This window comes from Streptococcus sp. HMSC076H09 (assembly GCF_001811765.1).
In the GTDB taxonomy this organism is placed as follows: domain Bacteria; phylum Bacillota; class Bacilli; order Lactobacillales; family Streptococcaceae; genus Streptococcus; species Streptococcus agalactiae.
In genome coordinates this window covers 1-84,587 of sequence record NZ_KV806586.1, presented here as the reverse complement: position 1 = coordinate 84,587, position 84,587 = coordinate 1, and the positions used below count along the sequence as shown (strand labels likewise).

Below are 84,587 nucleotides of genomic sequence, written 5' to 3'. Positions count from 1 at the left end.
GGCCGCCGGTATACTTTAAAAGATAAGGTTTCTATACCTTGTCTTTTTTGTTTTGTTAGATAATTTATTGTGAAAAGTTACCTAAAATTACTTATATTTGTTTTTTATTATTGTATTTTTTATAATGTAGTTAATAACTTTTCAAGGAGGTAATATTATGGAAATTTTAATTAAAACACACTTATTTATTTACTCTGGAAGAAAGGAAATAAAAATTGAATAAATTTTTTTTAGAATCAGAGAGACTTATTATAAGGCCACTAGAAGAAAGTGATTATGATAGTTGGTATACTAGTTTTATGAATCGTGGACCATCTTTAACTCCATTTGATGATGGGATACTTGATATGTCTATGTGTGACATTAATTGGTTTAAAAATTTAGTAAATTTACAAAGGAAAGAATGGGAAAGTGACATAGTATATATATTTGGTGTTTTTCTAAAAAGCGGTGAGCACGTAGGAATGTTAAATATTGTTACCCTTGCAAGAGCAGATATGCAATGGGGAGAATTGGGATATGTTTTTCATAATCAATTTTGGAGTAATGGCTATGCATTTGAGTCAATCTTGGCATTACTTAATAGTACTTATGAAAAATTAGGTTTTCATCATATTGAAGCACAGATTACTCCTGGGAATGAACGATCGGAAAATTTGGTTAGAAGATTGGGATTAACCTATGAGACAACTCGAAAAGATTTTTCATTTGAGAATGGAAAATGGACAGATAAACTGATTTATAGTATAAATTTACATAATAATAATTTAGAATAATTTTATAGACTTACAAAGAAATTTAAAGCTTATAATATTGTGTTTTTGGAGATTATTGAAGTGGTTTATAGATAATTAAGGAAGGAATATTGGTTAGAAATGAGTAATTTGGATATACTATATTGTAAGTTAGCAATGTGCACTACATTACTAACGGAAAGACTACGACTTCAGCCTGTTGATTTATCTAATATAAATGACTTTTTAGAATTTTCATCTGATTCTGAAACCGTATTTTATATGCAACGATATAAAGCCAATACCACAGAAGAAGCACAAATGGTTTTGGCGAATGTCTGTATGAAATCACCATTAGGAATCTATGCGATGATTGAGACAGAATCAAATAAAATGATTGGTATTATAGAATTAGAAATTAGAGATGAGTTTTCAGCAGAATTCGGTTATATATTAAATAAAAATTATAGTGGTAAAGGTTATATGACAGAAGCTTGTTCAAAATTAATGTCAGTTGGTTTTGAATATCTAGACTTGGAAAGAATTTATGCTCGTTTCGACATTAATAATAAAAAGTCTGGAAATGTTATGGAACGTTTAGGTATGAAAAAAGAGGGCGAACTTCGTCATCTTGCAAAAAATCCAAAAGGTGAGTGGAAAACAAGAGCGTATTATTCTATTTTAAAAGAAGAATATTTTAATAAAGTTAATACTAAATAGTCTGAGATGTAGAGAATTAGATATAATCTTTTTAATCAGCCAGTGGGTGATGTCGTTGAAAATTTTACGGAAGGTAAAAATCCGAAGATTGATACACTTAATGGGAAAACAGTTAGAATAGAAAAAATAAATCCAGATCATTTTGAAGACTTATTTCAAGTTTATGGAGAATTGTCTACTGAAGATAGTTTAACTTATATATCTTTTAGCAAATTTAATAGTAAGAATGAATTTGATGTCTTTTTCCAAACTCTATTAAAATCAGAAGATCCTTATTATTTAGCTATTGTTGATAATAATACTGGTAAAGCATTAGGGACTTTTTCATTAATGCGTATTGATACAAAAAATAGAGTTGTTGAAATGGGATGGGTGGTTTATTCATCAAAACTAAAACAAACAAGGATAGCAACAGAAGCTCAATATTTGGTTATGAAATATGTTTTTGAAGAACTCTGTTACCGCCGTTATGAGTGGAAATGTGATAGTTTGAATGCACCATCTAATAATTCTGCAAAACGACTTGGTTTTACTTTTGAAGGAACTTTTAGACAAGCTGTCGTATATAAGGGTCGTAACAGAGATACAAATTGGTATTCTATTTTAGATAAAGAGTGGCCAGAGAAAAAAACACGGTTTGAAAAATGGCTAGATGATTCAAACTTTGATGTAAATGGGTATCAAATCAGATCACTATCAAGCATTGAGCAGAAGACAAAATAGAGTCATTCATTAATCACTAAAATTTCAAAATTACATGTTTTTTTAGCTAACATCTTAAACTTTGTTAAATAAATGTTTATTAACTTTTAAAGGTGCATGGTAGGACTCAAAATCGGGTGTCCTCACGGACGTGCCAGCTCGACTTTGGTCGCGGGCATCAAAGAAAAAAGTCAAGATTATTATCTTGTCTTTTTTTCTATGAGTTATTAACTGTAAAAGTTACATAAAATTACCAAATAAATTTTTTAACAATTAATTATCATTCTTTATCTAATTTATAATAGGGCTTATATTCTATGTTTGCCCCTATACTTGAAGCATGTACCCATTCTTTTTCTTTAAGTTGTTTAAAGTTTTCGGCTTTGCCTGTTAATATTATTCCCGAAAATTTTAATTTGTCGCTATTATTTACCTTGTCGTATTTTTTGGCATACTTTTCTAAATCTGAGTAGATATTTATATTATTAAAGTATACTTTTGAGTTACCTTTTAAGTTTTCTTTTATTTTATCTATGAATATTTGTGGTGTATTCAAAGTTTCAGGATCTGTACCGAATTGATACTTTGTTGGCCAATATGATGTATCTAATTCTGTGCTTGTACCTATCCATAACCAATTTTGTTTTATATTATTTGGTATCATTGTTTTTATTTCTTTGTAACTATAGGACTTATCAAAAGTTATTGCAATTTCAATAAGATCATTATTCAATTTATTTACATATTTTAAATCATTTGTTGGAGTTGTTTTGGCTTCTCCTTTTTTATACTTAACATTTTTATTGAAAAATTGTGGAACTTTTTGTCTAGTACCTCGATCATACAAGCCATTCTTTTCTGATTTTTCATCAGCATTTGTGCCAAAAGTACCTGAGATACTATAATTTTCTTCAAAACTAGAATATGGAATTTGAACCCCATCGATATCTTTAAATCTATCAGCATGTACTTTACCAGTAAACTGACCGCTTGGCTGGTAATAGAGACTATCATAGGAAATATTTGGATATGCTATTTCAGAAAGTAGTTCAAAGTTATGATATGTTTTTTGACCATTTTTTGAAGTTAAATATGTAAATCCTTTAAAAGCTATTCCAACTACTAATAGTACAGTTATTAATGCCAATACTACTGTCTTGAATAATGTTTTCCTTTTCCTTTTTTTGGCTAATTGTTCCAGTGGATCACTAAACTTTGTTTTTATCATATTTTAAAATTATCCTTTTCTAAATATTTTTTAACTTCTCTTCTAGCTCGCATAAGTCTTATTTTAATTGTACTTTGTGATTGTCCAGTAATTTCAGATATTTCTTTAATTGAAAAATCATTAAAATAATATAAATCTATTAAAGTTTGATAATCTTTTTTCAAGTGTAATATTGCTTCATGTAATTCAAAAAACTTCTCTGATTCGGTGTAATACAAATTATTTTCTATAAAGAATTCTTTTTGCAGGATTTCGTTATAGCGTTTATTTCTTCGATAAAGATCAATATACCTCCTAATTGTAGTACGATACATCCAAGCTTTTATTTTGTCAAGTGGAAGGGAGAAATCAGATTCTAGTATTTGTAAAAAGACGTCTTGAGTAACATCCTGTGCTTGACTAGGATTAACACCTGACTTAATAAGGTAAGCTATTATTTGATGTGAAATAACTAGTAATTCTTTTTTATAGTCATCTAAAATTGATATTTTACCTCCTTTCGCTATTATATTAAGCCCTCTTCATTAATATAACGAATTAAAGAGAGCATTGGTTACATAAAAAAATAATTTATATATATATTAAAAATCAGGTGATGGTAAAAATTAAAGATAAAATAATAAACTTGTTTTTAGTTCATATGTTAGCTCTAAATAATAATATAAAATCGTAAAAATTTTGTGAGACTAACATTGGTTTTAAAATCTTGTAAAAAATAATTATTTTTATTAGGTACTTGACATAAGAAGTAGTTTTTAAGAAAAGAGAGCATGATGAAAAAATATATAAAATGGTTAATTCCCATATCTATTATTGGGATGTTACTAGTAGGCTGTCAAATGAATAGGGGACCTAAAAGTCAGTCAAACGAAGTAAAAAATAGCAAGCAATCAGAAGTGAAGAAAGGTAAAAATATGATAAAAAAGAACAGTTAGCCTACCTAAAGAACATGAACAAGAAATAATGGTGAATTATTTAAATGTATCTTTTGATAGAGTAGAGTATACGATGGTATTTTTAATGAGATGTAGAGTAGATTGAATGCTTTCTTTAAATTTAGAAGTATTATCTAGCTCAGTAATTTTAATATTTGTTTTTCTATTTGTTTTAGTTCTTCCTCTAGATTTTCAGGCTTTATATTAAGGATATATAATTGAATAAAGAAAGTAATGAACTGTCCGATGACTGCTCGAAGTATTTCCATTTTATTCAACGAATTTCCTTCACTTAAACAGTTGAAAATTTTAGTAATGTTTGGATCAGTTGAATTTATCAGCTTAGTAAAAATAGTTGATGTTTCACTATTGATTAATAATTCTTGCATCAATATTTTAATGAGATCATTATTTTTTTCAATAAATTTAAAACGGTCCTGTACAAAGAAATGAATTAGTTCCTCTTTAGTAGAAAATGTAGATAATTCTGTAAAGAAGGGGCGTCCAATAGTTTGTACGATTAACTCGAGAATAAAGACCAAAAGCTTGTCTTTAGTTTCAAAATATTTATATATAGTTGCTTGGCTAACTTCTGCATTTTTAGCTAGTTGAGCAGTGGAAGTTCCATGGAAGCCTTGTGAGGCAAAGAGCTCTATAGCGGATAAAATAACTTTTTGTTTTCCTTTTGGCATCTCTTGGTCATTAATATATTGTTCAATAGAAAAAATAATATTATTTTTCATACTTAGTTCCTTTTCAAATGGTATTATACTTTACGGTATCGTTTTAGTCCAAAGATATTTGCGATGGTTAAAATAATTAAAAATAGAAGAAGTACCAGAAGATTTGAAGAAACGTTAGGTAATCCTTGACCGTACATAATTATTTTTGTAAGTGCATCACCAGAGTAGGATAGCGGTAGAATTTTACCGACTGTCTGAGCCCAACTTGCCATATTTTCTAGAGGGATTATTCCTGAAAAGAATAATTGAGGCATTATAATTAAGGGAATAAATTGCATCATTTGAAATTCTGATTTTGCTAGAGTAGACATTAAGATTCCTAATGATAAGGCAACCAGAGCCAAAATAAAATTGACAATGATGACACTAAAAATACTACCTACAACTTGAATATCTAGTAGCCAAATAGTTGATAAAACGATAACTACCGTTTGAATAATTGCTAGAATGCCGTATGATAACATATATCCAAATACAATATCACTACGTTTAACAGGAGTTGCAAGGAGTCGATCAAGTGTACCAGAAGTACGCTCTTTTAATAAAGCCATTCCAGAAATTAAAAAAACAAAGAAGAAGACCATAAATCCCATTAGTATTGGTATCATTTTTGCAAAAAAGCCTGTATTTTTATTTCCGTAATTATATTTTTCTTTGATATATTTGGAGCGAGTTTGTAAGGATTGTGCTAGTTTCGGATTCTTATTAGCTAAAATTTTAACTTGCGAAATCAGTTCCTTACTGTTCATTGTATTAACAGCGGTTTTAAAAGCTTGTCTTGTTAAAGTCGTCTTTGAAGAATCTGTATTCGCATAGAAGACAGTATAGGATTTATTGTCCTCCGAAATAAGAGCATCAATTTTATTTGATTTGAGTGCTTTTTTAGCAGATGAGTTAAATTTAAATGATCTCACTTGAATATGCTTAATATTATCTAAATTTGAAACGACCTTCGTGTTAACGTTAATAGTTCCAATCTTAACTTTTGTATTACTATTCGCAGAAAACATAACATTCATCAAAAACATAATTAAAATAGGTGCTAAAAACATCATAGCAAGTGTTCTTTTATCACGAAACAGTTCTTTTATAACCTTTTCAGTTATTGCAATAATTCTCATGATTATTCTCCTTCAGCTTTTAAGAAAACTTCCTCAATAGTACTCACATTAAATTGTTTTTTTAAATGTAATGGAGTATCAAAGGCAATAATGTTTCCACGTAATAGTAGTGCAACCTTACTTGTTAATTCTGCTTCATCCATAACGTGGGTTGTAATAAAGATAGAACGTCCTTCATCCTTAATATTAATTAGCTCTTGCCAGATTTTTCTCCTCAAGGATGGATCAATTCCAACGGTAGGTTCATCTAGGATTAAAACTGTGGGGTTTCCAAGTAGGGCGATGGCTAGAGAAAGCCGTCTTTTCATACCTCCTGAGTAACCTGAGACAAATTTATCAAGTTGGTTTTCTAGATCTACTACTTTAGAAATATGAGTTATCTGCTGTTTTAATTCAGTTTTTTGAATACCTTTCATTTTTCCAAAGAATAATAAATTTTCTAAGGCAGTTAAAGATTCGTATAAGGCATCAGATTGAGCCATATAGCCAATTTGATTTAAAATATTACGATCTGGCATTTGAGTATCAAGAACAAGAGCTGTTCCCTTATCTGCTTTTTCCATGCCAAGCATAGTTTTAATCAAGGTAGATTTCCCTGCTCCAGAGGGTCCTATTAATCCAATTATTTCGCCTTTAAACACCTCCAAATTAATATTATTTAAAACAGTTTCTGAGGCATATGCTTTTTGTAGTTTTTTTAAATCGATGACTTTTTTCATGATAACTTTTTGCTCCTCTATCAGTGAGTGAGTGTTTACTCACCTATTTGATATCATATATTATAGTGTGTAAAGACAGGCTTGTCAATAAAAGAGTTGATAGGAAGTTAATATACTATAATAGTCAATAAAATGGCTTATTTGAGATAACTAATTTTTTATCTTAAAAATCAGTTGCATGGAGAGCATTCGTGAAAATGGGCACAGAATAAAACGACTAAGAATATCCTTGTCGTTTTATTTTTTATATAGTTATACCTCTTTTAAAATTCAATATAATAATGTTTATTCAGGTATTTTTTAACAATGATATGAAGAGAGAAGCTAAGTCCCAGTATAATTAAATAAATCCAAAGGGGGATATTAATGAAAGGAAGATGACAATATTTTCCTATAAGGATATAAGCTATGATAAGCGAAAGAATTAGAAACATATATCGAAAGAAATATTTCTTTTCTTTCGATTTATCGAAGTTATATGTAGCATATATTATGGTATCAGCTATCTTGACAGCAATAATACTGATAAAGATTGCAAAAAGAACATCTAATAGAGTAATAGGGATTAGATCTGGTACTGACTGTTGAAGTGCTTCAGTAATGAGATATCCTCCTAAAAAGATAATCATTTGGATAGTTAGTAGTAAAATGGCTAAATCCCAACGTTGTAATGTTTCTTCTTTCTTAGAGATTTTAGGTGTAGATTTAATAACTTGGTTTATAAAGTCGTGCCTATCTTCTCCAAATACACTAACTAAACTTGCTTGTCGCTCTTGTGCTTCTAATAACATATTGACAATATCATTTCGAATGAGCTCCTGGTGGTAGGGGCTAATGCTAGCACCTCGCAAATAGACAATCATATCTGTATAGGTTTGGTTATTAGAGTTATCAATTCTTCCTTCTAATAGTGTATTTTCTTTTTGTAATTTTTTCAATTTATCCATGCTAGTTTCCTCTCCAATTTTTAGAGTAGTTTGTTTAATGCTTTACTAAGTGACTCCCAATTCTGTTTAAATTGGACTAATTGCTCCACGCCTTCATTGGTTAACGTATAATATTTACGTTTAGGTCCTTGAGGGGAAGGCTTTTGTTGTCCTTTTATATATTTATTGCTTTGTAGCCTTAAGATAATGGGGTAGATTGTCCCTTCGGAAATTTCCCCAAAACCATAAGAATTTAATTTTTTTGAGATTTCATAAGCATAAGTCTCCTCTTGCTGTATGATTTTTAGGATAGCTCCTTCAAGTAATCCTTTTAGCATTTGTGATGGAATCATATTATATCCTTGTCTATATTGTAATACAAGTTACCGGAATAGCTACATTGTAATACAAAGTAGTTGAGATGTCAAATATAACTAAGTTACCGGTAGAAAATAAGAGTGATAGACGATGATTCTTCTAAAATAGGTTTGTTTATGTCCTTTAGTTTATGTTATAATAATGTGAAGAAACTTTAGGAGTGAGTATGAAAATAGATAAAAAAGAATTTTTAGCACTTATTGCTAGTATTATTTTATTAATTTTTGCTTCTGTTACGTTTTTCTTATTTAAAGATCATGGCACTACTCAAATGGATACTGTAGAAAGCAGTGTTAACCATGTCAGTGATTCTCAATTAACTGAGGCACAAGATATGTTAGATAAATTTGAGAAGAAACCTTCAGAAAAATTATTGAAGGATGTCGAACTTGCTTTAAATAAATTGTCCAATTCTTCTAAAAAAGAAGCTTTGCAAAAACGTTTTAAGAAAGCAAAAGATAAGTATCTTAAAGACGAAGCAGATAAGAAAGCTACCAAAGATGCTACAGATTTAGTAGAAATTCTAGAACAAGCCCCTTCAGAAGAAAATGTGTTAAAAGCTGAAGCAGCAGTCAATAAGTTAACTGTCAAAGAATCTAAAGAAGCTTTACAAAAACGTATTGATACTGTTAAGACACAATATGGTTTGATTGGGAATCAAACTCCCTCTAGTTCAGTAGCTGAAACTACAGAACAAGGGACAGCTAATCCTGCTAGTCAGGATACTTCTAGTTACGTTAATCAGAATGTAGCACCAACTTATGAGCAACCGCAAACGAATAATACACCAGTTACTCCAGGGGTTAACAATACTGTTCCGACTCCAGGAACTGGTACTGCACCTGCTACTAATGGGACGGGTGTTGCTCAGTAAAACCCTGAAAGTCTAGTTTTACTAGACTTTTTTGCTATGCTTTTTAATTAGCCATTCTCATCAAAAACTATAAGAGAATTAGCAATTGATAGTTTTGGAGAAGGAAAAGAATTATGAGCAACAGCAATTAAAACCTTGAAAGTACAACCAAGTGAAGTGGTTTATAACAAGTGTATAGTTCTTTCTTAGAATAAATCATGACTTTTCAAAAAATAGGTATATACCATTTACAAAAATACCTTAAAGCGTTATAATGAGAGTGAATGGGGGGAAGAAGATGACGAAGTACATCAAGGCTGACCGATTCTTTTATGCTGATCATGTAAAGGAAAACGGTTATTTAGAAATAAAAGATAATCACTTTGGTAAATGGATAGAAAATATTTCTGGACAAGAGGAGATTTTAGATTATTCAGGTTACCAAATAGCACCTGGTTTAGTTGATACACATATTCATGGTTTTGCTGGCGCTGATGTTATGGATTGTGATTCAGAAGGAATTTTGCGAATGAGTGCTGGCTTGCTATCTACTGGAGTCACATCTTTCTTGCCGACAACCCTAACTTCAGATACAAAGCGACTAGAAGAGGCATCTAAATCAGTTGCGGCAGTAGCGGGCAAAGAACAAGGAGCAAAAATTCAAGGCATCTATTTTGAGGGACCATATTTTACTGAGGAATATAAAGGAGCTCAAAATCCGATTTATATGAGAAATCCAAACTTGGAAGAGTTTGCTCAATGGCAGAAGGCTGCAAAAGGCTTGATTACAAAAATTGCTTTGGCACCAGAACGTGAGGGAGTTGAGGAATTTGTCTCAGCAATCACAAAGCAAGGTGTTACGGTAGCTTTAGGTCATTCTAATGGAACATATAAAGAAGCTAAAAAGGCAGTGAAGGCGGGTGCCTCAGTTTGGGTACATGCGTATAATGGTATGCGTGGTTTGACACACCGAGAACCAGGTATGGTTGGTGCGGTTTATAATTTACCTAATACTTATGCCGAACTCATTTGCGATGGTCATCACGTTGATCCTGTTGCTTGTGACATTTTAATGACACAAAAAGGCCATAATCATGTGGCATTAATAACAGATTGTATGGCAGCTGGAGGTGCCCCTGATGGAGATTATATGTTAGGGGAATTGCCCGTGGTTGTGTCTAATGGAACTGCGCGTTTGAAAGATGGAGGGAATTTAGCTGGTTCTATCCTTAAGCTCAAAGATGGATTAAAAAATGTTGTAGAATGGGGAATTGCTACTCCGGAAGAGGCAGTGCGTATGGCGAGTTATGTTCCAGCAGTGTCTGTAGGCATTGATAATGTCTGTGGACAGATAAAAGAAGGCTATGCAGCGGATTTTATTGTATTAGATAAACATCTAGATTTAGTTGCAACATACCTTGATGGAGAAAAACGTTGGCAATCTTGAAAGAACTAGTTTTTACTAGTTCTTTTTAATTTATTAATTTTTAATGAAATATAGTTTGACAATAAAACTATTTTTTCTTATAATGTTGTAATATAATACAAAACAATAGGAGTTTACAATGTCAATTATTATTGGGTTAATGGCCGCTATGTTTATCATTCGTTTAGCTTATTTAAAGCTATCTATAGCTAATGAAAAGGCCTTAAGAAAAAATGGTGCTAAAGAATATGGTGTAGGTGTTTCAAAAGCAATCACAGTTCTTCATATTATCATTTATTTTTCATCTGTAACTGAGGCTATTCTAACAAAAGCAAGTTTTAATTTTGTTAGCGTAATCGGGCTTAGCTTGATGATTTTTTCTGTGTTTATGTTACATACAGTAACACGTTTACTTGGTCGTATTTGGACAGTGAAATTAATGGTAGATAAAAATCATCAATTTGTAGATCACTGGCTATTTAGGGTTGTTAAGCATCCTAACTATTTCTTAAATATTGCTCCTGAACTTTTAGGTGTAACTTTATTGTGTCATGCTAAATACACAGCATTATTTGTCTTGCCAATTTATGCTTTTGTTATTTATTTAAGAATTCGTGAAGAAAACTTATTATTAAAAACGATCATTATTCCAAATGGAATCAAAAAGTCTAGGGTATCTTAAGAATAAGATAAATAGTAGACATAAAAGTCATTTTTTGTTATACTGTCTCAGTAAGAAGAGGTGTTCATCAGCTGTTTTTTTAGCGAGCTCAAGGTAGTGAAAGTTGGGTAGAATAGGATGAATATTGGCACTTTTTAGTGAGTAAAAGTACAATCAAAAATGAAGTAATAAATTAGGGTGGAACCGCGTCTTTGACGCCCCTGTGCTGTTGGGCATAGGTGGTGTAGGACGTGGTTTTTATCATTTATCCGTTTTGAGTCAATTGTTGTCGTCTTCCCAACAGCTGTAATAAAGTATGAAAGAAGGAAAATGATGTCTAAGAAATTAACTTTTCAAGAAATTATTCTAACTTTACAACAGTTTTGGAATGACCAAGGCTGTATGTTAATGCAAGCTTATGATAATGAGAAAGGAGCAGGGACAATGAGCCCTTATACTTTCTTACGTGCTATAGGCCCTGAGCCTTGGAATGCTGCATACGTTGAACCATCACGTCGTCCAGCTGACGGCCGCTATGGTGAAAATCCAAACCGTCTTTACCAACATCATCAATTTCAAGTGGTAATGAAGCCTTCGCCGTCAAATGTTCAAGAACTTTATTTGAAGTCTTTGGAATTACTAGGTATCAATCCACTTGAGCATGATATCCGTTTTGTTGAAGATAACTGGGAAAATCCATCTACAGGTTCAGCTGGATTAGGTTGGGAAGTTTGGCTTGATGGAATGGAAATAACACAATTTACTTATTTCCAACAAGTAGGTGGACTTCAAACAGGTCCTGTAACTTCTGAAGTTACTTATGGACTAGAGCGTTTAGCCTCTTATATTCAAGAGGTAGATTCTGTTTATGATATTGAGTGGGCACCAGGTGTTAAATATGGTGAAATCTTTACTCAGCCAGAGTATGAGCATTCAAAATATTCATTTGAGATATCAGACCAAGTAATGTTACTTGAAAACTTTGAGAAGTTTGAAAGAGAAGCAAAACGTGCTTTAGAAGAAGGACTTGTTCATCCAGCTTATGACTACGTCCTTAAATGTTCACACACCTTTAATTTATTAGATGCACGTGGAGCAGTATCTGTTACTGAGCGTGCAGGCTATATTGCACGTATCCGGAATTTAGCACGTGTTGTTGCTAAAACCTTTGTTGCCGAACGTAAAAAACTTGGTTTCCCACTTTTGGATGAGGAAACTCGTATCAAATTACTTGCTGAGGAAGACTAATGAACACACTCATTGTTAATAGTCATCCTGATTTTTCGAATCCGTACTCATTTACAACTATTCTACAAGAAAAGTTTATTGAACTTTATAATGAGCATTTTCCTAACCATCAGTTATCTATTTTAAATTTATATGATTGTGTTTTGCCAGAAATTACGAAAGAAGTACTACTTTCGATTTGGTCTAAACAAAGAAAGGGTTTGGAATTAACAGCCGATGAGATTGTTCAAGCTAAAATCTCTAAAGATTTACTTGAACAGTTTAAGTCACATCACCGTATTGTCTTTGTTTCTCCAATGCACAATTACAATGTGACTGCTAGAGCAAAAACTTATATTGATAATATTTTTATTGCAGGTGAGACTTTCAAGTACACTGAAAATGGTTCGGTCGGATTAATGACAGATGACTATCGTCTGCTTATGTTAGAATCTGCGGGTTCTATTTATTCTAAAGGACAATATAGTCCATATGAATTTCCTGTTCATTATTTAAAAGCTATCTTTAAAGATTTTATGGCTTTTGATGATTTCTGTGTTGTTCGTGCAGAAGGTACCGATATTTTAGATAGGCAGGTTGTTCTTGATAAGATGAATCAGGATTTAAGAGAAGCATTTGAAGCGTTTTACAGTAAGGAGTAGGAAATGACTAAAGATTTATTATTGGAGCTTGGCCTTGAAGAGTTGCCAGCTTATGTTGTGACACCGAGTGAGAAGCAATTGGGCCAAAAAATGGTCAAGTTTTTAGAGGATCATCGTTTATCATTTGAAACTGTTCAAACTTTTTCAACTCCACGTCGTTTGGCTGTTCGTGTTAAAGGATTGGCAGACCAGCAGACAGATTTAACAGAAGATTTCAAGGGTCCTTCTAAGAAAATTGCTTTGGATGCAGAAGGGAATTTTTCTAAAGCAGCCCAAGGTTTTGTTCGCGGAAAAGGTTTAAGTGTTGATGATATCGAATTTCGTGAAGTTAAGGGAGAAGAATATGTTTATGTCACTAAGCATGAAACTGGAAAAAGTGCGATTGATGTTTTAGCAAGTGTGACAGAGGTATTAACAGAATTGACTTTCCCAGTGAACATGCATTGGGCAAATAATAGTTTTGAATATATTCGTCCAGTTCACACTTTAGTGGTATTATTAGATGATCAAGCCTTAGAGCTAGACTTCCTTGATATTCATTCAGGGCGTATTAGTCGAGGGCACCGTTTCTTGGGTTCTGACACTGAAATTTTATCTGCTAGTTCGTATGAAGATGACTTGCGACAACAATTTGTTATTGCTGATGCAAAAGAACGCCAGCAAATGATCGTTGATCAAATTCATGCTATCGAAGAAAAGGAAAATATTTCAGTTGAAATTGACGAAGATTTACTAAATGAAGTGCTTAATTTAGTTGAGTATCCGACAGCATTCTTGGGTTCTTTTGACGAGAAATACCTTGATGTACCTGAAGAAGTTTTAGTCACTTCAATGAAAAATCATCAACGCTATTTTGTTGTTCGCGACAGGGATGGAAAATTGTTACCAAACTTTATTTCTGTGCGTAATGGAAATGCTGAGCATATCGAAAATGTTATAAAAGGTAATGAAAAAGTTTTAGTGGCTCGTCTCGAAGATGGTGAATTCTTCTGGCAAGAAGATCAGAAACTTAATATTGCAGATTTAGTTGAGAAATTAAAACAAGTAACTTTCCATGAAAAAATTGGTTCACTTTATGAACATATGGATCGTGTAAAAGTTATTTCACAATATTTGGCTGAGAAGGCAGATCTTTCTGATGAAGAAAAATTAGCTGTGCTTCGAGCTGCAAGTATTTATAAATTTGACCTCTTAACTGGAATGGTTGATGAGTTTGATGAATTACAAGGTATTATGGGTGAGAAATATGCCTTACTTGCAGGGGAACAGCCCGCAGTAGCAGCAGCGATACGTGAACATTATATGCCGACATCGGCCGATGGAGAGCTTCCAGAAACCAGAGTTGGTGCAATTCTAGCGTTAGCTGATAAATTTGACACCTTACTTTCATTCTTCTCAGTTGGTTTGATTCCAAGCGGTTCAAATGATCCATATGCTCTTCGTCGAGCTACTCAGGGGATTGTCCGTATTTTGGAAGCTTTTGGTTGGGATATCCCACTTGATGAATTAGTAACTAACCTTTATGGTCTATCGTTTGCTAGTTTAGATTATGCTAATCAAAAAGAGGTCATGGCCTTTATTTCAGCTCGTATTGAAAAGATGATTGGCTCTAAGGTCCCTAAAGATATTCGAGAAGCCGTTTTAGAATCAGACACTTATATTGTTAGCCTTATTCTAGAAGCTAGCCAAGCATTGGTGCAAAAGAGCAAGGATGCTCAATATAAAGTTTCCGTTGAAAGTTTGTCACGTGCATTTAATTTAGCTGAAAAAGTTACTCATTCTGTATCGGTGGACTATTCATTGTTTGAAAATAATCAGGAGAAGGCGCTATATCAAGCTATTTTGTCACTTGAACTGACTGAGGATATGCATGACAACTTAGATAAGCTTTTCGCACTTAGTCCAATTATTAATGATTTCTTTGATAATACAATGGTAATGACAGATGATGAAAAAATGAAACAAAATCGTCTGGCTTTACTCAATAGCCTTGTTGCAAAAGCAAGAACAGTCGCTGCTTTTAACTTATTAAACACAAAATAAGGAGGCATTTTATGGATCCTAAAAAAATTGCTCGTATTAACGAGCTTTCAAAAAAGAAAAAAACAGTTGGATTGACCGGAGAAGAGAAGGTTGAACAAGCAAAGCTCCGTGAAGAATATATTGAAGGTTTCCGCCGATCAGTCCGTCACCACGTTGAAGGAATTAAATTAGTGGATGATGAGGGCAATGATGTTACCCCGGAAAAACTTCGTCAAGTCCAGAGAGAAAAAGGACTACATGGTCGTAGTTTGGATGATCCAAATTCTTAATGGGGAGACAATTTTAGATTAAAGTCAACACTTGGGTGGGGCAAAAGATAATCTTTGTCTCGCCTTTTTTATTAGGAAGGAAAAAATAATGATTGAATTACTATTAGCATTACTGTTATGGAATATTTTAGTATTTGCAACCTATGCTATTGATAAAAGGCGTGCAATTAGAGGGGCATGGCGTATTAGTGAGAAAACATTGTTAATAGAGAGTTTATTATTAGGAGGATTTGGTGCATTCCTAGGTGGAGAAGTTTTTCGTCATAAAACGACTAAATGGTATTTCAGACTAGTTTGGTATATCGGAATGATTATTGATTTAGCTATTATTTGGCTAATTTGGTGTTATTGATGATATCTTATCAAAAATTTTAGGGGCATATTAAATTTTTGATAGTGCAGGATAGACTGATTTAGGTATAATAGAATTACAAAAGAAAACGCTTACTTTTAAGGAGGAAGTTTATGTCTTCAGAAGAAAAATACATTATGGCGATTGACCAGGGAACAACAAGTTCTCGAGCAATTATTTTTAATAAAAAAGGTGAAAAAATTGCGAGTAGCCAAAAAGAATTTCCCCAAATTTTTCCTCAAGCAGGCTGGGTAGAGCATAATGCTAATCAGATTTGGAATTCTGTTCAATCTGTCATTGCTGGAGCTTTTATTGAATCAAGCATCAAACCTGGACAGATAGAGGCTATTGGGATTACCAATCAACGTGAAACAACTGTTGTTTGGGATAAAAAAACAGGTCTTCCAATTTATAATGCTATTGTATGGCAATCGCGACAAACAGCCCCGATTGCTGATCAATTGAAGCAAGAAGGTCATACTAATATGATTCATGAGAAAACAGGTCTTGTCATTGATGCTTACTTCTCGGCAACAAAAGTTCGTTGGATTTTAGACCATGTTCCTGGAGCACAGGAACGTGCTGAAAAAGGAGAGTTGCTTTTTGGAACAATTGATACTTGGTTAGTTTGGAAGTTAACTGATGGTCTCGTCCATGTTACAGACTATTCAAATGCTGCTCGTACGATGCTTTATAATATTAAAGAACTTAAATGGGATGATGAAATTTTAGAGTTACTGAATATTCCTAAAGCAATGTTACCAGAAGTAAAATCTAATTCTGAAGTTTATGGGAAAACTACTCCATTCCATTTTTACGGTGGAGAGGTGCCAATTTCTGGTATGGCTGGTGACCAACAGGCAGCATTATTTGGACAGTTGGCCTTTGAACCTGGTATGGTAAAAAACACTTATGGTACAGGTTCCTTCATTATCATGAATACGGGCGAAGAGATGCAACTGTCTCAAAATAATCTATTAACAACGATTGGTTACGGCATTAATGGTAAGGTTCATTATGCACTTGAAGGATCAATCTTCATTGCAGGAAGCGCTATTCAATGGTTACGTGATGGTCTTAGAATGATTGAAACGTCAAGTGAGTCAGAAGGCCTTGCTCAATCATCAACAAGTGACGATGAGGTTTATGTGGTTCCAGCTTTTACAGGTTTGGGTGCACCGTATTGGGATTCAAATGCTAGAGGGTCAGTATTTGGATTAACTCGTGGGACAAGTAAAGAAGATTTTGTTAAAGCTACACTTCAGTCAATTGCTTATCAAGTACGAGACGTTATTGACACTATGCAAGTTGATTCAGGAATTGATATCCAACAACTTCGTGTAGATGGTGGAGCTGCAATGAATAATTTATTAATGCAATTCCAAGCGGATATTTTAGGGATTGATATTGCTCGTGCGAAGAACCTTGAAACTACTGCCTTGGGTGCAGCTTTCTTAGCCGGACTTTCAGTTGGCTATTGGGAAAGTATGGATGAACTAAAAGAACTAAACGCAACAGGACAACTTTTCCAAGCAACAATGAATGAGTCTCGAAAAGAAAAACTGTATAAAGGGTGGAGAAAAGCTGTCAAAGCGACACAAGTATTTGCTCAAGAGGATTAAGGGGGTGTAGAGATGGAATTTTCACGAGAAACACGACGTTTAGCCTTACAAAGAATGCAAGATCGTACTCTGGATTTACTTATCATAGGTGGGGGTATCACAGGCGCTGGTGTCGCTTTACAAGCAGCAGCTAGTGGATTAGATACTGGACTTATTGAAATGCAAGATTTTGCAGAAGGGACAAGTAGTCGCTCAACAAAATTGGTCCATGGTGGTCTTCGTTACTTGAAGCAATTTGATGTAGAAGTTGTTTCTGATACAGTATCAGAGCGTGCAGTCGTGCAGCAAATTGCACCACACATTCCTAAGCCAGATCCAATGCTTTTACCGGTTTACGATGAGCCGGGTTCTACTTTTAGTATGTTTCGCCTTAAAGTGGCTATGGATTTATATGATTTATTAGCAGGTGTGACAAATACACCCGCAGCCAATAAAGTTTTGAGCGCAGAAGATGTTCTTAAGCGTGAGCCTGATTTACAAAAAGAAGGTTTGCTAGGCGGAGGGATCTATTTAGATTTCCGTAATAACGATGCACGTCTAGTGATTGAAAATATTAAACGTGCTAATAGGGATGGAGCTTATATTGCTAGTCATGTCAAAGCTGAGGACTTCTTATTTGATGACAACAATCAAATTATAGGAGTACGTGCGCGTGATTTGTTGACTGACCAAGTTATCGATATAAAAGCTAGACTTGTTATTAATACAACTGGACCTTGGAGTGACACCGTTCGCAACTTCTCCAATGAAGGTAAGCAAATTCATCAATTACGTCCAACTAAGGGAGTTCACTTAGTTGTAGATCGCCAAAAATTAAATGTTTCTCAACCTGTTTATGTTGATACAGGTCTAAATGATGGTCGCATGATTTTTGTTTTGCCACGTGAAGATAAGACTTATTTTGGAACTACAGATACCGATTACCATGGAGACTTAGAACATCCTACGGTAACTAAAGAAGATGTTGACTACCTCCTTAATATTGTAAACAAACGTTTCCCAGAAGCAGAGCTTACTATTGATGATATTGAGAGTTCATGGGCAGGTCTGCGTCCACTACTATCAGGGAATAGTGCCTCTGACTATAATGGAGGCAATAGTGGAAAACTAAGCGATGAAAGTTTTGAAGAATTAATTGATTCCGTTAAAGATTATATTGCACATAAAAATCATCGTGAGGATGTTGAAAAAGCTATTTCTCATGTTGAATCTAGTACTTCTGAAAAAGAATTGGACCCATCAGCTGTTTCTCGAGGATCAAGTTTTGAGCGTGATGATAATGGTCTATTAACACTTGCTGGTGGTAAAATTACTGATTATCGAAAAATGGCAGAAGGTGCCATGGAAACTATTATTAACATTTTGGATAAAGAATATAATCGCAAGTTTAAACTAATCAATTCTAAAACCTATCCTGTTTCAGGAGGAGAGATTAACCCATCTAATGTTGATTCTGAAATTGAAGCTTATGCTCAATTGGGCACACTAAGTGGTTTAAGTATTGAGGATGCACGTTATATTGCTAACCTTTATGGGTCAAATGCACCAAAATTATTTGCATTGACACGCCAAATTACAGAAGCAGAAGGTCTGAGCTTGGTAGAAACGTTGTCACTTCACTATGCTATGGATTATGAAATGGCGCTTAGCCCAACGGATTTCTTCTTAAGACGTACGAATCATATGCTTTTCATGAGAGATAATTTAGATTCTTTGATTCAGCCTGTTATTGATGAGATGGCTAAACATTATCAATGGTCTGATCAAGACAAAACCTTCTATGAAGAAGAATTACATGAGACTCTAAAAGACAATGACTTGGCAGCTTTGAAGGATAATTGAAGGAGATAATAATGGATATTTTTGGAGAATTCTTAGGAACAGCTCTCTTAGTCTTACTTGGTAATGGTGTTGTAGCAGGTGTTGTTTTGCCTAAAACGAAGAATCATAATTCTGGATGGATTGTTATCACATTTGGATGGGGGCTTGCTGTAGCTATTGCAGTGTTGGTATCTGGCAATATTAGCCCTGCCCACTTGAATCCAGCTGTGTCATTAGCTTTTGCAATCAAAGGTGATTTAGCTTGGGGAACAGCTATTCTTTATATGATTGCACAGATTATTGGTGCAATGCTAGGTTCACTTCTTGTTTATTTGCAATTTAGACCCCATTATGAGGCTGCAGAAAATAAAGCAGACATCCTTGGAACTTTTGCAACTGGTCCGGCTTTGAAGGATAATTTTTCCAATTTTTTAAGTGAAGTATTGGGAACACTTGTTCTTGTACTTACTATTTTTGCCATCGGAAAATACAATATGCCTCCAGGAGTTGGTACGATGAGTGTTGGTATGTTAGTGGTTGGGATTGGTCTATCGCTCGGTGGAACAACAGGTTATGCTATTAATCCTGCACGTGATTTTGGTCCTCGTTTATTGCATGCCTTGTTACCGATGAAGAACAAAGGTGATTCTGATTGGACTTATTCATGGATTCCGATAGTAGGACCTATGGTAGGAGCTATTTTAGCAGCCTTAATATTTGCTATGATGTAAGAGATTTTTGATGCTGAGACCGACTTTATGGTCTCAGTTTTTTGTTACCGTTTTCAAAAGTAACTTCTTTTGTTATAATAAGTAATTATGACAGAAAAATATGTAAATAAAGTAATTGTCATTTTAGGAGCTTCTTTTGCTGGTATGACTTGTGCGCAGAAATTACGCCAATTAAATCCTAATTGGGATATCGTTTTGATTGATAAAGAAATTCATCCAGATTATGTTCCAAATGGCTTAAATTGGTATTATCGTCACGAAATTAGTGGTTTAAATCAGGCCATGTGGCAGACAGAAGAAGAGCAACGGTTGCAGAATATACGCTGTCTATTTGGTCTAAAAGTTGAGAAAATTAATAAAGAAGATAGGGAATTAATGTTATCAGATGGTTCTTCTGTCTATTATGATCAATTGATTTGTGCCATGGGCTCCCAAGCAGAATCAACTTATATTGATGGGGCTGATGCGCAAGGTGTTTTAACAACAAAAACTTATGCAACTAGTCAAAATGCTAAGCAGGTATTAGATAAAAGTCATAAGGTAGCAGTTGTTGGGGCAGGTATCATCGGTTTAGATATTGCTTATAGTTTACATGAATCAGGGAAGGCGGTCACTTTGTTAGAAGCTCAAGAAAGACCAGACTTCAGGCATACAGATCCTGATATGTCCCTTCCTTTACTTGATGCGATGGCTGAATCAAAACTACATTTTTTCCAAAATCAAAAGGTTGAGAAAATTACTGTAACCCGAGAAGAAAAACTTTGTTTGCGAACGCTAACAGGAGACACCTTTACAGTTGATGCTGTCATATTAGCTGTTAATTTTCGTCCGGATAGTCGTCTTTTAACTGGGTTGGTTGATTTAAGTGTTGATAATAGTGTTGTTGTAAATGATTATTTCCAAACGAGTGACCCTAATATCTATGCTATTGGCGATTTGATTTGGTCGTATTTTAAAGGTCTTAATAGTGCTTATTATATGCCCTTAATTAACCAAGCAATCCGTTCGGCACAAATGTTGGCATACCATTTATCGGGACATGCTGTTCCAAAATTAAAAATAACACGCGCTACAGGATCTAAACACTTTGGCTATTATAGAGCTAACATTGGATTAACTGAGCTGGAAGCTGGTCTTTACGAGGATACCGTTAGTGTTACTTATTTCCCTAAAGAACAGTATGATTTAAGGATAAAATTGATTGCTAATCAAAAAACGGGCCATTTATTGGGGGCTCAATTAATCTCAAAGGAAAATTGTTTGGCTACTGCCAATCAGCTTGTTCAAGCTATATCGTGTGACATGACAGATTTTGATTTGGCTTTTCAAGATTTCATTTATACAGCTAGAGAATCTGAGATGGCTTATATGTTACATCAAGCAGCTATCAACCTTTATGAAAAGAGGATTGGGCTATGCGAATAGAAGCTCTAATGGAAAAAGAAAGGCGTGTTCAATATCGGCTACTTTCTTTTTTAAGAGGCTCTCCTCAGGCAATAGCACTGAAGTTAGCTTTATTAGAAACTGGTTTAAGTCGAGCAACTTTGCTTAAATATATCAATAATCTTAATAGCTACTTTGAACAAGAAAAAGTTAATTGTCGAATCGTTTATTATAAGGATAAGTTATTTTTAGAAGAGGATTATAACTTATCCAATCAAGAAGTGTTGAAAGCTCTGATGAAAGATAGTATTAAATACACTATCTTAATATCTTTATTTAATCAGCGTCAGTTCACAATCGTTGGTCTTTCTCAAGAATTGATGGTTAGTGAGGCTACTTTAAATCGTCATCTTGCTCATCTCAATGAATTGTTAGCGGAATTTGATATTGCTATTTCACAAGGAAAACAGATTGGTGATGAATTGCAATGGCGTTATTTTTATTATGAATTATTCAAGCAACTATGGTCTTATGACAAGTGCCAAAATATGATAAAGAAATTAGACTTAGACTCATTAATTCTATTAATAGAGCGCTTGGCTCAACATACTTTAACTCGAGAAGCTCAGCAAAATCTGGGGCTTTGGTTTAGTATTTGTCATCATCGTCTCCTTGCTATGGAAAAAATATCTGATAATCTCAAGCCCATTGTGGAACATTATCAATGTAATGCTTTTTATAAACGGTTAGACGCAGCCTTAGTTTTGTATATGAGTCGTTTTGCTCTTGAGTATAGGGAAGGAGAAGTTCTGGCAACTTTTGCTTTTCTACATTCACAAAATATTTTACCAATCAATACAATGGAATACATCATGGGGTTTGGAGGTCCGATTATTGATTGTGTAACCGAAACAATCATCTACTTTAAAAAGGAGAGTATTTTAGCTGACGAGACATCAGATCAGGTTATTTACCAACTTGGTCAGTTATATAGCCATTATTATTTCTTTAAAGGTCATATTTTAGTTGAACAACCTGATTTAGAACAAACGTATCGACTTATTGATCATAATATGAGGGATAAGTTGCATCATATTTCAAAGAAGATTATTGCAAATGTTAATCGAATTAGACCTTTAACAGAAGATGGTTGTTCTTTGCTGACTTTACATTTGTTGGAATTGCTTATTTTCTCGAAAAATAGTCAAAAAATGCCCTTTAGGATTGGCCTAGATATGACAGGTAATGCTGTGGAACAGTCATTGTTGGAATATCGCATTCGACAACATTTCTCTGGTAATAATTCTATTCAAGTCGAACCTTATGACGAAGGAAAGGGATTTGATATGGTTATTTATCAGAGTCGCTCAAGACCTTATAAAGCCAAACTAACCTATTGCCTTAATAAAGGTGCTTCAGAGCGAGAACTACAGGAAATAGATTCACTTATTTATGACAATTAATCCCATTACTTAATTGAATGGTTTTAATCCCTCCAGAAATTGTTAAAACGTTTACGTATTTTATGTTATAATATCAAAGACGAACAATTTTAAATTTAGTTGTTAAAAACAGAAAGGTTTTATCATGACATTTGACACCATTGATCAATTAGCGGTTAATACAGTCCGCACGCTTTCTATTGATGCTATCCAAGCAGCAAATTCTGGGCACCCAGGTCTTCCTATGGGAGCTGCGCCTATGGCTTATGTGCTTTGGAATAAATTCTTAAATGTAAACCCAAAAACAAGTCGCAATTGGACAAACCGTGACCGTTTTGTGCTATCAGCTGGGCATGGTTCAGCTCTTCTTTATAGCCTACTTCATTTAGCTGGCTATGATTTATCAATTGATGATTTAAAACAATTCCGCCAATGGGGATCAAAAACACCTGGACATCCAGAAGTTAACCATACTGATGGTGTAGAAGCAACAACTGGACCTTTAGGGCAAGGTATTGCTAATGCTGTTGGTATGGCAATGGCTGAAGCTCATTTGGCTGCTAAATTTAATAAACCAGGCTTTGATTTAGTTGATCATTACACTTATACACTTCATGGTGATGGTTGTTTGATGGAGGGTGTTAGCCAAGAAGCTGCCAGTCTTGCTGGACACTTAAAACTTGGTAAATTGGTCCTTCTTTATGATTCAAATGATATCTCACTTGATGGTCCAACGTCTCAATCATTTACAGAAGATGTTAAAGGGCGTTTTGAATCATATGGTTGGCAACATATCTTAGTTAAAGATGGTAATGATTTAGAAGCGATTGCTGCAGCAATTGAAGCTGCTAAAGCTGAAACTGATAAACCAACCATTATTGAAGTTAAAACTATTATTGGATTTGGCGCAGAGAAACAGGGAACATCTTCAGTTCATGGAGCGCCACTTGGTGCAGAAGGTATTACTTTTGCCAAGAAGGCTTATGGATGGGAATATCCAGACTTTACTGTTCCTGCTGAAGTTGTAGCTCGATTTGCCTCAGATCTTCAAGCGCGTGGTGCGAAGGCAGAAGAGGCATGGAATGATCTTTTTGCTAAATATGAAGTTGAGTATCCAGAATTAGCAGCTGAATACAAAGAAGCTTTTGCTGGCCAAGCTGAGACAGTTGAATTGAAAGCTCATGACCTAGGTTCATCAGTGGCTAGTCGTGTTTCAAGCCAACAAGCTATTCAACAATTATCGACTCAATTACCGAACCTCTGGGGAGGGTCAGCAGACCTCTCAGCTTCTAATAACACAATGGTAGCAGCAGAAACAGATTTCCAAGCAAGTAATTACGCTGGGCGTAACATTTGGTTTGGTGTACGTGAATTTGCAATGGCTGCTGCAATGAATGGAATTGCGCTTCACGGTGGGACTCGTGTTTATGGGGGTACATTCTTTGTCTTCTCAAACTACTTGTTACCAGCAGTACGTATGGCTGCACTTCAAAACTTGCCAACTGTCTATGTTATGACACATGATTCTATTGCTGTTGGAGAAGATGGGCCAACTCATGAGCCAATAGAACAATTAGCATCAGTGCGCTCAATGCCTAATTTGAACGTTATCCGTCCCGCAGACGGTAATGAAACAAACGCTGCATGGCAACGAGCTGTATCAGAGACAGATCGACCAACGATGCTTGTTTTAACACGTCAAAACTTACCAGTTCTTGAAGGAACATCAGAATTAGCCCAAGAAGGGGTTAATAAAGGTGCTTATATTTTATCAGAAGCTAAAGGTGAACTTGATGGTATCATCATTGCAACAGGTTCAGAAGTTAAATTAGCTTTAGATACTCAAGACAAACTTGAGTCAGAGGGCATCCATGTTCGCGTCGTATCTATGCCAGCACAAAACATTTTTGATGAACAAGAGGCTTCATATCAAGAGCAAGTGCTTCCATCAGCTGTTACAAAACGTCTTGCTATTGAGGCAGGATCAAGCTTCGGTTGGGGTAAATATGTTGGTTTAAATGGGCTAACACTTACTATTGATACTTGGGGAGCATCAGCACCAGGTAACAGAATTTTCGAAGAGTATGGCTTTACAGTTGAGAATGCTGTATCGCTATATAAAGAACTTTAAGAGCATGAAGAAGTTGGGAAAAATACCTCAACTTCTTTTTTGTAAGATATAGGATGGATTTGAGAATAGTTTTGATAGACTGATAGGTGATGGAAAGCACTCTTTTTTGAAAACGTTTGACAAACATTCCATAGCGCAGTATAATTGATAAAACTATTGTATATATAAAATAATACAACTATTATTAATTATCTTTTTAGAAAGGTTTGTTTATGAAGAAGGAGTGTCGTGATTTTTATCGGCAGATACAGCATACTTACAATGATATAGCTGTCCGTGAAGATGCAGTGCTATCATCAATACTATTATCAGCATCGAATGGTTTGATAAAAACTAGCGATGTACCTCGTGTTGCTTATGAGTTAACTCAGCAATTGGAAAATAATGAGATAGAAAAATCTTTCGAGTCATTAGCTACAGTTAAGGAATTGAAAAAATCTGCTAAAAAATTGTCTGAGAGATATGAGCAAAATAAGGTAACAACGGGATTGCTTTCTAAAGTATTTGGAAATCATTAGGAGATAAAAGGAGATTTTTATGATTAAGTTTGAACATGTTTCGAAAGTATACGGGGAAAAAGAAGCTCTCAGTGATTTAACCCTCTCTATTAAAGATGGTGAGATTTTTGGATTAATAGGTCACAATGGAGCAGGAAAAACAACGACAATTAGTATTCTAACATCTATTATTGATGCAACTTATGGCCAAGTCTATATTGATGACCTACTTTTGACAGAACATCGTGACCAAATTAAGAAAAAAATAGGTTATGTACCGGACTCGCCAGATATTTTCTTAAATTTAACCGCAGAGGAATACTGGTACTTTTTAGCTAAAATTTATGACGTTGCCCCAGAAGATATTGAAGCACGTATCACAAAATTGGTAGACATATTTGAACTAGAGGAGCAACGCTATAATCCTATTGAAAGTTTTTCACATGGTATGCGTCAAAAAGTCATTGTTATAGGTGCCCTTCTTCCAAATCCTGACATTTGGATTCTAGATGAGCCGTTAACTGGTTTAGACCCTCAAGCTTCTTTTGATTTGAAAGAAATGATGAAAGAACATGCTAAAAATGGAAAAACAGTTATTTTTTCAACACATGTTTTAGCAGTTGCAGAACAGTTATGCGACAGAATAGGTATTTTGAAACAAGGGAAATTAATCTTTGTCGGTAGCTTAGGTGAGTTAAAAATGCAATATCCAGATAAAGATTTGGAAACTATCTATTTGGAATTAGCAGGACGTCAAGCTAATAGGGAGGGATAAAGTATGAATTGGTCACGTATCTGGGAACTCGTAAAAATTAATATCCTTTATTCAAACCCTCAGACTCTATCGGCACTAAGAAAAAAGCAAGAAAAGCATCCTAAAAAAGAATTTTCAGCTTATAAATCCATGTTTAGAAATCAGTTATTTCAGATTTTGCTCTTTTCAATAATTTATGTATTTCTCTTTGTATCACTTGATTTTAAAGAATATCCGGGCTATTTCACGTTCTACATTGGTATCTTTACACTAGTATCCATTATCTACTCTTTTATTGCGATGTACAGTGTTTTCTATGAGAGTGACGATGTTAAACAATATGCTTATTTGCCTATTAAATCTGAAGAGCTCTATGTTGCTAAAATTTTTGCAACATTTGGGATGTCTGTAACTTTTCTAATGCCAATCCTAACCTTAATGATTGTGGCTTATTGGCGTATAATAGGTGGCCCACTTGCGGTCCTCCTAGCAATCATAAATTTTGCTATTTTATTTTTATCGGTAACGGTAATTTCATTGTATATTAATAGTTTAATAGGCCGTGCCATTATTCGAAGTGCTAATCGGAAACTTATTTCTACTATATTAATTTCACTAGCTACATTTGGAGCAATAGTTCCCTTATTATTTGTGAATATGACTAGTCAAAAGATGGTACAAGGGAAATTACAAGATATCGCTCCAATTCCTTATGTCAGAGGTTATTATGATATTGTTACAGCGCCGTTTAGTATGGAGAGTCTCCTCAACTATTATCTTCCGCTCTTAATCATTTTATTCTTGATAGGTGCTATTTATAAATGGGTTATGCCACGCTACTATCAGGAGTTGTTGTATGGACAGGTCAAGCAGAGAAAAGTCCATCGTCAAATCGATTTTAGTAAACGTGAGTCAATTAATAAAACTCTTGTTAAACACCATTTATCAAGTTTACAAAATGCGACATTATTGACAAATACATTTTTAATGCCACTATTATATCTAGCAATGTTCATTGTTCCAATTTTGAATAATGGTAAAGAGATTGGTCGATTTTTTAATGAAAATTATTTTGGGATAGCTTTTCTAGCAGGAATATTAATAGGTAGTTTATGTGTGATGCCAGCTAGCATTGTAGGGGTAGGTATTTCTTTAGAAAAAAGTAATTTCTACTTTATAAAAAGTTTGCCTATATCATTTTCGTATTTCTTGAAGCATAAATTTGTAACTTTGATAACCTTACAACTTGCAGTTCCTACTTTTATTTATTTCTTGGTAGGATTCTTTCTACTTAAGCTATCAATCCTCGTTTTATTGAGCTTCATTTTAGGTCTAGTCTTCATGGGACTTATCGAAGGCCAGTTTATTTATAGACGTGACTATAAACATCTGTTCTTGAATTGGCAAGAGGTTACGCAACTATTTAATAGAGGGGTAGGCCAATGGCTGTTAGTTGGTTCATTGTTTGGAATGATGATAATAGGTAGTTTTCTTATTGGAATAAGTATTTTTTGGTCAATGGTATGGAATACTGTAGCTGTCAATATCATAATCCTTATTACTGGGTTGCTCATATTATCAATTTGTCAATATCTACTGCTAAAAAATTTTTGGAAGAAGCTTGTTTAGTAAAAAGATTTTAGAAAAATCATACAGTAAGAATAATGCTTAATAAATGAGATAGTTATAGCGGATAAAATAAAGGCTTATTGTGGACTTTATGGTTGGAAGGCAGCCACTGTAATCCTTTGTTTAATAACGCTAGTTTTAGCTCTAAAATATTTGATTTTTATTGCTATCTATTATATCTTATCAGACAAAGAGACTAGGGATAACCTAGTCTCTTTGTCTGATGCTAACTTGTTTTTCGTAATATTGTGCTAGAATGAATGTCAATATAGCAGTTGTGCTTACAGTAATGATAACTGCAATAAGCATGGTAATAAAAAGATGTGTTGAAGTATGACTGATATAAAGAAACAGACCTGGTAGACCAGAAGAGCCTACAGCAAAGCGGTGAGCGTTCATTATACCGGCATATAGTCCTCCAAGACCACCACCAATAAGTGAGGCTATTAGAGGATAACGTTTCGGAAGGTTGACACCATATAAGATAGGTTCGGTGATTCCCATATAAGCTGTTATGGCAGCAGGTCCAGCAATTTCTTTAAGCTTTTTTTCTTTTGTTATAAGAGTCACCACTGTACCTGCAGTTGCTTGTGCGATATTTGAGCAGAGCATGCCTGGTCCAAAAATAGAATCAAACCCTAATTTCGTTAGTTGTGTGATTCCTAATGCAGCAATTCCACTATGAACACCAAACATGATTAGGATAGGAGCAAATGCTCCTACTAGAAAAGCAGGTGCCCAACTGGCGTATTTGGATAAAAAAGTAAAAATAACAGCTAAATATTGGCCAGCGATAGTACCCATTGGTCCCAATATAGAGAACGACAAAATTCCCATGCTGAGAAATATTAACATAGGAACAAGCACTAAACGTAGTGATTTAGGAATAATTTGATTTAAATATTTTTCTATATAAGCCTGAACACAAATAATTAGAATAATGGGAATGACACTTGATGCATAGTTAGTAAGTGTGAATGGGATCGTATGGAATAAGGATACTGGTTTACCAGAAGCTACTAAATTAGCCCAATTAGGGTGAAGGAGCATGACAACAGTTCCCAAAGCTAAAATAGGATTAGCTTTCAATTTTTGAGCAGCTGTGATAGCGATTAAGATAGGTAAAAAATAGAAAACACCATCTGCAAAAAGATTTAGTAATATATATGTTTGAGATAACGGTGTCAAGATTTTGAATACTAGTAATAAAGCTAGCAATGCCTTAATCATACCAGCGCCTGATAAAGCTGGTAAAATCGGTTGGAAAGTCCCAGAAACAAAATCAATAATTCGACTAACTGCTTTGGCTTTTTTAGTTTGTTCTGTTTTAGTCGTTGAGTTAGTTTCAATGAGGGAGTTAATTTCTTCAAACACTTTTGCGACATGAGTCCCGATCACTATCTGATGTTGCCCTCCGCTGATAACGACAGTTTTTACCTCTTTTAAAGTTTTTAATTGCTCAAGGTTTACTTTCGTCGGATCATTGAGACTAAAGCGAAGGCGTGTTTGACAATGGTAAACATTGTTAATATTATTTTGCCCACCAAGGTGTTTGATGATATTTTTTGACAAGGCGATGTATTCTCTAGACATAATATCTCCTTAATACTTATAAAACGTTTTCCGATTCTAGATTATAGCATAGTAATAAAAGAAAACACTTGGAAATGCTTGTGAATTTTCAATGATGTTTTCAGATAGCATTCCTAAAGGGCCTATGATATAATTTTTTTATGAAAAGACATTTTGAGACAACTAGAAGAATTGTTATTAAAGTAGGAACCAGTTCCCTCGTACAGACAAGCGGGAAAATTAATTTAAGTAAAATAGACCATTTAGCATTTGTTATTTCTAGTCTTATGAATAGAGGCATGGAGGTGATTTTAGTATCATCTGGAGCTATGGGGTTTGGTTTAGACATTTTGAAAATGGATAAGCGTCCTCAAGAAATATCACAACAACAAGCAGTTTCTAGCGTAGGACAAGTAGCCATGATGAGTCTTTATTCTCAGATATTTTCGCACTATCAAACTCATGTTTCCCAAATTTTATTAACACGTGACGTTGTGGTTTTTCCAGAGAGTTTGCAAAATGTAACAAACTCTTTTGAGAGTCTGCTCTCTATGGGAATTTTGCCAATCGTCAATGAGAATGATGCTGTCAGCGTGGATGAGATGGATCATAAAACGAAGTTTGGGGATAATGACCGTCTCTCTGCTGTCGTTGCTAAAATTACTAAAGCAGATTTATTAATTATGCTGTCAGATATTGATGGTCTTTTTGATAAAAATCCTAATATTTATGATGATGCTGTTTTACGTAGTCATGTTTCTGAGATCACCGATGACATCATTAAGTCAGCTGGAGGAGCAGGAAGTAAGTTTGGTACTGGTGGCATGCTTAGTAAAATTAAAAGTGCACAAATGGTGTTTGATAACAATGGACAAATGATATTGATGAATGGCGCCAATCCTCGTGATATTTTAAAGGTGTTAGATGGGCATAATATTGGAACTTATTTTGCTCAAGGAAAGTGAGATTGAGTTATGACGTATATTGAAATATTAGGGCAAAATGCTAAAAAAGCTAGTCAATCAGTAGCACGATTAAGTACAGCTAGTAAAAATGAGATACTCAGGGACTTAGCGAGAAACATAGTGGCTGATACTGAAACCATTTTGACTGAGAATGCTCGCGATGTTGCTAAGGCAAAAGATAATGGTATCTCAGAAATTATGGTGGACCGTCTACGACTAAACAAAGACCGCATACAGGCGATAGCAAACGGTATTTATCAGGTAGCAGATTTGGCAGATCCGATTGGTCAAGTTGTTAGTGGTTATACAAATTTAGATGGTTTAAAAATCCTTAAAAAAAGAGTGCCTTTAGGGGTTATTGCAATGATATTTGAAAGTCGTCCCAATGTATCGGTGGATGCCTTTAGTTTAGCTTTTAAAACAGGGAACGCTATTATTTTACGTGGTGGTAAAGATGCTATTTTTTCAAATACTGCCTTGGTTAATTGTATGCGCCAAACATTGCAAGATACAGGCCACAACCCAGATATAGTACAATTAGTTGAAGATACTAGTCACGTTGTAGCAGAGGAGTTAATGCAGGCAACAGACTACGTGGACGTCTTAATTCCAAGAGGTGGTGCAAAATTAATTCAAACGGTGAAGGAAAAGTCAAAGATTCCTGTTATCGAAACAGGTGTTGGAAATGTTCATATCTATATTGATGAATTTGCAGATTTAGATATGGCAGCTAAGATTGTTATTAATGCTAAAACCCAACGCCCTAGTGTCTGTAATGCTGCTGAAGGGTTAGTTGTTCATCAAGCTATTGCTAAGGGATTTTTATCTCAATTGGAGAAAATGCTCAAAGAATCGAACCAGTCAGTTGAATTTCGTGCCGATGAGGAAGCTTTACAACTTTTAGAAAATGCTGTTGCTGCAAGTGAGTCTGATTATGCTACTGAATTTTTAGACTATATTATGTCAGTGAAAGTAGTAGATTCTTTTGAACAAGCAATTAGCTGGATTAATAAATACAGTAGTCATCACTCAGAAGCTATCATTACTAATAATATCAGTAGAGCAGAAATTTTTCAGGATATGGTAGATGCAGCGGCAGTTTATGTTAATGCTTCAACACGTTTTACAGATGGTTTCGTTTTTGGACTCGGAGCAGAGATTGGTATTTCGACTCAAAAATTACACGCGCGTGGACCGATGGGATTAGAAGCTTTAACAAGTACAAAATACTATATTAATGGAACTGGTCAAGTAAGGGAATAGTTGACCTATAATAGGAGAGATTGCATTTATCGGTCTCTCTTTTACTTTTCTAAAGTTTAGGATTTATGGTACAATTAAAGTTATGACAAACGATTTTCATCATATTACTGTGCTTTTGCACGAGACTGTGGATATGCTTGATATTAAGCCAGATGGTATCTATGTAGATGCTACTTTAGGTGGGGCAGGACACAGCGAATATCTTCTTTCACAATTAGGCCCAGATGGGCACCTTTACGCATTTGACCAAGACCAGAAGGCTATTGACAATGCTCATATACGTTTAAAGAAATATGTGGATACCGGTCAAGTAACCTTTATCAAAGATAATTTCAGAAATCTATCTTCTAACTTAAAAGCATTAGGAGTGTCGGAAATTAATGGTATTTGCTATGATTTAGGTGTATCAAGCCCACAGCTGGACGAGCGTGAACGCGGTTTCTCATATAAACAAGATGCCCCCCTTGATATGCGAATGAATAGAGAGCAGAGCCTTACAGCTTATGACGTTGTGAACACTTATAGTTATCATGATTTAGTAAGGATTTTCTTTAAGTATGGCGAAGATAAATTTTCAAAACAAATTGCTCGAAAAATTGAGCAAGTACGAGCTGAAAAACCAATATCTACAACAACAGAATTGGCTGAGATTATCAAATCGTCTAAATCTGCCAAAGAACTGAAGAAAAAAGGTCACCCAGCTAAACAAATTTTTCAAGCTATTCGTATTGAAGTCAATGACGAACTAGGAGCTGCAGATGAATCTATACAACAAGCAATGGACTTATTAGCTGTTGATGGTCGTATATCTGTCATCACTTTTCATTCTTTAGAAGATCGTCTTACTAAGCAACTTTTTAAAGAAGCATCAACAGTAGAAGTACCTAAAGGTCTTCCTTTTATACCAGATGATTTACAACCTAAGATGGAGCTCGTTAATCGTAAACCCATCTTACCAAGTCAAGAAGAACTAGAAGCGAACAATCGTGCCCATTCAGCGAAATTGAGAGTAGCGCGTCGTATTCGATAATAAGAAAGAAACTTATGACAAATGAAAAACGAACTGAAGCAGTAACACAAACTTTACAACGTCACATCAAGACTTTCTCTCGCATTGAGAAAGCTTTTTATGGCGCTATTGTAATTACTGCTATTATCATGGCAGTCGGTATTATTTACTTGCAAAGTAATAGTTTACAAGTTAAACAAGAAGTAAATCAATTAAATAGTAAAATCAACGATAAACAGACAGAATTTGACAATGCTAAACAAGAAGTAAATGAGCTTTCTAATCGTGATCGAATTACTAAAATTGCTAAAGATGCTGGTTTAACAATTCAAAACGACAATATTTATCGGAAGGTGGACTAGTCTGTGACTTTTTTTAAAAAGCTAAAAAAAATCTTCCTTGATTATGTGATCCATATAAGAGATAGGCGTTCGCCACAGAAAAATAGGGAAAGAGTAGGTCAAAATTTGATGATTTTAACCATTTTCCTATTTTTCATTTTTATCATTAACTTTGTCATCATCGTTGGTACAGATAGTAAATTTGGGGTTAATTTATCCAAGGAAGCCAAGAAAGTCTATCAACAAAGTATGACAGTACAGGCGAAGCGTGGGACAATTTACGACCGTAATGGAAATCCTATCGCTGAGGATGCTACGACCTATAGTCTCTATGCTATTATCTCAAAGAACTATACGACAGCTACAGGTCAAAAACTATATGTACAACCTTCTCAGTATGAAAAAGTAGCTAGTATCTTAGAGAATAAATTGGGCATGAAGAAAAATCTTGTCCTAAAACAACTCAATCAAAAAAAATTGTTTCAAGTTTCCTTTGGAAGTTCAGGTTCAGGATTGTCTTATACCAAGATGGCTGACATCAAGAAAACGATGGAAAAGTCAGATATCAAAGGAATTGGTTTTTCTACCAGTCCGGGGCGTATTTATCCAAATGGGATATTTGCTTCACAATTTATAGGATTTACTCTTCCTCAGGATGATGGAGATGGAAAAAAATTAGTTGGTAATACAGGCCTTGAAGCGGCACTTAACAAGGTATTATCAGGTACTGATGGTAAAGTAACATACGAAAAAGACCGTAGTGGGAATGTTCTTTTAGGTACTGCAACAACAGAACGTAGGGCGGTTAATGGTAAGGATATCTACACAACTTTATCAGAGCCTATTCAGACTGTTTTAGAGACTCAGATGGATGTTTTCGCAGAAAAAACCAAAGGAAAATTTGCGAGTGCTACAGTTGTCAACGCTAAAACAGGAGAAATTCTAGCAACGAGTCAGCGTCCTACTTATAATCCTTCTACCCTTAAAGGTTACGATAAGAAAAATTTGGGTACCTATAACACACTACTATATGATAATTTTTTTGAACCTGGTTCAACAATGAAGGTAATGACTCTAGCTTCTGCAATTGATTCTAAGCATTTTAACTCTACTGAAGTGTATAACAGTGCACAATATAAAATCGCAGATGCGGTTATTCGAGATTGGGATGTCAATGAAGGGTTATCGTCTGGTAGTTATATGACTTTTCCACAAGGGTTTGCACATTCCAGTAACGTTGGTATGGTAACCTTGGAACAAAAAATGGGACGAGATAAATGGTTAAACTATCTTTCTAAGTTTAAATTTGGTTACCCAACACGTTTTGGGATGCTTCATGAAAGTGGAGGTTTGTTCCCATCTGACAATGAAGTAACTATCGCTATGAGCTCATTTGGTCAAGGTATTGGTGTAACGCAAGTTCAAATGTTGCGCGCATTTACGTCTATCTCGAATGATGGTGTTATGTTACAACCACAGTTTATTAGCAGTATTTATGATCCAAATACAGGGACTTCTCGTACAGCACGAAAAGAAGTTGTTGGAAAACCAATTTCCAAAGAAGCAGCTAGTAAAACACGTGATTATATGGTTACTGTTGGGACAGATCCTTATTATGGTACATTATATGCAGCAGGTGCCCCAGTTATTCAGGTGGGCAATCAATCAGTTGCAGTAAAATCTGGTACTGCCCAAATAGCTCAGGAAGGTGGTGGTGGTTATCTGCAAGGAAAGAATGATACTATTAACTCAGTTGTGGCTATGGTGCCATCGGAAAATCCTGACTTCATCATGTATGTTACCATCCAACAACCCGAAAAATTTAGTATCACATTCTGGAAAGATGTTGTTAATCCTGTTTTAGAACAAGCAACAGCAATGAAAGAAACGATATTAAAACCGGGATTGAATGACTCAGAACATCAGACAAAATATAAACTATCAAAAATAGTTGGTGAAAATCCAGGTCATGTAGCGGAAGAATTACGTCGTAATCTGGTTCAGCCAATTATTTTAGGAAATGGTAGTAAAGTTTCTAAAGTATCTAAAAGACCAGGAGCTAATCTTGCTGAGAATGAACAGCTACTAGTATTAACAAATAAACTGACTGAATTACCTGATATGTATGGTTGGTCTAAAGCAAACGTTGAACAGTTTGCTAAATGGACAGGTATAAAAGTGACCTATAAAGGTTCAACCTCAGGTAAAGTAAGAAAACAAAGTATTGATGTTGGAAAATCCATCAATAAAATTAAAAAAATCAAAATTACAATAGGAGATTAACATGTTTTTAAGTATAATGGCAGGTGTCATAGCATTTGTCCTGACAGTTATTGCCATTCCACGCTTCATTAAGTTTTACCAATTGAAGAAAATTGGCGGGCAACAAATGCATGAAGATGTCAAACAACATCTAGCCAAAGCAGGTACGCCGACAATGGGAGGAACGGTATTTTTGATTGTTGCTCTTCTTGTCTCACTTATTTTTAGTATTATTTTATCTAAAGAAAATAGTGGTAATTTAGGTGCAACTTTTGGTATTTTATCTGTTGTTCTTATCTATGGAATTATTGGTTTTTTAGATGATTTTTTGAAAATTTTTAAACAAATCAATGAGGGCTTGACTCCAAAGCAAAAAATGTCGCTCCAACTAATTGCGGGTCTAATTTTTTATTTTGTCCATGTGTTACCAAGTGGCACATCTGCGATAAATATTTTTGGTTTTAACCTTGAAGTAGGATACTTATATGCTTTTTTTGTTCTTTTCTGGGTTGTTGGTTTTTCAAACGCTGTGAACCTAACAGATGGAATTGATGGTCTAGCTTCTATTTCGGTTGTTATCAGTTTGATTACTTATGGAATCATTGCTTATAATCAAACGCAATTTGATATTTTATTGATTATCGTTATCATGATTGGTGCTTTACTTGGCTTTTTTGTCTTTAATCATAAACCAGCTAAAGTCTTTATGGGAGATGTTGGTTCACTTGCATTGGGTGCTATGTTAGCAGCCATTTCAATTGCCTTACGTCAGGAATGGACCTTGCTTTTTATCGGCTTTGTCTATGTTTTTGAGACGTCTTCAGTGATGTTGCAAGTAGCATACTTTAAGTATACTAAGAAGAAAACTGGTGTTGGGAAACGTATCTTCCGCATGACACCATTTCATCACCATTTAGAATTAGGTGGTGTGTCTGGCAAAGGTAATAAATGGAGCGAATGGAAAGTAGATGCTTTTTTATGGGCTATTGGTATTTTCATGAGCGCTATTACACTTGCTATTTTATATCTTTAAACTTTATTAGGGGATGTGGTATGGACTGCCAGATTCCCTTTTGCTTTCTTGTAGCCTTTAATGGTATAATGAACATAATAATAGTAAGGAAATAGACATGTCATTTAAAGATTTTAATTTTAAACCATACATTCAGAGGGCTCTCGATGAGTTAAAATTCGTCGATCCAACTGATGTTCAAGCTAAATTGATTCCAGTTGTTCGTTCAGGCCGCGATCTTGTGGGGGAATCGAAAACTGGTTCTGGTAAAACCCACACCTTTTTACTTCCTATTTTTGAGAAGCTAGATGAAAGTAGTAATGATGTTCAAGTTGTTATTACTGCACCAAGTAGAGAGTTGGCAACACAAATTTATCAGGCAACTAAACAAATTGCTGAGCATTCAGAGCAAGAAATACGGGTGGTTAACTATGTTGGTGGTACTGACAAATTACGTCAAATTGAAAAGTTGAAAGTAAGCCAACCTCATATTGTCATTGGAACCCCAGGACGTATTTATGATTTGGTGAAGTCAGGTGATTTAGCTATTCATAAGGCGCATACTTTTGTGGTTGATGAAGCAGATATGACTCTGGATATGGGATTCCTTGATACCGTTGATAAGATTGCAGGGTCTTTACCCAAGGATGTCCAAATTTTAGTCTTTTCAGCAACGATTCCACAAAAATTACAGCCATTTTTAAAGAAATATTTGACCAATCCTGTAATGGAAAAAATCAAAACAGCAACAGTTATCACTGATACCATCGATAACTGGCTTTTGTCCACTAAAGGACGTGATAAAAATGCACAAATTTTGGAACTCTCTAAACTAATGCAGCCTTACCTTGCAATGATATTTGTTAATACGAAAGAGCGTGCAGACGAATTACACTCGTATCTTTCTAGTAATGGCTTAAAAGTAGCTAAAATTCATGGTGGGATTGCACCTCGTGAACGTAAACGTATTATGAATCAGGTTAAAAACCTCGAATTTGAATATATCGTTGCAACAGATTTAGCAGCGCGTGGTATTGATATTGAAGGTGTTAGCCATGTTATCAATGATGCCATACCTCAAGACCTATCTTTCTTTGTCCACCGTGTCGGTCGCACAGGCCGTAATGGCTTATCTGGTACTGCTATAACTTTATATCAGCCAAGTGACGATTCTGATATTCGTGAACTTGAAAAACTAGGTATTAATTTTATTCCTAAAGTCATTAAGAACGGTGAATTTCAAGATACATACGACCGTGATCGTCGTAATAACCGTGAAAAGTCCTATCAAAAATTAGATACAGAAATGATTGGACTTGTGAAAAAGAAAAAGAAAAAAATAAAACCAGGTTACAAGAAAAAAATTCAATGGAAAGTTGATGAAAAGCGTCGCAAAGAGCGTAGAGCAAGTAATCGTGCTAAGGGGCGTGCGGAGCGCAAAGCTAAAAAACAAAGTTTTTGAAATTATTAAAGTCTGAAATCAGCTCGTTTCAGGCTTTTTTATTGATATAAAATCTTTATCACCTGATAAGGAAATACTATTATACAGATAGATTTTAGAGTGTTAGACTAGTAATATGATATTTTAGGAGAATTCTTATGTTTAAAAAAATAATATTATCTATTGCAACTATAGTCGCAACCGCCAGCCTAGCAGTATCAGTTCAGGCGTCAGAGAAAGTAGAACTTAAAGTAGCTACAGATTCTGACACGGCACCATTTACTTATCAAAAAGACGGGAAATTCAAAGGTTATGATGTTGATGTTGTCAAAGCTGTTTTTAAAGGTAGTAAGTACAAAGTAACCTTCAAGACAGTTCCTTTTGATACTATTTCAACAGGTATTGATGCAGGGAAATTTGATTTATCAGCTAATGATTTTTCATACAATAAAGAAAGAGCAGAAAAATATCTCTTCTCAGAGCCTATATCCCGTTCAAATTATGCCGTAGTAGGGAAGAAGGGGAGCCATTACAAATCATTAAGTGACCTCTCTGGAAAATCAACCGAAGTTTTATCTGGCGTTAACTATGCACAGGTTCTAGAAAATTGGAATAAAAATCATCCTAATAAAAAACCAATAAAAATCAAATATGTTTCTGGGACAACTGGTGTTACTAGCAGATTAAAAAATATTGAGAGTGGGAAAATTGACTTTATCCTATATGATGCCATTTCATCTGACTATATTGTAAAAGATCAATCATTAAACTTAAGCGTTTCTCCTTTGAAAGGTAAAATTGGTAATAATAAGGATGGATTAGAATACCTCCTTTTACCAAAAGATAAAAAAGGTAAAACTCTACAGAAATTTATAAATAAGCGTATTAAAGTTTTGAAAGAAGATGGTACTTTGGCGCGTTTAAGTAAACAATATTTCGGTGGAGATTACGTTTCAAACATTGATAAGTAAATCAGTGAGACTATAAGTTTTATCTTTTTACATGTCAGAGTTTGCGTGATAGAATAACGAAGATAAGAAAGTTTAGAAAAGGAAAGTAGAAGGAATGAATCAATTTATCTTGACGGGTGGATGGTCTTGGTATAATAATTTGGTTAGTCAGGTTCCAGCGGGGAAATTATTTAGTTGGAAGGCTGTTTTAGATGCAATACCCTCAATTTTAGAGCGATTACCCATAACACTATTATTGACAGTAGCAGGAGCCTTATTTGGACTCATTTTAGCTTTGATTTTTGCAATAGTGAAAATTAACCGTGTCAAAATTTTATATCCGATTCAAGCTTTATTTGTTAGTTTTTTACGTGGGACTCCAATACTTGTTCAATTAATGCTGAGTTATTATGGAATTCCACTTTTCTTGAAATTTTTAAACCAAAAATATGGTTTTGATTGGAACATTAATGCTATACCGGCTTCTGTATTTGCTATTACTGCATTTGCTTTTAATGAAGCGGCTTATACAAGTGAAACTATACGAGCGGCGATTTTGTCGGTTGATCAAGGTGAAATTGAGGCAGCACGTAGTTTAGGGATGACCTCAGCGCAAGTTTATCGTCGTGTTATTATTCCAAACGCAGCAGTAGTCGCAACACCTACTTTGATAAATACGTTAATTGGTCTAACTAAGGGAACCTCTTTAGCTTTTAATGCTGGTATTGTTGAAATGTTTGCCCAAGCACAAATTATGGGTGGTAGCGATTATCGCTATTTTGAACGTTATATCTCTGTGGCACTTGTTTACTGGGCGGTTAGTTTCTTAATTGAACAATTGGGAAATGCTATTGAACGAAAAATGGCAATTAAGGCTCCACGCCATTTAACTGATGAGATTCCAGGAGGAGTACGCTAATGATAAAATTGAGACAATTGACTAAATCATTTTCTGGTCAAAAAGTGTTAGACAAACTTGATTTAGATATTGAAAAAGGTCAAGTTGTTGCTCTAGTAGGTGCTTCAGGTGCAGGAAAATCAACCTTTCTTCGTAGTATGAATTATTTAGAAGAGCCTGATTATGGAACAATTGAAATTGATGATTTTAAAGTTGATTTTAAATCAATCAGTAAAGATGACATACTAACATTACGCCGTAAGTTAGCCATGGTTTTTCAACAATTCAATCTATTTGAGCGTCGTACAGCTTTGGATAATGTAAAAGAAGGTTTGAAAATTGTCAAAAAGATGTCAGATCAAGAGGCAACACGGATTGCAAGAGACGAACTGGCAAAGGTCGGACTTGCAGATCGTGAAAAATATTATCCAAGACATTTATCAGGTGGACAGAAACAACGTGTTGCTTTGGCACGCGCATTAGCCATGAAACCTGATGTTCTTCTTTTAGACGAACCGACATCAGCACTTGATCCAGAATTAGTTGGAGAAGTTGAAAAATCTATTGCAGATGCTGCTAAGCAGGGGCAAACCATGGTACTTGTTAGTCATGATATGAATTTTGTTTACCAAGTAGCAGATAAAGTTTTATTTTTGGAAAAAGGTCGTATTTTAGAGTCTGGGACGCCTGAACAATTATTTAACCATCCTTTAGAAGAACGTACAAAAGAATTCTTCGCTAGTTATAACAAATCGTACCTATAAGCTAAAATATTTTGATATAATGAAGGTTAGAATGTCTAATCTTCATTTTTAATTATTCTTGAGTTAGGCTAAGTATATAAGAAAGCTGCGATATGTTTTGACAATCGCTTGTTGGATAGAGATGTTTTTAGAAATAGCAAAAGTTTATTTACAAGGTTTAGGGCTTGCCAGCATAACTGTTATTTTAGTTGGTATAATTTGGGTCTTTTGGCGTGCCAAGAAAAACATAGATAAAACAGCTAGAGAACGCCAATCTGTTCTTTATGATGTCCTTCTGATAGCTCTTATGACAGCTCCAATACTTGCCTTTGCATTTGTAGCTATCATTTTAATGATAAAAGCTTAGTCAGATTAGTTGGAAATATAGACGCTTTGCTATAGAATAAAACCATAAGATTCAAAGGAGAAATAGTAATGTATGATACTTTAATAATAGGTTCAGGTCCTGGTGGTATGACAGCAGCGCTTTACGCTGCACGTTCAAACCTTAAAGTTGGGTTAATTGAACAAGGTGCTCCAGGTGGACAGATGAATAATACTGCTGAAATTGAGAACTATCCAGGCTACGATCATATCTCAGGTCCAGAATTATCAATGAAGATGTATGAGCCGTTGGAAAAATTTGAAGTAGAGCATATTTATGGTATAGTTCAAAGAGTTGAGAACGATGGTGATGTAAAGCGTGTTATCACCGAAGATGAATCGTATGAAGCCAAAACAGTAATCCTTGCTACCGGAGCTAAAAACAGCCTTTTAGGAGTTCCGGGTGAAGAGGAATATACTAGTCGTGGCGTTTCTTACTGTGCGGTTTGTGATGGTGCATTTTTCCGTGATCAGGATCTTTTAGTTGTGGGTGGCGGTGATTCTGCTGTTGAAGAAGCTGTCTTCTTAACTCAATTTGCTAAAAGTGTTACTATTATTCACCGACGTGATCAATTGAGAGCTCAAAAAGTACTTCAAGACCGAGCTTTTGCTAACGAAAAAATAAAATTTGTATGGGATTCAGTGGTCAAAGAGATTAAAGGAAATGAGATTAAAGTATCTGGTGTAACTGTTGAAAATCTAAAGACTGGAGAAATCTCAGAGATGCCTTTCGGAGGTGTTTTCATTTACGTTGGTTTGAAACCACATTCTAGCATGGTATCAGAATTAGGTATTACGGATGAGACTGGCTGGGTCTTAACTGATACAAATATGAAAACATCAATTCCAGGACTATATGCTATTGGGGATGTTCGTCAAAAAGACCTACGTCAGATTGCGACTGCTGTTGGTGAAGGTGCTATCGCTGGACAGGGTGTCTATAACTATATAACTGAGCATTTCTAAGAAATACAAAGTAGAAAAGACTATCGAAAAACGATTAGTCTTTCTTTTTATTTTCATGAAAGTAAGGTGATAAACTGAACTACCGAGATAGAAATATGCTATAATGTTAGACATATAGCCTTATCCTAGGCTCATGATTAAAAGGAGATTGTCTGATGTATAAAGACGATAGTTTAACACTACATACTGATTTATATCAAATCAATATGATGCAAGTTTATTTTAATAAAGGTATTCACAATAAAAAAGCGGTGTTTGAAGCTTACTTTCGCAAGGTTCCATTTGAAAATGGTTATGCTGTTTTTGCAGGTTTAGAGCGTATTGTTCGTTATTTAGAAAATCTGAGTTTTTCTGATAGTGATTTATCCTATTTAGAAGAGTTAGGTTATCCTGAAGAATTTTTAGATTACTTAAAAAATTTAAAAATGGAACTGACTGTCAAATCAGCCAAGGAAGGTGACCTTGTATTTGCTAATGAACCATTAGTTCAAATTGAAGGTCCTTTAGCACAATGTCAGTTAGTAGAGACAGCGATTTTAAATATCATCAACTACCAGACACTTGTTGCTACAAAAGCAGCTCGTATTCGTTCTGTTATTGAAGATGAACCGCTATTAGAGTTTGGGACACGACGTGCTCAAGAAATGGATGCAGCCATTTGGGGTACTAGGGCAGCGATTATTGGTGGTGCTAACGCAACAAGCAATGTTCGTGCTGGTAAAATCTTTAATATTCCAGTATCAGGAACGCATGCACATGCTTTAGTTCAAACTTATGGCGATGATTACCAGGCATTTAAAGCTTACGCAGAAACTCATAAAGATTGCGTCTTTTTAGTGGATACTTATGATACCCTTCGTGTAGGGGTGCCTAATGCTATTCGAGTTGCAAAAGAGATGGGCGAAAAGATTAACTTCTTGGGAGTTCGCCTTGATTCAGGTGATTTAGCTTATTTGTCTAAGAAAGTTCGTCAGCAGTTAGATGACGCCGGTTTTCCTAATGCAAAGATTTATGCTTCGAATGATCTAGATGAAAATACAATCCTCAACCTAAAAATGCAAAAAGCTAAAATTGATGTTTGGGGTGTCGGGACAAAATTAATTACAGCCTATGATCAGCCTGCGCTAGGTGCTGTTTATAAAATTGTTTCTATTGAGACTGACGCCGGTAGTATGCGAGATACAATTAAACTATCAAACAATGCTGAAAAAGTATCAACACCTGGGAAAAAGCAAGTTTGGCGTATCACCAGTCGAGCTAAAGGGAAATCTGAGGGTGATTACATCACATTTGCAGACACTGATGTGACACAATTAGATGAAATTGACATGTTTCATCCAACTTATACTTATATCAATAAAACAGTCCGTGATTTTGACGCAGTACCCTTACTGGTAGATATCTTTGACAAAGGGAAATTAGTTTATCAATTACCAAGTCTTCAAGAAATTCAAGAGTACGGACGCAAAGAATTTGATCAGCTTTGGGATGAGTATAAACGTGTTCTGAATCCACAGGATTACCCAGTTGATTTGGCACGCGATGTTTGGCAAAATAAAATGGACCTGATTGATCGTATCCGTAAAGAAGCTTTGGCAAAAGGAGAAGTAAGATGACTTTGCAAGATCAAATTATCAAAGAACTCGGTGTAAAACCTGTTATTAATCCAAGTCAAGAAATCCGTCGTTCCGTAGAATTTTTAAAAGACTATCTATTAAAACATAGTTTTCTAAAGACCTATGTACTGGGTATTTCAGGGGGGCAAGATTCAACTTTAGCAGGACGTCTAGCTCAACTAGCAGTTGAAGAGTTGCGTGCTGATACAGGGGAAAACTATCAATTTATAGCTATTCGTTTACCATATGGTATTCAGGCCGATGAAGAAGATGCACAAAAAGCATTAGATTTTATCAAGCCAGATATTGCTTTGACCATTAATATTAAAGAAGCTGTTGATGGCCAAGTTAGAGCTCTTAATGCAGCAGGAGTAGAGATTACAGACTTTAATAAAGGAAATATTAAAGCTCGTCAAAGAATGATTAGTCAATATGCAGTTGCAGGTCAATATGCTGGAGCGGTTATTGGTACTGATCATGCTGCAGAAAATATTACAGGTTTTTTCACCAAATTTGGTGATGGAGGTGCTGATTTATTACCCCTCTTTAGACTTAATAAAAGTCAGGGAAAACAGTTATTAGCTGAACTTGGTGCTGATAAAGCCTTGTACGAAAAGATTCCAACCGCAGATTTAGAAGAAAATAAACCAGGAATCGCTGATGAAATAGCACTTGGAGTAACCTACCAAGAAATTGATGCTTATCTTGAAGGGAAGGTAGTTTCGGACAAGTCTCGAGATATCATTGAAAATTGGTGGTATAAGGGTCAACATAAACGTCATCTTCCAATCACAATTTTTGATGATTTCTGGAAATAAGAAAAATAGCTAGAATATTCTAGCTATTTTTGTTTCTCTAATAAATTACTTTCAGACTTGCAGAAATATTCAGAATGTTTATAATAGTAGCTAAGTATAAAAGGAGGAATTTATGTCAGAATTAACTCAAACATTTACAGATAAGTTATTTGCTGATTACCAAGCAAATACAAAATTTAGCGCTATTGAAAATGCAGTAACTCACAATGGTTTATTGAAGTCTCTAGAGACACGTCAAAGTGAGATTGAGAACGACTATGTCTTTTCAATTGATTTGACCAAAGATGAAGTCTCTAATCAGAAACAATCAGGACGTTGCTGGATGTTTGCTGCACTGAACACATTTCGTCATAAACTGATTTCAGATTTTAAACTCGAGAACTTTGAATTATCTCAGGCACATACATTTTTCTGGGATAAGTATGAAAAATCAAATTGGTTTATGGAACAAATTATTGCGACTGCAAATCAGGAATTGAGTAGTCGTAAGGTGAAATTCCTATTAGATGTACCTCAACAAGATGGCGGACAATGGGACATGGTGGTTGCTCTGTTTGAGAAATATGGTGTCGTTCCTAAAACAGTTTATCCTGAATCTGTTTCATCAAGTGCTAGTCGTGAACTAAATCAATATTTGAATAAACTCTTACGCCAAGATGCACAGATTCTACGAGAATTAATAGCACAGGGAGCAGATGGGGCAACTGTTCAAAATAAAAAGGAAGAATTGCTTCAAGAAATTTTTAACTTTTTAGCAATGAACCTTGGCTTGCCACCGCAATCTTTTGATTTTGCTTATCGTGATAAAGACAATCATTATCAGTCTGATAAAAATATTACACCGAAAGCATTTTATCAAAAATATGTTAATCTTGACCTATCAGATTATGTTTCTATTATCAATGCTCCAACTGTAGATAAGCCTTATGGACAATCCTATACAGTTGAGATGCTTGGAAATGTTGTCGGAGGGCCAGCTGTTAAATATTTAAACCTTGATATGAAACGGTTTAAAGAGTTAGCGATTGCGCAAATGAAATCAGGAGAAACTGTGTGGTTTGGTTCAGACGTAGGTCAAGTATCAAATCGTCAAAAGGGTATCCTAGCAACTACGACTTATGATTTTAATTCATCTATGGATATTAAACTTAGCCAAGACAAAGCGGGCCGCCTAGATTATAGTGAAAGTTTAATGACACATGCTATGGTCTTAACGGGAGTAGACCTTGATGAATCTGGACAACCTTTAAAATGGAAAGTTGAGAACTCTTGGGGAGAGAAAGTTGGTAAGGATGGTTATTTTGTAGCTTCAGATGCTTGGATGGATGAATATACTTACCAAATAGTCGTTCGTAAAGAATTGCTTACTAAAGAAGAATTAGAGGCTTACAACGCAGAGCCAATTACTTTAGCGCCGTGGGATCCGATGGGAGCACTAGCTAATTAGTAATAGTAATTATAAATTAAAAAACTGGATATATTATCCAGTTTTTTTAATTACCGTTAGGTGCTGTATTGCTGTTACCATTACCATGTCCAGTTCCTGGCACAGTTTGATTAGAATTATTAGGGGTAGTAGCATTACCATTATTAGGTGTTTCGACTTGTGGGGATGATGAATTGGCATCATTTGCTGTATTCTTATCCTCTTTTTGTTTCTCAGAGGATGTTGAACTACTGCTTTGACTTGACTGTCCAGAATTTTGATAGATATTCTTATAGACAGAAGAAGAGTAAGTGCCGGTTGTAGTTGTCCCATTGATATACAAGTAGCTTCCGCTTCGATAGAGCCCTTCTGGCATTGTCCAATCTGCACTGTATCCGCCAGTTAGGTAGGACATCATTGCACGATAAACCTCAGTAGCAATATCCAGTTGGCTACCATAAAGTGGTGTAAGGCGATTTTTATAACCAGTCCAAATTGCCATTGTGTACTTAGAAGTATAGCCGACAAAGTTTTCATCAGGAGCCATTGTACCAACGGCGCTATTGTAGATACCAGTAGTTGCTTCAATTTTAGCTAACTCATCTTCCGTATAGTTGGAAGTACCAGTCTTACCAGCTTGTGCAACACCAGGGATAGCTGCTTTAGTACCAGTACCAAATGTTAGTACTGTTTTCAGCATATCCGTCATCATGTAGGCAGTAGTCTCTTTCATCGCACGGCTACCAGACGCTGCATAAGTATCATTGGTTCCATCGCTAAATTCAATTTTATTAACATATTGCGGCTTATAGTAAGTTCCGCCGTTTGCAAAAGCCGAGTAAGCCGCTGCCATTTTCTCACTACTTGCACCATATTTTGCATCACTGCTACTGTTGTTACTTGAAATAGCATTTGAATAGTTCATTTCTGGATAGTATATGCCTAATTTTTCAAGGAAAGATTTTGCTTCGTCTAATCCAGCGGCTTCAAGCGCTCTGACAGCAGGCACGTTACGTGATTGTTGAATAGCGGTCTGCATACTCATCCAACCCATATATTGACGATCCCAGTCATATAGTTGAGTAGAAGTACCAGGCCAGTAATAAACTGAGTCGTTTAATGATTGACCTGTTGAATTATAGACACCACTATCAATAGCAGGTGCATAAGCTGAGATAGGTTTCATTGTAGAACCCCAATCGCGGTCTGTTAAGACAGATTGATTTGTCCCAAATGAAATATTTTCATTCTGATGACGCCCGCCTAATTGTGCAATGACTTTACCATTAGTCGCATCCATGATGGTAGATGCTATTTGTAATTCATTGTTTGGATAAGCGATGTAAGTGTCACTGTTGTAGATGTCATATAGTTGTTTTTGTGCATCAGTGTTGATATTAGTATACACTTTTAGCCCAGCAGTAAAGATATCTTTACCAGTTTTTTGTTTAACTTCACTAATAACTTGTTTTAAGTAGTTATCCATATATTTTGGATAAGTAGATTTTTGCTTTAATTCTTTTAAGCCATCAGTTACTGGAGTTGCAACAGCTTGGTCGTATTCCTTTTTAGAAATGTTTTTATCTTGATACATCTGCTGAAGAACGGTATTACGTCTTGTTTGAGCAGATTCTGGGTTTTTATAAGGGTCATATTGTGTAGGTGCTTGAGGAATACCAGCGAGCAAAGCAAGTTGTGCAATAGATAATTCCTTTAGGTCTTTACCAAAGTATGATTTAGCTGTCGTTCTCATACCATAATTACCATTTCCCATATAAACTTTATTAATATAGAAAGTAAGAATTTCTTCTTTGGTGTATTTACGCTCCATTTGAAGCGCAAGCCAAACTTCCTGTGATTTACGTTTTAACGTTTGGTCAGATTTATTGGTAGAAAAGTAAGCCAGTTTAATCAACTGTTGATCAAGGGTTGAACCACCTTGCGTATTACTACTAACAAGATTATGCCAAGCTGCACCTAAAATACGATAAATATCGACACCTCTATGTTTAAAGAAACGTTTATCTTCGATAGAAGTGATAGCGTTAACCAAATTTAGTGGAATGCTATCCGCACTAACACTTTCACGCTTTTCTGAGCCTAAATCGGCAATAAGTTTATTATTACCATCATAAACCAAACTAGAGTTAACGGATTTTAAAGCTTGATCGGTTAATTTCGGAGAACGACTAACGTAGTATGCAAATAGGAGCCCACCTATTACAATAGTTAAGATAATAAATCCCATTATAATGCCAAAAGCATACTTCAATAGTTTGATAACAGATTCCTTTTTAATTGTAATCACCGCCTAATAATTTTTCTTCAATAATATCTAAGTAAGGGACTTGAGGAAAGGCACTCTCCTTTACGAAAAATCCATTTTTTCTGATATAATCAATAGGCATTGATTTATTGCCTTTATCAATCTGATAAAATGAAATTAACTCATGAGCAGGGAGTAGATAGGTTTCCTTAAGTGTGGAAAAATGAAGCAAGACAAAGCAAATCCCTTTTTGCTGTAATACATTTGCCATGTGCTCTATTTGGTGAGCATGAAAATTTTTCATAGGCATAGCAGTTTTCTGCCGGGTTTCTTTGGCTTCAAAGTCAATATAGTAACCTTTGTAAACACCAGAATAATCAGTAGTAGAAGCTTGTCTAAAATAAGCTTCTACAATCTTAGCACGACTACGTTTAGGATAATCTACCTTGACGATTTGTACTGGCGTTGGTTTCTTATGAATGACAGCTAATTCGTGAGACAAATAGTAGTCATTGGTTGCATTGATAGCAGCTTCAAATGACATACCACGGTTGGCAAAATCGATTTTCTTTTTCTTTGATTTTGTAACTGTTGTTTTCCGAATAAGCTGATGTGGATAGTTAACCATTTTTCTCCTTGCATTACAAATAAAATGCTAAGATAAGCAAAACTATTATACCATAAAATTAGGATGGACAACAAATGAAGTCAACTATTCTTGTAACAGGTTACAAAAATTTTGAATTAGGGATTTTCCAGGATAAGGATCCTCGGATTACTATTATAAAAAAGGCTATTGATAAGGATTTTAGACGCTTCTTGGAAAATGGGGCAGACTGGTTTATTTTTATGGGAAATTTAGGGTTTGAGTACTGGGCTTTGGAAGTTGCTCTTGATTTACAAAAAGAATATGATTTTCAAATTGCGACAATTTTTACCTTTGAGAACCATGGCCAAAATTGGAATGAGGCTAATAAAGCTAAGTTGGCACTCTTTAAGCAAGTTGACTTTGTTAAATATACTTTCCCAAGCTATGAAAACCCGGGTCAATTTAAACAATACAATCATTTTCTCATTAACAACACACAAGGTGCATATCTTTTTTATGATTCTGAAAATGAAACTAATTTAAAATTTTTGCTAGAAATGATGAAAAAAAAGGAAGCTTATGATATTTCTTTCCTAACTTTTGATCGCTTAAATGAAATATATGAGGAATGATCGTTTTTTCGGATATGAGAACGTTTTACGCTTGATTTTTCCATTTAATTTAGGTATTATTTACTTTGATATAAAGGATAGGACTTATATTAAAACGATTTGACTGGTTTGGAGAATAGAATGGCAAGTATTATTTATAGCCCAAAAGATATTTTTGAGCAAGATTTTAAAGTTAGTATGCGGGGATATGACAAGAAAGAAGTCGATGTATTTCTGGATGATGTCATCAAAGATTACGAAAATTATCTTGAGCAAATTGAGAAGCTCCAAATGGAAAATAGACGTCTACAACAAGCTTTAGACAAAAAAGAAAGGGAAGCTTCAAATGTAAGAAATTCAGGGACAGCTATGTATAATCAAAAACCGATTGCCCAATCTGCAACCAATTTTGATATTTTAAAACGCATTAGCCGCCTTGAGAAAGAAGTTTTTGGAAGACAAATTAGAGAATAAAGATTTCTCAAATATGCAATTTTTGGATAATCGCGTAGTATTGATATACTATGAGGAAAGTCCATGCTAGCACTGGCTGTGATGCCAGTAGTGTTTGTGCTAGGCGAAAAAATAAGCCTAGGGAGATAGCTAGCTATCTTACGGCAAGCAAAAGGGCTAAGTCTTTGGATATGCCTGAATAGCTTTGAAAGTGCCACAGTGACGTAGTTTCTAGGGAAATCTAGAAAGTGGAACGCGGTAAACCCCTCAAGCTAGCAACCCAAACTTTGGTAGGGGCATGGGATAGTTGGAATGAGAACAATCTATCCTGACTGCTTTGCAGTAGACAGATGATTATCGAAAGAAACAATTCCTAGTTGTTTCTGGAACAAAACATGGCTTATAGAAAATTGCATAATAGGTTAGTGGCTGAGATAACATCTCAGCCAATTTTTAACTGTGATGAATACGATAGTGTAAAAGAGGAAAAATGAAAGAATCATTCAAATTAATAGCAACTGCTGCTGCTGGTTTAGAAGCCATTGTTGGTAGAGAAATCAGAAACCTAGGAATTGACTGCCAAGTTGAGAACGGTAGAGTCCGTTTCCACGGAGATATCAAAACAATCATTGAAACGAACCTATGGCTACGAGCTGCCGATCGTATAAAGATTATTGTAGGAGAGTTTCCAGCACGTACTTTTGAGGAACTTTTTCAGGGTGTATATGGCCTTGACTGGGAAAATTATTTACCGTTAGGGGCAAAATTTCCTATTGCTAAAGCAAAGTGTGTCAAGTCAAAATTGCACAATGAACCTAGTGTACAAGCCATTTCTAAAAAAGCTGTTGCTAAGAAACTTCAAAAAGTCTTTCACCGTCCTGAAGGAGTTCCCTTACAAGAAAATGGAGCTGAATTTAAAATAGAAGTTTCTATTTTAAAAGATAAAGCGACTGTCATGATTGATACGACTGGATCAAGTCTCTTCAAACGTGGCTACCGTGCAGAAAAAGGTGGTGCACCAATTAAAGAAAACATGGCAGCAGCTATTATTCAATTATCTAATTGGTTCCCTGATAAGCCATTGATTGATCCAACTTGTGGTTCAGGTACTTTTTGTATTGAAGCTGCTATGATTGGAATGAATATAGCTCCTGGTTTTAATCGTGATTTTGCCTTTGAGGCGTGGCCATGGGTAGATCAAAGTCAAGTACAAAAGGTTCGTGATGAAGCTGAGAGTAAAGCAAACTATGATATTGATTTAGATATTTCAGGTTTTGATTTAGACGGTCGTATGGTAGAAATTGCTAGAAAAAATGCAGAAGAAGCAGGACTTGGAGATGTTATCAAATTGAAACAAATGCGTCTTCAAGATTTAAAAACAGATAAAATTAACGGTGTTATTATCTCCAACCCACCATATGGTGAACGACTCCTGGATGACAAAGCAGTGGACATTTTGTATAATGAGATGGGACAAACATTTGCGCCTTTAAAAACTTGGAGCAAGTTTATCCTAACTAGTGACGAAGGATTTGAAAAAAAATACGGCTCACAAGCTGATAAAAAACGTAAGCTTTACAATGGTACTTTAAAAGTTGATTTGTACCAATATTACGGTGAACGTGTGAGACGTCAAGTAAAATAACGGGGAGAACTCATGTCAGAAGATCAAAAACACCCATTTTTTGAACCAGAAAAAGAAACTGATGGTCTTGAATTTAAAGATGCTAAAGAAATGACAGTAGAAGAGGCTGTTAGAAAAGATTCTGAAATTAAGGCTGGTATTACCGAAGAAGATAGTATTCTTGATAAATACATCAAACAACATCGTGATGAAGTAGCTTCACAAAAATTTGAGACAAAATCAAGCGATTTTGCAAACCTCGATACGGCATCTTTAGATGATTTTATCAAGAAACAGCGCGAAGAATTATCAGCGATGTTAGCTGCAGAAGAGCTTTCTAAAAAGTTGGATAATTCAGTCTCTCAAGAACAAGATACAGAAGCTAATGCTGTCTCACCTAAAGAAGAATCTTCACAAGAACAAGAAAATAGTGTAACCCCAGTTCCCCCTCTGATTACGGAAGCAGAACCAACTGCAACAGAACCAGATTCGACTATTGCTGATTCAGAGGAGTATAAATCCTCTTCTAGGAAGCGTGGAGGTATCGTAGGAACATTGATTGCTCTTATTTTACTTCTAATAGTAGCAATCTTTGGTTACAACTATTTCAAGAATAATAATTCGACAAATTCTCAAACTGCAACAAGTCAAAGTTCTAGTTCTAAGGCTACGACGACTTCATCAGAAGAAGATAAAAAAGCTAGTCAGAACTTAGATAATTTCAACAAAGCTTATGCTAACTTTTTTGTTGATGATAAGAAAACCCAACTCAAAAATAGCGAATTTGATAAATTGTCAGAATTAGAAAAGAAAGTTGATGCTTTAAAAGGAACTAAATACTACGGTAAAGTAAAAGTTAAATTTGATAGTCTAAAACGTCAAATTGATGCTGTTAAAGCTGTTAACGACAAGTTTAAGTCGCCTGCTGTAGTTGATGGTAAGAAGAGTGAAAAATTAGAAGTAAAAGATGGAGCGAATTTTGACTCTTTAGATAGTAAAACTCTTAATACTGGTAATGCTAGTCTAGATAGTTTACTTCACTCCATCGTTTCAACTGGTCGTAATCAGGTAAAACAATCCGAAGAACAGGCTTCGTCTAATAAGGTTTCAGACACTCAAACAACTGAACAACCAAACGTAACTAACGGTCAATCTTCCTCATCAGCTGCTACAATAAATAATCAGGCAGCTGGCACTGCATCAGGTAATTTGGAACGTAACCGTAGCCGAGTACCGTATAATAATGCTGCTATTGCGGATACAGGAAATCCTGCCTGGATATTTAACCCAGGAGTATTAGAGAAAATCGTGGCCACTTCACAGGCGCGAGGCTATTTCTCTGGAAATAACTATATTCTTGAACCTGTAAATATTATCAATGGTAATGGTTATTACAATATGTTTAAATCAGATGGCACTTATTTGTTCTCTATCAATGCCAAGACAGGTTACTTTGTAGGTAACGCTCCTGGAAGAGCTGATAGTTTAGATTATTAATATAAAGAACAAAACCAGTTTTTTGTCTACACCCTAAAAGTTAGAAAATCAGTCTAACGATTAGGGTGTTTTTTGTATTCGCATTTAGATGTCTACGACTGCTATGAGGATATTAGGGAAAAATTAAAAGGATTTTGCTCTCTATGATACAGAACAAAATCCTTTGTTTAAATTAATAGGACAACTTTTGGAATTCCAAAAGTTGACTTTTATTTTTTATTAGATCAGACAATGTGGCGCTCAAAAGCATTGTCAGAAATTCCTTGGGAAAGAATTAATTTCGCCCATTCTTGAGCAGAGTGGAGACTGTGGTCTTTATAATTTCCACAAGATTCAATGGTTGTTCCAGGAACGTCTTCCCAAGTGACCCCACCAGCAATAGCCTCTAGACTAGATTTGATGACTTTAGCAATTTCAGTAGCATCCTGTTTTCCCCACATAATCATGTGAAAACCAGTTCTACAACCAAAAGGAGAACAATCAATCAAACCATTAATTCGTTGGCGGATTAACTTCGCCAGAAGGTGCTCGATAGTATGTAAACCAGCAGTATCAATAGCATTTTCATTAGGCTGAATAAGGCGGATATCAAAGTTAGTAATGATGTCTCCGACCGGTCCAACTTCTTCTGAAATTAAACGAACGTAGGGTGCTTTAACGATGGTGTGATCTAATTCAAAACTCTCTACGACAACTTCTTTTGTCATAAGTTTTCTCCTTTTGTATTACATTCTAGAGACTAAAGGAGATGTTGAAAATTTCTCCTAATCCCTTTAAATAACATTCTAATCATATCATAAATGTCTATAATTTTAAATTGTGAAAACGCCTTTTTTATGATAAACTTAAAAGTGGACTTTCTATATGAAATCTAGAAAAAAATTGAGGTATAAACATGTTTAATATTATATTAGCAATGGTTTGTGCACTCATTGGTTTGATTATTGGTTATGTGGCTATCTCAATGAAAATGAAATCATCAAAAGAAGCTGCAGAACTAACTCTTTTAAATGCAGAACAAGATGCCGTTGATTTACGTGGTAAAGCAGAAATTGAAGCAGAACACATCCGTAAAGCAGCGGAACGTGAAAGTAAAGCTCACCAAAAAGAATTACTTTTAGAAGCAAAAGAAGAGGCTAGAAAATATCGTGAAGAGATCGAAAAGGAATTTAAATCTGATAGACAAGAGTTGAAACAGATGGAGGCACGTTTAACAGATCGTGCATCATCTCTTGATCGTAAAGATGAAAATCTATCTAACAAAGAAAAAATGTTAGATAGCAAAGAACAAAGTCTAACCGATAAATCTAGACATATTAATGAGCGCGAACAGGAAATTGCTACTTTAGAAACAAAAAAAGTAGAAGAATTGTCACGCATCGCAGAGCTTAGTCAAGAAGAAGCTAAAGATATCATTTTAGCTGATACCGAAAAAGATTTAGCTCATGATATTGCGACACGTATTAAAGAAGCAGAACGTGAAGTAAAAGATCGATCAAATAAGATCGCAAAAGACTTGCTAGCCCAAGCTATGCAACGTTTAGCTGGTGAATATGTTACTGAACAAACAATTACAACTGTTCATCTCCCTGATGATAATATGAAGGGACGTATCATTGGTCGTGAAGGACGTAATATTCGTACTCTGGAAAGTTTGACAGGTATTGATGTTATCATAGATGATACGCCAGAAGTCGTTGTCTTATCAGGTTTCGACCCCATTCGTCGTGAAATTGCTCGTATGACTTTAGAATCTTTGATTCAAGATGGACGTATCCATCCAGCTCGTATTGAAGAGTTGGTTGAAAAAAATCGTTTGGAAATGGATCAACGTATCCGTGAGTATGGTGAGGCAGCAGCTTATGAGATTGGTGCACCAAATCTGCATCCTGATTTGATAAAAATTATGGGACGTTTGCAGTTCCGTACATCATATGGTCAAAATGTACTTCGTCATTCAGTTGAAGTTGGTAAACTTGCAGGTATTTTGGCTGGAGAACTAGGAGAAAATGTTGATTTAGCTCGTCGGGCTGGATTCCTCCATGATATGGGGAAAGCTATTGATCGCGAAGTTGAAGGCAGTCACGTTGAAATTGGTATGGAATTTGCTCGTAAGTACAAAGAGCATCCGATTGTTGTTAATACTATTGCAAGCCACCATGGTGATGTAGAACCTGACAGCGTTATTGCAGTAATTGTTGCTGCTGCAGACGCTCTTAGTTCAGCACGACCAGGTGCGCGTAATGAGTCAATGGAAAATTATATCAAACGTCTGCGTGATTTAGAAGAAATTGCTAATGGCTTTGAGGGAGTGCAAAATGCCTTTGCACTTCAAGCCGGACGTGAAATTCGTATCATGGTACAACCTGGTAAAGTTTCTGATGATCAAGTAGTTATTATGTCGCATAAGGTACGTGAAAAAATCGAACAAAACTTGGATTATCCAGGTAATATTAAGGTAACAGTTATTCGTGAAATGCGAGCTGTTGATTTTGCAAAATAGTCAAAAGGAGAGCTTGTTAGCTCTCCTTTTGTTATAGAGTTGACATTTGTCATATTTTGAAATGACAAAAATATCTAAAAAGTTTAGTTCTGATTTTTTATACTATGATTATAGTAAAGGAGAACCAAATGGCAAAAGATATAATTAAGGTTGATCATATATTTAAAAGCATCGGGCAAAAAACGATTTTAGAAGATATATCATTTAGTATAGCTTCTAACCAATGTGTAGCATTGATTGGACCTAATGGTGCAGGGAAAACAACTCTGATGTCAACTTTATTAGGTGATATTAGTATTTCTTCAGGAGCATTGACGATTTTTAATCTGCCTGCACACCACAATAGGTTAAAATATAAGATGGCCATCTTACCGCAAGAAAATGTATTGCCCTCAAAGTTTACAGTGAGAGAACTCATTGATTTCCAAAGGTGTTTATTTCCAGAAGTGCTGCCAATGTCTTTGATTTTAGACTATCTACAGTGGAGTGATGCGCACTTGCAACAATTTACAGAGACTTTATCTGGAGGGCAAAAACGACTTTTAGCTTTTGTTTTAACTTTGGTTGGTAAGCCCCAATTACTATTTTTAGATGAACCTACTTCCGGATAAGTTATCAGACTTTGGTGATAGAATCACGTTTCTAATTGTTCCTATTTTTTGTATCGGTTACATGTGGATTGCTATTGAAAATAGAAATAGTGAAGAACAAAGAGAAAAAATTGCAGAGCAAAATCAGTATATCAATATTTTGTCAGCTGAAAATGAACGTAACCGTATAGGGCGTGATTTGCATGATAGTTTAGGACATACATTTGCTATGATGACACTAAAGACAGAACTAGCGTTAAAGTTGTTAGAAAAAAGGAACTATGATAAGGTACAAAAAGAACTATCAGAATTAAATCATATTAGTCATCAATCGATGAGTGAGGTCCGTCAAATTGTTTCTAACCTCAAGTATCGTACAGTAGTGGAAGAAATTGATGAGTTGTACCGCTTGTTTCAATTATCTAACATCAAGTTAACAGTTGTTAATAAGTTAGAGACGTCACAACTAAGTCCAGTAACACAATCTACAATCACAATGATATTAAAGGAATTATCCAATAATATTGTTAAGCATGCTGAAGCTGATAGCGTGGAGTTGAGTTTAGTAAGGCAAGGTGCTACTATAAATATTGAGATGATTGATAATGGTTGTGGTTTTACAAACCTTGACGGAGATGAGTTGCATAGTATTCAAGAGAGATTAACTATCGTTGAAGGGACACTAACGATTTTGTCTCGAAGTAAACCAACTCATATTCAGGTGGTATTGAAAGAGGTATAAGATGAAATTACTTGTTGCTGAGGATCAGTCCATGCTACGAGACGCTATGTGCCAATTACTTTTGATGGAAGAAAGTGTTTCTACTATTGATCAAGCTGGAAATGGTGAAGAAGCTATTGCCATTTTATCCAATAAAGCCATAGATGTTGCAATATTGGATGTTGAGATGCCGATATTATCAGGTTTAGATGTCTTAGAGTGGGTTAGAAAATACCAGAATGTTAAGGTCATAATTGTAACAACCTTTAAGCGGTCAGGTTATTTCCAAAGGGCTATTCGTTCAAATGTAGATGCTTATGTTTTGAAAGACCGCTCAGTAGCTGATTTGATGAAAACGATTCAAAAAGTTTTATCTGGGGGTAAAGAATATTCGCCTGAATTAATGGAAAACGTTATATCTAATCCTTTGAGTGAGCAAGAAATAAAAATTCTTTCCCTAATTGCTCAAGGGAAGACCAGCAAAGAAATTGCATGCACTTTATTTTTATCGAATGGTACAGTTCGTAATTACACGTCAAATATTTTTGATAAATTAGGAGTTAATAATCGTTTGGAGGCACTTAAAATAGCACGAGAAAAGGATTGGCTGTGATAGTTTTTTTCCAGTCGAGATGCCATAATGTATTAAGAGGGATATATGTATGCAAAAATTTAAAGAACGTTTTGATACGCTTAGTGATGCAATTTTGGCCATTGCTATGACGATTTTAGTTTTGGAGATAAAAACTCCGGCTACGATGGGTGATATTGGTGACTTTACACGGAACATAGGTTTATTTATTGTTAGCTTTGTTGTTGTTTTTAATTTTTGGTACGAAAGGGCACAAAATAGCCTAGATGCTCAAAAGACTAATGATGAAATTATAGCTCTTGATATCATTGAACACCTAGGTATTTGTTTGATTCCTCTCTTTACTAAATTTATGATTTCTTTTGAGAATCATAATTTTGCTGTTATGGCTTATGGACTCTTAACGTTATTAGTTGGTCTCACATCAGACATTATTCGGATTCATTTGGCAAGTTATGATTTAGTGACCATTCCTAGTGAATTGAAAGAGCGGGTTATAAAAGTCATGACAACTTTTGCCATTCGTTCAGTTGTGGTTCGCTTTATCATTATTATCCTTGCTTATTTTCTACCTGAGGTAGGGATATTTGCATATTTAGTCATACCGCTCTTTATGTTTTGGCGTCGCTCTAGAGCAGGAAAATACTATGCTAAAAAGGGCATTGAGGCACCCTCTTATATCAAGCTTTTTATCCAAATTGGAGAGAGAGTTCCTGAGGATTTTACTAATTCAAGTAGTGGAATAGGTGGGGTAAAAAGACTCTATAAAAAATAATAGGAGACCTTGAAAAAAAGGTTTCTTTTTGTTAAACTAATGAGAAGAAACTTTATTTAGGGAGCAATTTATGAATTGCTATAAAAGTTAATAGTTAAGGTAAGAACCAGATTGTTCTGGTCTTTTTAACACTTAACACCCGATCTATTAATTTGAGGAGTGTGTAATGTCTGAACGTGGTTTGCTAATTGTTTTCTCAGGACCATCTGGTGTTGGTAAGGGGACAGTTAGGCAAGAAATTTTTTCAACCCCTGACCATAAATTTGATTATTCCGTTTCAATGACTACTCGTCCACAACGCCCAGGCGAAGTTGATGGAGTTGATTATTTCTTCCGTACACGTGAAGAGTTTGAAGCGTTGATTAAAGAAGGTCAAATGCTTGAGTATGCGGAGTATGTTGGTAACTACTATGGAACTCCTTTAAGTTATGTCAACGAGACTTTAGACAAAGGGATTGATGTTTTTCTTGAAATAGAAGTTCAGGGAGCGCTTCAAGTTAAATCGAAGGTTCCGGACGGTGTTTTCATTTTCTTAACACCACCAGATTTAGAGGAATTAGAAGAGCGTTTAGTAGGACGTGGGACAGATAGTCCAGAAGTGATTGCCCAACGTATTGAACGTGCCAAAGAAGAAATTGCTTTGATGAGGGAGTATGACTATGCTGTTGTCAATGATCAAGTGTCATTAGCAGCAGAACGTGTTAAACGTGTCATTGAAGCAGAACATTATCGTGTGGATCGTGTTATTGGGCGTTATACCAACATGGTCAAAGAAACTGATAAAAAATTAAGTTAAAAATAGAAAAGAGAATTGCCTTATGATGTTAAAACCTTCTATCGACACTTTGTTGGACAAAGTTCCTTCAAAATATTCTTTAGTTATTTTACAAGCTAAGCGTGCTCATGAATTGGAAGCTGGTGAGAAAGCCACTCAAGATTTTAAATCCGTGAAATCAACACTTCGCGCTTTAGAAGAAATCGAGTCAGGTAATGTTGTAATTCACCCAGATCCATCAGCAAAACGTGCCTCAGTTCGCGCTCGTATCGAAGCTGAACGCCTTGCTAAAGAAGAAGAAGAACGTAAAATCAAAGAGCAAATTGCTAAAGAAAAAGAAGACGGCGAAAAAATTTAAGCAAGTCAAAAGTGAGAGGTTGAAACATTCTGTATCAGCCTCTTTTCATATTTTAGAGAATTAGGGAGGGTTTATGGCAAGAAAATTAGCACAGGTTATTGTTGATATTCCTCTGATGCAGACAGATAAACCATTTTCGTATGCCATTCCTAAAGATTTGGAAGATTTGGTACAAGTAGGAGCACGCGTTCATGTTCCTTTTGGAAGAGGGAATCGTCTTTTGCAAGGCTTTGTTGTCGGTTTCAGAGATGATGATGAATTAGAGACTAAGGATATTGCGGGGGTCCTAGATTTTGAACCTGTTTTAAATCAGGAACAACTAGACTTAGCTGATCAGATGCGCCATACTGTCTTTTCTTATAAAATATCTATTTTGAAATCAATGTTACCAAGTCTTTTGAATTCGCAATATGATAAACTCTTGTTAGCAACGGACACATTACCATCAGAAGATAGAGAAGATCTATTTGGTCATAAAACGGAAATCGTCTTTTCAAGTTTGTCTTCTCAAGATGCCAAAAAAGCAGGCAGATTAATTCAAAAAGGTTTCATAGAAGTTCAATATTTAGCCAAAGATAAGAAAACAATAAAAACAGAAAAGATTTACAAAATCAACAGAACTCTGTTAGAAAAGAGCCAAATAGCAGCAAGAGCGAAAAAGAGACTGGAGTTGAAAGAATTCCTGTTAGAAAATCCTCAACCAGGGCGCCTCACAGCTTTAAACAAACAATTTTCATCTCCTGTGGTTAATTTTTTCAGAGAAGAAGGAATCATTGAGGTCATTGAAAAAGAAGCTAGTAGATCTGATAATTATTTTAAAGGAATCCTAAAAACGGATTTTTTGGATTTAAATCAGGAACAAGCTAAAGTAGTTAAAATAGTTGTTGACCGAATTGGTAAGGATCAGAATAAACCCTTCTTGTTGGAGGGGATTACAGGGTCTGGTAAGACAGAGGTATATCTTCATATCATTGATAACGTTTTAAAGTTGGGAAAAACAGCGATTGTTCTCGTTCCAGAAATTTCTTTAACTCCCCAGATGACGAATCGTTTTATTTCTCGTTTTGGAAAGCGAGTTGCTATTATGCACTCGGGCTTGTCAGATGGTGAAAAATTTGATGAGTGGCGAAAGATAAAATCAGGTCAAGCTAAAGTTGTCGTTGGAGCTCGTTCAGCAATTTTTGCTCCTTTGGAAAATATCGGAGCCATCATTATAGATGAAGAACATGAATCAACTTATAAGCAAGAATCTAACCCAAGGTATCATGCGCGCGATGTGGCCTTGCTACGTGCAGAATATCATAAAGCTGTGTTACTAATGGGATCAGCAACTCCAAGTATCGAAAGCCGAGCTAGAGCTAGTCGGGATGTTTATAAATTTTTAGAATTAAAACATCGTGCTAATCCTAAAGCACGTATTCCTCAGGTTGAAATTATTGATTTTAGAAATTTTATTGGTCAACAAGAAGTTAGTAATTTCACACCATATTTACTAGATAAAATCCGAGATAGATTAGATAAGAAAGAGCAAGTGGTTCTTATGCTCAATCGTAGAGGTTATTCTAGTTTTATTATGTGTCGAGACTGCGGCTACGTTGATCAATGTCCTAATTGTGACATTTCTCTGACTTTACATATGGCTACAAAGACCATGAATTGTCATTATTGTGGGTTTGAAAAGCCTATTCCAAGAACATGTCCAAATTGTAATAGTAAAAGTATCTCTTACTATGGTACTGGAACCCAAAAAGCTTATGAAGAACTTTTGAAAGTTATCCCAGACGCAAAGATTTTACGGATGGATGTTGATACGACAAGGCAAAAAGGCGGTCATGAGTCTATTTTGAAGCGTTTTGGAAATCATGAAGCTGATATTTTATTGGGAACACAGATGATTGCTAAGGGATTGGATTTTCCAAATGTTACTTTAGTTGGAGTACTAAATGCAGATACTTCTCTGAATTTACCTGATTTTCGATCATCAGAGCGAACTTTTCAACTATTAACTCAAGTGGCTGGACGTGCTGGGCGTGCTGAAAAAGAAGGAGAGGTTGTCATTCAAACTTATAATCCTAATCATTATGCTATTCAATTAGCCCAAAAGCAAGATTTTGAAGCTTTTTATCAATATGAAATGAATATCCGTCGACAACTTGGTTATCCTCCTTATTATTTTACAGTTGGTTTAACATTATCGCATAAAGATGAAGAGTGGTTAATACGAAAATCTTATGAAGTATTAAGTTTATTGAAGCAAGGCTTTAGTGATAAAGTAAAGTTGTTAGGTCCAACGCCAAAACCAATTGCAAGAACACATAACCTTTATCACTACCAAATTATTATCAAGTATCGATTTGAGGACAACCTTGAACTTGTTTTGAATCGCTTATTAGACATGACTCAAGACAAGGAGAATAGAGATCTTCGCTTAGCAATAGACCACGAACCGCAAAATATGATGTAGAATAGTGCTATGATATAATTGAGAAAAGAAAGACGAGGAAAAAGCAATGACAAAATTATTATTCATGGGTACCCCTGATTTTTCAGCGACGGTTTTAAAAGGTATTTTAGCAGATGGTAAATATGATGTTTTAGCTGTTGTGACGCAACCAGATCGTGCTGTAGGTCGTAAAAAAGAAATTAAAATGACCCCTGTAAAAGAAGTGGCCTTGGAAAACAACATTCCTGTGTATCAGCCGGAAAAACTATCTGGAAGTCCAGAATTAGAGCAACTAATGACCCTAGGTGCAGATGGTATTGTAACAGCTGCTTTTGGTCAATTCTTACCAACAAAGCTTTTGGAATCGGTAGGTTTTGCAATTAATGTACATGCTTCTCTATTGCCAAAATATCGTGGTGGGGCACCAATTCATTATGCCATTATTAATGGCGAAAAAGAAGCTGGGGTTACCATCATGGAAATGGTTGCAAAGATGGATGCAGGGGATATGGTATCAAAAGCTTCCGTTGAGATAACTGATGAAGACAATGTAGGGACAATGTTTGATAGACTCGCCGTTGTTGGTCGTGACCTTTTATTAGATACGCTTCCAGGTTATCTATCAGGTGATATTAAGCCGATACCACAAAATGAAGAAGAGGTAAGTTTTTCTCCTAATATTAGTCCAGATGAAGAGAGAATTGATTGGAATAAATCATCGCGCGACATTTTTAACCATGTTCGAGGGATGTATCCATGGCCAGTTGCACATACTCTTTTGGAAGGAAATCGTTTTAAACTTTATGAAGTAACAATGTCAGAAGGAAAGGGCTCACCGGGTCAAGTGATCGCTAAGACAAAGAACTCATTGACAGTAGCAACTGGTGACGGAGCTATTGAACTCAAATCAGTTCAACCAGCAGGGAAACCTCGTATGGATATAAAAGACTTTTTAAATGGTGTTGGTCGTAATTTAGAAATAGGAGATAAATTTGGCGAATGATTGGAAAAAGAGTGCGCGTGGTTTAGCTTTAATGACTTTAGAGGAAGTTTTTGATAAAGGAGCTTATTCTAATATCGCACTTAATAAGAGTTTAAAAAAATCTAGACTATCAGATAAAGATCGTGCCTTAGTAACAGAAATTGTCTATGGAACTGTGGCTAGAAAAATAACGCTAGAATGGTATCTATCACACTTTATAGTTGATCGTGATAAGCTTGAATTATGGGTATATCATCTCTTGCTACTGAGTCTTTATCAACTACTCTATCTGGACAACATCCCAGATCACGCTATTGTTAATGATGCTGTCACTATTGCTAAGAATCGAGGCAATAAAAAGGGTGCTGAAAAGTTAATTAATGCCGTTTTACGAAGAGTAAGTTCGGAGACGCTCCCTGAAATTGCATCAATAAAACGCCAAAACAAACGTTACTCTGTTGCTTATTCCATGCCAGTGTGGCTCGTAAAAAAATTAATTGACCAATATGGTGAGACAAGAGCTTTAGCTATTATGGAGAGTTTATTTGAGCGAAATAAAGCCAGTCTTCGTGTGACTGACTTATCGCAAAAACAAACTATCAAAGAAACTTTAAATGTTAGAGATTCACATATTGCAGAGACAGCTTTAGTTGCAGACTCAGGAAATTTTGCATCGACATCATTTTTCCAAGATGGCCTCATTACTATCCAAGATGAATCTAGTCAATTAGTTGCTCCAACACTCAAAGTCTCAGGTAATGACCAAGTATTGGATGCATGTAGTGCACCAGGAGGAAAAACAAGTCATATCGCCTCATATTTGACTACAGGGGCAGTAACTGCTTTAGATTTGTATGATCATAAATTGGAATTGGTTATGGAAAATGCAAAACGCCTAGGTCTGTCAGATAAGATAAAAACTAAAAAGTTAGACGCAAGTAAAGCTCATGAGTATTTTCCTGAGGATACTTTTGACAAAATTTTAGTAGACGCACCTTGTTCAGGTATCGGGCTAATTCGCCGTAAACCAGATATTAAGTACAATAAAGCTAATCAAGACTTTGAAGCCCTCCAAGAGATTCAATTGTCTATCCTATCTAGCGTTTGTCAAACGCTACGTAAAGGTGGTATAATAACCTATAGCACTTGTACCATTTTTGAGGAAGAAAATTTTCAAGTTATTGAAAAATTCTTAGCAAACCACCCCAATTTTGAGCAAGTAGAACTGAGTCATACACAAGAGGATATTGTAAAGAGAGGCTGTATTAGTATAAGCCCTGAACAATATCATACAGATGGCTTTTTTATTGGACAAGTCAAACGTATCTTGTAGTGTCTAGGAGGAAACTGACATCGTCAGAAAAAAATATATGGAAATATCTCTTTTAACAGATATTGGGCAACGTCGTTCCAATAATCAAGATTTTATTAATCAATTTGAAAATAAAGCCGGCGTCCCACTAATCATCTTAGCAGATGGTATGGGAGGACATCGTGCAGGAAATATTGCTAGCGAGATGACTGTAACTGATCTAGGAAGTGATTGGGCGGAGACAGATTTTTCTGAGTTATCAGAAATTCGTGATTGGATGCTTGTCTCTATTGAAACTGAGAATCGCAAAATATATGAATTAGGTCAGTCAGATGATTACAAAGGTATGGGAACTACCATTGAAGCAGTTGCTATTGTAGGAGATAATATTATTTTCGCACATGTAGGAGATTCACGTATCGGTATCGTTCGTCAAGGAGAGTATCATTTATTGACGAGTGATCATTCTCTTGTTAATGAATTGGTAAAAGCTGGCCAATTAACAGAAGAAGAAGCTGCTAGTCATCCTCAAAAAAATATTATTACGCAATCAATTGGTCAAGCCAATCCAGTCGAACCTGATTTAGGAGTTCATCTACTTGAAGAAGGTGACTACCTTGTAGTTAATAGTGATGGACTAACTAATATGTTGAGTAATGCCGATATTGCTACAGTACTAACACAAGAAAAAAACTTAGATGATAAGAATCAAGATTTAATCACTCTAGCAAACCATAGAGGAGGTCTTGATAATATCACTGTGGCACTAGTTTACGTTGAAAGTGAGGCGGTTTAATGATTCAGATTGGCAAATTATTTGCTGGTCGTTATCGGATCCTTAAATCAATCGGACGAGGTGGAATGGCGGATGTTTATCTAGCTCGAGATCTAATTTTAGATAATGAAGAGGTCGCAATAAAAGTATTGCGAACCAATTATCAAACAGATCAGATTGCGGTTGCTCGCTTCCAGAGAGAAGCACGAGCAATGGCTGAGCTGACACATCCTAATATTGTCGCTATTCGTGATATAGGTGAAGAAGACGGACAGCAGTTCTTAGTAATGGAATATGTTGATGGATTCGATTTAAAAAAGTATATTCAAGACAATGCACCCCTATCAAATAATGAAGTTGTTCGAATCATGAATGAAGTCCTTTCAGCCATGTCACTGGCACATCAGAAAGGTATCGTACACCGTGATTTAAAACCTCAAAATATTTTATTAACTAAAAAAGGGACTGTAAAAGTTACAGATTTCGGTATTGCGGTAGCGTTTGCTGAAACTAGTTTAACGCAAACGAATTCTATGTTAGGTAGTGTTCATTATTTATCGCCAGAGCAGGCGCGTGGTTCAAAAGCGACTGTTCAGAGTGATATTTATGCCATGGGAATCATGCTTTTTGAAATGTTAACTGGCCATATTCCTTATGATGGGGATAGTGCAGTTACTATTGCCCTACAGCACTTCCAAAAACCACTACCATCAATCCTTGCAGAAAATAAAAGCGTTCCACAAGCTTTGGAAAACATTGTCATTAAAGCAACAGCTAAAAAGCTAACAGATCGCTATAAGACAACTTATGAGATGGGACGTGATTTATCAACTGCTCTAAGCTCGACACGTCACCGTGAACCAAAACTTGTTTTTAATGATACTGAGAGTACTAAGACACTACCAAAAGTAACATCTACAGTATCATCTTTAACGACAGAACAACTGTTGCGTAATCAAAAACAGGCCAAAACAACAGAAAAAATAACTCCTGATTCTGCGAGTAACGATAAAACGAAGTCTAAAAAGAAGGCTTCTCATCGACTTCTTGGTACAATCATGAAATTATTCTTTGCACTCTGTGTTGTAGGAATAATTGTATTTGCTTATAAAATTTTAGTAAGTCCTACGACTATTCGTGTTCCAGATGTTAGCAACAAAACAGTAGCTCAAGCAAAAATGACATTGGAAAATTCTGGATTGAAAGTAGGAGCTATTCGTAATATTGAGAGTGATAGTGTTTCAGAAGGCCTTGTCGTAAAAACAGACCCTGCTGCAGGACGTTCTCGTAGAGAAGGGGCTAAAGTTAATCTTTATATTGCCACTCCAAACAAGAGTTTCACTCTAGGTAATTATAAGGAACATAATTACAAAGATATCCTCAAAGATCTTCAAGGCAAAGGTGTTAAAAAATCTTTAATCAAGGTTAGGCGTAAAATTAATAATGATTATACTACTGGTACAATCTTAGCACAGTCGCTTCCAGAAGGAACATCTTTTAATCCTGATGGTAATAAGAAATTAACACTTACGGTTGCTGTTAATGATCCAATGATTATGCCTGATGTAACAGGTATGACAGTTGGAGAAGTAATAGAAACCTTGACAGACCTCGGATTAGATGCAGATAATCTTGTCTTCTATCAAATGCAAAATGGCGTTTATCAAGCAGTAGTAACACCTCCATCTTCAAGTAAGATAGCAAGTCAGGATCCTTATTACGGAGGAGAAGTTGGATTAAGGAGAGGAGATAAAGTTAAGCTGTATCTTCTTGGTTCTAAAACAACAAATAACTCATCATCTACGCCAATAGATTCTTCGGCTTCAAGCTCAACAGGAACAACTACCTCGGATTCTGTAAGCTCATCAACGGATGCTAGCACTTCTGATAGTAGTAGCACTTCTACAAGTAGTTCAACACTACCAAGTGATAGTACAACTAATACAGGAACAGCCAACAATCCATTAACTCAATAAAATTAAAAAGAAGATGTTAAAGTCTTCTTTTTAATTTGCTATGGTAGAGACCATGCCTAGAAAGGTTCTGCCAATATGCCAAATTTTTCTCTCAATAATGGTGCAAAGTATAGGGCTTTTTGATAAAATACGTCATATAGAGTAATGGAAGGATTATTATGAAAAAATTTCAGTTTTTTCTACTTGTTGAAGCCGTTGTCTTAGTTATGGGATTAATGAAAATTTTATCAGATGACTGGACAAGTTTTATTTTTATTCTCGCTTTGATTCTTTTAGCCTTAAGATTTTATAACAACGATAGTCGTCATAATTTTCTGTTAACGACAAGTTTGTTATTACTATTTTTAATCTTTATGCTTAACCCTTACATTATTGCAGCCGTTGTTTTTGCAGTTTTGTATGTTCTAATCAATCATTTCTCGCAAGTTAAGAAAAAAAATCGTTATGCTTTGATTCAATTTAAGAACCATCAATTAGATGTTAAGACAACACGAAACCAATGGTTAGGTACTGATCAGCACGAAAGTGACTTTTATGCTTTTGAAGATATTAATATTATAAGAATCTCTGGGACTGATACAATTGATTTAACAAATGTTATTGTATCTGGGCAGGATAATGTTATTATAATTCAAAAAGTTTTTGGTGATACTAAAGTATTGGTTCCTTTAGACGTTGCCGTAAAGGCTGATATTAGTTCTGTTTACGGTAGTGTACAGTACTTTGATTTTGAGGAGTATGATCTAAGAAATGAATCTATAAAATTGTCACAAGAGGAAGAATATTACCTTTTGAAACGTGTCAAATTAGTTGTAAACACTATCGCTGGGAAAGTTGAGGTTAGTCGTAAATGAAAAAGCACCACTATTTTTTAGCTTTCTTCTATGGAAGTGTCATTATATTTGCCATTTGTTTTGTCATTATTGATAGTCTGGGTGTTAATTTGGTGCACCTCTATCAAACGTCTCGTTTGTGGCTGATTGAACAATTGATTTTCTCTATTTTCTTTCTATCTTTAGCGGTAACTATCCTTTTATTGCTAACTTGGTTTTTATTAGATGATAATAGTAAACGTCAAATTAACCATAATTTACGTCGCATTTTAAATAACCAATCAATAAATGTTACCGATGATGGTACTGAAATATCGACCAATATTCAACGGCTCTCTAAAAAAATGAATTTAATGACAGCAAGTCTACAATCTAAGGAAAATAGTCGTATTTTAAAAAGCCAAGAAATTGTGAAACAAGAACGTAAGCGTATTGCACGTGATTTACACGACACAGTTAGTCAGGATTTGTTCGCAGCTTCCATGGTTTTGTCAGGGATTGCACAGAATGTTTCTCAGCTAGACGTTGATCAGGTTGGCTCGCAATTATTAGCAGTAGAGGAAATGCTTCAGCATGCACAAAATGATTTGAGAATTCTGCTACTTCATTTGAGGCCAGTTGAATTAGAAAATAAGACCCTATCTGAAGGATTCAGAATGATATTGAAAGAATTGACCGATAAGAGCGACATTGAAGTTGTTTATCATGAATCAATTCTAACCTTACCCAAAAAGATTGAAGACAATATTTTTAGAATTGGTCAAGAATTTATCAGTAATACTTTAAAGCATTCACAAGCCAGTCGTCTCGAAGTTTACCTTAATCAAACAGAGAATGAATTGCAGTTAAAAATGATTGATAATGGTATTGGATTTGATATGGATTCTGTCTATGATTTAAGTTATGGGTTAAAAAATATTGAAGATCGAGTAGAAGATTTAGCAGGAAATTTACAGCTTCTCAGTCAGCCTGGTAAAGGAGTTGCTATGGATATAAGATTACCTTTAGTAAATCAGAGTGAGGATAAAAATGGATAAAATAAAAATTGTACTTGTTGATGACCATGAGATGGTTCGTCTCGGTTTAAAAAGTTTTTTAAACTTACAAGCTGATGTTGAAGTAATAGGTGAGGCCTCAAATGGTTTAGAAGGCATAAAAAAAGCACTGGAGTTACGTCCAGACGTTGTTGTTATGGACTTAGTAATGCCTGAAATGGACGGTGTAGAAGCAACCTTAGCATTATTGAAGGATTGGCCAGAAGCTGCTATTTTAGTCTTAACATCTTACTTGGACAATGAAAAAATTTACCCTGTTATTGAAGCAGGTGCCAAAGGCTATATGTTAAAGACCTCAAGTGCAGCAGAGATTCTTAATGCCATTCGTAAAGTTGCAAGGGGAGAACAAGCTATTGAAAATGAAGTAGATAAGAAAATTAAGGCTCATGATAAATGTCCAGCTTTACATGAGGGCTTAACAGCAAGGGAACGTGATATCCTTAATTTATTAGCCAAAGGTTATGACAATCAAAGGATTGCTGATGAATTATTTATCTCGTTAAAGACTGTTAAAACTCATGTTTCTAATATTTTGGGAAAACTAAATGTAGCAGATCGAACTCAAGCGGTTGTCTATGCTTTCCAACACCATTTGGTACCACAAGATGATGAATAAGTGATATAATAGAGGCACTATGTTAATGAAAGTGGTTAGTCATGGACGCAAAAACTAAATATAAAGCAAAAAAAATAAAGGCAGTGTTTTTTGATATTGATGACACGCTTCGTGTTAAAGATACAGGTTATATGCCACCATCAATCTTAAAAGTTTTTAAAGCTTTGAAAGATAAAGGAATTGTTGTAGGTATTGCTTCAGGAAGGGCACGATATGGCGTTCCAAAAGAAGTTCAAGATTTAAATGCCGATTATTGTGTAAAATTAAATGGAGCTTATGTTAAGGACAAGGATAAGAATATCATCTTCCATCGTCCTATTCCTGCTGAATATGTAGAGCAATATAAGAAATGGGCAGACACTGTTGGTATTAAGTACGGTTTAGCTGGTCGTCATGAGGCAGTTTTATCAGATCGTGATGATTTGGTAAATGATGCGATTGATATTGTGTATTCTGATCTCGAAGTTAATCCAGATTTCAATAAAGAACATGATATTTATCAGATGTGGACGTTTGAAGATAAAGGAGATAGCCTTCATCTACCTGAACCGTTAGATGAACATCTTCGCTTGATACGTTGGCATGATCATTCTTCAGATGTTGTGTTAAAAGGAACATCGAAGGCTTTAGGTGTTTCTAAAGTTGTTGAACATTTGGGCTTAAAGCCAGAGAATATCTTGGTTTTCGGAGATGAGCTCAATGATTTAGAACTCTTTGATTATGCTGGACTAGCTGTGGCGATGGGAGTGTCACACCCAGAAGCTCAAAAAAAAGCAGATTTTATCACAAAAAAAGTAGAAGAAGATGGCATCTTGTATGCCCTGGAGGAACTAGGTTTGATAGAAAAAGAATTAACATTTCCACAAGTAGATATTGAAAATACAGAAGGTCCTGTGGCTGTCATTAAAACAAATCACGGGGATATGACTGTAAAACTCTTCCCGGATCATGCTCCTAAAACGGTAGCAAACTTTATTGGTTTAGCTAAACAAGGTTATTATGATGGTATTATCTTCCATCGTATTATTCCAGATTTTATGATTCAGGGTGGTGATCCAACTGGTACAGGTATGGGTGGTGAATCTATCTATGGGGAAAGTTTTGAAGACGAATTTTCCGAGGAATTATATAATGTTCGCGGAGCTCTTTCAATGGCTAATGCTGGACCAAATACGAATGGCAGCCAATTTTTCATCGTCCAAAATACAAAAATTCCTTATGCGAAAAAGGAATTAGAGCGAGGTGGTTGGCCAACACCAATTGCTGAGTTGTATGCTGGACAAGGTGGTACACCGCATCTAGATCGTCGCCACAGTGTATTTGGACAATTAGTAAACCAAAGTTCTTTTGAGGTACTTGATGAGATTGCGGCAGTAGAGACTGGTTCTCAAGACAAACCATTGGAAGATGTTGTTATTTTAACGATTGAGGTTAAAGAATAAAATGAAGATTGGCGATAAGTTAAAGGGAACAGTCACTGGCATTAGGCCTTATGGAGCCTTTGTTTCTCTTGAGGATGGTAGGACTGGACTTATCCATATTTCTGAAATTAAAACAGGTTACATTGATAATATTTATGATGTTCTTAGTGTAGGTGATGAAGTCTATGTTCAGGTTATAGATGTAGATGAATTTACACAAAAAGCAAGTTTATCGCTTCGGACCCTTGAAGAAGAAAGACATCATATTCAGCATCGTCATCGATTTTCTAACAATCGTCTTAAGATAGGTTTCAAACCACTTGAGGAAAATTTACCTAGTTGGGTTGAGGAAGGTCTAGCCTACTTGAATAATAAATAAACAAAAAACCTAGATTTGATTAATGACAAGTCTAGGTTTTAAATATTTAAAAGTAGCAGTGAATATTATACTTGCTAAAAATAGCTTGATAATCGAGTAGATCCTCTGGGTGTAGTGCAGCGATCTCTTCCATTTCATATTGACGATTAAGTAATTGATATTTGTTTTGTCCAAATTGGTGGAAAGGTAAGAGTTGCACTTGACGGATATCTAGGCGATCAAATAAACAAGCAAATTCTTCAGCATCTTCTAATGAATCGTTAAAATTAGGTATGACAGGAATACGTAGCACAATAGTTTTACCGTTGGCAAAAGCATAATGAATGTTTTTGATGATTGAAGCATTCTTAACCATCGTCTTTTCTTGGTGTTTGAGGCTATTGTAATGTTTTAAATCGGTGTAAATAAAATCAACGTATTGGATAAGATCTATGAATTGTTCATGTCTAGTATAAGCAGTTGTTTCAATAGCCGTGTGGATTCCCAGTGATTTAGCACGTTTTAAAATTGCCTTGGCAAATTCAAATTGTGCAAATATTTCACCGCCAGATAGCGTTATGCCCCCACCAGATTCTTCGTAAAAATCAATATCTTTTAAAACCTCTTCAATAATATCATCAACCGATTTTTCTTCGCCCACGATGACGCTTTCATTAGTAATGGCATCTCTCATTGTTTCTGGAACCATTTTTTGCGACTCGGGATTAGCACACCAAGGACATCTAAGAGGACAACCCTTTAAGAAAACGGTTGTTCGAATACCTGGACCATCGTGAATACTAAAATGTTGAATGTTGAATACAATACCTTTTTCATTTGTCATATTATTTTCCTCAATTTCATTTTAAGTATACCTTTTATACGTAACAAAGTCAATTACGAATGAAAGTTTATTGAACTTGTTTAATAAATAAAAAATGATAAAATAGAAAGGAGGTGTTTCATGAATAGATTAGAAAATATTATTAGTTTAGTATCTCAGTACCAAAAAATAGACGTTAATACACTCTCGGAGTTGTTACAAGTTTCTAAAGTAACGATACGTAAAGATTTAGATAAACTAGAAGGCAAAGGGCTTTTGCATAGAGAGCACGGTTATGCAGTTTTAAACAGTGGGGATGATCTTAATGTTAGGTTATCTTTTAACCATAAAACTAAAAAAGAAATTGCTGCCTTAGCTGCGAATATGGTGTCTGACAATGACACTATCTTAATAGAATCAGGCTCTACTTGTGCTCTTTTAGCGGAAAATATCTGTCAGACAAAGCGAAATGTCACTATTTTGACCAACTCTTGCTTTATTGCTAACTATTTACGAGAATATGATTCATGCCAAATTGTCTTACTTGGTGGTGAGTATCAATCAAGTTCACAGGTTACGGTAGGTCCTCTCTTGAAAAAGATGATTTCACTTTTTCATGTCTCGTTAGCTTTTGTTGGGACTGATGGTTTTGATCCAAAACTAGGATTTATGGGTAGAGATTTAATGCGTTCTGAAGTTGCACAAGAGATGGCGAATGCTGCCGATGAAGTCATTATTTTAACAGATTCTAGTAAGTTTAATCAGACTGCATTGGTGGAACAGCTTCCGTTGTCAACTGTATCACAAGTTATTACAGATAAACATCCAAATTCGGAAATTGCTAATTTGTTCCAAGAAGCAGAGATTACCATTCAATCTTTATTACAAGTGCCATAAAAGAGGCTATTTTTCTTACATTTTGCACATTTGTGGCGATAATAGATAAAGTGTCATGTCAAATTGCACAGATGTAACCTTTTTGTTAAACTGAAGCAAATGCTGAAAGGTTATGAGTATGAAATTAGAGCGTCAAAAATTGTTAGCTAAAGTAGCTTACCTTTACTATATGGAAGGGAAAAGCCAATCTGAGATTGCCAATGAATTAGGAATTTATCGTACAACAATAAGTCGTATGTTAGCCAAAGCGAGAGAAGAAGGTCTTGTTAGAATCGAAATTTCAGATTTTAATCCAGAAATTTTTCAGTTAGAATCCTATTTTAAAAGTAAATATCACCTTAAAGATATTGAGATTGTTTCTTCGCGAAAAGATAGCGATACTTCAGAGATAGAGAAGGATTTAGCACATGTAGCTGCGGCTATGATTCGAAAAAAAATTAAAGAGAATGACAAGGTGGGGATTGCTTGGGGGAGGACACTTAGTAAAGTAGTTGAAGCAATGCGTCCTCATCCGGTTTCTCAAGTTTCTTTTGTTCCTTTAGCTGGAGGTCCAAGTCATATTAATGCACGCTATCACGTTAATACTCTGGTTTACGAAATGTCAAGGCGTTTCCAAGGAAGTTGTACTTTCATTAATGCAACTCTAGTTCAAGAAAACGCTAATTTAGCGAAAGGAATATTAACTTCAAAATATTTTGAGGGGCTAATGGATAATTGGGAAAAACTTGATGTGGCAATTGTGGGCGTTGGTGGTAAACCTAAAAGCAATGAACAACAGTGGCTTGATCTTTTAAATCAAGATGATTTTCAATGCTTGGATGAAGAAGCAGCTGTAGGTGAAATTACTTGTCGTTTTTTTAATCATTCAGGTGATCCTGTGAATCAACATTTAGCTAAAAGGACAATAGGAATTACCTTAGAACAACTACAGAAAGTTCCTAATAGAATAGCGGTTGCTCATGGCAATTATAAGGCTGCGGCACTCTTAGCCGTTTTAAAAAAGGGGTATATTAATCATTTAGTTACTGATTTTTCCACAGCCTTAAATATTTTAAGATTAGATAAAGACACCTTTGTGGATACTATATATCAAAAGAGCTAGGAATAAATCCTAGCTCTTTTGATAATGTTTCTATTACCAAGTGAATTGTTATAGAATAAGCACAAAGGTGCGCTATTGTCATAAAGGGCACAAGGTCTATTGACGACGATTAAGGGACATGTTACATTTGTTTTGCGAAAGAAAATTAGAACCTTTTGTAAGAAAGTTTAAACTTATAAAAAATCATTAAAGCGGAGGTGCTTATGGAAATCATAGTCGCAGACCAAATTATTATGGGGCTCATTTTGAATGCTGGGGATGCTAAACAACATATCTATCAAGCCTTAAAACTTGCAAAAGAAGGAAATTTTGCAGAAAGTAAAATTGAAATAGAACTAGCAGATAGTGCACTCCTAGAAGCTCATAATCTTCAAACACAATTCCTTGCACAAGAAGCAGGAGGGACAAGGACAGATATCTCAGCACTCTTTATTCATTCTCAGGATCATTTGATGACAAGTATTACTGAGATTAACTTGATTAAAGAAATTATTGATTTACGCCAGGAATTACATATTCAAAAATAAGTAAAGGGGATCAAATATGATAAAAATTGGTTTATTCTGTGCAGCAGGTTTTTCAACAGGTATGTTAGTAAACAATATGAAAATCGCAGCGGATAAAGAAGGGATAGAGGCACATATTGAAGCTTATTCACAAGGAAAAATTGCAGATTATGCTAAAGATTTAGATGTTGCATTACTTGGTCCACAAGTTAGCTATACTCTAGATAAATCAAAATCAATCTGTGATGAATACGGTGTACCGATAGCAGTTATTCCAATGGCAGATTATGGTATGTTGGATGGTGTAAAAGTTTTGAAACTTGCTTTGAGTTTATTGGAAACAAGAAAAGAGGCTTGATATGTCAAAGTTTGATAGTCAGAAAATAATTACTCCGATTATGAAGTTTGTCAATATGCGAGGGATTATTGCACTCAAAGATGGCATGCTAGCAATTCTACCACTAACAGTTGTTGGGAGTCTCTTTTTAATATTAGGGCAGCTTCCATTTAAAGGTCTTAATCAAGCCATAGCTAATGTTTTTGGACCAGAATGGACAGAACCATTTATGCAAGTTTATTCAGGAACTTTTGCGATTATGGGCTTGATTTCCTGTTTTGCAATTGCTTATGCTTATGCTAAAAATAGTAGTGTAGAACCGTTACCTGCTGGCGTTTTATCACTTTCGTCTTTCTTTATTTTAATGAAATCATCTTATATTCCTGTAAAAGGAGAAGCAATAGCGGATGCTATTTCTAAGGTTTGGTTTGGCGGTCAGGGGATTATTGGAGCAATTATTATTGGGTTAGTAGTTGGTGCTATCTATACATGGTTTATCCAACATCATATTGTTATAAAAATGCCAGAGCAAGTACCACAGGCAATAGCAAAACAATTTGAAGCTATGATTCCAGCTTTTGTTATCTTTCTTTTATCGATGATTGTTTATTTGATTGCTAAGGTAACAACTGGAGGTACCTTTATTGAGATGATTTATGATATCATTCAAGTACCGTTGCAAGGCTTAACAGGCTCACTTTATGGAGCAATTGGGATTGCTTTCTTTATTTCATTCTTATGGTGGTTTGGTGTCCATGGCCAATCTGTGGTGAATGGTATTGTGACTGCTTTGTTACTATCCAATTTAGATGCCAATAAGTCTTTATTAGCAGCAAATCGCTTAACATTAGATAATGGCGCTCACATTGTAACACAGCAGTTTTTGGATAGTTTCTTGATTTTATCGGGCTCAGGAATAACTTTTGGACTAGTTATTGCGATGCTTTTTGCAGCAAAATCAAAACAATACAAGGCACTTGGGAAAGTGGCCGCTTTTCCCGCGATTTTCAATGTTAACGAGCCAATCGTCTTTGGCTTTCCAATCGTAATGAATCCTGTGATGTTTCTGCCTTTTATTTTAGTACCAGTTTTGGCAGCTTTAATTGTTTATGGAGCTATTGCGGTTGGTTTTATGCAACCATTCTCAGGTGTTACTTTACCATGGAGTACTCCAGCAATTATTTCTGGATTCATGGTAGGTGGTTGGCAAGGTGCACTCGTCCAAATAGTCATTTTAGCTATCTCAACTGCTGTTTACTTCCCATTCTTTAAAATCCAAGATAATATTACTTACAAAAATGAATGTGAAATGGAAAGGGTATAGCTAGCAGACAAGAGGTTGAGGTGTGTAATGCACCTTAACCTTTTTCTAAAAATGCACATTTGTGCAACTTTAGATGTAGCATTCTATTCTTTATTTTCTTCTTGTTATTTTAGGATTTAGGTGCTATTATATTTACGAAGAAAAACTTTTTAGTTTCGAAAGAAACAAGCGGAGGCTGCTATGACCAAACAATTACTCACTCAAAAATATACAAATGATGTTCAACAAAATTCTCAAAAGCATTTTGGCTATTTGACAGAGCGCATGTATTCTTATCGTGATAAGGTTCTTGATAAGAAACCATTCATAGATGCAGAACGTGCTATCTTGGTAACTGAAGCCTATCAAAAACATCAGGAAAAACCTAATGTTTTAAAGAGAGCTTACATGTTGCAAAATATTTTGGAAAAAATGACAATCTATATTGACGATGAGACAATGATTGTCGGTAACCAAGCTTCATCTGATAAAGATGCTCCTATTTTTCCAGAATACACTCTAGAATTTGTTGTAAATGAACTAGACCTTTTTGAAAAACGAGATGGTGACGTCTTTTACATTACAGAAGAAACCAAAGAACAAATTAGAAATATTGCACCTTTCTGGGAAAATAATAATTTACGGGCTCGTGCGGGCGTTATGCTTCCAGAAGAAGTTCAAGTTTATATGGAAACAGGCTTCTTTGGGATGGAAGGTAAGATGAATTCTGGGGATGCTCACTTAGCTGTTAACTATCAGAAGTTACTAGAAGAAGGGCTTATTGGCTTTGAAAAAAAAGCAAGAAAAGCTAAAGCTGACTTAGATTTAACAAAGCCTGAGAGTATTGACAAATATCATTTCTATGATTCTATTTTAATTACAATAGAAGCTGTTAAAACTTATGCAGAGCGTTTTGCTATCCTAGCAAAAAAACAAGCTAAAACAGCAAATGCTAAGAGACGTCAGGAATTGTTAGATATCGCTAGTATTTGTGAACGAGTGCCATATTACCCAGCTAAAACGTTTGCAGAAGCTGTTCAATCGGTTTGGTTTATTCAGTGTATTCTTCAAATAGAATCAAACGGTCATTCTCTATCTTATGGACGCTTTGATCAATACATGTATCCATATGTTAAAGCTGACTTAGAAGCTGGACGTGAGACTGAGGATTCGATTGTTGAGCGCCTAACTAACCTATGGATTAAAACAATAACTATTAATAAGGTTCGTAGCCAAGCTCATACGTTTTCGTCTGCTGGTAGTCCTCTTTACCAAAATGTAACGATTGGAGGACAAACCCGACATAAGGAAGATGCTGTTAATCCTTTATCATTTCTAGTACTAAAATCAGTCGCTCAGACACACTTACCACAGCCTAATCTAACGGTTCGTTATCATGCTAACCTAGACAAGTCATTCATGAATGAAGCTATTGAAGTTATGAAATTAGGCTTTGGTATGCCAGCTTTTAATAATGATGAAATTATTATTCCATCATTTATTAAAAAAGGAGTTTCCGAAGAAGATGCCTATGATTATTCAGCGATTGGTTGTGTTGAAACAGCAGTTCCTGGGAAATGGGGTTATCGTTGTACCGGCATGAGCTATATCAACTTCCCTAAAGTGTTATTAATTACAATGAATAATGGCATTGACCCGGCTTCTGGGAAGAGATTTGCGCCTTCTTATGGGCATTTCACCCAGATGACCTCATATAAAGAACTTAAAGAAGCTTGGGACAAAACACTTCGTTACTTAACTCGAATGAGCGTTATTGTTGAGAATGCTATTGATATTAGTCTCGAAAGAGAAGTACCTGATATTCTTTGTTCAGCTTTAACTGATAATTGTATTGGACGAGGTAAGCACTTAAAAGAAGGTGGTGCAGTATATGACTACATATCTGGTCTACAAGTTGGAATCGCTAATCTTTCAGACTCACTTGCTGCGCTTAAAAAATTAGTATTTGAAGAAAAACGCCTAACCACATTAGAAGTATGGCAAGCATTACAGAGTGATTACGCAGGTCCGCGTGGTGAAGAAATTCGTCAAATGTTGATCAATGAAGCACCAAAATATGGAAATGATGATGATTACGCGGATAGTTTAGTACGTGAGTGTTATGATGTTTATGTTGAAGAAATTGCTAAATATCCCAACACACGCTATGGACGTGGACCAATCGGTGGTATTCGCTATTCAGGAACGTCCTCTATTTCAGCAAATGTAGGCCAAGGACGAGGTACTTTAGCAACTCCAGATGGTAGGCATGCAGGAACTCCATTAGCTGAAGGTTGTTCACCATCTCATAATATGGACAAAAAGGGACCTACCTCTGTTTTGAAATCAGTTTCGAAGTTACCAACTGATGAGATTGTCGGCGGTGTACTCCTTAACCAAAAAGTCAACCCTCAAACCTTGGCAAAAGAAGAAGATAAACAAAAATTAATTGCCTTACTTAGAACATTCTTCAATCGCCTTCATGGTTACCATATCCAGTATAATGTTGTCTCACGTGAGACTTTGATTGATGCTCAGAAGCACCCTGAAAAACACCGCGATTTGATTGTGCGTGTAGCAGGTTATTCTGCATTCTTTAATGTCCTATCTAAGGCAACTCAAGATGATATTATTGCACGTACAGAACATGCTCTTTAGGAGATTATTATGGAATTTTTACTTGACACTTTAAATTTAGAAGCTATAAAAAAATGGCATCATATACTGCCACTAGCAGGTGTAACTTCAAATCCCACCATTGCTAAGAAAGAAGGAGATATACATTTTTTCCAACGCATTCGTGATGTTCGAGAAATTATTGGACGTGAAGCAAGTTTGCATGTTCAAGTAGTGGCCAAAGATTATCAAGGGATACTGGATGATGCTGCTAAAATACGCCAAGAAACGGATGATGACATTTATATCAAAGTCCCAGTTACGCCAGATGGATTAGCAGCAATTAAAACGTTAAAAGCAGAAGGTTATAATATTACAGCCACAGCAATATACACCAGTATGCAAGGTCTTTTGGCTATATCAGCTGGAGCAGACTACCTAGCACCTTACTTTAACCGAATGGAGAACCTTGATATTGATGCGACACAAGTTATTAAGGAATTAGCGCAAGCAATAGAGCGGACAGGTTCTTCTAGCAAAATTTTAGCGGCTAGTTTTAAAAACGCTTCACAAGTAACGAAGGCCTTATCACAGGGTGCTCAATCAATCACCGCGGGACCAGATATTTTTGAATCAGTCTTTGCGATGCCATCTATTGCAAAAGCTGTTAACGACTTTGCAGATGATTGGAAAGCCAGTCAACACTCAGAACATATTTAACAGAGAACGCCAACTTTTGAGGCTGTATCTTTAACATAAAATTTTTTAAAGAAGAAAGAGGTTGAGAATGAAAGTTTTCGCAAGTCCATCGCGCTATATACAAGGAAAGGATGCTTTATTCCAAAGTATTGAACATATCAAATCTTTAGGTCAGACTCCACTTATCCTTTGTGATGATGTTGTTTATAATATCGTTGGAGAAAGTTTTTTATCTTATCTACAAGACGATTTGTTACCACATCGTGTCTCCTTTAACGGAGAAGCATCTGATAATGAAATCAATCGTGTCGTTGCTGTTGCGAAAGAAAAGAATAGTGACCTTATTATTGGACTTGGTGGTGGAAAAACTATTGACTCTGCAAAGGCAATTGCAGATAAAGTTAATTTACCAGTGGTCATTGCACCAACAGTAGCTTCAACAGATGCCCCAACATCAGCGTTATCAGTAATCTATACAGATGAAGGAGCTTTTGAAAAATATATTTTTTATTCAAAGAATCCAGACTTAGTTTTGGTCGATACTCAAGTAATTGCTCAAGCGCCAAAACGTTTACTAGCTTCTGGGATTGCAGATGGCTTAGCTACTTGGGTTGAAGCGAGAGCAGTCTTACAAAAAAATGGAATAGCGATGGCTGGCGGTAGACAGACTTTAGCGGGCGTGGCAATTGCCCAAGCATGTGAGCGTACTTTATTTAATGATAGTTTACAAGCTTTAGCGGCTTGTGATGCCAAAGTGGTTACAAAAGCTTTAGAAAATGTTATTGAAGCTAATACCTTACTTAGTGGTTTAGGTTTTGAAAGTGCAGGATTAGCTGCAGCTCATGCTATTCATAATGGTTTTACTGCCTTGAGTGGAGATATTCATCACTTAACCCATGGTGAAAAAGTTGCCTATGGAACGTTGACGCAACTTTTCCTCGAAAATAGACCAAAGGAAGAAATTGATCGCTACATTAATCTTTACCAAGCGATTGGAATGCCAACTACACTTGCAGAACTCCATTTGGGTGATGCAACATATGAAGAACTTTTAAAAGTTGGTCAGCAAGCAACAATTGAAGGTGAAACAATACATGAAATGCCATTCAAAATTAGTGCAGAGGATGTCGCTGCAGCCCTGTTAGCAGTTGACCGCTATGTTTCAAATCATCAATAAAAACAATAGAACCAAGTGAAATTGCTTGGTTCTATTTGTCGTTTTAATATTTTAACTAAATAGGGCTTACTAGTATTTAAAGAGATATAAACTAAAAAAGATCAGACAACATATCTAATCTTTTTTAGTTATCGTTTACTGAAGATTAAAGTTATTCAAAATCATACAGGCTAGTTGATAAGTAACGTTCGCCATTATCAGGGAGAAGAGCTAAAACCTTTTTCCCTTTTCCTACTTGTTTGGCCACTTCAATAGCAGCATAAATAGCAGCTGAAGCAGAAATTCCTGCGAGGAAACCTTCTAGTCCGCCGATGATACGTCCTGTTTCAATAGCATCGTCAGATGTAACGCGAATGATATGATCATAAGAATCTGTAGCCAATGTTTCTGGGATGAAACCTGCAGAAATCCCTTGTATTTTATGAGGCCCAGGTTGCTCACCAGAAAGGATTGCAGATTCATCAGCTTCTACAGCATAAATAGCGACATCAGGATTGACTTTTTTTAATGCACGAGAGACACCAGTAATTGTCCCACCAGTTCCCACACCTGCGATAAAAGCATCTAAACCTTTTTCACCAAAAGTCTCGATAATTTCCCTACCAGTCGTTTTTTCGTGGATTTCTGGATTGGCTTGATTATTAAATTGCAAGGGTAACCAAGCATTTTGCTCTACAGAAATTTCTTTTGCCTTAGCAATAGCTCCCTTCATCCCTTCACTACCAGGTGTTAGTACTAATTGAGCACCATAGGCTTGAATGATTTTACGACGTTCAATTGACATGGTTTCTGGCATAACAATAATAACATTATACCCTTTAGCTTTTCCTACCCAAGCCAAACCGATACCTGTATTACCAGATGTAGGTTCTACGATTGTATCTCCGGCTTTAAGAATCCCTTTTTGCTCTGCATCTTCAATCATAGCTAGAGCAATACGATCTTTGACAGATGAACCTGGGTTAAAGGATTCTAACTTAACGTACACATCTGCAGCTCCTTCTGGAACAATATGATGTAATTGAATAATGGGTGTATTTCCGATTAAGTCTGTAATAGAATTATAAATTTTTGACATAAGCTATACCTCTTCATGATATTGGTTAAGAATATTATAAAACTCACATTGATTAAAGTAAAATATCAATTCTTTATCAAGTGATAGCTATTATTTATCGGTTTCATCCTTAAAGGGAATTTCAACAATTTGACTCCCTTCTTCAGTTAACAAAGCTTTTCCTTGGTAGAACTCTGTCAAATTAGTTATTGTGTGTTCAAATTCCTTAGGGTCAACGTATATTTTACAGGTTACAGCTTCTAAAAATTCTGTTTCAAACTCCTGAAGGTGGTGCTCTTTTAGGAAGTTGTCAAAAGTTTGATATTGAGGATAGGTTAATTGAATACGAATACCAATTTGTTCTTTAACTTCTACTACCTCGATCTCTTTGATGGCATTAGCTACGCTACCAGAGTAGGCACGAATAAGCCCCCCTGTGCCTAATTTGATACCTCCAAAATACCGTGTAACGACGGCAACAACATTTGTCAGGCCTTGCTTTTCAAGTACGGTTAGCATAGGGATACCTGCTGTACCACTAGGTTCTCCATCATCACTAGATCGTTTTATATCCCCTTTTTCGCCAATAACCATAGCTGAACACGAATGATTGGCTTTGTAGTGCGCTTTCTTGATTTGCGTAATATAATTACGCCCCTCCTCTTCGGACTCTACTCGCTTTAGATGACAAATAAATAGCGATTTTTTAATTTCTTCTTCGACAATTCCGTCTGATTTTATCGTTTTATAGTTCATAGAGAAATTTTACAAAAATTCTTCAAATTTAGCAAAAAAATCCGAATGAAATAATATGGAAAATTATTTAGGTAGACTTTGGACAAAAGCACAATTATCTGAGCAACTTAGAAAAATTGCAATTAACTTGCCATCTTTTATAAAGAAAGGAAGCGACTATATTTGTACTCGATGCTCTAGTTCTGTTGCCAAAAATTGCCAATTACCAACTGGAAATTATTATTGTAGAGAATGTATAGTTTTTGGAAGAGTTACTAGTAATGAAAATTTATATTATTTCCCACAAAAAACATTTTCTAAAACGAATTCTTTAAAATGGAAAGGGGGACTGACACCTTATCAAAATGAGGTTTCAGAAGAGTTGTTGAAAGGTATTTCAAGTAAGGAAAATCTTCTTGTTCATGCTGTGACAGGGGCTGGTAAAACAGAAATGATATACCACTCTATCGCCAAAGTAATTGATACTGGAGGAAGCGTTTGTATTGCCAGTCCTAGAATTGATGTTTGTTTAGAATTGCATAAGCGACTTTCAAACGATTTTAGATGTGCCATAACATTAATGCATGGAGAATCTCCTTCTTATCAGAGATCCCCTTTAACTATTGCCACAACACATCAATTGTTAAAATTTTATCATGCTTTTGATTTGCTAATTGTTGATGAAGTTGATGCTTTTCCATATGTCGACAACCCGATACTATACCATGGTGTAAAACAGGCCTTAAAGGAAAACGGAACAAGTATTTTTCTGACTGCAACTTCAACGACTGAGTTAGAAAGAAAAGTTGCAAGAAAAGAACTAAAAAAATTACATCTAGCTAGGAGATTTCATGCCAATCCGTTAGTGATACCCGAGATGGTTTGGGTAAGTGGTATCCAGAAAAGCTTGCAGACACAAAAACTACCTCCCAAATTATATCAGCTGATAAATAAACAGCGACAAACGAGATATCCTTTGTTATTATTTTTCCCCCATATTTCAGAAGGTCAGGTATTCACCGAAATGTTAAGACAAGCCTTTCCTATGGAAAAAATTGGTTTTGTTTCAAGTAAGAGCACATCTAGGTTAAAGTTAGTGCAAGATTTTCGAGATAATAAATTGTCTATCCTAGTGTCAACTACCATTCTAGAGAGAGGAGTAACTTTCCCTAGCGTCGACGTTTTTGTTATACAAGCAAATCATCATTTGTTTACGAAAAGTTCCTTGGTACAAATTTCAGGAAGAGTTGGAAGAGCATTAGAAAGGCCCGAAGGGCTCCTTTACTTCCTTCATGATGGGAAAAGTAAATCGATGCACCAAGCTATAAAGGAGATTAAAAACATGAATCATATAGGAGGATTTTAATGACTTGTTTGTTATGTCATGAAATAGATTTATCGCAATTAACTTTTGTGGAACTTATGCTTCTAAAACCAAAGCAAAACGTAATTTGTCAAACGTGCAAGGGTAGTTTTGAAGCACTTAGTAGGGAGATGGGTTGCCAAACATGTTGCAAGCAAATTCCCCAAAAACAATGTCAAGATTGTATTTATTGGGGTAAAAAAGGTATAGAGGTAAATCATTTTTCCCTTTATAGATACAATGAAGCAATGAAAAAATATTTTTCTCTTTTTAAATTTCAAGGGGATTATTTGTTGAAAGATGTTTTTACAAAAGAAATAAAAGCTGCTCTAAAAAGGTATAAGGGCTACACTATAGTGCCAGTTCCCTTGAGTCATGAAGGATACCAAAATAGGCAATTTAATCAAGTGATTGCTTTTCTACAATCGGCAAATATACCTTATAAAAATATTCTTTCTAAAAAAGATAGAGGTAAGCAATCGGCTAATAATAAAGAAGAAAGACTCAAACAAGTTCAGCAATTTACATTAAAAAATGAGGCTGAGTTAAGGGATAACCTTTTAATTGTTGATGATATTTATACAACAGGCGCAACAATAGCACAAATCAGGAAACTATTAGAAGAAAAAGGTATAAAAAATATAAAAAGTTTTTCATTAGCACGCTAAAATCTTGCAAATTTTCATGAAAGCGGTTATAATAAGAATATAGAAAGCGTTAACAACGCAAGAAAGAGGTACTCATATGATTAAATACAGTATTCGTGGTGAAAACATCGAAGTAACAGAAGCTATTCGTGAGTATGTTGAGACCAAACTCTCTAAAGTTGAAAAATACTTTAATGAAGAACAAGAATTAGATACTAGAGTCAACCTCAAAGTATACAGAGAGAAGACCGCAAAAGTTGAAGTAACAATCTTAATAGATTCTATTACTTTACGAGCAGAAGATGTTTCACAAGATATGTATGGGTCAATTGACTTAGTTGTTGATAAAATTGAGCGTCAAATTCGTAAAAATAAAACTAAAATTGCGAAAAAATATCGTGAAAAAATTCCAGCAAGTCAAGTTTTCACAACAGAATTTGAGGCTGAGCCAGATGAAGAAGCAGTAAGCCAAAGAATTGTACGTACTAAGAATGTTAATCTAAAACCAATGGATGTTGAGGAAGCATTGTTGCAAATGGAACTTTTAGGTCATGATTTCTTTATCTATACAGATGCAGAAGATAATACGACAAATGTCCTTTACAAGCGTGAAGATGGCGAACTAGGTTTAATTGAAGCTAAAGGAAATTAACTTTGTAACATAATTTAAAAAATCTCAGAGTTTTTTCTGAGATTTTTTTAAAACCTATTGACAACAAATAAAAAATTATAGTATACTAAATGAGTTCTTAAGCGAACCTAATATTGTATTATCATTTTATAAACAACTTAAAAAAAGTAGTTGACAAAGCAGAATAAGTTTGC

General features: G+C 35.3%; 80 protein-coding genes, 1 other RNA gene and 2 pseudogenes. 69 read left to right on the top strand and 14 right to left on the bottom strand.

All coding sequences use genetic code 11. From position 1 onward, the window contains the following. The first annotated feature begins 215 nt into the window (after positions 1–215). The 3 genes from HMPREF2818_RS00415 (at position 216) to HMPREF2818_RS00405 (ending at position 2,177) form a co-directional block, all read left to right on the top strand. The gene (locus HMPREF2818_RS00415) at positions 216–776 is read left to right on the top strand and encodes a GNAT family N-acetyltransferase (RefSeq protein ID WP_001031783.1); all 561 of its coding nucleotides are present in this window, start codon (positions 216–218) and stop codon (positions 774–776) included. Between the two features lie 99 nt (positions 777–875). Further along, complete coding sequence (locus HMPREF2818_RS00410) at positions 876–1,454, top strand: GNAT family N-acetyltransferase (RefSeq protein ID WP_000067087.1); 579 nt, start codon at positions 876–878, stop codon at positions 1,452–1,454. 42 nt (positions 1,455–1,496) lie between these two features. Then, a complete protein-coding gene (locus tag HMPREF2818_RS00405; protein WP_000503134.1) occupies positions 1,497–2,177 on the top strand; it encodes a GNAT family N-acetyltransferase in 681 nt (226 codons plus the stop codon). A gap of 259 nt (positions 2,178–2,436) precedes the next feature. On the opposite strand, the gene HMPREF2818_RS00400 is transcribed toward HMPREF2818_RS00405, so the two are convergent. Together HMPREF2818_RS00400 and HMPREF2818_RS00395 are read right to left on the bottom strand one after the other, a co-directional pair. Beyond that, entirely contained in the window at positions 2,437–3,384 is a 948-nt protein-coding gene (locus tag HMPREF2818_RS00400; RefSeq protein ID WP_000598067.1) for a sigma factor regulator N-terminal domain-containing protein, read from the bottom strand. Next, entirely contained in the window at positions 3,381–3,872 is a 492-nt protein-coding gene (locus HMPREF2818_RS00395) for an RNA polymerase sigma factor (protein ID WP_000025252.1), read from the bottom strand. Before HMPREF2818_RS00395 ends, HMPREF2818_RS00400 begins: the two co-directional genes overlap by 4 nt. Before the next feature lie 285 nt (positions 3,873–4,157). Here HMPREF2818_RS00395 and HMPREF2818_RS00390 point away from each other — a divergent pair, with 285 nt between their 5' ends. Continuing rightward, a complete protein-coding gene (locus HMPREF2818_RS00390; RefSeq protein WP_001872907.1) occupies positions 4,158–4,319 on the top strand; it encodes a lipoprotein in 162 nt (53 codons plus the stop codon). A gap of 134 nt (positions 4,320–4,453) precedes the next feature. Here HMPREF2818_RS00390 and HMPREF2818_RS00385 read toward each other — a convergent pair whose 3' ends face one another. The 5 genes from HMPREF2818_RS00385 to HMPREF2818_RS00365 all read right to left on the bottom strand — a co-directional run bounded on the left by HMPREF2818_RS00385 (position 4,454) and on the right by HMPREF2818_RS00365 (position 8,181). Then, positions 4,454–5,062, bottom strand: coding sequence for a TetR/AcrR family transcriptional regulator (locus tag HMPREF2818_RS00385; protein WP_000794361.1), 609 nt, complete (start codon positions 5,060–5,062; stop codon positions 4,454–4,456). Between the two features lie 23 nt (positions 5,063–5,085). Further along, positions 5,086–6,183, bottom strand: a complete 1,098-nt coding sequence (locus tag HMPREF2818_RS00380; protein ID WP_001219927.1) for an ABC transporter permease — start codon at positions 6,181–6,183, stop codon at positions 5,086–5,088. Between the two features lie 2 nt (positions 6,184–6,185). Then, complete coding sequence (locus HMPREF2818_RS00375; RefSeq protein WP_000755575.1) at positions 6,186–6,902, bottom strand: ABC transporter ATP-binding protein; 717 nt, start codon at positions 6,900–6,902, stop codon at positions 6,186–6,188. A 263-nt stretch (positions 6,903–7,165) separates the two neighbouring features. Continuing rightward, a complete protein-coding gene (locus tag HMPREF2818_RS00370) occupies positions 7,166–7,849 on the bottom strand; it encodes a DUF1129 domain-containing protein (protein ID WP_000359381.1) in 684 nt (227 codons plus the stop codon). A 20-nt stretch (positions 7,850–7,869) separates the two neighbouring features. Next, complete coding sequence (locus tag HMPREF2818_RS00365; RefSeq protein WP_000613125.1) at positions 7,870–8,181, bottom strand: PadR family transcriptional regulator; 312 nt, start codon at positions 8,179–8,181, stop codon at positions 7,870–7,872. A 191-nt stretch (positions 8,182–8,372) separates the two neighbouring features. On the opposite strand from HMPREF2818_RS00365, the gene HMPREF2818_RS00360 reads away from it, so the two are divergent. From HMPREF2818_RS00360 to HMPREF2818_RS00280, 17 genes are all read left to right on the top strand, one after another. After that, positions 8,373–9,080, top strand: a complete 708-nt coding sequence (locus tag HMPREF2818_RS00360) for a hypothetical protein (protein WP_000686999.1) — start codon at positions 8,373–8,375, stop codon at positions 9,078–9,080. A 277-nt stretch (positions 9,081–9,357) separates the two neighbouring features. Continuing rightward, positions 9,358–10,506 carry an N-acetylglucosamine-6-phosphate deacetylase gene (nagA, locus tag HMPREF2818_RS00355; RefSeq protein ID WP_000170470.1) on the top strand — a complete coding sequence of 383 codons (1,149 nt, stop codon included), beginning with the start codon at positions 9,358–9,360 and terminating at the stop codon, positions 10,504–10,506. Between the two features lie 118 nt (positions 10,507–10,624). After that, positions 10,625–11,167 carry an isoprenylcysteine carboxyl methyltransferase family protein gene (locus tag HMPREF2818_RS00350; RefSeq protein WP_000022337.1) on the top strand — a complete coding sequence of 181 codons (543 nt, stop codon included), beginning with the start codon at positions 10,625–10,627 and terminating at the stop codon, positions 11,165–11,167. Between the two features lie 312 nt (positions 11,168–11,479). Further along, a complete protein-coding gene (gene glyQ / locus HMPREF2818_RS00345) occupies positions 11,480–12,394 on the top strand; it encodes a glycine--tRNA ligase subunit alpha (RefSeq protein WP_000038758.1) in 915 nt (304 codons plus the stop codon). Continuing rightward, a complete protein-coding gene (locus HMPREF2818_RS00340; protein ID WP_001094117.1) occupies positions 12,394–13,035 on the top strand; it encodes an FMN-dependent NADH-azoreductase in 642 nt (213 codons plus the stop codon). The genes glyQ and HMPREF2818_RS00340 overlap by 1 nt, the downstream gene beginning before the upstream one ends. 3 nt (positions 13,036–13,038) lie before the next feature. Further along, positions 13,039–15,078, top strand: a complete 2,040-nt coding sequence (gene glyS / locus HMPREF2818_RS00335) for a glycine--tRNA ligase subunit beta (RefSeq protein WP_000159093.1) — start codon at positions 13,039–13,041, stop codon at positions 15,076–15,078. Positions 15,079–15,089: 11 nt separating this feature from the next. Continuing rightward, complete coding sequence (locus HMPREF2818_RS00330) at positions 15,090–15,347, top strand: DUF896 family protein (RefSeq protein ID WP_000371297.1); 258 nt, start codon at positions 15,090–15,092, stop codon at positions 15,345–15,347. Positions 15,348–15,435: 88 nt separating this feature from the next. Continuing rightward, on the top strand, positions 15,436–15,699 hold the full coding sequence (locus HMPREF2818_RS00325; RefSeq protein WP_000571497.1) for a DUF1294 domain-containing protein: 264 nt from the start codon (positions 15,436–15,438) through the stop codon (positions 15,697–15,699). 113 nt (positions 15,700–15,812) lie between these two features. Further along, on the top strand, positions 15,813–17,321 hold the full coding sequence (gene glpK, locus HMPREF2818_RS00320) for a glycerol kinase GlpK (protein WP_000093527.1): 1,509 nt from the start codon (positions 15,813–15,815) through the stop codon (positions 17,319–17,321). A 12-nt stretch (positions 17,322–17,333) separates the two neighbouring features. Then, entirely contained in the window at positions 17,334–19,163 is a 1,830-nt protein-coding gene (glpO, locus tag HMPREF2818_RS00315) for a type 1 glycerol-3-phosphate oxidase (RefSeq protein WP_000396081.1), read from the top strand. Positions 19,164–19,174: 11 nt separating this feature from the next. Continuing rightward, a complete protein-coding gene (locus HMPREF2818_RS00310; protein WP_000350767.1) occupies positions 19,175–19,873 on the top strand; it encodes an MIP/aquaporin family protein in 699 nt (232 codons plus the stop codon). 87 nt (positions 19,874–19,960) lie between these two features. Then, positions 19,961–21,298 (top strand): NAD(P)/FAD-dependent oxidoreductase, encoded by a 1,338-nt coding sequence (locus HMPREF2818_RS00305; protein WP_000137254.1) that lies wholly within the window; start codon positions 19,961–19,963, stop codon positions 21,296–21,298. Next, positions 21,289–22,719: an AcpB/EbpR/MafR family transcriptional regulator gene (locus HMPREF2818_RS00300; RefSeq protein ID WP_001217286.1), complete on the top strand. Its 1,431-nt coding sequence runs from the start codon at positions 21,289–21,291 to the stop codon at positions 22,717–22,719. Before HMPREF2818_RS00305 ends, HMPREF2818_RS00300 begins: the two co-directional genes overlap by 10 nt. Before the next feature lie 124 nt (positions 22,720–22,843). Continuing rightward, on the top strand, positions 22,844–24,829 hold the full coding sequence (gene tkt / locus HMPREF2818_RS00295) for a transketolase (RefSeq protein WP_000141871.1): 1,986 nt from the start codon (positions 22,844–22,846) through the stop codon (positions 24,827–24,829). 212 nt (positions 24,830–25,041) lie between these two features. Beyond that, positions 25,042–25,347: a bacteriocin immunity protein gene (locus tag HMPREF2818_RS00290; RefSeq protein ID WP_000711205.1), complete on the top strand. Its 306-nt coding sequence runs from the start codon at positions 25,042–25,044 to the stop codon at positions 25,345–25,347. Between the two features lie 19 nt (positions 25,348–25,366). After that, positions 25,367–26,101, top strand: a complete 735-nt coding sequence (locus HMPREF2818_RS00285; RefSeq protein ID WP_000589158.1) for an ABC transporter ATP-binding protein — start codon at positions 25,367–25,369, stop codon at positions 26,099–26,101. Positions 26,102–26,104: 3 nt separating this feature from the next. Beyond that, positions 26,105–27,709, top strand: a complete 1,605-nt coding sequence (locus HMPREF2818_RS00280) for a hypothetical protein (RefSeq protein ID WP_001104589.1) — start codon at positions 26,105–26,107, stop codon at positions 27,707–27,709. Between the two features lie 207 nt (positions 27,710–27,916). Here HMPREF2818_RS00280 and HMPREF2818_RS00275 read toward each other — a convergent pair whose 3' ends face one another. Next, a complete protein-coding gene (locus tag HMPREF2818_RS00275; RefSeq protein WP_000085847.1) occupies positions 27,917–29,302 on the bottom strand; it encodes a PTS transporter subunit EIIC in 1,386 nt (461 codons plus the stop codon). A 140-nt stretch (positions 29,303–29,442) separates the two neighbouring features. Here HMPREF2818_RS00275 and proB point away from each other — a divergent pair, with 140 nt between their 5' ends. From proB to pepC, 15 genes are all read left to right on the top strand, one after another. Next, complete coding sequence (gene proB, locus HMPREF2818_RS00270; RefSeq protein ID WP_000820352.1) at positions 29,443–30,246, top strand: glutamate 5-kinase; 804 nt, start codon at positions 29,443–29,445, stop codon at positions 30,244–30,246. Positions 30,247–30,255: 9 nt separating this feature from the next. Further along, positions 30,256–31,509, top strand: coding sequence for a glutamate-5-semialdehyde dehydrogenase (locus tag HMPREF2818_RS00265; RefSeq protein WP_000221008.1), 1,254 nt, complete (start codon positions 30,256–30,258; stop codon positions 31,507–31,509). 82 nt (positions 31,510–31,591) lie between these two features. Further along, complete coding sequence (gene rsmH, locus HMPREF2818_RS00260; RefSeq protein ID WP_000180264.1) at positions 31,592–32,539, top strand: 16S rRNA (cytosine(1402)-N(4))-methyltransferase RsmH; 948 nt, start codon at positions 31,592–31,594, stop codon at positions 32,537–32,539. Between the two features lie 14 nt (positions 32,540–32,553). Then, a complete protein-coding gene (gene ftsL, locus HMPREF2818_RS00255) occupies positions 32,554–32,880 on the top strand; it encodes a cell division protein FtsL (RefSeq protein ID WP_000180568.1) in 327 nt (108 codons plus the stop codon). 3 nt (positions 32,881–32,883) lie between these two features. Further along, positions 32,884–35,142 (top strand): penicillin-binding protein PBP2X, encoded by a 2,259-nt coding sequence (gene pbp2X / locus HMPREF2818_RS00250; RefSeq protein WP_000142546.1) that lies wholly within the window; start codon positions 32,884–32,886, stop codon positions 35,140–35,142. 1 nt (position 35,143) lies between these two features. Next, complete coding sequence (gene mraY, locus HMPREF2818_RS00245) at positions 35,144–36,154, top strand: phospho-N-acetylmuramoyl-pentapeptide-transferase (protein ID WP_000480019.1); 1,011 nt, start codon at positions 35,144–35,146, stop codon at positions 36,152–36,154. Positions 36,155–36,251: 97 nt separating this feature from the next. After that, positions 36,252–37,595, top strand: a complete 1,344-nt coding sequence (locus HMPREF2818_RS00240; protein WP_000008551.1) for a DEAD/DEAH box helicase — start codon at positions 36,252–36,254, stop codon at positions 37,593–37,595. A gap of 137 nt (positions 37,596–37,732) precedes the next feature. Beyond that, the gene (locus HMPREF2818_RS00235) at positions 37,733–38,545 is read left to right on the top strand and encodes an amino acid ABC transporter substrate-binding protein (RefSeq protein ID WP_000473474.1); all 813 of its coding nucleotides are present in this window, start codon (positions 37,733–37,735) and stop codon (positions 38,543–38,545) included. 94 nt (positions 38,546–38,639) lie between these two features. After that, complete coding sequence (locus HMPREF2818_RS00230) at positions 38,640–39,443, top strand: amino acid ABC transporter permease (RefSeq protein WP_001071294.1); 804 nt, start codon at positions 38,640–38,642, stop codon at positions 39,441–39,443. Next, a complete protein-coding gene (locus HMPREF2818_RS00225) occupies positions 39,443–40,186 on the top strand; it encodes an amino acid ABC transporter ATP-binding protein (protein WP_000593862.1) in 744 nt (247 codons plus the stop codon). Before HMPREF2818_RS00230 ends, HMPREF2818_RS00225 begins: the two co-directional genes overlap by 1 nt. Positions 40,187–40,307: 121 nt before the next feature. After that, a complete protein-coding gene (locus HMPREF2818_RS00220; protein WP_000478229.1) occupies positions 40,308–40,532 on the top strand; it encodes a DUF4059 family protein in 225 nt (74 codons plus the stop codon). Positions 40,533–40,600: 68 nt separating this feature from the next. Continuing rightward, on the top strand, positions 40,601–41,515 hold the full coding sequence (trxB, locus tag HMPREF2818_RS00215) for a thioredoxin-disulfide reductase (protein ID WP_000272351.1): 915 nt from the start codon (positions 40,601–40,603) through the stop codon (positions 41,513–41,515). Positions 41,516–41,670: 155 nt separating this feature from the next. Then, on the top strand, positions 41,671–43,131 hold the full coding sequence (locus tag HMPREF2818_RS00210; RefSeq protein WP_000276178.1) for a nicotinate phosphoribosyltransferase: 1,461 nt from the start codon (positions 41,671–41,673) through the stop codon (positions 43,129–43,131). Continuing rightward, positions 43,128–43,949 (top strand): ammonia-dependent NAD(+) synthetase, encoded by an 822-nt coding sequence (gene nadE / locus HMPREF2818_RS00205; protein WP_000174853.1) that lies wholly within the window; start codon positions 43,128–43,130, stop codon positions 43,947–43,949. Before HMPREF2818_RS00210 ends, nadE begins: the two co-directional genes overlap by 4 nt. A 112-nt stretch (positions 43,950–44,061) precedes the next feature. Continuing rightward, positions 44,062–45,396, top strand: coding sequence for an aminopeptidase C (pepC, locus tag HMPREF2818_RS00200; protein ID WP_001293157.1), 1,335 nt, complete (start codon positions 44,062–44,064; stop codon positions 45,394–45,396). 46 nt (positions 45,397–45,442) lie between these two features. On the opposite strand, the gene pbp1a is transcribed toward pepC, so the two are convergent. After that, on the bottom strand, positions 45,443–47,683 hold the full coding sequence (pbp1a, locus tag HMPREF2818_RS00195; RefSeq protein ID WP_000628380.1) for a penicillin-binding protein PBP1A: 2,241 nt from the start codon (positions 47,681–47,683) through the stop codon (positions 45,443–45,445). After that, positions 47,670–48,269, bottom strand: coding sequence for a Holliday junction resolvase RecU (gene recU / locus HMPREF2818_RS00190; protein WP_000248791.1), 600 nt, complete (start codon positions 48,267–48,269; stop codon positions 47,670–47,672). The genes pbp1a and recU overlap by 14 nt, the downstream gene beginning before the upstream one ends. Positions 48,270–48,343: 74 nt before the next feature. Here recU and HMPREF2818_RS00185 point away from each other — a divergent pair, with 74 nt between their 5' ends. The 5 genes from HMPREF2818_RS00185 (at position 48,344) to HMPREF2818_RS00165 (ending at position 52,415) form a co-directional block, all read left to right on the top strand. Next, entirely contained in the window at positions 48,344–48,862 is a 519-nt protein-coding gene (locus HMPREF2818_RS00185; RefSeq protein WP_000843099.1) for an SLOG family protein, read from the top strand. Positions 48,863–48,982: 120 nt separating this feature from the next. Then, the gene (gene gpsB / locus HMPREF2818_RS00180; RefSeq protein WP_000146543.1) at positions 48,983–49,315 is read left to right on the top strand and encodes a cell division regulator GpsB; all 333 of its coding nucleotides are present in this window, start codon (positions 48,983–48,985) and stop codon (positions 49,313–49,315) included. Positions 49,316–49,333: 18 nt separating this feature from the next. Continuing rightward, positions 49,334–49,702, top strand: an RNA gene (gene rnpB / locus HMPREF2818_RS00175) — RNase P RNA component class B. Between the two features lie 82 nt (positions 49,703–49,784). Continuing rightward, complete coding sequence (locus HMPREF2818_RS00170) at positions 49,785–50,939, top strand: THUMP domain-containing class I SAM-dependent RNA methyltransferase (RefSeq protein ID WP_000664851.1); 1,155 nt, start codon at positions 49,785–49,787, stop codon at positions 50,937–50,939. Positions 50,940–50,951: 12 nt separating this feature from the next. After that, the gene (locus HMPREF2818_RS00165; RefSeq protein WP_001287863.1) at positions 50,952–52,415 is read left to right on the top strand and encodes a cell division site-positioning protein MapZ family protein; all 1,464 of its coding nucleotides are present in this window, start codon (positions 50,952–50,954) and stop codon (positions 52,413–52,415) included. 224 nt (positions 52,416–52,639) lie between these two features. Here the strand turns inward: HMPREF2818_RS00165 and HMPREF2818_RS00160 are convergent, their stop codons facing one another. Then, positions 52,640–53,122 (bottom strand): S-ribosylhomocysteine lyase, encoded by a 483-nt coding sequence (locus HMPREF2818_RS00160; protein ID WP_000159885.1) that lies wholly within the window; start codon positions 53,120–53,122, stop codon positions 52,640–52,642. Between the two features lie 188 nt (positions 53,123–53,310). Between HMPREF2818_RS00160 and HMPREF2818_RS00155 the strand changes: the two genes are divergently transcribed. From HMPREF2818_RS00155 to HMPREF2818_RS00075, 17 genes and pseudogenes are all read left to right on the top strand, one after another. Continuing rightward, entirely contained in the window at positions 53,311–54,918 is a 1,608-nt protein-coding gene (locus HMPREF2818_RS00155; RefSeq protein WP_000481839.1) for a ribonuclease Y, read from the top strand. A 128-nt stretch (positions 54,919–55,046) separates the two neighbouring features. Continuing rightward, a pseudogene (locus tag HMPREF2818_RS00150) lies at positions 55,047–55,526 on the top strand (ATP-binding cassette domain-containing protein); the annotation flags it as partial. 1 nt (position 55,527) lies between these two features. After that, positions 55,528–56,250 (top strand): annotated as a pseudogene (locus HMPREF2818_RS00145) (sensor histidine kinase); the annotation flags it as partial. Between the two features lies 1 nt (position 56,251). Then, complete coding sequence (locus HMPREF2818_RS00140; protein ID WP_000772043.1) at positions 56,252–56,842, top strand: response regulator transcription factor; 591 nt, start codon at positions 56,252–56,254, stop codon at positions 56,840–56,842. 49 nt (positions 56,843–56,891) lie between these two features. After that, on the top strand, positions 56,892–57,596 hold the full coding sequence (locus tag HMPREF2818_RS00135; protein ID WP_001168920.1) for a TMEM175 family protein: 705 nt from the start codon (positions 56,892–56,894) through the stop codon (positions 57,594–57,596). 166 nt (positions 57,597–57,762) lie between these two features. Further along, entirely contained in the window at positions 57,763–58,392 is a 630-nt protein-coding gene (gene gmk / locus HMPREF2818_RS00130; protein ID WP_000003861.1) for a guanylate kinase, read from the top strand. Positions 58,393–58,414: 22 nt separating this feature from the next. Then, the gene (gene rpoZ / locus HMPREF2818_RS00125) at positions 58,415–58,729 is read left to right on the top strand and encodes a DNA-directed RNA polymerase subunit omega (protein ID WP_000979239.1); all 315 of its coding nucleotides are present in this window, start codon (positions 58,415–58,417) and stop codon (positions 58,727–58,729) included. 73 nt (positions 58,730–58,802) lie between these two features. Then, on the top strand, positions 58,803–61,193 hold the full coding sequence (locus tag HMPREF2818_RS00120; protein ID WP_000101521.1) for a primosomal protein N': 2,391 nt from the start codon (positions 58,803–58,805) through the stop codon (positions 61,191–61,193). Between the two features lie 46 nt (positions 61,194–61,239). Beyond that, positions 61,240–62,175: a methionyl-tRNA formyltransferase gene (gene fmt, locus HMPREF2818_RS00115; RefSeq protein WP_000163893.1), complete on the top strand. Its 936-nt coding sequence runs from the start codon at positions 61,240–61,242 to the stop codon at positions 62,173–62,175. Then, the gene (gene rsmB / locus HMPREF2818_RS00110) at positions 62,165–63,487 is read left to right on the top strand and encodes a 16S rRNA (cytosine(967)-C(5))-methyltransferase RsmB (RefSeq protein ID WP_001262600.1); all 1,323 of its coding nucleotides are present in this window, start codon (positions 62,165–62,167) and stop codon (positions 63,485–63,487) included. Before fmt ends, rsmB begins: the two co-directional genes overlap by 11 nt. A 37-nt stretch (positions 63,488–63,524) precedes the next feature. Next, positions 63,525–64,262, top strand: a complete 738-nt coding sequence (locus tag HMPREF2818_RS00105) for a Stp1/IreP family PP2C-type Ser/Thr phosphatase (RefSeq protein WP_000406231.1) — start codon at positions 63,525–63,527, stop codon at positions 64,260–64,262. Then, positions 64,262–66,217: a Stk1 family PASTA domain-containing Ser/Thr kinase gene (gene pknB, locus HMPREF2818_RS00100; protein ID WP_000614570.1), complete on the top strand. Its 1,956-nt coding sequence runs from the start codon at positions 64,262–64,264 to the stop codon at positions 66,215–66,217. Before HMPREF2818_RS00105 ends, pknB begins: the two co-directional genes overlap by 1 nt. A 158-nt stretch (positions 66,218–66,375) precedes the next feature. Then, complete coding sequence (liaF, locus tag HMPREF2818_RS00095; protein WP_000714456.1) at positions 66,376–67,071, top strand: cell wall-active antibiotics response protein LiaF; 696 nt, start codon at positions 66,376–66,378, stop codon at positions 67,069–67,071. After that, positions 67,068–68,087 (top strand): envelope stress sensor histidine kinase LiaS, encoded by a 1,020-nt coding sequence (locus tag HMPREF2818_RS00090; protein ID WP_000716170.1) that lies wholly within the window; start codon positions 67,068–67,070, stop codon positions 68,085–68,087. The genes liaF and HMPREF2818_RS00090 overlap by 4 nt, the downstream gene beginning before the upstream one ends. Further along, positions 68,080–68,721, top strand: coding sequence for a response regulator transcription factor (locus tag HMPREF2818_RS00085; protein WP_000357891.1), 642 nt, complete (start codon positions 68,080–68,082; stop codon positions 68,719–68,721). Before HMPREF2818_RS00090 ends, HMPREF2818_RS00085 begins: the two co-directional genes overlap by 8 nt. A gap of 41 nt (positions 68,722–68,762) precedes the next feature. After that, positions 68,763–70,163 carry a bifunctional Cof-type HAD-IIB family hydrolase/peptidylprolyl isomerase gene (locus HMPREF2818_RS00080; RefSeq protein WP_000339135.1) on the top strand — a complete coding sequence of 467 codons (1,401 nt, stop codon included), beginning with the start codon at positions 68,763–68,765 and terminating at the stop codon, positions 70,161–70,163. 1 nt (position 70,164) lies between these two features. Beyond that, positions 70,165–70,521 (top strand): S1 RNA-binding domain-containing protein, encoded by a 357-nt coding sequence (locus tag HMPREF2818_RS00075; protein ID WP_000689608.1) that lies wholly within the window; start codon positions 70,165–70,167, stop codon positions 70,519–70,521. 46 nt (positions 70,522–70,567) lie between these two features. On the opposite strand, the gene HMPREF2818_RS00070 is transcribed toward HMPREF2818_RS00075, so the two are convergent. Next, positions 70,568–71,344 carry a glycyl-radical enzyme activating protein gene (locus HMPREF2818_RS00070; RefSeq protein ID WP_000180537.1) on the bottom strand — a complete coding sequence of 259 codons (777 nt, stop codon included), beginning with the start codon at positions 71,342–71,344 and terminating at the stop codon, positions 70,568–70,570. 120 nt (positions 71,345–71,464) lie between these two features. On the opposite strand from HMPREF2818_RS00070, the gene HMPREF2818_RS00065 reads away from it, so the two are divergent. From HMPREF2818_RS00065 to HMPREF2818_RS00030, 8 genes are all read left to right on the top strand, one after another. Beyond that, entirely contained in the window at positions 71,465–72,220 is a 756-nt protein-coding gene (locus tag HMPREF2818_RS00065) for a DeoR/GlpR family DNA-binding transcription regulator (RefSeq protein ID WP_001080746.1), read from the top strand. Positions 72,221–72,338: 118 nt separating this feature from the next. Continuing rightward, positions 72,339–73,322, top strand: a complete 984-nt coding sequence (locus HMPREF2818_RS00060; RefSeq protein ID WP_000764455.1) for a sugar-binding transcriptional regulator — start codon at positions 72,339–72,341, stop codon at positions 73,320–73,322. A gap of 203 nt (positions 73,323–73,525) precedes the next feature. Next, positions 73,526–73,849: a PTS lactose/cellobiose transporter subunit IIA gene (locus HMPREF2818_RS00055; RefSeq protein WP_000402898.1), complete on the top strand. Its 324-nt coding sequence runs from the start codon at positions 73,526–73,528 to the stop codon at positions 73,847–73,849. Positions 73,850–73,865: 16 nt separating this feature from the next. Continuing rightward, positions 73,866–74,186, top strand: coding sequence for a PTS sugar transporter subunit IIB (locus HMPREF2818_RS00050; RefSeq protein WP_000590363.1), 321 nt, complete (start codon positions 73,866–73,868; stop codon positions 74,184–74,186). A 1-nt stretch (position 74,187) separates the two neighbouring features. Then, positions 74,188–75,489 carry a PTS sugar transporter subunit IIC gene (locus tag HMPREF2818_RS00045; RefSeq protein WP_000032677.1) on the top strand — a complete coding sequence of 434 codons (1,302 nt, stop codon included), beginning with the start codon at positions 74,188–74,190 and terminating at the stop codon, positions 75,487–75,489. 180 nt (positions 75,490–75,669) lie between these two features. After that, complete coding sequence (locus HMPREF2818_RS00040; protein ID WP_000166136.1) at positions 75,670–78,126, top strand: glycyl radical protein; 2,457 nt, start codon at positions 75,670–75,672, stop codon at positions 78,124–78,126. A gap of 9 nt (positions 78,127–78,135) precedes the next feature. Further along, complete coding sequence (locus tag HMPREF2818_RS00035; RefSeq protein ID WP_000394891.1) at positions 78,136–78,804, top strand: fructose-6-phosphate aldolase; 669 nt, start codon at positions 78,136–78,138, stop codon at positions 78,802–78,804. A gap of 67 nt (positions 78,805–78,871) precedes the next feature. Further along, a complete protein-coding gene (locus HMPREF2818_RS00030; protein ID WP_000862123.1) occupies positions 78,872–79,960 on the top strand; it encodes a glycerol dehydrogenase in 1,089 nt (362 codons plus the stop codon). Between the two features lie 151 nt (positions 79,961–80,111). Here the strand turns inward: HMPREF2818_RS00030 and cysK are convergent, their stop codons facing one another. Next, the gene (gene cysK / locus HMPREF2818_RS00025; RefSeq protein ID WP_000036944.1) at positions 80,112–81,038 is read right to left on the bottom strand and encodes a cysteine synthase A; all 927 of its coding nucleotides are present in this window, start codon (positions 81,036–81,038) and stop codon (positions 80,112–80,114) included. A 90-nt stretch (positions 81,039–81,128) separates the two neighbouring features. Next, on the bottom strand, positions 81,129–81,773 hold the full coding sequence (locus HMPREF2818_RS00020; RefSeq protein WP_001108144.1) for a YigZ family protein: 645 nt from the start codon (positions 81,771–81,773) through the stop codon (positions 81,129–81,131). A gap of 55 nt (positions 81,774–81,828) precedes the next feature. Here HMPREF2818_RS00020 and HMPREF2818_RS00015 point away from each other — a divergent pair, with 55 nt between their 5' ends. The 3 genes from HMPREF2818_RS00015 to hpf all read left to right on the top strand — a co-directional run bounded on the left by HMPREF2818_RS00015 (position 81,829) and on the right by hpf (position 84,414). Beyond that, positions 81,829–83,118 (top strand): ATP-dependent helicase ComFA, encoded by a 1,290-nt coding sequence (locus HMPREF2818_RS00015; RefSeq protein ID WP_000432954.1) that lies wholly within the window; start codon positions 81,829–81,831, stop codon positions 83,116–83,118. Then, positions 83,118–83,783 (top strand): ComF family protein, encoded by a 666-nt coding sequence (locus tag HMPREF2818_RS00010; protein WP_000128301.1) that lies wholly within the window; start codon positions 83,118–83,120, stop codon positions 83,781–83,783. Before HMPREF2818_RS00015 ends, HMPREF2818_RS00010 begins: the two co-directional genes overlap by 1 nt. Before the next feature lie 76 nt (positions 83,784–83,859). Beyond that, positions 83,860–84,414: a ribosome hibernation-promoting factor, HPF/YfiA family gene (hpf, locus tag HMPREF2818_RS00005; RefSeq protein ID WP_000599096.1), complete on the top strand. Its 555-nt coding sequence runs from the start codon at positions 83,860–83,862 to the stop codon at positions 84,412–84,414. The last annotated feature ends 173 nt before the right edge of the window (positions 84,415–84,587 follow it).

Coding starts and splice junctions, on each gene's coding strand:
- HMPREF2818_RS00410 (WP_000067087.1), top strand. CDS start 876: ATGAGTAATTTGGATATACTATATTGTAAGTTAGCAATGTGCACTACA.
- HMPREF2818_RS00400 (WP_000598067.1), bottom strand. CDS start 3,384: ATGATAAAAACAAAGTTTAGTGATCCACTGGAACAATTAGCCAAAAAA.
- HMPREF2818_RS00390 (WP_001872907.1), top strand. CDS start 4,158: ATGAAAAAATATATAAAATGGTTAATTCCCATATCTATTATTGGGATG.
- HMPREF2818_RS00385 (WP_000794361.1), bottom strand. CDS start 5,062: ATGAAAAATAATATTATTTTTTCTATTGAACAATATATTAATGACCAA.
- HMPREF2818_RS00380 (WP_001219927.1), bottom strand. CDS start 6,183: ATGAGAATTATTGCAATAACTGAAAAGGTTATAAAAGAACTGTTTCGT.
- HMPREF2818_RS00375 (WP_000755575.1), bottom strand. CDS start 6,902: ATGAAAAAAGTCATCGATTTAAAAAAACTACAAAAAGCATATGCCTCA.
- HMPREF2818_RS00370 (WP_000359381.1), bottom strand. CDS start 7,849: ATGGATAAATTGAAAAAATTACAAAAAGAAAATACACTATTAGAAGGA.
- HMPREF2818_RS00365 (WP_000613125.1), bottom strand. CDS start 8,181: ATGATTCCATCACAAATGCTAAAAGGATTACTTGAAGGAGCTATCCTA.
- HMPREF2818_RS00360 (WP_000686999.1), top strand. CDS start 8,373: ATGAAAATAGATAAAAAAGAATTTTTAGCACTTATTGCTAGTATTATT.
- nagA (WP_000170470.1), top strand. CDS start 9,358: ATGACGAAGTACATCAAGGCTGACCGATTCTTTTATGCTGATCATGTA.
- HMPREF2818_RS00350 (WP_000022337.1), top strand. CDS start 10,625: ATGTCAATTATTATTGGGTTAATGGCCGCTATGTTTATCATTCGTTTA.
- glyQ (WP_000038758.1), top strand. CDS start 11,480: ATGTCTAAGAAATTAACTTTTCAAGAAATTATTCTAACTTTACAACAG.
- HMPREF2818_RS00340 (WP_001094117.1), top strand. CDS start 12,394: ATGAACACACTCATTGTTAATAGTCATCCTGATTTTTCGAATCCGTAC.
- glyS (WP_000159093.1), top strand. CDS start 13,039: ATGACTAAAGATTTATTATTGGAGCTTGGCCTTGAAGAGTTGCCAGCT.
- HMPREF2818_RS00330 (WP_000371297.1), top strand. CDS start 15,090: ATGGATCCTAAAAAAATTGCTCGTATTAACGAGCTTTCAAAAAAGAAA.
- HMPREF2818_RS00325 (WP_000571497.1), top strand. CDS start 15,436: ATGATTGAATTACTATTAGCATTACTGTTATGGAATATTTTAGTATTT.
- glpK (WP_000093527.1), top strand. CDS start 15,813: ATGTCTTCAGAAGAAAAATACATTATGGCGATTGACCAGGGAACAACA.
- glpO (WP_000396081.1), top strand. CDS start 17,334: ATGGAATTTTCACGAGAAACACGACGTTTAGCCTTACAAAGAATGCAA.
- HMPREF2818_RS00310 (WP_000350767.1), top strand. CDS start 19,175: ATGGATATTTTTGGAGAATTCTTAGGAACAGCTCTCTTAGTCTTACTT.
- HMPREF2818_RS00305 (WP_000137254.1), top strand. CDS start 19,961: ATGACAGAAAAATATGTAAATAAAGTAATTGTCATTTTAGGAGCTTCT.
- HMPREF2818_RS00300 (WP_001217286.1), top strand. CDS start 21,289: ATGCGAATAGAAGCTCTAATGGAAAAAGAAAGGCGTGTTCAATATCGG.
- tkt (WP_000141871.1), top strand. CDS start 22,844: ATGACATTTGACACCATTGATCAATTAGCGGTTAATACAGTCCGCACG.
- HMPREF2818_RS00290 (WP_000711205.1), top strand. CDS start 25,042: ATGAAGAAGGAGTGTCGTGATTTTTATCGGCAGATACAGCATACTTAC.
- HMPREF2818_RS00285 (WP_000589158.1), top strand. CDS start 25,367: ATGATTAAGTTTGAACATGTTTCGAAAGTATACGGGGAAAAAGAAGCT.
- HMPREF2818_RS00280 (WP_001104589.1), top strand. CDS start 26,105: ATGAATTGGTCACGTATCTGGGAACTCGTAAAAATTAATATCCTTTAT.
- HMPREF2818_RS00275 (WP_000085847.1), bottom strand. CDS start 29,302: ATGTCTAGAGAATACATCGCCTTGTCAAAAAATATCATCAAACACCTT.
- proB (WP_000820352.1), top strand. CDS start 29,443: ATGAAAAGACATTTTGAGACAACTAGAAGAATTGTTATTAAAGTAGGA.
- HMPREF2818_RS00265 (WP_000221008.1), top strand. CDS start 30,256: ATGACGTATATTGAAATATTAGGGCAAAATGCTAAAAAAGCTAGTCAA.
- rsmH (WP_000180264.1), top strand. CDS start 31,592: ATGACAAACGATTTTCATCATATTACTGTGCTTTTGCACGAGACTGTG.
- ftsL (WP_000180568.1), top strand. CDS start 32,554: ATGACAAATGAAAAACGAACTGAAGCAGTAACACAAACTTTACAACGT.
- mraY (WP_000480019.1), top strand. CDS start 35,144: ATGTTTTTAAGTATAATGGCAGGTGTCATAGCATTTGTCCTGACAGTT.
- HMPREF2818_RS00240 (WP_000008551.1), top strand. CDS start 36,252: ATGTCATTTAAAGATTTTAATTTTAAACCATACATTCAGAGGGCTCTC.
- HMPREF2818_RS00235 (WP_000473474.1), top strand. CDS start 37,733: ATGTTTAAAAAAATAATATTATCTATTGCAACTATAGTCGCAACCGCC.
- HMPREF2818_RS00230 (WP_001071294.1), top strand. CDS start 38,640: ATGAATCAATTTATCTTGACGGGTGGATGGTCTTGGTATAATAATTTG.
- HMPREF2818_RS00225 (WP_000593862.1), top strand. CDS start 39,443: ATGATAAAATTGAGACAATTGACTAAATCATTTTCTGGTCAAAAAGTG.
- HMPREF2818_RS00220 (WP_000478229.1), top strand. CDS start 40,308: ATGTTTTTAGAAATAGCAAAAGTTTATTTACAAGGTTTAGGGCTTGCC.
- trxB (WP_000272351.1), top strand. CDS start 40,601: ATGTATGATACTTTAATAATAGGTTCAGGTCCTGGTGGTATGACAGCA.
- HMPREF2818_RS00210 (WP_000276178.1), top strand. CDS start 41,671: ATGTATAAAGACGATAGTTTAACACTACATACTGATTTATATCAAATC.
- nadE (WP_000174853.1), top strand. CDS start 43,128: ATGACTTTGCAAGATCAAATTATCAAAGAACTCGGTGTAAAACCTGTT.
- pepC (WP_001293157.1), top strand. CDS start 44,062: ATGTCAGAATTAACTCAAACATTTACAGATAAGTTATTTGCTGATTAC.
- recU (WP_000248791.1), bottom strand. CDS start 48,269: ATGGTTAACTATCCACATCAGCTTATTCGGAAAACAACAGTTACAAAA.
- HMPREF2818_RS00185 (WP_000843099.1), top strand. CDS start 48,344: ATGAAGTCAACTATTCTTGTAACAGGTTACAAAAATTTTGAATTAGGG.
- gpsB (WP_000146543.1), top strand. CDS start 48,983: ATGGCAAGTATTATTTATAGCCCAAAAGATATTTTTGAGCAAGATTTT.
- HMPREF2818_RS00170 (WP_000664851.1), top strand. CDS start 49,785: ATGAAAGAATCATTCAAATTAATAGCAACTGCTGCTGCTGGTTTAGAA.
- HMPREF2818_RS00165 (WP_001287863.1), top strand. CDS start 50,952: ATGTCAGAAGATCAAAAACACCCATTTTTTGAACCAGAAAAAGAAACT.
- HMPREF2818_RS00160 (WP_000159885.1), bottom strand. CDS start 53,122: ATGACAAAAGAAGTTGTCGTAGAGAGTTTTGAATTAGATCACACCATC.
- HMPREF2818_RS00155 (WP_000481839.1), top strand. CDS start 53,311: ATGTTTAATATTATATTAGCAATGGTTTGTGCACTCATTGGTTTGATT.
- HMPREF2818_RS00140 (WP_000772043.1), top strand. CDS start 56,252: ATGAAATTACTTGTTGCTGAGGATCAGTCCATGCTACGAGACGCTATG.
- HMPREF2818_RS00135 (WP_001168920.1), top strand. CDS start 56,892: ATGCAAAAATTTAAAGAACGTTTTGATACGCTTAGTGATGCAATTTTG.
- gmk (WP_000003861.1), top strand. CDS start 57,763: ATGTCTGAACGTGGTTTGCTAATTGTTTTCTCAGGACCATCTGGTGTT.
- rpoZ (WP_000979239.1), top strand. CDS start 58,415: ATGATGTTAAAACCTTCTATCGACACTTTGTTGGACAAAGTTCCTTCA.
- HMPREF2818_RS00120 (WP_000101521.1), top strand. CDS start 58,803: ATGGCAAGAAAATTAGCACAGGTTATTGTTGATATTCCTCTGATGCAG.
- fmt (WP_000163893.1), top strand. CDS start 61,240: ATGACAAAATTATTATTCATGGGTACCCCTGATTTTTCAGCGACGGTT.
- HMPREF2818_RS00105 (WP_000406231.1), top strand. CDS start 63,525: ATGGAAATATCTCTTTTAACAGATATTGGGCAACGTCGTTCCAATAAT.
- pknB (WP_000614570.1), top strand. CDS start 64,262: ATGATTCAGATTGGCAAATTATTTGCTGGTCGTTATCGGATCCTTAAA.
- liaF (WP_000714456.1), top strand. CDS start 66,376: ATGAAAAAATTTCAGTTTTTTCTACTTGTTGAAGCCGTTGTCTTAGTT.
- HMPREF2818_RS00090 (WP_000716170.1), top strand. CDS start 67,068: ATGAAAAAGCACCACTATTTTTTAGCTTTCTTCTATGGAAGTGTCATT.
- HMPREF2818_RS00085 (WP_000357891.1), top strand. CDS start 68,080: ATGGATAAAATAAAAATTGTACTTGTTGATGACCATGAGATGGTTCGT.
- HMPREF2818_RS00080 (WP_000339135.1), top strand. CDS start 68,763: ATGGACGCAAAAACTAAATATAAAGCAAAAAAAATAAAGGCAGTGTTT.
- HMPREF2818_RS00075 (WP_000689608.1), top strand. CDS start 70,165: ATGAAGATTGGCGATAAGTTAAAGGGAACAGTCACTGGCATTAGGCCT.
- HMPREF2818_RS00070 (WP_000180537.1), bottom strand. CDS start 71,344: ATGACAAATGAAAAAGGTATTGTATTCAACATTCAACATTTTAGTATT.
- HMPREF2818_RS00065 (WP_001080746.1), top strand. CDS start 71,465: ATGAATAGATTAGAAAATATTATTAGTTTAGTATCTCAGTACCAAAAA.
- HMPREF2818_RS00060 (WP_000764455.1), top strand. CDS start 72,339: ATGAAATTAGAGCGTCAAAAATTGTTAGCTAAAGTAGCTTACCTTTAC.
- HMPREF2818_RS00055 (WP_000402898.1), top strand. CDS start 73,526: ATGGAAATCATAGTCGCAGACCAAATTATTATGGGGCTCATTTTGAAT.
- HMPREF2818_RS00050 (WP_000590363.1), top strand. CDS start 73,866: ATGATAAAAATTGGTTTATTCTGTGCAGCAGGTTTTTCAACAGGTATG.
- HMPREF2818_RS00045 (WP_000032677.1), top strand. CDS start 74,188: ATGTCAAAGTTTGATAGTCAGAAAATAATTACTCCGATTATGAAGTTT.
- HMPREF2818_RS00040 (WP_000166136.1), top strand. CDS start 75,670: ATGACCAAACAATTACTCACTCAAAAATATACAAATGATGTTCAACAA.
- HMPREF2818_RS00035 (WP_000394891.1), top strand. CDS start 78,136: ATGGAATTTTTACTTGACACTTTAAATTTAGAAGCTATAAAAAAATGG.
- HMPREF2818_RS00030 (WP_000862123.1), top strand. CDS start 78,872: ATGAAAGTTTTCGCAAGTCCATCGCGCTATATACAAGGAAAGGATGCT.
- cysK (WP_000036944.1), bottom strand. CDS start 81,038: ATGTCAAAAATTTATAATTCTATTACAGACTTAATCGGAAATACACCC.
- HMPREF2818_RS00020 (WP_001108144.1), bottom strand. CDS start 81,773: ATGAACTATAAAACGATAAAATCAGACGGAATTGTCGAAGAAGAAATT.
- HMPREF2818_RS00015 (WP_000432954.1), top strand. CDS start 81,829: ATGGAAAATTATTTAGGTAGACTTTGGACAAAAGCACAATTATCTGAG.
- HMPREF2818_RS00010 (WP_000128301.1), top strand. CDS start 83,118: ATGACTTGTTTGTTATGTCATGAAATAGATTTATCGCAATTAACTTTT.
- hpf (WP_000599096.1), top strand. CDS start 83,860: ATGATTAAATACAGTATTCGTGGTGAAAACATCGAAGTAACAGAAGCT.